97 protein-coding genes (2 of these 97 cut by a window edge) are annotated in these 115,343 nt (G+C 64.4%); 47 read left to right on the top strand and 50 right to left on the bottom strand.

All coding sequences use genetic code 11. The annotated features are described in order from the left end of the window. From H3H51_RS02465 to H3H51_RS02440, 6 genes are all read right to left on the bottom strand, one after another. A protein-coding gene (locus H3H51_RS02465; protein WP_183087427.1) for a phosphate ABC transporter substrate-binding protein crosses the window boundary here: on the bottom strand, positions 1-293 show its 5' portion. Its footprint begins 112 nt before the window's first position; the window shows 293 of its 405 coding nt (coding positions 1-293); its start codon is at positions 291-293; the stop codon falls past the left edge of the window. Between the two features lie 11 nt (positions 294-304). Further along, entirely contained in the window at positions 305-1,465 is a 1,161-nt protein-coding gene (locus H3H51_RS02460) for a porin family protein (RefSeq protein ID WP_183087426.1), read from the bottom strand. A 22-nt stretch (positions 1,466-1,487) separates the two neighbouring features. Further along, a complete protein-coding gene (locus H3H51_RS02455; protein ID WP_183087425.1) occupies positions 1,488-3,107 on the bottom strand; it encodes a methyl-accepting chemotaxis protein in 1,620 nt (539 codons plus the stop codon). Positions 3,108-3,561: 454 nt separating this feature from the next. Next, positions 3,562-4,641, bottom strand: a complete 1,080-nt coding sequence (locus H3H51_RS02450; protein ID WP_183087424.1) for a M14 family metallopeptidase — start codon at positions 4,639-4,641, stop codon at positions 3,562-3,564. Positions 4,642-4,815: 174 nt separating this feature from the next. Next, positions 4,816-6,129 (bottom strand): MFS transporter, encoded by a 1,314-nt coding sequence (locus tag H3H51_RS02445; protein WP_183087423.1) that lies wholly within the window; start codon positions 6,127-6,129, stop codon positions 4,816-4,818. Between the two features lie 41 nt (positions 6,130-6,170). After that, the gene (locus tag H3H51_RS02440; protein ID WP_183087422.1) at positions 6,171-7,346 is read right to left on the bottom strand and encodes a M20 aminoacylase family protein; all 1,176 of its coding nucleotides are present in this window, start codon (positions 7,344-7,346) and stop codon (positions 6,171-6,173) included. 156 nt (positions 7,347-7,502) lie between these two features. Between H3H51_RS02440 and H3H51_RS02435 the strand changes: the two genes are divergently transcribed. Beyond that, the gene (locus H3H51_RS02435) at positions 7,503-7,961 is read left to right on the top strand and encodes an OsmC family protein (RefSeq protein WP_183087421.1); all 459 of its coding nucleotides are present in this window, start codon (positions 7,503-7,505) and stop codon (positions 7,959-7,961) included. Positions 7,962-8,071: 110 nt separating this feature from the next. On the opposite strand, the gene H3H51_RS02430 is transcribed toward H3H51_RS02435, so the two are convergent. From H3H51_RS02430 to H3H51_RS02415, 4 genes are all read right to left on the bottom strand, one after another. Continuing rightward, complete coding sequence (locus tag H3H51_RS02430; protein ID WP_183087420.1) at positions 8,072-8,995, bottom strand: LysR family transcriptional regulator; 924 nt, start codon at positions 8,993-8,995, stop codon at positions 8,072-8,074. 160 nt (positions 8,996-9,155) lie between these two features. Beyond that, positions 9,156-10,517, bottom strand: coding sequence for a DUF1329 domain-containing protein (locus tag H3H51_RS02425; protein WP_183087419.1), 1,362 nt, complete (start codon positions 10,515-10,517; stop codon positions 9,156-9,158). Positions 10,518-10,530: 13 nt separating this feature from the next. Continuing rightward, positions 10,531-12,348 carry a DUF1302 domain-containing protein gene (locus H3H51_RS02420; protein WP_183087418.1) on the bottom strand — a complete coding sequence of 606 codons (1,818 nt, stop codon included), beginning with the start codon at positions 12,346-12,348 and terminating at the stop codon, positions 10,531-10,533. A gap of 398 nt (positions 12,349-12,746) precedes the next feature. Beyond that, complete coding sequence (locus H3H51_RS02415; RefSeq protein WP_183087417.1) at positions 12,747-14,924, bottom strand: malate synthase G; 2,178 nt, start codon at positions 14,922-14,924, stop codon at positions 12,747-12,749. Between the two features lie 174 nt (positions 14,925-15,098). Between H3H51_RS02415 and H3H51_RS02410 the strand changes: the two genes are divergently transcribed. Together H3H51_RS02410 and H3H51_RS02405 are read left to right on the top strand one after the other, a co-directional pair. Beyond that, positions 15,099-15,548, top strand: coding sequence for a GNAT family N-acetyltransferase (locus H3H51_RS02410; protein ID WP_183087416.1), 450 nt, complete (start codon positions 15,099-15,101; stop codon positions 15,546-15,548). Positions 15,549-15,656: 108 nt separating this feature from the next. Continuing rightward, complete coding sequence (locus H3H51_RS02405; protein WP_183087415.1) at positions 15,657-16,175, top strand: glycine cleavage system protein R; 519 nt, start codon at positions 15,657-15,659, stop codon at positions 16,173-16,175. A gap of 568 nt (positions 16,176-16,743) precedes the next feature. On the opposite strand, the gene rarD is transcribed toward H3H51_RS02405, so the two are convergent. The 6 genes from rarD to H3H51_RS02375 form a co-directional block, all read right to left on the bottom strand. After that, on the bottom strand, positions 16,744-17,640 hold the full coding sequence (rarD, locus tag H3H51_RS02400; protein ID WP_183087414.1) for an EamA family transporter RarD: 897 nt from the start codon (positions 17,638-17,640) through the stop codon (positions 16,744-16,746). Between the two features lie 423 nt (positions 17,641-18,063). Then, entirely contained in the window at positions 18,064-19,038 is a 975-nt protein-coding gene (locus H3H51_RS02395; RefSeq protein WP_183087413.1) for a serine/threonine protein kinase, read from the bottom strand. Between the two features lie 44 nt (positions 19,039-19,082). Then, on the bottom strand, positions 19,083-19,772 hold the full coding sequence (gene modB, locus H3H51_RS02390; RefSeq protein WP_328803609.1) for a molybdate ABC transporter permease subunit: 690 nt from the start codon (positions 19,770-19,772) through the stop codon (positions 19,083-19,085). Continuing rightward, on the bottom strand, positions 19,759-20,505 hold the full coding sequence (modA, locus tag H3H51_RS02385) for a molybdate ABC transporter substrate-binding protein (RefSeq protein ID WP_183087412.1): 747 nt from the start codon (positions 20,503-20,505) through the stop codon (positions 19,759-19,761). Before modA ends, modB begins: the two co-directional genes overlap by 14 nt. A 17-nt stretch (positions 20,506-20,522) precedes the next feature. Continuing rightward, positions 20,523-21,287: a TOBE domain-containing protein gene (locus H3H51_RS02380; protein ID WP_183087411.1), complete on the bottom strand. Its 765-nt coding sequence runs from the start codon at positions 21,285-21,287 to the stop codon at positions 20,523-20,525. A gap of 58 nt (positions 21,288-21,345) precedes the next feature. Further along, the gene (locus tag H3H51_RS02375; RefSeq protein ID WP_183087410.1) at positions 21,346-22,083 is read right to left on the bottom strand and encodes a ComF family protein; all 738 of its coding nucleotides are present in this window, start codon (positions 22,081-22,083) and stop codon (positions 21,346-21,348) included. Between the two features lie 67 nt (positions 22,084-22,150). Between H3H51_RS02375 and bioB the strand changes: the two genes are divergently transcribed. The 17 genes from bioB (at position 22,151) to H3H51_RS02290 (ending at position 45,151) form a co-directional block, all read left to right on the top strand. Further along, positions 22,151-23,209, top strand: a complete 1,059-nt coding sequence (bioB, locus tag H3H51_RS02370) for a biotin synthase BioB (RefSeq protein WP_183087409.1) — start codon at positions 22,151-22,153, stop codon at positions 23,207-23,209. Between the two features lie 99 nt (positions 23,210-23,308). After that, positions 23,309-24,478, top strand: a complete 1,170-nt coding sequence (bioF, locus tag H3H51_RS02365) for an 8-amino-7-oxononanoate synthase (RefSeq protein ID WP_183087408.1) — start codon at positions 23,309-23,311, stop codon at positions 24,476-24,478. Continuing rightward, positions 24,471-25,202 carry an alpha/beta fold hydrolase gene (locus H3H51_RS02360; protein ID WP_183087407.1) on the top strand — a complete coding sequence of 244 codons (732 nt, stop codon included), beginning with the start codon at positions 24,471-24,473 and terminating at the stop codon, positions 25,200-25,202. The genes bioF and H3H51_RS02360 overlap by 8 nt, the downstream gene beginning before the upstream one ends. Further along, on the top strand, positions 25,195-25,998 hold the full coding sequence (gene bioC / locus H3H51_RS02355; RefSeq protein ID WP_183087406.1) for a malonyl-ACP O-methyltransferase BioC: 804 nt from the start codon (positions 25,195-25,197) through the stop codon (positions 25,996-25,998). The genes H3H51_RS02360 and bioC overlap by 8 nt, the downstream gene beginning before the upstream one ends. 86 nt (positions 25,999-26,084) lie before the next feature. Continuing rightward, a complete protein-coding gene (gene bioD / locus H3H51_RS02350) occupies positions 26,085-26,774 on the top strand; it encodes a dethiobiotin synthase (RefSeq protein ID WP_183087405.1) in 690 nt (229 codons plus the stop codon). Between the two features lie 94 nt (positions 26,775-26,868). Next, the gene (locus tag H3H51_RS02345) at positions 26,869-27,165 is read left to right on the top strand and encodes a pyrroloquinoline quinone biosynthesis protein PqqE (protein ID WP_183087404.1); all 297 of its coding nucleotides are present in this window, start codon (positions 26,869-26,871) and stop codon (positions 27,163-27,165) included. Positions 27,166-27,212: 47 nt separating this feature from the next. Then, the gene (locus tag H3H51_RS02340; protein WP_183087403.1) at positions 27,213-27,977 is read left to right on the top strand and encodes a putative metalloprotease CJM1_0395 family protein; all 765 of its coding nucleotides are present in this window, start codon (positions 27,213-27,215) and stop codon (positions 27,975-27,977) included. A gap of 225 nt (positions 27,978-28,202) precedes the next feature. Further along, positions 28,203-30,008, top strand: a complete 1,806-nt coding sequence (locus H3H51_RS02335) for a phenylacyl-CoA dehydrogenase (protein ID WP_183087402.1) — start codon at positions 28,203-28,205, stop codon at positions 30,006-30,008. Positions 30,009-30,190: 182 nt separating this feature from the next. Continuing rightward, the gene (locus H3H51_RS02330; protein ID WP_183087401.1) at positions 30,191-31,477 is read left to right on the top strand and encodes a GGDEF domain-containing protein; all 1,287 of its coding nucleotides are present in this window, start codon (positions 30,191-30,193) and stop codon (positions 31,475-31,477) included. Between the two features lie 111 nt (positions 31,478-31,588). Next, on the top strand, positions 31,589-33,385 hold the full coding sequence (locus H3H51_RS02325; protein ID WP_183087400.1) for an acyl-CoA dehydrogenase C-terminal domain-containing protein: 1,797 nt from the start codon (positions 31,589-31,591) through the stop codon (positions 33,383-33,385). A gap of 255 nt (positions 33,386-33,640) precedes the next feature. Further along, positions 33,641-35,419 (top strand): acyl-CoA dehydrogenase C-terminal domain-containing protein, encoded by a 1,779-nt coding sequence (locus H3H51_RS02320; protein WP_183087399.1) that lies wholly within the window; start codon positions 33,641-33,643, stop codon positions 35,417-35,419. Between the two features lie 486 nt (positions 35,420-35,905). Next, positions 35,906-39,487 (top strand): DUF2339 domain-containing protein, encoded by a 3,582-nt coding sequence (locus tag H3H51_RS02315; RefSeq protein WP_183087398.1) that lies wholly within the window; start codon positions 35,906-35,908, stop codon positions 39,485-39,487. Further along, positions 39,484-40,845, top strand: a complete 1,362-nt coding sequence (locus tag H3H51_RS02310; protein WP_183087397.1) for a DUF3999 domain-containing protein — start codon at positions 39,484-39,486, stop codon at positions 40,843-40,845. The genes H3H51_RS02315 and H3H51_RS02310 overlap by 4 nt, the downstream gene beginning before the upstream one ends. 139 nt (positions 40,846-40,984) lie before the next feature. Beyond that, entirely contained in the window at positions 40,985-42,895 is a 1,911-nt protein-coding gene (gene estP, locus H3H51_RS02305; protein WP_183087396.1) for an esterase EstP, read from the top strand. 170 nt (positions 42,896-43,065) lie between these two features. Beyond that, positions 43,066-44,076, top strand: a complete 1,011-nt coding sequence (locus tag H3H51_RS02300) for a class 1 fructose-bisphosphatase (RefSeq protein ID WP_183087395.1) — start codon at positions 43,066-43,068, stop codon at positions 44,074-44,076. A gap of 251 nt (positions 44,077-44,327) precedes the next feature. Further along, positions 44,328-44,582, top strand: a complete 255-nt coding sequence (gene bamE / locus H3H51_RS02295) for an outer membrane protein assembly factor BamE domain-containing protein (protein WP_183087394.1) — start codon at positions 44,328-44,330, stop codon at positions 44,580-44,582. Next, the gene (locus H3H51_RS02290) at positions 44,579-45,151 is read left to right on the top strand and encodes a lipocalin family protein (protein WP_407926454.1); all 573 of its coding nucleotides are present in this window, start codon (positions 44,579-44,581) and stop codon (positions 45,149-45,151) included. Before bamE ends, H3H51_RS02290 begins: the two co-directional genes overlap by 4 nt. 6 nt (positions 45,152-45,157) lie before the next feature. On the opposite strand, the gene H3H51_RS02285 is transcribed toward H3H51_RS02290, so the two are convergent. Then, positions 45,158-45,589 carry a hypothetical protein gene (locus H3H51_RS02285; protein ID WP_183087393.1) on the bottom strand — a complete coding sequence of 144 codons (432 nt, stop codon included), beginning with the start codon at positions 45,587-45,589 and terminating at the stop codon, positions 45,158-45,160. A 92-nt stretch (positions 45,590-45,681) separates the two neighbouring features. On the opposite strand from H3H51_RS02285, the gene pip reads away from it, so the two are divergent. The 5 genes from pip to H3H51_RS02260 all read left to right on the top strand — a co-directional run bounded on the left by pip (position 45,682) and on the right by H3H51_RS02260 (position 49,907). Further along, the gene (gene pip / locus H3H51_RS02280) at positions 45,682-46,653 is read left to right on the top strand and encodes a prolyl aminopeptidase (protein WP_183087392.1); all 972 of its coding nucleotides are present in this window, start codon (positions 45,682-45,684) and stop codon (positions 46,651-46,653) included. Continuing rightward, positions 46,650-47,087 carry a D-aminoacyl-tRNA deacylase gene (dtd, locus tag H3H51_RS02275; RefSeq protein ID WP_183087391.1) on the top strand — a complete coding sequence of 146 codons (438 nt, stop codon included), beginning with the start codon at positions 46,650-46,652 and terminating at the stop codon, positions 47,085-47,087. The genes pip and dtd overlap by 4 nt, the downstream gene beginning before the upstream one ends. Before the next feature lie 133 nt (positions 47,088-47,220). After that, positions 47,221-48,012 (top strand): transporter substrate-binding domain-containing protein, encoded by a 792-nt coding sequence (locus tag H3H51_RS02270; protein ID WP_183087390.1) that lies wholly within the window; start codon positions 47,221-47,223, stop codon positions 48,010-48,012. Positions 48,013-48,217: 205 nt separating this feature from the next. Next, entirely contained in the window at positions 48,218-49,180 is a 963-nt protein-coding gene (locus H3H51_RS02265) for an amino acid ABC transporter permease (protein ID WP_183087389.1), read from the top strand. Then, entirely contained in the window at positions 49,173-49,907 is a 735-nt protein-coding gene (locus H3H51_RS02260) for an amino acid ABC transporter ATP-binding protein (protein WP_183087388.1), read from the top strand. Before H3H51_RS02265 ends, H3H51_RS02260 begins: the two co-directional genes overlap by 8 nt. A 93-nt stretch (positions 49,908-50,000) precedes the next feature. Here the strand turns inward: H3H51_RS02260 and H3H51_RS02255 are convergent, their stop codons facing one another. The 11 genes from H3H51_RS02255 to ubiE all read right to left on the bottom strand — a co-directional run bounded on the left by H3H51_RS02255 (position 50,001) and on the right by ubiE (position 58,462). After that, entirely contained in the window at positions 50,001-50,414 is a 414-nt protein-coding gene (locus H3H51_RS02255; RefSeq protein WP_183087387.1) for a UPF0158 family protein, read from the bottom strand. A gap of 60 nt (positions 50,415-50,474) precedes the next feature. Further along, positions 50,475-52,394, bottom strand: a complete 1,920-nt coding sequence (locus tag H3H51_RS02250) for a methyl-accepting chemotaxis protein (protein WP_183087386.1) — start codon at positions 52,392-52,394, stop codon at positions 50,475-50,477. Positions 52,395-52,482: 88 nt separating this feature from the next. Next, positions 52,483-53,190, bottom strand: a complete 708-nt coding sequence (locus tag H3H51_RS02245) for a 16S rRNA (uracil(1498)-N(3))-methyltransferase (RefSeq protein WP_183087385.1) — start codon at positions 53,188-53,190, stop codon at positions 52,483-52,485. Then, a complete protein-coding gene (gene tatC, locus H3H51_RS02240; protein ID WP_183087384.1) occupies positions 53,187-53,993 on the bottom strand; it encodes a twin-arginine translocase subunit TatC in 807 nt (268 codons plus the stop codon). The genes H3H51_RS02245 and tatC overlap by 4 nt, the downstream gene beginning before the upstream one ends. Then, positions 53,990-54,367 carry a Sec-independent protein translocase protein TatB gene (gene tatB / locus H3H51_RS02235; protein ID WP_183087383.1) on the bottom strand — a complete coding sequence of 126 codons (378 nt, stop codon included), beginning with the start codon at positions 54,365-54,367 and terminating at the stop codon, positions 53,990-53,992. Before tatB ends, tatC begins: the two co-directional genes overlap by 4 nt. 3 nt (positions 54,368-54,370) lie before the next feature. Next, complete coding sequence (locus H3H51_RS02230; protein WP_183087382.1) at positions 54,371-54,619, bottom strand: twin-arginine translocase TatA/TatE family subunit; 249 nt, start codon at positions 54,617-54,619, stop codon at positions 54,371-54,373. 21 nt (positions 54,620-54,640) lie between these two features. Beyond that, on the bottom strand, positions 54,641-54,985 hold the full coding sequence (locus H3H51_RS02225) for a phosphoribosyl-ATP diphosphatase (RefSeq protein WP_183087381.1): 345 nt from the start codon (positions 54,983-54,985) through the stop codon (positions 54,641-54,643). After that, positions 54,978-55,379, bottom strand: coding sequence for a phosphoribosyl-AMP cyclohydrolase (hisI, locus tag H3H51_RS02220; RefSeq protein WP_183087380.1), 402 nt, complete (start codon positions 55,377-55,379; stop codon positions 54,978-54,980). Before hisI ends, H3H51_RS02225 begins: the two co-directional genes overlap by 8 nt. 109 nt (positions 55,380-55,488) lie before the next feature. Next, positions 55,489-57,081: a ubiquinone biosynthesis regulatory protein kinase UbiB gene (ubiB, locus tag H3H51_RS02215; protein ID WP_183087379.1), complete on the bottom strand. Its 1,593-nt coding sequence runs from the start codon at positions 57,079-57,081 to the stop codon at positions 55,489-55,491. After that, complete coding sequence (locus tag H3H51_RS02210; protein ID WP_183087378.1) at positions 57,078-57,692, bottom strand: ubiquinone biosynthesis accessory factor UbiJ; 615 nt, start codon at positions 57,690-57,692, stop codon at positions 57,078-57,080. The genes ubiB and H3H51_RS02210 overlap by 4 nt, the downstream gene beginning before the upstream one ends. Then, the gene (gene ubiE / locus H3H51_RS02205; protein WP_183087377.1) at positions 57,692-58,462 is read right to left on the bottom strand and encodes a bifunctional demethylmenaquinone methyltransferase/2-methoxy-6-polyprenyl-1,4-benzoquinol methylase UbiE; all 771 of its coding nucleotides are present in this window, start codon (positions 58,460-58,462) and stop codon (positions 57,692-57,694) included. The genes H3H51_RS02210 and ubiE overlap by 1 nt, the downstream gene beginning before the upstream one ends. Before the next feature lie 114 nt (positions 58,463-58,576). Between ubiE and H3H51_RS02200 the strand changes: the two genes are divergently transcribed. The 3 genes from H3H51_RS02200 to H3H51_RS02190 all read left to right on the top strand — a co-directional run bounded on the left by H3H51_RS02200 (position 58,577) and on the right by H3H51_RS02190 (position 60,269). Further along, entirely contained in the window at positions 58,577-58,855 is a 279-nt protein-coding gene (locus tag H3H51_RS02200; RefSeq protein WP_183087376.1) for a polyhydroxyalkanoic acid system family protein, read from the top strand. A 120-nt stretch (positions 58,856-58,975) separates the two neighbouring features. Then, a complete protein-coding gene (locus H3H51_RS02195) occupies positions 58,976-59,437 on the top strand; it encodes a phasin family protein (protein ID WP_183087375.1) in 462 nt (153 codons plus the stop codon). A gap of 10 nt (positions 59,438-59,447) precedes the next feature. Next, positions 59,448-60,269, top strand: a complete 822-nt coding sequence (locus tag H3H51_RS02190; RefSeq protein ID WP_183087374.1) for a phasin family protein — start codon at positions 59,448-59,450, stop codon at positions 60,267-60,269. Positions 60,270-60,326: 57 nt separating this feature from the next. On the opposite strand, the gene H3H51_RS02185 is transcribed toward H3H51_RS02190, so the two are convergent. From H3H51_RS02185 to H3H51_RS02140, 10 genes are all read right to left on the bottom strand, one after another. Then, complete coding sequence (locus tag H3H51_RS02185) at positions 60,327-60,941, bottom strand: TetR/AcrR family transcriptional regulator (RefSeq protein WP_183087373.1); 615 nt, start codon at positions 60,939-60,941, stop codon at positions 60,327-60,329. A gap of 80 nt (positions 60,942-61,021) precedes the next feature. After that, positions 61,022-62,704: a class II poly(R)-hydroxyalkanoic acid synthase gene (gene phaC / locus H3H51_RS02180; protein WP_183087372.1), complete on the bottom strand. Its 1,683-nt coding sequence runs from the start codon at positions 62,702-62,704 to the stop codon at positions 61,022-61,024. A gap of 157 nt (positions 62,705-62,861) precedes the next feature. Then, complete coding sequence (gene phaZ / locus H3H51_RS02175; protein ID WP_183087371.1) at positions 62,862-63,719, bottom strand: poly(3-hydroxyalkanoate) depolymerase; 858 nt, start codon at positions 63,717-63,719, stop codon at positions 62,862-62,864. 189 nt (positions 63,720-63,908) lie between these two features. Next, positions 63,909-65,588 (bottom strand): class II poly(R)-hydroxyalkanoic acid synthase, encoded by a 1,680-nt coding sequence (gene phaC, locus H3H51_RS02170; protein WP_183087370.1) that lies wholly within the window; start codon positions 65,586-65,588, stop codon positions 63,909-63,911. Positions 65,589-65,866: 278 nt separating this feature from the next. Beyond that, positions 65,867-66,238 carry a gamma-butyrobetaine hydroxylase-like domain-containing protein gene (locus H3H51_RS02165; RefSeq protein WP_183087369.1) on the bottom strand — a complete coding sequence of 124 codons (372 nt, stop codon included), beginning with the start codon at positions 66,236-66,238 and terminating at the stop codon, positions 65,867-65,869. A 54-nt stretch (positions 66,239-66,292) separates the two neighbouring features. Then, positions 66,293-67,633 (bottom strand): HslU--HslV peptidase ATPase subunit, encoded by a 1,341-nt coding sequence (gene hslU, locus H3H51_RS02160; protein WP_183087368.1) that lies wholly within the window; start codon positions 67,631-67,633, stop codon positions 66,293-66,295. A 27-nt stretch (positions 67,634-67,660) separates the two neighbouring features. Next, complete coding sequence (gene hslV / locus H3H51_RS02155; RefSeq protein ID WP_183087367.1) at positions 67,661-68,191, bottom strand: ATP-dependent protease subunit HslV; 531 nt, start codon at positions 68,189-68,191, stop codon at positions 67,661-67,663. Positions 68,192-68,286: 95 nt separating this feature from the next. Next, the gene (locus H3H51_RS02150) at positions 68,287-68,976 is read right to left on the bottom strand and encodes an SPOR domain-containing protein (protein WP_183087366.1); all 690 of its coding nucleotides are present in this window, start codon (positions 68,974-68,976) and stop codon (positions 68,287-68,289) included. Beyond that, positions 68,977-70,716, bottom strand: a complete 1,740-nt coding sequence (gene argS / locus H3H51_RS02145; protein ID WP_183087365.1) for an arginine--tRNA ligase — start codon at positions 70,714-70,716, stop codon at positions 68,977-68,979. A 165-nt stretch (positions 70,717-70,881) separates the two neighbouring features. After that, on the bottom strand, positions 70,882-73,101 hold the full coding sequence (locus tag H3H51_RS02140) for a primosomal protein N' (RefSeq protein ID WP_183087364.1): 2,220 nt from the start codon (positions 73,099-73,101) through the stop codon (positions 70,882-70,884). Positions 73,102-73,263: 162 nt separating this feature from the next. Here H3H51_RS02140 and rpmE point away from each other — a divergent pair, with 162 nt between their 5' ends. The 4 genes from rpmE to H3H51_RS02120 all read left to right on the top strand — a co-directional run bounded on the left by rpmE (position 73,264) and on the right by H3H51_RS02120 (position 77,099). Then, positions 73,264-73,476, top strand: coding sequence for a 50S ribosomal protein L31 (rpmE, locus tag H3H51_RS02135; protein WP_183087363.1), 213 nt, complete (start codon positions 73,264-73,266; stop codon positions 73,474-73,476). Positions 73,477-73,502: 26 nt separating this feature from the next. Then, a complete protein-coding gene (locus H3H51_RS02130; RefSeq protein WP_183087362.1) occupies positions 73,503-74,300 on the top strand; it encodes a thermonuclease family protein in 798 nt (265 codons plus the stop codon). Then, on the top strand, positions 74,300-75,736 hold the full coding sequence (locus H3H51_RS02125; protein WP_183088015.1) for a M48 family metalloprotease: 1,437 nt from the start codon (positions 74,300-74,302) through the stop codon (positions 75,734-75,736). Before H3H51_RS02130 ends, H3H51_RS02125 begins: the two co-directional genes overlap by 1 nt. Positions 75,737-75,830: 94 nt before the next feature. Continuing rightward, positions 75,831-77,099: a malic enzyme-like NAD(P)-binding protein gene (locus H3H51_RS02120; RefSeq protein ID WP_183087361.1), complete on the top strand. Its 1,269-nt coding sequence runs from the start codon at positions 75,831-75,833 to the stop codon at positions 77,097-77,099. A gap of 60 nt (positions 77,100-77,159) precedes the next feature. On the opposite strand, the gene H3H51_RS02115 is transcribed toward H3H51_RS02120, so the two are convergent. After that, entirely contained in the window at positions 77,160-79,577 is a 2,418-nt protein-coding gene (locus tag H3H51_RS02115) for a penicillin-binding protein 1A (protein ID WP_183088014.1), read from the bottom strand. Between the two features lie 181 nt (positions 79,578-79,758). On the opposite strand from H3H51_RS02115, the gene H3H51_RS02110 reads away from it, so the two are divergent. The 12 genes from H3H51_RS02110 (at position 79,759) to H3H51_RS02055 (ending at position 96,648) form a co-directional block, all read left to right on the top strand. Further along, complete coding sequence (locus H3H51_RS02110) at positions 79,759-80,823, top strand: pilus assembly protein PilM (RefSeq protein WP_183087360.1); 1,065 nt, start codon at positions 79,759-79,761, stop codon at positions 80,821-80,823. Beyond that, positions 80,823-81,440, top strand: coding sequence for a PilN domain-containing protein (locus H3H51_RS02105; protein ID WP_183087359.1), 618 nt, complete (start codon positions 80,823-80,825; stop codon positions 81,438-81,440). Before H3H51_RS02110 ends, H3H51_RS02105 begins: the two co-directional genes overlap by 1 nt. After that, positions 81,437-82,120, top strand: coding sequence for a type 4a pilus biogenesis protein PilO (pilO, locus tag H3H51_RS02100; RefSeq protein ID WP_183087358.1), 684 nt, complete (start codon positions 81,437-81,439; stop codon positions 82,118-82,120). The genes H3H51_RS02105 and pilO overlap by 4 nt, the downstream gene beginning before the upstream one ends. Further along, positions 82,117-82,644, top strand: a complete 528-nt coding sequence (pilP, locus tag H3H51_RS02095; RefSeq protein WP_183087357.1) for a type 4a pilus biogenesis lipoprotein PilP — start codon at positions 82,117-82,119, stop codon at positions 82,642-82,644. Before pilO ends, pilP begins: the two co-directional genes overlap by 4 nt. A 55-nt stretch (positions 82,645-82,699) precedes the next feature. Beyond that, the gene (gene pilQ, locus H3H51_RS02090; RefSeq protein WP_183088013.1) at positions 82,700-84,784 is read left to right on the top strand and encodes a type IV pilus secretin PilQ; all 2,085 of its coding nucleotides are present in this window, start codon (positions 82,700-82,702) and stop codon (positions 84,782-84,784) included. 3 nt (positions 84,785-84,787) lie between these two features. Next, entirely contained in the window at positions 84,788-85,306 is a 519-nt protein-coding gene (gene aroK / locus H3H51_RS02085) for a shikimate kinase AroK (RefSeq protein ID WP_183087356.1), read from the top strand. A gap of 49 nt (positions 85,307-85,355) precedes the next feature. Then, the gene (gene aroB / locus H3H51_RS02080) at positions 85,356-86,459 is read left to right on the top strand and encodes a 3-dehydroquinate synthase (protein WP_183087355.1); all 1,104 of its coding nucleotides are present in this window, start codon (positions 85,356-85,358) and stop codon (positions 86,457-86,459) included. Positions 86,460-86,468: 9 nt separating this feature from the next. After that, complete coding sequence (locus H3H51_RS02075; protein WP_183087354.1) at positions 86,469-88,109, top strand: AAA family ATPase; 1,641 nt, start codon at positions 86,469-86,471, stop codon at positions 88,107-88,109. A gap of 244 nt (positions 88,110-88,353) precedes the next feature. Continuing rightward, the gene (gene gltB / locus H3H51_RS02070; protein WP_183087353.1) at positions 88,354-92,799 is read left to right on the top strand and encodes a glutamate synthase large subunit; all 4,446 of its coding nucleotides are present in this window, start codon (positions 88,354-88,356) and stop codon (positions 92,797-92,799) included. 32 nt (positions 92,800-92,831) lie between these two features. Continuing rightward, complete coding sequence (locus H3H51_RS02065) at positions 92,832-94,250, top strand: FAD-dependent oxidoreductase (protein ID WP_183087352.1); 1,419 nt, start codon at positions 92,832-92,834, stop codon at positions 94,248-94,250. A gap of 319 nt (positions 94,251-94,569) precedes the next feature. Continuing rightward, the gene (gene hemE, locus H3H51_RS02060; protein WP_183087351.1) at positions 94,570-95,637 is read left to right on the top strand and encodes a uroporphyrinogen decarboxylase; all 1,068 of its coding nucleotides are present in this window, start codon (positions 94,570-94,572) and stop codon (positions 95,635-95,637) included. 246 nt (positions 95,638-95,883) lie between these two features. Beyond that, complete coding sequence (locus tag H3H51_RS02055; protein ID WP_183087350.1) at positions 95,884-96,648, top strand: ParA family protein; 765 nt, start codon at positions 95,884-95,886, stop codon at positions 96,646-96,648. Positions 96,649-96,730: 82 nt separating this feature from the next. On the opposite strand, the gene H3H51_RS02050 is transcribed toward H3H51_RS02055, so the two are convergent. The 4 genes from H3H51_RS02050 to H3H51_RS02035 form a co-directional block, all read right to left on the bottom strand. Further along, on the bottom strand, positions 96,731-97,525 hold the full coding sequence (locus H3H51_RS02050) for a universal stress protein (RefSeq protein WP_183087349.1): 795 nt from the start codon (positions 97,523-97,525) through the stop codon (positions 96,731-96,733). 110 nt (positions 97,526-97,635) lie between these two features. Continuing rightward, positions 97,636-98,079 (bottom strand): PaaI family thioesterase, encoded by a 444-nt coding sequence (locus H3H51_RS02045; protein WP_183087348.1) that lies wholly within the window; start codon positions 98,077-98,079, stop codon positions 97,636-97,638. 91 nt (positions 98,080-98,170) lie between these two features. Continuing rightward, entirely contained in the window at positions 98,171-98,605 is a 435-nt protein-coding gene (gene trxC, locus H3H51_RS02040; RefSeq protein WP_183087347.1) for a thioredoxin TrxC, read from the bottom strand. Positions 98,606-98,811: 206 nt separating this feature from the next. Beyond that, positions 98,812-99,789 carry a sulfite exporter TauE/SafE family protein gene (locus H3H51_RS02035; RefSeq protein WP_183087346.1) on the bottom strand — a complete coding sequence of 326 codons (978 nt, stop codon included), beginning with the start codon at positions 99,787-99,789 and terminating at the stop codon, positions 98,812-98,814. A gap of 200 nt (positions 99,790-99,989) precedes the next feature. On the opposite strand from H3H51_RS02035, the gene H3H51_RS02030 reads away from it, so the two are divergent. Next, complete coding sequence (locus H3H51_RS02030; RefSeq protein WP_183087345.1) at positions 99,990-101,237, top strand: MFS transporter; 1,248 nt, start codon at positions 99,990-99,992, stop codon at positions 101,235-101,237. 189 nt (positions 101,238-101,426) lie between these two features. On the opposite strand, the gene selO is transcribed toward H3H51_RS02030, so the two are convergent. The 4 genes from selO to H3H51_RS02010 form a co-directional block, all read right to left on the bottom strand. Then, complete coding sequence (gene selO, locus H3H51_RS02025; protein WP_183087344.1) at positions 101,427-102,887, bottom strand: protein adenylyltransferase SelO; 1,461 nt, start codon at positions 102,885-102,887, stop codon at positions 101,427-101,429. A 77-nt stretch (positions 102,888-102,964) separates the two neighbouring features. Next, positions 102,965-106,348 (bottom strand): mechanosensitive channel MscK, encoded by a 3,384-nt coding sequence (gene mscK, locus H3H51_RS02020; RefSeq protein WP_183087343.1) that lies wholly within the window; start codon positions 106,346-106,348, stop codon positions 102,965-102,967. Between the two features lie 139 nt (positions 106,349-106,487). Then, positions 106,488-108,236, bottom strand: a complete 1,749-nt coding sequence (locus H3H51_RS02015) for a potassium/proton antiporter (RefSeq protein ID WP_183087342.1) — start codon at positions 108,234-108,236, stop codon at positions 106,488-106,490. A 328-nt stretch (positions 108,237-108,564) separates the two neighbouring features. After that, the gene (locus H3H51_RS02010) at positions 108,565-110,367 is read right to left on the bottom strand and encodes an acyl-CoA dehydrogenase (protein ID WP_183087341.1); all 1,803 of its coding nucleotides are present in this window, start codon (positions 110,365-110,367) and stop codon (positions 108,565-108,567) included. 171 nt (positions 110,368-110,538) lie between these two features. Here H3H51_RS02010 and H3H51_RS02005 point away from each other — a divergent pair, with 171 nt between their 5' ends. Further along, positions 110,539-111,375 carry a 23S rRNA (adenine(2030)-N(6))-methyltransferase RlmJ gene (locus tag H3H51_RS02005; RefSeq protein ID WP_183087340.1) on the top strand — a complete coding sequence of 279 codons (837 nt, stop codon included), beginning with the start codon at positions 110,539-110,541 and terminating at the stop codon, positions 111,373-111,375. On the opposite strand, the gene H3H51_RS02000 is transcribed toward H3H51_RS02005, so the two are convergent. Then, on the bottom strand, positions 111,325-112,419 hold the full coding sequence (locus H3H51_RS02000) for a methyl-accepting chemotaxis protein (protein WP_183087339.1): 1,095 nt from the start codon (positions 112,417-112,419) through the stop codon (positions 111,325-111,327). The two genes, H3H51_RS02005 and H3H51_RS02000, sit on opposite strands and share 51 nt — an antisense overlap. A 417-nt stretch (positions 112,420-112,836) precedes the next feature. Between H3H51_RS02000 and H3H51_RS01995 the strand changes: the two genes are divergently transcribed. Beyond that, positions 112,837-114,438 carry a malate:quinone oxidoreductase gene (locus H3H51_RS01995; protein ID WP_183087338.1) on the top strand — a complete coding sequence of 534 codons (1,602 nt, stop codon included), beginning with the start codon at positions 112,837-112,839 and terminating at the stop codon, positions 114,436-114,438. A gap of 64 nt (positions 114,439-114,502) precedes the next feature. On the opposite strand, the gene msrA is transcribed toward H3H51_RS01995, so the two are convergent. Both msrA and H3H51_RS01985 read right to left on the bottom strand, forming a co-directional pair. Next, positions 114,503-115,150: a peptide-methionine (S)-S-oxide reductase MsrA gene (gene msrA, locus H3H51_RS01990; RefSeq protein WP_183087337.1), complete on the bottom strand. Its 648-nt coding sequence runs from the start codon at positions 115,148-115,150 to the stop codon at positions 114,503-114,505. A gap of 124 nt (positions 115,151-115,274) precedes the next feature. Further along, positions 115,275-115,343, bottom strand: partial view of a bifunctional diguanylate cyclase/phosphodiesterase gene (locus H3H51_RS01985; protein WP_183087336.1) — the final stretch only. The gene runs 2,634 nt beyond the window's last position; only the last 69 of its 2,703 coding nucleotides appear in the window; its start codon lies beyond the right edge, outside the window — the gene reads right to left on this strand; the stop codon is at positions 115,275-115,277.

Here is a 115,343-nt window from a genome sequence, read left to right as displayed (position 1 = left end):
ACGCTCGGCAGCGGTTGGCCCTTGCCGGTGAACACCAGGCCAGACCAGTAGGACTTCAGCTGAGCTTCGTTCTTGTTGGCAACCCCGGCGTAGAACTTCTCCTTGGTCGGGTTCCAGTCTTTCTGGTCGACGCCTTTCAGCGACTTGTTCTTGCCCAGGAAGATGTTGGCCACGTCGGCTTGCGACGGGGCGGCACTGGCGCCAGCGTTGACGATCACGGCAACCTCGGCCTGGGCCAGGGCGGCGGCGCCCAGGCTGACGGCGGCGAGGAGAATGCGAATGGACTGCTTCATGTGCATGCTCCTCAGAATACGAAGTCGACGCCGGCGCTGATGATATCGCCGTCGAAGTTGCGAGCCGGAACGCCGACCAGGCCGTTGGTGCGCTCGTAGGCGGTGTTGTTGTACAGCTCCTGGGCGTTACGTACGAATACGCCGTCGTAGCCACCGCTGGTGTCCACGCGCTTGTACTCGCCCTTGAGCACCACGGTGGGCGTCAGGCTGTAGTTCAGGCCGAGGGTCCAGGAGTTCTGGCGACCTTCATCCTCGTCCAGCTGGGCGTAGGTGAGGTGCGGCAGGAAGTCGCCGAAGCGGCGGCCGCCCATCAGGTAGAAGGAGTCGGTGCTGGCAGTGCCGTCGTTTTCGATCACGCGGCTGGTCCACTCGTTGGCGGTCAGCCAGGTACCGTTGTCGTACTGGTAGCCGATGGAAGTGAACTTGCCCTTGTCCTTGTCCAGCGCCAGCAGGGTGGCCGAGCTCGGGTTGCCGAACACGTCGGTGAAGCTGCCGGAGATCTCGGTTTCGATATCGGCTTCGGCATAGCCGATGCGCACGGTGCCGAAGTCATTGGTGGCCAGGCTGACGCTGGCGCCGAAGACCTTGGAGTAGTCGATGTCGTACTGGTCGTCGTACAGGTAGTAGTCGCGGTTCTTGGCGACACCAGCGGCCAGCTGGAAGGAGGCGGTACCGAAGGACAGCGGCAGGTTGTAGATGGCGTCTGCGCCTTCGTAGTTGGACAGCTGGACCTGGCTGTAAACCTCGTCCGGCAGGCGCAGCCACGGGTAGGCGAAGCCCACGTCGATGCTCTCGGAGTACATGTACACCGGGGTGCGCAGGCGGCCGAAGCGCAGCATCAGCTCGTCGGTGCTCTGCCAGGACAGGTAGGCCCACTCGACGTCGGCTTTCCACTCATCGGCGTACGCCTTGGCGGTGGCCTGCACGGTCACGCCGACGGTGTCGGTGAGGCCGTAGGACAGCTGGCCGCCGAACTTGCTCAGCTGGTCGCCGCGCCAGGAGTCGTTGGTCTGGCCGGAGATGCCGTAGCTGCGGCCGTCATCTTCACCGCCCAGGTGGGTGATGCCGACGGTGCCGAAACCGTTGAGGGTGTAATCGCCTTGCTCGAGCGCGAACGCTGGGCTGCTGGCCAGGCAGATGGCCGCCAGCCCGAAGACGCGTGCAGTTGTCATGCGGTGATGCTCCGTAAAAAAGTTAAACGCGGAATTGGGCCGTTGCCGCACGTAGGTGATCCCCTGTGCTGACCAACCGCTCGCCCAGGCGAGCAGTGGCTTCGGCGCCGTTGGCGGTTGCTTGTGCGTCCTGCTGCAACACTTGGGTGTCTTGCTGGATGGAACTGGACAGGCCGATCTGCTCCTGGGTGAGCTGGGCGATACCGGCGTTCAATTCATCGATCTGGCCCACCGCCGTGGCGATGGATTCGAGCATGCGGGTGGCTTCGACCGAGCGTTCGATGCTGGCCTGGGCCTTGTCGCCGTTGGCGGTCATCACGTTGAGCACGCCGTTGGCGCTGTTCTGCAGGCGCTGGATGATCTGCTGGATTTCGGCGGTGGAGGCGGCGGTCTTCTGCGCCAGGTTGCGCACTTCGTCAGCTACCACGGCAAAGCCACGGCCCTGCTCGCCGGCACGGGCGGCCTCGATGGCGGCGTTGAGCGCCAGCAGGTTGGTCTGTTCGGCGATGCTGCGGATCACGGTGAGCACCGAGCCGACTTGCTGGGTTTCTTCTTCCAGCTGCTGCATGGCTTGCACGGCGCCCATCACGCTGCTGCCCAGGTCGCTGATGCTGGTGGACAGGCTGCCGATGTTGGTGCGCGCGGCGGCGGCCTGGCGCGAGGCATCGCCGGCACCGGTTGAGGCCTGCTGCGAGCGCTGGGCGACTTCCTGGATGCTGCTGGTCATGGTCTGGATGTCGCGGCCGATGGAGTCGGTGTGGCCCTGCTGCGACTTGGCGTTTTCTTCCGCGCCCTGGGTCAGGCGGTACAGCTCCTGGGACATCTGGCCGAGCGGGCTGGCCGCGTCGATGATCTGGTGGATGGTGCCCTGCAGCTTGTCGAGGAAGCCGTTGAACAGCTGGATCATCACGCCGATTTCGTCGTTGGAGTCGACGTTGACCCGGCGGGTCAGGTCGCCGTCGCCACGGGCGATGGCTTTCAGCGAGTCGATCACGCCGTGCACGTTGCCCATGATGCCGCGGATGATCACCCAGGCACCGAGGCCGACCAGGCCGACCAGCAACGCGGTGAGGATGAAGCCGACGCGGGTGGTGGTGGCGTTGTCGGTGCGGGTCTGCGCGAGGGCGGCCTGGAAGTCTTCATAGGCATGGCCACGGAAGCTGCTGGCGATTGTCTGCGCGCTGCCCAGGTCGCTGGCCATGCGGTCGAGGCTGGGACGCAGGTCCTCGAAGGTGGCGCTGCCCTTGATCAGTTGTTCGGAGGCGGACAGGGCGTTGTCGGCGTAGTGCTGGATGGCGCTGCGCCAGTCGCTCAGCTCGGCCTCACGTTGCGGGTTGTCGCGGGCCAGGGTCTGCAGCTCCTGCTGCTTGCTGGCGATCTCAGCGAGCACCTTGCGCGCGTCATCCAGGGTTTCCAGCTCGCCGGCGGCTACGGCGCTGTTGAGCAGGCCAGGCAGGCGCGAGAACTGGAAGATCACCGCGTCGGCTTTTTCCAGGGTGGGAAAGCTGTGGGTTTCCAGATTCACCAGACGCGAGTCGTTGGCCGACAGTTGCAGCGAGGTATAGCCCACATACAGCAGCAAGCCGAGCAAGGCCACGGCAGGCAGAAGGGACAGCTTCAGAGTCAGCGACAGGTTCTTCATGGCAGATACCCAAATCGGGGGCGCGGAGTGTATCGGAAACCAAAGGGTGGCTAAAGGCCACTTTTTAGTCACGGTGTGACCACTTGTTATGAGTTATGGCCTATCAGGGGTTTCGGCAGCGCGCCTTATTGCTATAGCCAGAAAAGCGCCGCCGTGCGCGATTGATCAGGAAAAGGCTGAGGGTTGTCGGGATATTTCTTCTGCTCTGCGCGGCGCCTGTACAGGCTTTGTCGAAGAATGCCGGGTGGCTGCGGGCTATGGGAAAAGCGCGGGGTGCCACGCTTGGCGTTCGTTGCAGGAGTCGCTGGAATGGCGCGGCGAGTCGGCTCGACGGCGAGGGAGGGTGTGGCGGTGTGCCCTGCAGTTTACCGACCAACGGTCGCCAGTCTGGGTGGTACCTGTCATCAACAAACCGGCCGGCACAGGGCGCAGACCGGTCTGTACGAGCGCTGGCCTAGCTGGCCAGGCCCTGCAGGGTCAGTTGCAGCACCTCGCGGGCCTGCTCCAGCACGCGACGTTTCCAGGCGTCGTCGTCGACATAGAAGGCATCGCGCAGCTGGCGCTTGATCCGGGCCTGCTGGGCGGCGGGCGCCTGCGGGTTGCGGTGCAGCCAGTGGTCGGCGCGCAGGGCGTTGAGCACCTGCAGGCCCGGCAGGGTGCCGTACTCCAGGGTCAAGCCGTTGTACTGCGCCTGCGGGCATTCCTCCAGCACGGCCAGGTCCTGGGTGCCATTGAGGTCGGCCGAGGCCGAGTTGCCTTCCGCGCTGTTGGTCACCGCGCTGCCCCACCATTGGCGCGCGCGGGCGATGCTTTCGGCGTTCTGCGGGCCCTTGTAGATGCGCTCGCCGAAACCACGCGGGCCGAGCCCGGTGTGCAGGTCGATCCAGCCGATGCGCTGGCACTGCCGGGCGTGCTGGCGCAGCACCTGGCGCAAGGTGCTATTGCTCCAGGTCGGCGCGGTGCCGGCGAAGAACATGCCGTTGGGGTCATCATGCTGGCCGCGCGAGATGGCGCCCTGCAGGGCCATGCGGCCGTGGCGCAGGGAATAACCCACCAGGCCCAGGTAGGTGCCCAGGGTCGGCGGGCAGCGGCGCGGCAGCAACAGGCGGGACACCGCACGGTAGTCCGGGTTGGCCGGCAGCGGCTGGCTGAAGTCGACGAAGTTGCGGTTGAGGTCGACGTTGTCTTCGGTCACCCGGCGCAGCCAGGAGAAACCGTGGGGGTTGAGCGCGTGGATGAACAGCACGGCCAGGTCGTCGCGGCGGCAGTCTTCGATCCAGGCCGCATCGTGCAGGCGGTCGAGCTGCACGGCGGAGCCGCAGAAGCCCTCCACGCCGTGACAGCCGCTGCTGATCACCAGCAGGTTGGCGGCATCCGCCGGGCCGAGGCGGGCCACGTCCAGCGCCAGCACTTCGCCGTCACGGCCGCGCAGGGGGTGGATGTGCGATTCGACGCTCAGGCCGTTGGCGGCGCAGGCGTCGAGGAATTTCTGCCGGGCTTCGGCGTAGCACTGCGAAAAGCTGGAGAGGTTCATGGGGTGTCCAGTCGGGTCGTTGAGTGCTGCCCCGGCGCAGCCGCGGTTAAATGCGGGCGCAGCGAACCCCGCAGGGCAGGCTTGTGGCCTGCCCCGGTGGTAGGCGGTAACCGGGGAGCGAGGGCGATGAAACGGGCTGTGGCGGGTAGCCTCGGCCCGCGCCATGAAGGCGCCTTACAGGGCTTTCATGGATGCCTCTGCGGGCATGTCGGGTTGCGCCGGGCGGCTCAGGCCGAGCAGGCGCTGGCGTGTGGTTTCCGGGGTGATGAGGTACAGGCCGAGCACGGCGCAGAGCAGAATCACCCCGCCGAAACCATTGATCGAGGCCTCGAAGCCGCGGGCGATGTCGTTGTCCAGCAGGGTGATCAGCTGGCCCACCAGCCAGGGGGCGAGCATGCCGGAAGCGGTCAGGCTGCCGACGTGGATGGCCAGCATGGCGCCGCGCTGGCGAGTCGGTGAGATGTGCGCGGTGATGGTCATGCCGAAGGCGAACACGGCGTTGAGCAGCACGCCGCCCACGCTGTATAGCACCAGCTTCGCCGGCAGGCTATCGAACAGCGTGCCCATGGCGCAGAAGGCCGCTGCGCCGACGATGCAGCAGAGCATCGGTGGCAGCACCAGGCTGCGCTGCAGGCTGACGCCACGCTGCAGGATGCGCTGCGACAGTGCGGACATCAGCAGGTTGAGCACGATGATGCTGAGCGTGGCGGCGAACATCAGGTAGCCGGTCTGCATCGCGGTCAGACCCAGGCCCTTCTGCATGTACACCGCCGACCAGCTGAACGACAGGGCATTGGGCAGGTAGGCGAGGAAGCACATCAGGGAAATCCACACGAAGGTGCGGTTGAGCAGCAGGTGGCGGTAGGGCGTCGTCTGCTCGGCTTGGCTGACCTGGCCTGGCTCGGCGCTGTCGGTCTGCTGGCCTTCGGCGCCAAACACCAGCCACACCAGCAGCCAGATGAAGCTCAGGGCGGCCAGTGCCATGTAGGCCATGCGCCAGCCGAAATGGTGGATGCAGAACGGCAGGGCGATGGCGCCGATCAGGCCGCCGAGCATGATCGACACCTGGATCAGCGAGGCCGGCAGCACGCGCTCGGTCGGGGCGAACCATTTGAAGCAGGCATGCTGGGTCACCGCCGTGCCCGGGCCGCAACCGGCGCCGAGCACCAGGCGGCTGGCGGTCAGGGCGGTCAGGCTGCTGGCGCTGGTCACCATCAGCTGCGCGGTGGTCCACACCAGCGCCATGCCGGCGAGAATCCAGCGGGTGGGGAAGCGGTTGGCGAGGAAGCCGACCAGCACGCCGGACAGCGAATAAAGGAAGAAGAACGCACTGCCGACGAAGCCGAACTGCTCGGGTGTCAGCTTCAGCTCGTCGATGATCTGCACGCCGGCGAAGGCGAAGATGGTCTTGTCCAGCACGCTGATCACCATCACCGCCATCAGCAGGATGACCACCAGGGTGCGGCGCTGGGGTTTCGATTCGGACATGAGACTGCTCCCGTTACTGCAGGGCGGTGGTGCGCGGCGATTCAGGCGGCGCACAGGTAGGTTTCGACCAGGCGTGCCCAGAGGCTGGCGCCGAAGGGGATGGCCTGGTCGTTGAAGTCGTAGCCCGGGTTGTGGACCATGCAGCCGCTCGGGCCGCTGTTGCCGTTGCCGGTGACGATGTAGCAGCCGGGGCGCACTTCCAGCATGGAGGCGAAGTCCTCGCTGCCCAGGTAGCCGGTGGGCACGCTGGTGAGTACGGCCTGGCTGCCGACCAGTTCGCGCGCCACGTCCTGCAGCAGGGCGGTCTCGGTCGGGGTGTTGAGCAGCACGCCAATGCGCTCGTCGTAGTCCAGTTCCAGGCTCAGGTCGTGGCTCTGCGCCACGCCCTGGGCGATCGCGCTGATGCGCTGGCGCAGCAGTTTACGGATATCCGGGTTGGTCGAGCGCACGCTGAGCTTGAGTGTCGCCACGTCCGGGATCACGTTGGGCGCCTCGCCGGCGTGGATCGCGCCAACCGTGACCACACCGACTTCGCCGGCCGGCACGTTGCGCGCGACGATTGTCTGCAGCGCCAGCACCAGTTCGGCAGCGGCCACCACCGGGTCCTTGGTCTTGTGCGGCATGGCGCCGTGGCCGCCGACGCCGACCAGCTTGATGGTTGCCACGTCGGACGAGGCGCTCATGGCGCCGGCCTGGGTGACGAACATACCCACCGGCAGGCCCGGCATGTTGTGCAGGGCGTACACCGCGTCGCAGGGGAAGCGCTCGAACAGGCCGTCCTCGATCATCCGCTTGGCACCGCCGAGGGTTTCCTCGGCGGGCTGGAAGATCAGGTGGAGGGTGCCGTCGAATCTACGCGTCTCGGCCAGGTAGCGCGCGGCGCAGAGCAGGATCGCGGTGTGCCCGTCGTGGCCGCAGGCGTGCATCTTGCCGGCGTGCTGGCTGCAGTAGGCGACGCCGCTTTCTTCGTGGATCGGCAGGGCGTCCATGTCGGCGCGGATGCCGATGCTGCGGCTGCCGCTGCCGTTCTGCAACACGCCGACCACGCCGGTGCCGCCGATGCCTTCGTGCACCTCATAGCCCCATTGGCGCAGGTAACCGGCGACCAGCTCGCTGGTGCGGTGCTCCTCGAAACCCAGTTCGGGATGCTGGTGGATCTGTCGGCGAATCGACGCGAATTCATCCTGCCAGGCGAGGGTCTGTGGGATCAGCTGCATTTTTTGTCCTTGTGGTGATACCCAGGTTGCCGCGCAGCATGCCGCAGGCTGTGGTGGCCGAGATAATCACCTCTGCGCATGTGTATCGACTTTGGTTATGTGCGCGGGTGCGGCGGCATGGGTATGCTGGCCCGCCATCTGCTGCGGAGAGTTCCGATGGCGCTGTATACCGCTGAAATTCTCTGGTCGCGCGGCGATCAGGACTTCCTCGACAACCGCTACAGCCGTGGCCACCTGTGGCGCTTCGATGGCGGCATCGAGGTGCCGGGCTCGTCCTCGCCGCATGTGGTGCCGCTGCCTGGCTCGCGTGAAGACGCGGTGGACCCGGAGGAGGCCTTCGTCGCCGCGCTGTCCAGCTGCCACATGCTCTGGTTCCTCTCGCTCGCCGCCCGCGACGGCTGGAAGGTGGATGAGTACAGCGACCCGGCCGAAGGCCGCATGGGCAAGAACAACGAGGGCCGCCTGGCCATGACCCGCGTCACCCTGCGTCCGGCGGTCACCTTCGCCGGCGCCGCGCCCAGCCGCGAGCAGCTCGATGCGTTGCATCACGAGGCACACGAGGAATGCTTTATCGCCAATTCGGTGAAGACCGAGGTGTGCTGCGAGCCGCAGTAGGGCTCAGAGTCACCAGCGTTACAGGGGCGGAAAAATTGTGGGAGCGACTTTAGTCGCGATGCTTTTGCTCCGGCGCTAATCGCGGCTGAAGCCGCTCCCACGGTAAGTCTCTACCTCACACCAGCTTCACCCACCTTGGGCGCATGCGGGCTCTTGTAGGCGTACACCAGCTCATCGGCCAGGGCCTTGGCTTCGCGGGTCATCAGTTCCTGGTCGCGGCAGACCAGGGAGATGTTCATCGGTGGCACCTGTTCCGCCAGGTCGAGCATTTCCAGCTCCAGGCCGAGCTTCTGTACATGCTCGAGTACCCGCACCGACCAGTAGCTGACCGCATCGGTATTGAGTGCCAGCTCGGAGAACAGCACCACCGAGGCGCACTCGATGACCCGTTCCGGCGGCTGCACCCGGAAGTGCTCGAACATCAGGCCGACCCGCGATTGCTCCAGGGAGTCCTGCAGCAGCCACTCCTCGTTACGCAGCTCCTGCAGGGAGCGTACGCCGCGCAGCGGGTGGCCCTTGCGCACGGCCAGCACGGTGGGCTGGGCGTACAGCTCGGTCCATTGGAAACCGTCGCCGTTGCGGCTGGGCGGCAGGGAGCTCAGGGCCAGGTCCAGCTGCCCTTCGCGCAGGCCTTCCATCAGCTTGGACGGGCGCAGCTCGTGGATCTGCACCTGCACTTTGGGGTAGCGCTTGCGGTAGCGGTTGAGGCTGGCAATGAACTGCGCGCCGGGGGTGACGGGCGATACGCCGATCGACACCTTGCCGTCCATCAGGCCCTTGAGGGTGTCGATTTCCTCGCGGGCGCGGCGCACCTCTTCGAGGATCAGGCGGGCGCGGCGCACCAGACGCTCGCCGTATTCGGTGGCGGTGATGCCACGGTTGGAGCGCACCAGCAGGGGCACTCCGAGTTCGGTTTCCAGCTCCTTGATGCCCTTGGACAGGGCGGGCTGGGAGATATGCAGCAGGCGCGAGGCCTCCTGGATGCTGCCGCTTTCACAGATGGCGACGATGGCACGGAGCTGATGCAACTTCATGAGCAAGGCCCGGCTTGTGTAGGTAAGGGGCGGAATTTAAAGCAAAAAACGCACCTTGTGGGTGAGTGTCGAGGCGCATTCCATTGCCTGAGCGGAGAATAAAAACGGCGACCCGAAGGTCGCCGCAAGGAGTGGCGCATGGAGCTGTAGCTGTTGTGGTTCAGCGAATGCCACTGGCGCGCAGGGCCGAGGGCGTGAACTGCTTGCGGTTGTACGGCATGTCGAACTGGTAGCCGTTCTTCTCTTCGTTGTGCAGGCCGTTGACTGCGTAGCGCCCGGACAGCACGTCGTAGTGGGTCTCGGCAGCGAACGAAGGAATCTGCTGGTCGTAGAAGAAACTGGCGTGGCCCTCGGACACGCGCCACAGCTGGCCGCGACCGTCGTAGGCGTCGGCTTCGGCGGTCTGCCAGCTGTCCTCGTCGATGAAAAGGTCGCGCTTGGAGTAGATGTGGCGCTGGCCCGGCTTGAGGGTGGCGGTCAGGTGCCACACGCGGTGCAGCTCGTAGCGGGTGTGCGCGGGGTTGATGTGGCCGGCCTGGATGATGTCGCTGTACTTCAGCGTGGGCGACTCCAGGCGGTAGCTGTTGTAGGGGATGTACATCTCCTTCTTGCCCACCAGCTGCCAGTCGAAGCGATCCGGCGCGCCGTTGAACATGTCGAAGTCATCCAGGGTGCGCATGCCTTCGGCCGCCGGGCTGTCGTAGGCGATCTGCGGGGCGCGGCGCACGCGGCGCTGGCCGGCGTTGTACTGCCAGGCCATGCGCGGTTCCTTGACCTGGTTGATGGTCTCGTGGACCAGCAGCACGCCGCCGGCCATGCGCGCCGGGGAGAGGAATTCCTCGCGGTAGTAATAGAGGATGTTGCTCATCTCCTCGGCGGAGTAGTCCGACAGGCCGATGGGGTACGCCAGCTGCTGCTTGACCACGCTCGGCGTGAAGCTGCCGTTGGTCTGCGGCGAGGCCTGCACCACCAGGCGCTGCAGCGAGATGCCACGGTAGCGGCCAATGTGGTTCCAGATCACTTCCAGGCCGTTCTGCGGAATGGCGAAGGGCAGGCCGCCGCTCTGGTAGTCCTGCAGGCCGTTGCCGCCTTCTGCCAGCTGGGTGCGCGCGGCGTTCTGCCGGGTGGTGTCCAGGTAGCGCTGCGGCAGGTTGACCGAGCGGTGGGTCGGGTACACCGGGATGCGGTAGCTGTCCGGGTAGCGCTTGAACATCGCCAGTTGCCCGGCGCTGAGCTTGGCCTGGTACTGCGTGACGTTCTGCGCGGTGATGGTGAACAGCGGCTGTTCGCTGGCGAACGGGTCGGCTAGGAAGCCGTCGGCATCCTTGGCGCCGGCGTCCTTGCCCAGTCCGCCGGTCCAGGCCGGAATGCTGCCATCGGCGTTGCCGGCTTTTTCGGCGCCCATCGGGGTCAGCTCGGCGCCCAGGCGGGCGACCTGCTCGGGCGCTACGGCGGCCAGCACCTGGCCGGCGATCAGGCTCAGGCTGTAGCAGCCAGCCAGGATCAGTTGCTTGTGGGTCATGGGTAGCCTCATCTCAGAAACTCACGCCGATGCTGGCGGCGAGGAAGTCGCGATCGGTGTTGGTGTTGAAGTCGCCACCGAAGTAGTCGGTGTAACTCAGGCTGGCGGTGTAGGTGGACATGAAGTCGGCATCGATGCCGACGCTCACCGACTTGTTGCCTTCGGTGAAGGTCGGGCCGTAGCCCTCGACGTCGTGGGCGAACGCCAGGTTGGGCTTGAGGTTGACCCCGGCAATGGCGTTGTTGAACTCCAGTTGCGCGCGCAGGCGGTAGCCCCAGGAGTTCTGGGTGTAGAAGCCGTCGTCGCTGCACTGGTCCGGGTTGCTGGTGTTGAGCGCGGCCTGGCACAGCTGGTTGCCGGTCATGCCCAGGCCCGCCGCCGTATCGCTCAGCGCGCCATTGCCGTAGATGCTGCTGCGGCCAAAGCGCAGGTCGCTGCCGTCGGTGCTGCCGAGGTTGCCGATATGGCTGTAGCCGACTTCACCGATCAGGCTCAGGCGGTCGCCACCGAGCACGTTGTCGAAGGTGTGCACCGCACTGACCTGGGCCTGGGTGAAGGGCATGCGCTTGTAGCCCTGCACCAGGCTGCCGTAGTCGGTGTCGGCCCAGCCGCTGTCGAAGATCGCCAGGCCGTTGAGGTTGAGCATGTCGACCAGGGCGCCGACGCTGGCGGCGGTGGACACGTCGGTGCCGTTGAGCGACAGCGGCATGTTCGGCCGGTAGCTGAGCTCACCCGACAGCGCGGTGCCATCCGGGGTGGTGGTGGCGAAGCTGAGGCCGTACAGGCGGATGTCTTCCGGGTATTCCAGGTAGTAGCGGGCGGTGGCCTCGCCGGGGGCGCCGGTCAGGCTGCTGAGGCTCGGCTGGCCAACCACCCACATGCTTTCCGGCGTGCGGCTGTGGTAGTTCATGGAGTAGAAGCCGAACTCGGTGTCATTCAGCTCAGGCACCAGCCAGCGCATGGCCACGCCGAACTGGCCGCTGTCGCGGGCATCCTGGTCGGCCAGGCGCGGCACATAGCCGTAGGCCGCCGGATCATCACGATCGAAGTCGCTGCCGTAGGTGGTCATGCCGTCGTTGCAGCCCTGGGCGGCGACATCACCGCTGAAGAAGGTGCCGCAGTTGTCCAGCACGGTCTTCTCCCACTCCAGCTGGTAGAAGGCCTCCATCGACAGGTTTTCGCTCAGGCCCTGGGTGACGTAGAGCATGTTGACCGGGATCAGGCCTTCCTTGATCTCCGAACCGGGGCGGCGGAACGCGGCCACGTCGGCCGGGTTGATGGCGTTGATGCTGTTGCCGATGAAGGTGCTTTCGCCCCAGCTCACCACCTGCTTGCCGGCGCGCACGCTGCCCGGCAGGTCGCCGATCAGGTAGTTGTGGTAGATGAAGGCATCCAGCAGCTCGGTGCCGGAGGACTTGGCTGCGTTGTCACGGCCGCTGTCGTCGATGTCGTACAGCAGCCGGTGTTCGTCTTTCAGTTCGAAGTCGTACCAGTACTTGCCGCGCAGGAACACGCCGGTGTCGCCGTAGCTCAGCTGCAGGTCGTGGACGCCCTTGAAGATCTTCGAGAAGGTCTCGCCCTTCTTGAAGTTGAGGCGCCCGTCGTCGCTGGTGCGGGTCGAGGCGGTACCGCCGTTGGCCTTGCCGATGAAGGCCGCATCCGCGTCGTCCATGGCCCAGCTGGCGCCGATGGACAGGGACGAATCCAGGCGTCCTTCGATTTCCCCGATGGTGAAGCTGGCGGCCTGTGCCGGAAGTGCGCTGGCCAGCGCTACAGCCAGGGCCAGGGCGTGGGGATACAAAGTCTCCGCGCCTGTTGTTGTTCTTGTCATGATCGTCTCCGCCTTAGAACCTGCTTGAAAAGGCACCCGCGGCAGTCGCCGCAAGGCCTGCATCTTCAACGCAGCCTGTGTTCAGGTGCCGGGGCATCCTAGGTGGCTGTCATCGTCCTGACTTCTGAATAATCCTTATGCCCATAGCCAAAGGTGAGGTCGGTCCGGCGCGTGCTGAGCGAGTGCCGGCCGTGGCGCGGAAAAACGCGCGCCAGGGTGACTTGGCTTGGAGGGAAAGTCTTTATATAAGAGTGACTTAGTGTGTTCGTGCGGAAACAGGCAGCGGCTTGCCTGGCGCATAACCTGGGGTTATCTCGATAAGCAGTCGACCCCCGGCGCACCAATCGCGGGCATAAAAAAACCGCCCCGGAGGGCGGCTTTTTCACAGCAGCAGCGAATTACAGACCGTTGGCGGCCTTGAACTCGCGGCGGCGGCGGTGCAGCACCGGCTCGGTGTAGCCGTTCGGCTGCTTGGTGCCTTCGACCACCAGTTCCAGGGCAGCCTGGAACGCGATGTTGCTGTCGAAGTTCGGCGCCAGCGGACGGTACAGCGCGTCGCCCGCGTTCTGACGGTCAACCACCGGCGCCATGCGCTTGAGGCTGGCAACGATCTGCTCTTCAGTGACGATGCCATGACGCAGCCAGTTGGCCAGCAGCTGGCTGGAGATGCGCAGGGTGGCGCGGTCTTCCATCAGGCCGACGTCATTGATGTCCGGCACCTTGGAGCAGCCGACGCCCTGGTCGATCCAGCGCACCACATAACCGAGGATGCCCTGCGAGTTGTTGTCCAGTTCGTTCTGGATTTCCTCGGCCGACCAGTTGGTGTTCGGCGCCAGCGGGATGCTCAGGATGTCGTCGATGGACGCGCGCTCACGCTTGGCCAGTTCGGCCTGGCGGGCGAACACGTCGACCTTGTGGTAGTGCAGGGCGTGCAGCGAGGCGGCGGTCGGCGACGGCACCCAGGCAGTGTTGGCACCGGCCAGCGGGTGGGCGATCTTCTGCTCGAGCATGCCGGCCATCAGGTCGGGCATGGCCCACATGCCTTTACCGATCTGGGCGCGACCCTGCAGGCCGGTGGCCAGGCCGATGTCGACGTTCCAGTTCTCGTAGGCGCCGATCCACTTCTCGGCCTTCATGGCGGCTTTGCGCACCACGGCGCCGGCTTCCATGGAGGTGTGGATTTCGTCACCGGTACGGTCGAGGAAGCCGGTGTTGATGAACACCACGCGCTCGCTGGCGGCCTTGATGCAGGCTTTCAGGTTGACGGTGGTGCGGCGCTCTTCGTCCATGATGCCGACTTTCAGGGTGTTGCGAGTCAGTCCGAGGACGTCTTCGACGCGGCTGAAGATTTCGCTGGTGAAGGCGACTTCTTCCGGGCCGTGCATCTTCGGCTTAACGATGTACACGCTGCCGGTACGGGTGTTCTTGCGGCTGGTGTTGCCGTTGAGGTTGTGCACCGCGATCAGGCTGGTGAACAGGCCGTCCTGGATACCTTCCGGAATCTCGTTGCCCTGGGCATCGAGGATCGCCGGGTTGGTCATCAGGTGACCGACGTTGCGGATGAACAGCAGGCTGCGGCCGTGCAGGGTCAGCTCGCTACCGTCGGCCTTGGTGTAGACGCGGTCCGGGTTCATGGTGCGGGTGAAGGTCTGGCCGCCCTTGCTGACTTCTTCAGCCAGGTCGCCCTTCATCAGGCCCAGCCAGTTGCGGTAGACCACAACCTTGTCGTCGGCATCGACGGCGGCAACCGAGTCTTCGCAGTCCATGATGGTGGTCAGCGCGGCTTCCATCAGCACGTCTTTGACGCCGGCGGCGTCGGTGCTGCCGATCGGGCTGGAGGCGTCGATCTGGATTTCGAAGTGCAGGCCGTTGTGCTTGAGCAGCACGGCGATCGGTGCAGCAGCTTCACCCTGGAAGGCGATGAACTGGAAGGCGTTCTGCAGGCCGCTGGTGCTGCCGTCTTTCAGGCTCACGGCCAGGTTGCCGTTGTTCACGGTGTAGGCGGTGGCGTCGACGTGCGAACCGTTTTCCAGCGGCGCGGCTTCGTCGAGGAAGGCGCGGGCGAAGGCGATGACCTTGTCACCACGGACCTTGTTGTAGCCACGGCCTTTCTCTGCGCCGTTTTCTTCGCTGATCACGTCGGTGCCGTACAGGGCATCGTACAGCGAGCCCCAACGGGCGTTGGAGGCGTTCAGGGCGAAGCGCGCGTTCATCACCGGGACGACCAGCTGCGGGCCGGCCAGACGGGCGATTTCTTCGTCGACGTTCTGCGTGGTGGCCTGGAAGTCAGCCGGCTCCGGCAGCAGGTAGCCGATTTCCTGGAGGAAGGCCTTGTACGCGGCGGCGTCATGCGCCTGGCCGGCACGACCCTGGTGCCAGGCATCGATCTTGGCCTGGAAGTCGTCACGCTTGGCGAGCAGGGCGCGGTTTTTCGGGGCCAGATCGTTGATCACGGCTTCAGCGCCAGCCCAGAACACGTCGGCAGCAATGCCGGTACCGGGAATGGCTTCGTTGTTGATGAAGTCGTAAAGGGCTTTGGCGACCTGCAGGCCACCGACTTGAACGCGCTCAGTCATTGCTTGCCTCACTTGATTACAGACAGCTCTAGATCCGGGCCGGACGGCCATGTAGTAAGAGCCGCGGAATACTACATGACTCAAACGAAAAAATCAGTCACGGGCTGTGACCGCCTGCCGGATGGCGCCGGGGGCCTGGCTATACTGCGGGCTCCATTACCGAAGGAGAGGGTTATGCCGGTCGTACGTGCAGGTGTCGATGATCTGGATGAGCTGGTGGGGCTGTTTGCCGCCTACCTGAGCTTCTATGAAGTGCCCAAGCCGGCAGGGGAGATTGCCACGTTCCTCGGCGCCCGCCTGCAGGGCGGCGACTCGACACTGTTCATTGCCCGTGATGCCCGGGGCGTGGCGCTGGGTTTCGTGCAGCTCTACCCGTTCTACGCCTCGCTGCACCTGGCGCCGGCCTGGCTGCTCAGTGACCTGTATGTGGCCCCCGAGGCGCGCCGCCAGGGCCTGGCCGAAGCGCTGATGAATGCCGCCCGCGCGCATGGCGTGGCCACCGGCGCCTGCGGCCTGCAGCTGGAAACCGCGAAGAGCAACCTGGGCGGCCAGGCGCTCTATGAAAAGCTTGGTTATGTGCGCGATGAGGTGTTCTATACCTACTGGCTCGACCTCAAGTCCTGAGTCGGCACGGGCACCTGTAGCAGCCAAGCGCTGCTCACCAATCCGTCACCCCGGAGCCATTTGCGAGCAGGCTTCGCTCCGGCATTTAACAAGAACAGGGGGTTTCCCATGGATCATCTGGTACTCACCGTTATCGCCCCGGACCAGCCCGGCCTGGTCGAGCGTATCGCCCAGTGCATCGCCGCCCACGGCGGTAACTGGCTGGAAAGCCGCATGTCGCGCATGGCCGGCCAGTTCGCCGGGATCTTGCGCGTGGCAGTGCCGGCCGAAGGCTACGACGAACTGGTGGAAGGCCTGCAGGGGCTCAGCGCCCACGGCATCCGCGTGCTGCTGGCAGAAAGCGGCATCGAGCCGTCGTGCACCTGGAAACCGATTCACCTGGACCTGGTCGGTAACGACCGCCCCGGGATCGTGCGCGACATCACCCGCCTGCTGGCCGAGCAGGGTGTCAACCTGGAAAGCCTGACCACCGAAGTGGCGCCCGCGCCGATGAGCAGCGAGCCGTTGTTCCATGCCGTGGCCGTGCTGGCCGTGCCGCTGACCCTGTCACTCGACCTGCTGCGCGACAAGCTCGAAGGCCTGGCCGACGACCTGATGGTGGAGTTGAACCTGCGCACCGACGAGTAGCCGCAGACATATCCCCGTTTGCCGGGGATGAAGCTGTGGATAGTCTGGGGAGCCCCGGCGCACGCACTAGTGCCCCGGGGCTTTTCTTTGCCTGATCAAAAATGCAGCGGATTCAAACAGTTGTGCACAAACGCCGGGGACGCTTCTGTGGATAAGCCGGGGGTAGTCTGCTCCAGGCTGGTGCTGGCGGGGCCTGTAGCGATCTGGTTGTTTTCTGCTCAGGTGGCGATGGGGGCAGGAGGCCGTTGGCGGGCCGGGCGCCTGTACAGGTTATGCACCGACGATATCCCCGGTTCGCGTGGATGGTGCTGTGGATAAGCTGGGGAGGCAAAGCCCGGCACCTAGTGCCCCGAGGCTCTCCGTGCTATGGCTAAAAAAGAAGCAGTTTCAACGGCTTGTGCACAAATGCCGGGGATGCTTCTGTGGATAACACGGGGATGGCTGGCGCAGCGCGAGCACTGGCGCGGGTTGCGGCGGATTGAGTGTTTTTCACCCAGCCCGACATGGACTGCTCCTACCGGGTAGGGCGGGTGCAACCCGCGCGGTGGGCGCGGGTTGCCTCGTCGGCTTAGACGCTCTGCCCACGGCGGCGCAGGCTCAGCCAGATATCCACGCTGTACACCAGCAGCCCGGCCCAGATGCAGACGAAGGAGGCCAGGGTGGCCGGCGCGAAATGCTCACCAAACAGGAAGATCGCCTGCAGCAGCACCAGGGTTGGCGCCAGGTACTGCAGGAAGCCCAGCGTGGTGTACGGCAGGTGCCGCGCGGCTGCGTTGAAGCACACCAGAGGCACCAGGGTGATGGGGCCGGCGGCGATCAGCCAGAAAGCTTCCGGCGTGCTCCAGAAGCTGGCCTGGCTGGTCATCGCCGCAGGGTGCAACAGCAGCCAGCCGAGGGCCAGCGGCAACAGCAGCCAGGTTTCCACCACCAGGCCGGGCAATGCCGCCACCGGCGCCTGTTTGCGGATCAGCCCGTAGAAGCCGAAGGTCAGCGCCAGCACCAGCGACACCCAGGGCAGGCTGCCCAGTTGCCACACTTGCTGCAACACGCCCAGCGCGGCCAGGCCCACGGCCAGCCATTGCAGGCGACGCAGGCGCTCGCCGAGCAGGAGCAGGCCGAGCAGCACGTTGATCAGCGGGTTGATGTAGTAGCCCAGGCTGGCTTCGAGCATGCGCCCGTTGTTCACCGCCCATACATACACCAGCCAGTTGCTGGCGATCAGCAGGCCGCTGCAGCCCAGCACGGCAAAGCGCCGCGGATTGTCGCGCAGCTCGCGCCACCAGCCCGGGTGTTTCCAGAACAGCAGCAGCGCAGCGCCGAACAGCGCCGACCAGAGCGCGCGGTGGACGATGATCTCCAGCGCCGGCACGGCCGCGATGGCCTTGAAGTAGAGCGGGAACAGGCCCCAGATGGTGTAGGCGATCAGGCCGAGAATGTACCCGCGCCGCGGGTTGGCGGTGGCCATGGAGGGTCCTTGCTTAGGCAGCTAACTAAAGCAGCGAATTCTAGTCGCAGGCACCCGGACTTGTCTGCGTGTTCAGCTTTTGTGCCGGGTGCCTGGGTTCGATAAGCGTAAGAAAGGTTTTACAGCGGCGCCAAGGTGCGGGACCTGTTGGGTTTCGCTGCGCTCAAGCGCAGCCTGCGGCAGTCATTGTGGCCGCCACGCCGAGTGCGGGAACGCTCAACTCTCCGTCATTCCCGCGAAGGCGGGAATCCAGGGGCGCATCACCGAGCCGGCCCACTGGGTCCCCGCCTTCGCGAGGACGACGAGGTGTTGTTTAGATGGGTGCTGGGCGATCAAGCGTGCGCAGGCGGCGTAGGGCGGGCGCAACCCGCGCAGTGGCCGAACGCGGGTTTCACCCGCCCTACGTGCAGCGGCGTGTGTGCTTCAGAACAGCTTGAGCGGTTCTTCATCCAGTGCCGCGCGCTGTTCGCGCAGGGCGAGGATCTGGTCGCCCCAGTAGCGCTCGTTGGCGAACCAGGGGAAGGCACGGGGGAAGGCCGGGTCGTCCCAGCGGCGGGCGATCCAGGCGCTGTGATGGAGCAGGCGCAGGGCGCGCAGGCCTTCGATCAGCGGCAGCTCGCGGCTGTCGAAGTCGTGGAATTCGTTGTAGCCGTCGACCAGTTCGGCCAGTTGCCCCAGGCGCTCCTGGCGATCGCCGGCGAGCATCATCCACAGGTCCTGCACGGCAGGGCCCATGCGGCAGTCGTCGAGGTCGACGACATGGAAGGCGTCGTCGCGGTGCAGCAGGTTGCCCGGGTGGCAGTCACCGTGCACGCGGATCGGTGTGTAGCGCACGCCGGCGAACAATTGGTCGATGCGCGTGAGCAGGTCACGGGCCACCGACTCGTAGGCTGGCAACAGGCTGCGAGGCACGTAGCCGCCGTCGAGCAGGGTGCTCAGCGAGTCGTGGCCGAAGTTCTGTACGCCGAGGGTTTCGCGCTCGGCGAACGGGCGGCTGGCGCCGACCGCATGCAGGCGTCCGAGCAACTGGCCGAGGCTGTACAGCTGGTCGAGGTTGCCCGGCTCCGGCGCGCGGCCGCCACGGCGGGGAAACAGGGCGAAGCGGAAACCGGCATGTTCGAACAGGCTTTCGCCGTCGCGCTGCAGCGGCGCCACCACCGGCACGTCGCACTCGGCCAGCTCCTGGCTGAAGCTGTGCTCTTCGCGGATCGCCGCGTCGCTCCAGCGCCCCGGGCGGTAGAACTTGGCGATCAGTGGCTGCTCGTCCTCGATGCCCACCTGGTAGACGCGGTTCTCGTAGCTGTTCAGCGCCAGCACGCGGGCGTCGCTGAGGTAGCCGAGGCTTTCCACGGCGTCCAGCACCAGGTCGGGAGTGAGGGTGGCGAAGGGATGCGACATGGGGGACTCCGGTTCGGGGCGCAGAGTGTAGCGCCCTGGCACCACTATGAACGCATTGGTGTCGTGCGGCGCGAGTCGCCCAGGCCGTAGACCAGCAACAGCAGCAGGAAGGACAGGCCCAGCAGGCAGGCCGCCAGGTGGTGGGCCTCGGCGTAGCGCATGGCTTCGACATGTTGGAACAGGGCGATGGAGACCACCTGGGTCTGCCCGGGAATGCTGCCGCCGAGCATCAGCACCACGCCGAACTCGCCCATGGTGTGGGCAAAGCCCAGGGTGGTGGCCACCAGCAGGCCACGCCGCAGCAACGGCAGGACCACGCGCCAGAGCCGCTCCCAACGGCTGGCGCCGAGGCTGGCGGCGGCTTCCAGCAGGCTTGGCGGGATTTCACGCATGGCCACGGTCAGCGGCTGCACCACGAAGGGCAGCGAATAGATCACCGAGCCGAGCACCAGCCCGGTAAAGCTGAACACCAGGCCGTGCCCGGTCAGCCAGATCCAGGCGCTGCCGAGGCTGGTTTGCGGGGCAAACAGCACCAGCAGGTAGAAGCCCAGCACGGTCGGCGGCAGCACTAGCGGCAGGGCCAGCACCGCATCCAGCACCTGGCGCAGGCGGGTCTGCTTGCGCACGCGCCAGGCGGCCAGCGGCAGGCCGATCAGCAACAGCAGCAGGGTGGAGGTCGCGGCCAGGCGCAGGGTAATCCCCAGCGCCTGCCAGTCGCCGTCAGTCAGCAGCACAGCCAGCCTCGCCGGGTAGGGCATAGCCAGCGCTTTTCAGGCTGCTCTGCTGGGCGTCGAAGAACTGCGCGAAGGCTTCGGCCGCGGCCTTGCGTTCGCCCTTGGCCAGCAGCACGCGTTTTTGCACCAGCGGCGCATAGAGGGCGCTGTCCACCTGGCTGTACTGGCCGGCCGGGGTGTTCGCTGCCATGAGCTGGCTGAGCCCGACAAAGCCGCTCGGTGCATTGCCACTGGTGACGAACTGGAAGGCCTGGCCGATGTCCTGGGCGTAGACCAGGCGCGGCTTGACCGCGGCCAGCTGGCCGCTGTTCTCCAGGGTTTGCAGGGCTGCCTTGCCGTAGGGCGCGGTATCCGGCTGGGCGATGGCTACCTTGCCGTCCGGCAGGGCGTTCAGCGCTGGCGTGGCATGTGGCGTCCACAGCGCCAGGCGGCCGCAGGCGTAGGGCCTGGCGGCTTCGCTGAGGCCGGCGGCGGCGAGTTTTTCCGGGCGCTCGGCATCGGCCGAGTAGAACAGGTCGAACGGCGCGCCACGCTGGATCTGCTCGTAGAACGCACCGCTGGAACCGCCGGCGATGTCCACCTGGGCGCCGCTCTGCTGTTCATAGCGCTGCACCAGTTGCTCCATCAGCGGCAGCAGGTTGGCGGCCACGGCGATGCGTACCGGTTCGGCGGCCTGGGCCAGGGGTGCGCTGAGCAGGGCCAGCAGGGTCAGGGGTTGCAGCAGAGGGCGCATGGGGAACTCCTTTTCAGTCAGGTCGGGCTGCCCAGCAGGATCTGCGCAGGGGCAATGCTGGCGAGCACCGCTTGCCCGGGCAGGAGGCCGAGGCGTTGCAGTTCGCTGCGCTCGAGCAGGGCGCACAGGGTCTGCCCGGATGGCAGGCTGATGCGCACCTCGGCGGGGCCGTCGGCATCGTCGAGCACCTGCTCGATCTGCCCGGCCAGCGGGTTATCTGCGGCAGCGATGGTGCTGTCTGCGGGGTGCAGCTGCAGGCTGCCGGCCTTGAACAGGGCGACCACCGGCTTGCCCGGGGCCAACTCCAGCAGCTCGGTGCTGTCGCGAGTGATCTGCGCGAGCAGCCGGGCATGGGCGTCGAAGGTGATCTCGATCAGGTCGTTGCGCCCCTGCGGGTGGATGGCGACGACCTGGCCGCTGAGCTGGTTGCGCGCGCTGGTACGCAGCATCAGGCGGCCGAGCAGTTGCAGGTCGTCGGCCTGTTCGGCGGCGCTGAGCAGCTGGGCTTGCAGGCTTTCCAGGCGTTGATAGAGCTGCACCAGGCGTTCTCCGGTGGGTGACAGGCGTGCGCCGCCACCGCCCTTGCCGCCGATGCTGCGCTCGACCAGCGGCTGGCCGGCGAGGTTGTTCAGCTCGTCGATGGCATCCCAGGCCGACTTGTAGCTGATGCCGGCAGCCTTGGCCGCCTGGGTGATCGAACCCTGGGCGGCGATCTGCTGCAGCAGGGCAATGCGCTGCGGGCGGCGGGCGATGTGTTGGGCGAGGTTGCTCAGCTGGCTCATGGTTTCGCAATATAGTTTTCTATATAGCGAGGCACGATGCGCGATTCGTCGGCGTTGGTCAACGCTCGCCGGGCTTGGGCGTACGCGCCAGGCAGTAGATATCCACCCGCGCGGCACCGGCCTTGCGCAGCAGGCGGGCGATGGCTTCGGCGGTGGCGCCTGTGGTCAGCACGTCGTCGATTACCGCCACGTGGCGCCCGGCGAGCTGCGCCTGGGCATTCAGGGCGAAGGCGCGGCGCAGGTTGCGCTTGCGCGCGGCGGCGTCGAGGTCCTGCTGGTGCGCGCTGTCCTCTGGGCGTTGCAGCCAGTGTGGCTGCACTGGCAGGGCTAGGCGGGCGCCAAGCCAGTCGGCGAGCATCGCGGCCTGGTTGAAACCGCGCTGGCGCAGGCGCTGGGCCGATAGCGGCACCGGCAGCAGCAGGTCGGGCCGCAGCAGGCCTTCGTCGAAGGCATGTTGCAGGTGATGTGACAGCAGGGTGGCCAGCAGACGTCCCAATGGCCAACGCGCCTGATGCTTGAAGCGCGTGACCAGGCTGTCGACCGGGAAGGCATAGCGCCACGGCGTTTCCACCCGCTCGAAGGCTGGCGGCCGTTTGAGGCATTCGCCGCAGACCAGCCCCTCGCTCGGCAAGGGCAGGGCGCAGACCCGGCAATGCCCGCCCAGCCACGGCAGGTCGCCCTCGCAGGCGCTGCACAGCGGGTACGAGGTGTCGCTGCGTTCGTCGCACAGCAGGCAGGGTTGTTTGTTTTTTGACCAGATGTAAACCTGGTTGTCGTCCTTTGGTTGACAGCGCATGGTCCTTCCCTGACGATGCCGAACAGCCGTGTTGCCAGATTAGCAAGACCAGAACAAGGAATCGCCCATGAGCGCCAGCACCACTTCCGTCACCCGTCACGATTGGTCTCTTGCCGAAGTTCGGGCGCTGTTCGAACAGCCGTTCAACGACTTGCTGTTCCAGGCCCAGACCATGCACCGCGCGCATTTCGACGCCAACCGCGTGCAGGTCTCGACCCTGCTGTCGATCAAGACCGGCGCCTGCCCGGAAGACTGCAAGTACTGCCCGCAATCCGGCCACTACAACACCGGCCTGGACAAGCAGAAGCTGATGGAAGTGCAGAAGGTGCTGGAGGCCGCCGCCGAGGCCAAGGCCATCGGTTCGACCCGCTTCTGCATGGGCGCGGCGTGGAAGCACCCGTCGGCCAAGGACATGCCCTACGTATTGAAAATGGTCGAGGGCGTGAAGAAGCTCGGCCTGGAAACCTGCATGACCCTCGGCAAACTCGACCAGGAGCAGACCCGCGCCCTGGCCGAGGCCGGCCTCGACTACTACAACCACAACCTCGACACCTCGCCGGAGTTCTACGGCAACATCATCACCACCCGCACCTACAGCGAGCGCCTGCAGACCCTGGCCTACGTGCGCGAGTCGGGGATGAAAATCTGTTCCGGCGGCATCCTCGGCATGGGCGAGTCGCTGGATGACCGCGCCGGCCTGCTGATCCAGCTGGCCAACCTGCCCGAGCACCCGGAAAGCGTACCGATCAACATGCTGGTCAAGGTCGAGGGCACGCCGCTGGCGCAGGAGAAGGACGTCGACCCGTTCGACTTCATCCGCATGCTCGCCGTGGCGCGCATCATGATGCCGAAATCCCACGTGCGCCTGTCCGCCGGCCGCGAGGCGATGAACGAGCAGATGCAGGCCCTGGCGTTCATGGCCGGCGCCAACTCGATCTTCTACGGCGAGAAACTGCTGACCACCGCCAACCCGCAGGCGAGCAAGGACATGCAGCTGTTCGCCCGTCTCGGCATCAAGCCGGAAGAGCGCGAAGAACACGCCGACGAAGTGCACCAGGCCGCCATCGAGCAGGCCCTGGTCGAGCAGCGCGATTCCAAGCTGTTCTACAACGCCGCTTCGGCCTAAACCGCTCTTTATGTAGGAGCCAGCTTGCTGGCGATTGGTCGACACGACGGATCGCCAGCAAGGACTAGGCGTCCCCCTGGCTCCTACCGGGTATTGCTCATGCCTTTCGATCTCGCCGCTCGCCTCGCCGAACGCCACGCTGCTCATCTCTATCGCCAACGCCCCTTGCTGGACAGCCCGCAAGGCCCGCTGGTACAGGTCGACGGCCGCCAGTTGCTGGCCTTCTGCTCCAATGACTACCTGGGCCTGGCCAATCACCCCGAGGTGATCCGCGCGATGCAGCAGGGCGCAGAAAAGTGGGGTGTCGGCGGCGGCGCCTCGCACCTGGTGATCGGCCACAGCACCCCGCACCACGAGCTGGAAGAGGCCCTGGCCGACTTCACCGGACGACCGCGCGCGCTGCTGTTTTCCACCGGCTACATGGCCAACCTGGCGGCGGTCACTGCGCTGGTCGGGCAGGGCGATACGGTGCTGGAAGACCGCATCAACCATGCTTCCCTGCTGGATGCCGGCCTGCTCAGCGGGGCGCGTTTCTCGCGTTACCTGCACAACGATGCGGTGAGCCTGAGCAACCGCCTGCGCAAGGCCGAGGGCAATACCCTGGTGGTTACCGACGGCGTGTTCAGCATGGATGGCGACCTCGCCGACCTGCCTGCACTGTGTGCCGAGGCGCGGCTGAAAGACGCCTGGGTGATGGTCGATGACGCCCACGGCTTCGGCCCGCTGGGCGCCACGGGCGGCGGCATCGTCGAGCACTTCGGTCTGGGCGTTGACGAGGTGCAGGTGCTGGTCGGCACCCTGGGCAAGGCGTTCGGCACCGCCGGGGCCTTCGTGGCCGGCAGCGAGGCGCTGATCGAAACACTGATCCAGTTCGCCCGGCCCTACATCTACACCACCAGCCAGCCGCCAGCGGTGGCCTGCGCCACGTTGAAGAGCCTGGAGCTGCTGCGCAGCGAAGGCTGGCGCCGCGAGCACCTGAACAAACTGATCGCACGTTTCCGCCAGGGAGCGGCCGAGATCGGCCTGAACCTGATGGACAGCCCGACGCCGATCCAGCCGATTTTGATCGGCGACAGCGAGCGTGCGCTGAAACTCTCCGCGCTGTTGAAGGAGCGCGGCCTGCTGGTCGGCGCCATTCGTCCGCCGACGGTGCCGGCGGGTAGCGCGCGGCTGCGAGTGACGCTGTCTGCCGCGCACAGCGAGGCGCAGTTGGAACACTTGATCGAGGCGCTGGCCGAGTGCTGGCCGCAGGTGGCTGGCGATGCGTGAGCGACTGATCCTTCTGGCTGGCTGGGGCTTGGGCACCGCGCCCTTGCAACCGCTGGTTGCCGCGCTGCAGGGGCTGGACCCGCACCTGCAGATCCAGCTCGAACTGCTGCCCGAGCTGGCCAGTAGCGCGCCTGCGGATTGGCTGGACGAGCTGGATGCACGCCTGCCGCAGGACTGCTGGCTGGGCGGTTGGTCGCTCGGCGGCATGCTCGCGGCCGAGTTGGCGGCACGCCGTGGCGAGCGCTGCCGCGGGCTGTTGACCCTGGCCAGCAATCCCCGCTTCGTGGCGTCGACCGAGTGGCCGGCGGCGATGCCGGCTGAGACCTTCGAGCTGTTTCGCAGTGGCTGCGCCGAAGATGCCCAGGCCACCTTGAAACGCTTCGCCCTGCTCTGCACCCAGGGCAGCGCAGAGCCGCGCGCGCTCGGTCGCCTGCTGTTCGGTGGCGCGCCGAACACCGGCGCCGAGCAGCTGCTGGCCGGGCTGGATGTGCTGGCCGCGCTGGACACCCGCGCGGCGCTGCAGGCTTTCAACGGTCCGCAACTGCACCTGTTTGCCGCTGCCGATGCGCTGGTGCCGGCGGCGGCTGCCGGCGAGCTGCAGAGCCTGCTGGGTGATGTCGAAACCGGGCTGCTCGGCGCCTGCAGCCATGCCTTCCCGGTCGAGCGTCCGCACGAAGTGGCGGCGGCGATCCAGGCCTTCCTGCACGAGGTGGGCGATGACTGAGTGGCACGAGCAGGGCAGCTTGCCGGACAAGCGCCGGGTCGCCGCGTCCTTTTCCCGCGCGGCGGACAGTTACGACAGCGTGGCCGCCTTGCAGCGCTCGGTCGGCATCGAACTGCTGGCGCGTTTGCCGGTGCAACTGGCACCGCAGCGCTGGCTGGATCTGGGCTGCGGCACGGGGCATTTCAGCCGGGTGCTGGCCGCCCGTTATCCCCAGGCCGAAGGGGTGGCCCTCGACCTGGCCGAAGGCATGCTGCGCCATGCGCGGCCGCTGGGCGGCGCCCGGCGTTTCGTCGCCGGGGATGCCGAAAGCCTTCCGCTGCGTGATGGCTGCGTTGACCTGATCTTCTCCAGCCTGGCGGTGCAGTGGTGCGCGGATTTCACCAGCGTGCTCGGCGAGGCGCGGCGTGCGCTCAAACCAGGCGGCGTGCTGGCGTTCAGCAGCCTGTGCGTCGGCACGCTGCAGGAGCTGCGTGACAGCTGGCAGGCGGTGGATGGCTTCGTCCACGTCAATCGCTTTCGCCGTTTCAGCGAGTATCAGCAGCTGTGTGCCGACAGCGGCCTGCAGCTGCTCGGCCTGGAGCGCAAGGCGCAGAGCCTGCATTTCAGCGACCTGCGCCAGCTCACCCACGAGCTCAAGGCGCTCGGTGCGCACAACCTCAATCCGGGGCGTCCCGATGGCCTCACCGGGCGCGCGCGTATTCGTGCACTGGTCGAGGCCTACGAGCAGTTCCGCCAGCCGCAGGGCCTGCCAGCGACCTATCAGGTGGTCTACGGCGTGCTGCAAAAGCCCCTGTAGGCGCGAGGGGGACGCCGAGTCCTCTGCTCGCGAATCGGACACCACAAAAGCTTCGCGAGCAGAGCTCGCTCCTACGGAAGGCAGATATGACGCAGGCCTATTTCGTCACCGGCACCGACACCGAAGTCGGCAAGACCACCATTGCCGCGGGCCTGCTGCATGCCGCGCGCCTGGCCGGGCTGAGCACGGCGGCGGCCAAGCCGGTGGCATCCGGCTGCGAGCCGAGCGCCGCGGGGCTGCGCAACAGCGATGCGTTGGCGTTGCTCGGCGAATGCTCGCTGGCGCTGGACTATGCCGAGGTCAATCCCTTCGCCTTCGCACCGGCCATCGCGCCGCACCTGGCGGCCCGCGAAGTGGGCGTGGAGTTGACCGTGGCGGCGCTGGTCGGGCCGGTACGGCATATCCTCGGCAAGGGCGCGGACTTCACTCTGGTCGAAGGCGCCGGCGGTTGGCGCGTGCCATTGGCGGGTCGCGAAAGCCTGTCCGACCTGGCCATCGCGCTCGGTTTGCCGGTGATTCTGGTGGTGGGCGTGCGCCTGGGCTGCATCAACCACGCGCTGCTCACGGCCGAAGCCATTGCCCGCGATGGCCTGCATCTGGCCGGTTGGGTGGCGAATATCGTCGACCCGCACACCTCGCGCCTGGAAGAGAACCTGGCCACCCTCGCCGAGCGCCTGGACGCACCTTGCCTGGGGCGGGTCGCGCACCTGGCCGAGGCCTCGCCGGCAGCTGTGGCGGCGTACCTTGATCTGGCGCCACTGAGTGGGCAGATATAAGCCATCAGTCGGCCATAGCCTTTTGCTTGTACGTTTTTTGAGCATTTTCTGCTTCAATTGACCCAGTCATTCCGTCTCCGCAGGGAGTAGCAGTATGGAAATCACCGGTAGCGCCTTCAATTCAGGCCTGAACGCGATTCAGGCTGGGCAGCGCCGTGTCGACCAGGCGGCCGTCGATATCGCCGGCAATGCCGTGGCACCACAGCCGCCGGAGCAGGCCTCGCAGTCGCAGCAGGTCAACCAGAGCCAGGCGCTGGAGCAGAACTCCCAGGCCGACCTGGCGCAGAGCCTGGTGGCCTTGACCATCGGCAAGACCGAGGCGCAAGCCGGCGCCAAGGTCGTGGAAACCGCTGACGAAGTTCTGGGTACCCTGATCGATACTCGCGCCTGATCGAGTAGTCAGCAGGGCTCGCCCGCCATCGGGCGAGGAGGAGTGAGATGCAGATCGGCAGCGCCACGTCCTATGTCGCGCCTTCGCCGGCAGCCTTGTCGGCGCGTGCCGTGTCGTCCGCTGAATTTGCCGGGCCTTCCTCCCCCGACCTGAATCGCACCAACCAGGCTCCCGCCACCCCCACACCGTCTTCCGCTTCCGGCGAGCAGACTTCGCTGCGCGAAGAGGCTGACAGCCCGGAACAAAAAACCGACAACCGCAAGGCCCCGCCCGGCGAGGCCGAGAAGCTGCGCCAGGAGCAGGCGCAGATCGCCGAACTGGCCGGCCGCGACCGTGAGGTGCGCACCCACGAGCAGGCCCATGCCTCGGTGGGCGGCGCTTATGCCGGGGCACCAACCTATACCTTCAAGCGTGGCCCGGACGGCCGTTCCTATGCGGTAGGCGGCGAGGTTGGTATCGACGTCAGCCCGATTCCCAACGACCCCGAAGCCACCCTGCGCAAGATGGAAGTGGTGCAGCGCGCCGCTTTGGCGCCGGCCGAACCGTCTGCGCAGGATCGCAGTGTCGCCGCCCAGGCCCAAGCCCAGGCGGCTGAAGCGCGCGCGCAAATTGCCCAGCAGCGGCGCGAGGAAGCCGTGGCGGCTGCCGAGGAGCGGCGTCTGCGTGAGGAGGAGAGCAAGGAAGAGGAGGCCGCGAGCGCGGAAGGGGAAGAGCCCGCCCAGCAGCCTGTCGCTTCTACGCCTAGTCTTGAGGTGTACCGCAACCTTTCCCAGTTGCAAGAGCCGGCTGCGGCAGTCGATCTGCGCGCCTGAGAACCTGCTTTCAACGCGGTATTGCCGACGGACAGAAGATCGTAAGACGGTTCTGACAGGCGACCGGCGGATGCTTGACAAGGTTGGGGCGTAAACGTATGTTTCAAACGCCTGTTTGATTGCTGCGCCAGCTCATGGCTGCCGGGCGCTGGGAGAAATCCCACAGACGACCGTGATTGTTCCGGTCACACAAAATCAAGGAATCCACCGTAGAGGTTTACCGCTATGCCTGAGTACAAGGCCCCCTTGCGTGATATCCGCTTCGTTCGCGACGAACTGCTCGGCTACGAAGCGCACTATCAGAGCCTGCCTGGCTGCCAAGACGCCACCCCGGACATGGTTGACGCCATCCTGGAAGAAGGCGCCAAGTTCTGTGAGCAGGTAATCGCCCCCCTCAATCGTGTGGGTGACCTGGAAGGTTGCACCTGGTCTCCGGAAGGCGTGAAAACCCCGACTGGTTTCAAGGAAGCCTACAAGCAGTTCGTCGAAGGCGGCTGGCCGTCCCTGGCCCACGACGTTGCACACGGTGGCCAAGGCCTGCCGGAGTCCCTGGGTCTGGCTGTCAGCGAAATGGTTGGCGAGTCCAACTGGTCCTGGGGCATGTACCCGGGCCTGTCGCACGGTGCGATGAACACCATCTCCGAGCACGGCACCGACGAGCAGAAGCACACCTACCTGACCAAGCTGGTATCCGGCGAGTGGACTGGCACCATGTGCCTGACCGAACCGCATTGCGGTACCGACCTGGGCATGCTGCGCACCAAGGCAGAGCCTCAGGCTGACGGTTCCTACAAGGTTTCCGGCACCAAGATCTTCATCTCCGCTGGTGAGCACGACATGGCCGATAACATCGTCCACATCGTGCTGGCCCGCCTGCCCGACGCGCCGCAAGGCACCAAAGGGATCTCGCTGTTCATCGTGCCGAAGTTCTCGGTTAACGCTGACGGCACCGTTGGCGCGCGCAACGCCGTTTCCTGTGGCTCGCTCGAACACAAGATGGGCATCCACGGTAACGCCACCTGCGTGATGAACTTCGACGGCGCCATCGGTTACCTGATCGGCCCAGCGAACAAAGGCCTGAACTGCATGTTCACCTTCATGAACACCGCTCGCCTGGGTACCGCGCTGCAAGGCCTGGCCCACGCCGAAATCGGTTTCCAGGGTGGCCTGAAGTACGCTCGCGAGCGTCTGCAAATGCGCTCTCTGACTGGCCCGAAAGCGCCGGACAAAGCCGCTGACCCGATCATCGTCCACCCGGACGTGCGTCGCATGCTGCTGACCATGAAAGCCTTCGCTGAAGGCAACCGCGCGATGGTGTACTTCACCGCCAAGCAGGTCGACATCGTCCAGCACAGCCAGAACGAAGAAGAGAAGAAAGCCGCTGACGCGATGCTGGCCTTCCTCACTCCGATCGCCAAGGCGTTCATGACCGAGGTCGGCTTCGAAGCGGCCAACCACGGCGTACAGATCTATGGCGGCCACGGCTTCATCGCCGAGTGGGGCATGGAGCAGAACGTTCGCGACAGCCGTATCTCCATGCTGTACGAAGGCACCACTGGTGTTCAGGCTCTCGACCTGCTGGGTCGTAAAGTTCTGATGACCCAGGGCGAAGCGCTCAAAGGCTTCACCAAGATCGTGCACAAGTTCTGCCAGACCAACGAAGGCAACGAGGCCATCAAAGGCCTGGTCGAGCCGCTGGCCAAGCTGAACAAAGAGTGGGGCGACCTGACCATGAAAGTGGGCATGGCCGCGATGAAAGACCGCGAAGAAGTCGGTGCCGCTTCGGTGGACTACCTGATGTACTCCGGTTACGCCTGCCTGGCCTACTTCTGGGCCGACATGGCTCGCCTGGCTGCCGAGAAGATCGCTGCTGGTACTGCTGACGAAGCCTTCTACAAGGCCAAGCTGCAGACCGCACGCTTCTACTTCGCCCGTATCCTGCCGCGTACCCGCGCGCACGTCGAAGCGATGCTGTCCGGCGCCAACAACCTGATGGAAATGGACGAAGCCCACTTCGACCTGGGCTACTAAGCCCTTCCGACCTCAGGTCAGAAAAACCGCAGCTTTCGAGCTGCGGTTTTTTTTCGCCTGGAAAACCGCAACTGGTCGCAAAGTCGTGCACTTTCTACGCAAATGCAGATGCCGCGCCGTCGTCATGCAGGCAAAATGCCGCATCTCGTCGTCCAGCCCCCAGCCGGGGTGGAGTATTCGTCTTGCCCATCCTCGCCGCCGTTCGCCTCAGTCATTTTCTGCCGACGTTGTTGTTGCTCGTCGCCGGGGTGCTGGTTGCGCAGCTGACGGCGCTCAACGAATTCTTCCTGTCGCTGTTCAATGTATTGCCGACCCTGCTGTTGCTGCTCGGTGGCGCCTTCTGCGTGGGCTACGGCCGCCAGCGCGAGCTGTCCCTGCTGGTGGCGGTGTACCTCGCCTATTTCCTGCTGGATACGCAGACCGATTACTTCCGCGCCCAAGGCAAGGTGCGCGAGGACGCGGTGCTGGTGTTCCACCTGTGCTGCCTGCTGCTGCCGCTGCTGTATGGCCTGTATGGCGCCTGGCGTGAACGCAGCCATCTGCTGCAAGACCTGGTGGCGCGTGCCGCCGTGCTGCTGGCCCTGGGCAGCGTCACCCTGGCCCTGGCCAAGCGCTTCCCGCAGGAGCTGCAGGCCTGGCTCGGCGGTTTGCAGTGGCCGCTCTGGCACGGCGAGTGGATGACCCTGCTACAGCCGACCTACCCGCTGTTCCTGATCGCCGCCGTGCTGTTGCTGGTGCAGTACCTGCGTCAGCCGCGTCCGGTGCATGCGGCGTTGCTACTGGGGCTGTTCGGCCTGCTGTGGATGCTGCCCAAGACCTTCCTGTTGCCCCACGCCCTGCAGGTGATGACCAGCCTGAGCATGCTGGTGGTCATCGCTGCGGTGGCGCAGGAGGCTTACCAGATGGCCTTCCGCGACGAGCTGACCGGTCTGCCGGGGCGTCGCGTGCTGAACGAGCGCCTGCAGCGCCTGGGGCGCAATTATGTGATCGCCATGGCCGACGTCGACCACTTCAAGAAGTTCAACGACACCCACGGCCACGATGTCGGCGACCAGGTGTTGCGTCTGGTCGCCGCCCAGTTGCGCAAGATCGGTGGTGGCGGCCGAGCGTATCGCTATGGCGGCGAGGAATTCACCCTGGTGTTCCCCGGCAAGACCCTGGAGGAATGTTTGCCGCACCTCGAAGTGGTACGCCAGGCCATCGAGGTCTACCGCATCCAGTTGCGTGACAAGCAGCAGCGCCCGCGCAGCGACAAACAGGGCAAACAGCGCCGCTCTGGTGGCGCGGCCTCGGAAGTGTCGGTGACCGTCAGCATCGGTGTGGCCGAGCGTGGCCAGCAGGGCACGCCGGAAGAGGTGATCAAGGCCGCCGACAAGGCGCTCTACAGCGCCAAGAGCGCCGGGCGCAACTGTATCCGTAGCCCCGGCCAGCGGCGTGGCGCGGTCAAGCTGGAAGCGGCGAACAGCTGACGCCGCCGGGTAATGGCGCTGTATTCAGCAGGCGCAGGATGATTGTTGGCGGGCGGTACCGGTCGTAGCGTAGGGGGCTAATCCACGCCCCTAGCTGACGGAGAAGCCAGCATGCCCGAGTACAAAGCGCCCCTGCGCGATATGCGCTTTCTGATCGATGACGTCTTCGACTTTCATGCCGGCTACGCCGCGATGGGCGCCACCGATGCCACCCCGGACATGGTCAACGCCATCCTCGAAGAGGGCGCGCGCTTCTGTGAGCAGGTCATCGCCCCGCTGAACCGCAGTGGCGACGAAGAGGAATGCCAGTTCGACAACGGTGTGGTGACCACCCCGAAAGGCTTCAAGGAGGCCTTCGCCCAGTACGTCGAGGGCGGCTGGAACGGCCTGGCGGCCGACCCGGCCTACGGCGGCCAGGGCCTGCCGCATTCCCTCGGCTTGCTGATCAGCGAGATGGTCGGTGCCAGCAACACCTCCTGGGGCATGTACCCGGGCCTGACCCACGGCGCCATGTCGGCGATCCACGCTCACGGTAGCGAAGCGCAGAAGCAGACCTACCTGAGCAAGCTCACCGAGGGCCGCTGGACCGGCACCATGTGCCTGACCGAGGCCCACTGCGGCACCGACCTGGGCCTGATCAAGACCCGCGCCGTGCCACAGGCCGACGGCAGCTACGCGGTCAGCGGCAGCAAGATATTCATCTCCGCCGGCGAGCACGACATGAGCGAGAACATCGTTCACCTGGTGCTGGCCAAGCTGCCCGACGCGCCGGCCGGGACCAAGGGCATCTCGCTGTTCATCGTGCCGAAGTTCAATGTCAACGCAGACGGCAGCGTCGGTTCACGCAACGCCGTTTCCTGCGGCTCGATCGAGCACAAGATGGGCATCAAGGCATCGGCCACCTGCGTGATGAACTTCGACAGCGCCACCGGCTACCTGATCGGCGAGGCCAACAAGGGCCTCAACTGCATGTTCACCATGATGAACCACGCGCGCCTGGGTACCGGCATGCAGGGCCTGTGTCTGGGTGAAACCAGCTTCCAGGGCGCCATCAAGTACGCCACCGAGCGCCTGCAGATGCGCGCGCTGACCGGGCCCAAGGCGCCGGACAAATCCGCCGACCCGATCATCGTCCACCCCGACGTGCGACGCATGCTGCTGACCATGAAGGCCTTCAACGAAGGCAATCGCGCGCTGGCTTATTTCACCGCGCAACTGCTCGACCAGGCCCATCGTGCCGACAGCGTCGAGGCTCGCGAGGAAGCGGAAAGCCTGCTGGCCTTCCTCACGCCGATCTGCAAGGCCTTCATGACCGAGACCGGCCTGGAGGTGACCAACCACGGCATGCAGGTGTTCGGCGGCCACGGTTTCATCCGCGAGTGGGGCATGGAGCAGCTTGTTCGGGATTGTCGCATCGCGCCTATCTATGAAGGCACCAACGGCATCCAGGCCCTCGACCTGCTCGGGCGCAAGGTGCTCGGCAGCCAGGGCAAACTGCTGCGCGGCTTCACCAAGATCGTCCACAAGTTCTGCGAGGCCCAGGCCGAGCATCCGCAGCTCAAGGGGCATGTGGCGCAGCTGGCGACGCTGAACAAGCAGTGGGGCGAGCTGACCCAGAAGGTCGGCATGGCCGCGATGAAGAACCCGGACGAAGTCGGCGCCGCGTCGATGGACTACCTGATGTATTCCGGCTACGTGGTCCTGGCCTACTTCTGGCTGCGCATGGCCCTGGTGGCCGATGCCAAGCTGGCGGCCGGAAACGGCGAGGCGGCTTTCTACCAGGCCAAGCTGGCGACCTGCGAGTTCTACTTCAAGCGCCTGCTGCCACGTACCGCCAGTCACCTGGCCGGAGTCGAGGCCGGCAGCGAGAACCTGATGAGCCTGCCGGCGGAGCATTTCGCTCTCTGACCAGCGGTTGAGTGACGTAAGAGCCCGCCAAATGGCGGGTTTTTTCGTTTGGGCGCTTCGTGAGTGGTTGGTGACTTTTTGGTCACGACACGACCCTATGTGTCTGAAAAGTTGTTCGAGTAAACTCGGCCGACCACCCCAGATCGTTGAGAAATACACCGGGAAAAGGCTGGGCAAGGCTGATTCAGAGCCTTCGGCCGAACCCCATGGTTTTCAATGATCGGCATATTTGTTGGATCGTTCGAGGATTTGCCCATGGCTGACTACAAAGCTCCCCTGCGCGATATGCGCTTCGTGCTCAATGAAGTATTTGAAGTGTCCAAGCTGTGGGCACAGCTGCCGGGCCTGGCCGAAGTGGTCGATGAAGAGACCGCCGCCGCCATCCTCGAAGAGGCGGGCAAAGTCACTGCCGGCACCATCGCCCCGCTGAACCGCAGCGGCGACGAAGAAGGCTGCTCCTGGACCGACGGCGCGGTGAAAACCCCGGCCGGCTTCCCCGAGGCCTACCAGACCTACGCCGACGGCGGCTGGGTTGGCGTGGGTGGTGACCCGGTGTTCGGCGGCATGGGCATGCCCAAGGTGATCTCGGCCCAGGTCGAAGAAATGGTCAACTCGGCCAACCTGTCGTTCGGCCTGTACCCGATGCTGACCGCCGGCGCCTGCCTGTCGATCAACGCCCACGCCAGCGAAGAGCTGAAAGAGAAATACCTGCCGAACATGTACGGCGGCAGCTGGGCGGGCTCCATGTGCCTGACCGAGCCGCATGCCGGTACCGACCTGGGCATCATCCGCACCAAGGCGGAGCCGCAGGCTGACGGCAGCTACAAGATTTCCGGCACCAAGATCTTCATCACCGGTGGTGAGCACGACCTGACCGAGAACATCATCCACCTGGTGCTGGCCAAGCTGCCCGACGCGCCGGCTGGCCCGAAAGGCATCTCGCTGTTCCTGGTGCCGAAGTTCATGGTCAATGCCGACGGCTCGCTGGGTGAGAAGAACAGCCTGGGTTGCGGTTCGATCGAGCACAAGATGGGCATCAAGGCCTCGGCCACCTGCGTGATGAACTTCGACGGCGCCACCGGCTGGATCGTTGATGCGCCGAACAAAGGTCTGGCCGCGATGTTCACCATGATGAACTACGAGCGTCTGGGCGTGGGCATCCAGGGCCTGTCCCTGGGCGAACGCAGCTATCAGAACGCGGTGGAATACGCCCGTGACCGCATCCAGAGCCGCGCGCCGACCGGCCCGGTGAACAAGGACAAGGCTGCCGACCCGATCATCGTGCATCCGGACGTGCGTCGCATGCTGCTGACCATGAAGGCGCTGAACGAAGGCGGTCGTGCCTTCTCCAGCTACGTCGCCATGCAGCTCGACACCGCCAAGTACAGCGAAGACGCCGCCACTCGCAAGCGTGCGGAAGAGCTGGTTGCCCTGCTGACTCCGGTAGCCAAGGCCTTCCTCACCGACATGGCGCTGGAAACCACCGTGCATGGCCAGCAGATCTTCGGCGGCCACGGCTTCGTCCGTGAGTGGGGCCAGGAGCAGCTGATCCGCGACTGCCGCATCACCCAGATCTACGAAGGCACCAACGGCATCCAGGCCCTCGACCTGGTCGGGCGCAAAGTGGTGGGTAGTGGCGGTGCGTTCTACAAGCACTTCGCCGAGGAGGTTAAAGCCTTCACCGACAGCGCCGATGCGTCGCTGGCCGAGTTCATCGAGCCGCTGAAAGGCGCCATCGCCAACCTGGAGCTGATGACCGCCGACCTGCTGGAACGCGCCAAGGCCAACCCGAACGAAGTCGGCGCCGCCTCGGTCGAGTACCTGCAGGTATTCGGCTACACCGCCTACGCCTACATGTGGGCCCTGATGGCGCGTACCGCACTGGCCAAACAGGATCAGGACGACTTCTACGTGAGCAAGCTGGGTACCGCGCGCTTCTACTTTGCCCGCCTGTTGCCGCGTATCCACTCGCTGACCGCTTCGGTCAAGGCGGGTAGCGAGTCGTTGTTCCTGCTGGATGCCGCTCAGTTCTGAGAATCGGCCGACGATCTGCTGCGCGTCGGCCAGGCGTCGTTGAGGTCGGGTTCAGAATGCTCATTCACTTGATGTGAACTGTGCTTCTTCACCCGACCTCGCCTAGCCTGGCTCTAGCTCGCGAGATCCTCGATCCGATTCGGCGTCGAGACGAAAGCCCCGCTTTTGCGGGGCTTTTTTATGCCTGTGATTTTCCGTACGCAGAACCATCTGTAGGGCGGGTGAAACCCGCGTTGCCAATGCGTGGGGGGCAGCAGATGTAGGGTGGATGACGCTCTGCTCATCCACCAGTGGCCTCGCTCGGCGGATCGGTGAAGCGTGATCCACCCTAGGTTAGCCAGCCGGTACATGTGCCTGTGGCCCAGTTGGCAATCGTCTCTGTATGGTCAGGTGAGCGCGCCGATATACTCGGCCATCCCCGGTCGCACGGGCAGCCAGGGCTGCGATGCGGAAGGGATTTCGCCTCAATGGCTAGGGAAGAAATGCATGCAATGGATTTTCATGCTGGTCGGTCTGGTGCTCGGTGCACTGGCCGGTGAATCGGTCACCAGTGCCTTGCTCGGTGGTCTGATCGGGTTGGGGCTGGGCCAGGCGCTGCGCCTGCATAGCCTGGGCGCGGAGAATGCGACCTTGCGCGGCGAGCTGAAGGGCTTTGCCGAGCGTTTCGAGCGCGGTACCACGGCCATGCACGAGCGCCTGCTCAAGGTGGAGCAGGGTGGGCCGGTGTCGACGCCAGCTCACGTAGAGGAGCCGGCCGAGCCGGAACCGGCCTTGGTACAGACCCTCGAGGCTCCAGCCGAGCTGCCGCTTGCAGCCGCCCCCGCAGCGGATGCGGAGCTGGTCTGGGAGCTGCCGCCCACACCCGCGGCCACCGAGCCTGCAGCGGTCGCGAAGCCCGAGTCGTCGTGGTCTGAGCCGGTCCGTCCTGCACCGCCGCGTGTGGTTGTACCGCGCGAACCGTCGGCCATCGACATCGCCCAGGCCTTGCTGCTGGGCGGCAATACGGTGCTGCGCGTCGGCGTGGTGTTGCTGTTCCTTGGCCTGGCCTTCCTGCTGCGCTACGCCACCGAAGGCATGGTGGTGCCGGTTGCCCTGCGCTACGCCGGCGTTGCGGCCAGCGCCATCGTCCTGCTTGGCCTGGGCTGGTGGCTGCGCAAGCGCAACGAGAACTACGGGCTGATGCTGCAGGGCACCGGGATTGCGGTGATCTACCTGACCACGTTCGCCGCCATGCGCCTGCATCCGCTGCTCGACCCGCAGATGGCGCTGGCCCTGCTGGTGCTGGTGACGGCCTTCTCGGCGATCCTTGCGGTGGCGCAGAACGCCCTGGGCCTGGCGGTGGCAGCGGCGCTGGGCGGTTTCGCCGCGCCGATCCTTACTTCGACCGGCAGCGGCAACCATGTGGCGCTGTTCTCCTACTTCATCCTGCTCAACAGCGGCATCCTCGCCATCGCCTGGTTCAAGGCCTGGCGCCTGCTCAACCTGGTTGGTTTCGTCGGCACCTTCGGTATCGGTTTCGCCTGGGGCCTGCGCTCCTATCAGCCGGAACTGCTGGCCAGCACCGAGCCGTTCCTGCTGGTGTTCTTCCTGATGTACGTGGCCATCGGCCTGCTGTTCGCCCGGCGCAAATTGCGGGAGGCGGACGATGCGCCGGCCGGGCGCGAGCAACTGCTGCGCTGGTCGGCGAGCAAGGCGGACTACGTCGACGGCACCGTGCTGTTCGGCCCGCCGCTGGTTGGCTTTGGCCTGCAGTACGCGCTGGTGCAACACCTCGAGTTCGCGGCGGCGTTCAGCGCCCTGGCGCTGGGGCTGTTCTACATGCTGCTGGCGCGCCTGCTCAATGGCCGGGCGCCGGGGCGAGCGCTGCTGCTGGTGGAAACCTGCCTGGCGCTGGGTGTGGTGTTCGGCACCCTGGCCATCCCGTTGGGCCTGGATGCGCGCTGGACGTCCGCCGCGTGGGCGGTGGAGGGCGCCGGTCTGTACTGGCTCGGCCTGCGTCAGGGACGGCCGTTGGCGCGGGCGTTTGCCTTGCTCCTGCAGTTCGGCGCCGCGCTGGCCTTCCTCGGCGAGCTCGACTTCAGCATCCCCAGTGCCACGGTGCTCGATGGCGCGCCACTGGGGGCGTTGATGCTCGGCATGGCGCTGCTGTTCAGTTTCTGGCAACTGCGCCAGGCGCCGGATGACGTTACCCGGGCCTGGGAGCGTCGTGGCCTGCCGCTGTTGGCGGCGGCAGGGCTGGGCTTTCTCTATCTGATCGCGCCGCTGTGCCTGGGCGCCGAAGGCACCGCCATCGCCTGGGCGCTGGCCGGTCTGGCGACCCTGTTTGCCGGCCTGCGCCTGCAGTCGCGCACTTTCCTGTTCAGCGCCTTTGCCATCCAGCTACTCGGCGGCGTGCTGTTCCTCGCGCGACTGCGCGGTGCCGATGCAGGTGGCGCGGGCGTGCTCGATTCGGGCTGGCGCGGCTTGCTGGTCTGCTCGCTGATCGGTCTGGCACTGGTGGCCGGGATGCTGATCGCCGCCCGCGACAAGCTGGTCAGCCAGGATCGTCGACTGATGCGCGGGTTGTCCCTGGTGCTGCTGGTGGGGCTGTTGTTCATCAACCTGGCGGCGCTGTTCGTCTTGTCCTGGCAGAGCGCCAGTGCGGTGTGGGCGGGTAGCGGTCTGCTGATCATCTGGCTGAGCCTGCGGTTGCAGCTGCGCGCCAGTTTCTTCTTCGGCCTGCTGGCACAGGTAGTCGGCGGCATTGCCTTCCTCGCCGGCAGTCCCTTGCTGCTGGGTGAGTTGCCCAGCGAGGGTCTGCGCCCGCTGGCCCATGCCGGCTTCTGGACGCCGCTGGTGCTGGCCATCGCCGCGCAGATCGGCGCCTGGCGTCTGCGCCATGTGCTGCTGCGCCAGCAGGCGGGTGCGCTGGGCAGCCTGAGCCTGCAACGCTTGTCGCAGGTGCTGCTGGTGTGGGGCGCGGCCTGGTGGGCGTTGGCCTGGGCTGACGAGGTGCTGCGCTTTGCTGCGCCTGAGTTGCAGGGCGCTCTGCTGTTGAGTGCCGCGGCGCTCAGTGTGGCGCTCTGGAGTGTGCTGGCGGCGCGGCTGCGCTGGCGTGCCCTGGCCCTGCTGTGCTGCCTGCTGGTGCCTCTGGCGGCGGCCATCCTGCTGCACCTGGCCGAGTTCAATTATCACCCGGCGGCCAATTTCGGTTGGCTGGGCTGGGGCCTGGTGTTTGCCGTGCACCTGTTCGCCTTGCGTCGACTGGCCGCGCTGTTGCCCAAGGGCGCGTTGAGCGCGGCCCATGTGCTCGGCTGCTGGTTGATTCTCGGCGTGCTGGCGCTGGAGCTGCGCTACCTGCTGATGCTTCTGGCCGAGCAGTACAACGCCTGGCGCTGGCTGGGCTGGGCGCTGCTGCCGAGCGCCTTCCTGCTGCTGATGGCGGCACCGCGCCAGTGGCCCTGGCCGGTGGCGGCCTACCCGCGCGAGTACCGCGTGCTGGCTGCCGCGCCGCTGGCAGCACTGATGCTCGCCTGGTTCTGGCTGGCCAATATCGCCAGCGACGGCAATGCCGAGCCGCTGCCGTACCTGCCACTGATCAACCCGCTGGAGTTGGGCCTGCTGCTGGTGCTGTTGGCCGTATACAGCTGGCTGCGCAGCGGCTTGCCGCAACTGGGCTTGACCAGGGTGCTGGTGGAGCGGGTGGCGCAGTTGGTGGCGGGGATCTCGCTGTTTGCCCTGTTCACCGCAGCGGTGTTCCGCGCCGCCCATCACTGGGGCGGGGTGCCTTATCAGCTGGATCTGCTGCTCGACTCGATGCTGGTGCAGGCCGGCCTGTCGATCGTCTGGACGCTGATTGCCCTGCCGCTGATGATCGTCGGCCACCTGCGCGGGCGGCGCGAGTTGTGGCTGGTCGGGGCAGCGCTGATCGGCGTGGTGGTGGCCAAGCTGTTCTTTGTCGAACTGGGCAACCGTGGCGGCCTGGAGCGGATCATTTCTTTTATCGGGGTGGGCGTGCTGTTGCTGGTGGTGGGCTACTTCGCCCCCTTGCCACCGCGCAAAAGCGACGCCGAGCAGGTGAGTGCATGAACAAGTCATCGTGGTGTTATTGCCTGTTGTTGAGCGCATTGCTTGGCGCGCCTTGGGCGCTGGCCGAGCAGGCGGCGGACTACAGCGAACAGGTGCCGCTGCAGCTGAGTGGTACGGGCCCCTGGTATCGCCTGGAAGTGCCGATGGCGCTGCAGCTGGCGGCGCGACATGCCGATCTGCGTGACCTGCGCGTGTTCAATGCCGAGGGCGAGGCCCTGGCCTATGCCCTGACACCCGCCAGCGCGCTACCGACCGAGAAACGCCAGGAGGCGGCGCTCAAGTGGTTTCCTCTGTTGGGGGCGGCAGACCAGGCAGCCCCGGCCATTCGCGTGCAACGCAGCACCACGGGCACCCTGGTGGAGGTGACTCCGGAGGTCCAGGGCGCCGCTGAACAGGTGCGCCGTGGCTGGTTGCTGGACGTCAGCACGTTCGACCAGCCATTGCACCGCCTGCGCCTGGATTGGAGCAGCGAAGCAGAGGGCTTCCAGCGTTTCAGCATCGAGGCCAGCGACGACCTGCAGCACTGGAGCAACTGGGGCGAAGGGCAGATCGCGCGCCTGAGTTTTGCCAACGAACGCATCGACCAGCGTGAGGTCGAGCTGCCAGGCACCAAGGCCCGCTACCTGCGCCTGCTGTGGCTGGCGCCGCAGCAGGCACCGGCCCTGGTGTCGGCACACGCGGTGAGCATCGAGCGCTCGGCGGCGGTGCCGCCGCTGGTGTGGTCCCAGGCGCTGACCGGGCAGCCCGGCAAGCCGGGTGAGTTCAGCTGGGAACTGCCGCTGAGCCTGCCGCTGGAGCGGATCAAGGTCGCCTTGCCGCAGGCCAACACGCTGGCACCGGTCAGCCTCTCCGCGCGCCTGCAGGGCAGTCCGCAGTGGCAGCCGCTGGGTCGCGGACTGCTCTATCGCCTGCCGCAGGACGGCAAGGACGTGCTACACGATGAGATCGAGCTGTCGGGCTATCCGATCCAGCAACTGCGCCTGCAGGTCGACCCGCGCGGCGGAGGCCTGGGCACCCAGCAACCGCAACTGCAGGTGGCCATGCGGGCGACGCAGGTGGTGTTCCTGGCGCGGGGTTCGGCGCCCTATCAACTGGCGCTGGGGCAGCTGGCCGGGCAGTCGGCAGCCTTGCCGCTGGGCACGCTGATTCCCGGTTACGAGCCGGCGCGGCTGGCCACGCTGGGTGTAGCGACAGTCCCTGCCGAGCTGCCGCAACGGCTGGAGCATGAAGTGGCTGCGCAGGTGGGCAGCGACTGGCAGCGCATCGGCCTGTGGGCGGTACTGCTGGCCGGCGTGGCGCTGCTGGGCGGCATGGCGTTCAGCCTGCTGCGCAAGCCGAATGCGGCGCAGGGGGATTGATGCGTCGATCAGGCGGCTAACGCAGGCGATCTACGCTTTTTGCAGCCGATCGAACAATAAATAAGTGAACTGGCCTACAAATCGCGCTAGATTCGCCCGGGTGTGAATAAGTCCAATAACAATCACAAGGACCTCCCCGATGAAGCGTGTTTTGACCCCGCTCGCGGCAGCCTGCCTGCTGGCATCTGTCGCTCTTCCGGCTCAAGCAGCCAGTTCCCCCTATTCGACCCTGGTGGTGTTCGGCGACAGCCTGAGCGATGCCGGGCAGTTCAATGATGCGGACGGCCCTGCGGGCGCTTCGCGGCGCTTCACCAACCGCGTTGGCCCGACCTACCAGCCGGGCAGTGGCGAGATCATCGGCTCCACGGCGCCGATGATGCTGGGTCGCATGCTCGGTGTCAGCGAGGCCGATCTCGGCGCCTCGACCTCCGAGGTCAATCCTGCCGATGGCTCGAAAGACGGCAATAACTGGGCCGTGGGTGGCTACCGCACCGACCAGATTCTCAACTCGATTATCGGTGACAACGGTTCTTCCATTGGTGGCCGTACCCGTGATGGCTACCTGGTCGAGCGCAACTTTCAAGCCGACCCCAATGCCCTGTACTACGTGAATGGCGGCGGTAACGACTTCCTCCAGGGGCTGATTCTCAGCACCCCGAGTGCCCAGGCCGCCGGCGTGCGCCTGGCCGATAGCGTGCGTGCCCTGCAGTCAGCAGGCGCCAAGTACATCGTGGTGTCGCTGTTGCCGAACGTGGGCACCACGCCTGCGCTCTCCGGAAACGCGGCAGCGGCGGAGCTGATTGGTGGCTTTGGCCGTGACATGAACGCTTCGCTGGTCAGCGAGCTTGCCACCATCGATGCCGAAATCATCCCGCTCAACACGCCGCTGATGTTCAGCGAGGTGTACCAGAACGCGGCGGCCTTCGGTTTCGATGCCAGCTTGGGCGAAGACCTGATCAAGACCTGCTTCGATGGTTGCGGCAGCGAAAACGCCACCTGGGGCATCAACAGCGCCACGCCCGATCCAACCAAGCTGATGTTCAACGACAGTGTGCACCCGACCACTGCGGTGCAGCAGATCTTCGCCGACTACACCTATTCGCTGCTGGCCGCACCGTGGGAGCTCAGCCTGCTGCCGGAAATGGCCCAGGGCACCCTGCGTGCCCACCAGGACCAGCTGCGTTCGCAGTGGCAGGCCGACTGGGAAGCCTGGCAGGCAGTGGGTGAATGGCGTGCCTTCACCACCGTTGGCGGTCAGCGCCAGAGCTATGACGTCTACGCCGCCGATGCGGATGGCGACGGCTACAACATCAACCTGGGTGGCAGCTATCGCCTCGACGAGGCCTGGCGCGTGGGCCTGGCCGCCGGCCTGTACGAGCAGAGCCTGGAAGCCGGTGCAGCCGACTCCGACTATGACCTGAACAGCTACATCGGTACTGTCTTCGCCCAGTATCAGCAGAACCGCTGGTGGGGCGAGCTGGCAGCCAGCGCTGGTTACCTCGACTATGACGACCTCAAGCGCAAGCTGGATCTGGGCATCACCACCCGTACCGAGCGCGGTGATACCGACGGCGACATGTGGGGCTTCAGCGGTCGTGTCGGCTACGACATTGCCCAGCCGGGCAGCCAGTGGCACCTCAGCCCGTTCCTCAGCGCCGATTACGCACGGGTAGAAGTCGACGGTTACTCGGAAGATGGCCAGCAAGCTACAGCGCTGACCTTCGGCGACCAGAAGAGCACCTCCAAACGCCTGGGTGCCGGCCTGCAAGGGCTGGTCGACCTCAACCAGCAGACCCGCTTGTTCGGTGAAGTAGCGGTGGAGCGTGAGTACGAGGACGACGCCACGGAAGTGGATATGTCGCTCAACAGCATCTCCAGCCTCGAATACACCCTCAACGGCTATACCCCGGACGACCACAGCGCCCGCGCCACCCTGGGCATCAGCCACAAGCTGATGACGGACCTGTCCCTGCGTGCCAGCTATAGCTATCGCAAGGTCGAGGATGCCGACCAGCAGGGCCTGAACCTGTCCCTGTCCTGGGATCTGTAAGCACTGTCATGCGGCCCCGCAATGGGGCCGCATTCGTGTCCACCGGGCGTGGCGCGTACTGAACTTTCCCCGCCATGACGTCCTCTCATCAGCTTCTGGGCTCGGATGAGACGCCAGAGCCTGGGAACGGTTAAACTGCCGGCGATTTTTCTTCCTTCCGGAGCCCCTCCATGTCGCGCGTCACCCTCAGCCGCTATCTGATCGAACAGACCCGCAGTCACAACACCCCGGCCGATCTGCGTTTCCTTATCGAAGTAGTCGCGCGTGCGTGCAAGGAAATCAGCCATGCCGTGTCCAAGGGCGCCCTCGGCGGCGTGCTCGGCAGCATGGGCACCGAGAACGTGCAGGGTGAAGTGCAGAAGAAACTCGACGTGATCTCCAACGAGATCCTGCTCGAAGCCAACGAATGGGGTGGCCACCTGGCCGGCATGGCGTCGGAAGAGATGGACAACGCCTACCAGATTCCCGGTAAGTACCCGAAAGGTGCCTACCTGCTGGTGTTCGACCCACTGGACGGTTCCAGCAACATCGACGTCAACGTCTCGGTCGGCACCATCTTCTCCGTGCTGCGTTGCCCGAGCGAGTCCTTCTCGCAGAACGACATGCTCGGCGAAGAGGCCTTCCTCCAACCGGGTACCCAGCAAGTCGCTGCTGGTTATGCCATCTACGGTCCGCAGACCATGCTGATGCTGACCCTGGGCGACGGTGTGATGGGCTTTACCCTGGATCGCGAAATGGGCAGCTTCGTACTTACCCACGACAACATCAAGGTGCCGGAAACCACCGCCGAGTTCGCCATCAACATGTCCAACCAGCGTCACTGGGAAGCCCCGGTACAGCGCTACGTTGGCGAGCTGCTGGCTGGCAAGGAAGGCCCGCTGGGCAAGAACTACAACATGCGCTGGATCGCCTCGATGGTGGCCGACGTACACCGCATCCTCACCCGCGGTGGCCTGTTCATGTACCCGCGTGACTCCCGTGAGCCCGAGAAGCCGGGCAAGCTGCGCCTGATGTACGAGGCCAACCCGATGTCGATGCTCATCGAACAGGCCGGCGGCGCTGCCACCAACGGCACCCAGCGCATCCTCGACATCCAGCCCGAGTCCTTGCACCAGCGCGTTGCGGTGTTCCTCGGCTCGAAAGAAGAAGTCGAGCGCGCCACGTCCTACCACCAGGCCTGAGCTCTTCAGGTCTGAAAGCCCGTGCAGGTTCGGTGCGATTGCCGAGCCTGCCAGCCTGGCTGTTGCACCTCGCCGTTGGCGGCTGATCGCCCGCGGCAGGTGTTTCTCCCGCAACGCCTCATCTACGCTATTTCGCTCTCAGCTCGCCAGGTTTCCTACGGGAACCAGGTTCGGTCGCTGACGTCCAAAAAACGCAGGAGAGCCGGGGTTGTGCCAAGCTCTTGATGCCTTATTTCCCTAGGAGTTACCTCATGTCGCTGCGCACTATTTCCGTCGTTGCCCTCTGTGTTCTGCTGGCTGCCTGCAGCAAGGTCAACCAGGACAACTATTCCAAGCTCAAGGCCGGCATGCCCAAGGCCGAAGTGGAAAGCCTGCTCGGCAGCCCCACCGAGTGCTCGGGCGCCGTTGGCCTGACCAGTTGCACCTGGGGCGATCAGAAATCCTTCATCAGCGTGCAGTTCGCCGCTGACAAGGTGATGATGTTTTCCGGCGAGGGCCTGAAGTGAGTCAGGTCACCCTGCGCGGTCTTGCGCTCAGCCTGCTGTTCGCGGGGCTGAGCGGTTACGCGGTTTCGGCCAGCAGCGCGGAGCCGCCGCGCACGGCCGGCGCCGTCGACCTGCAGCGTTATCAGGGCACCTGGTACGAGCTGGCGCGTCTGCCGATGTTCTTCCAGCGCAACTGCGCGCAGTCCGAGGCGCAGTACCAGTTGCAGGAAGACGGCAGCGTCGCGGTGACCAACCGCTGCCGTACCCAGGCGGGTGAGTGGCAGGAAGCCAAGGGCCAGGCGGTGGCCCAGGTCGAGGGGCAGACGGACAAGCTCTGGGTGCGTTTCGATAACTGGTTCAGCAACCTGTTCCCCGGCCTGACCAAGGGCGATTACTGGGTGCTCTATCTAGACGCGTCCTACCAGACCGCCCTGGTCGGCAACCCCAACCTCGAATACCTCTGGCTGCTGTCGCGCACGCCACAGGTCTCGGCGCAGACCCAGGCGCAGTTGCTGGACGAAGCCAGGGCACGCGGCTATGACACCTCCGGGCTGATCTGGCGGACGGCCGAGTCGGCGATTACGCCGTAACCCGCGTCACTCCCAGTCCAGTCGCGCCAGTTTCCATTCGTCATCCTCCAGCCACCACTCCAGCGTCACGCTGTAGTGGCTGGCGCTGTCCGGAATCAGCCCTGCGGCGCCGGTCAGGGCGACCTCGGCGCGGGTGTGGCCCTTGTTGCGGTAGGTCGGGTCGATTTCGCTGCGCGTGCCCAGGGCCAGCACCTTGACCTGTTTGTGGCGCAGGAACAGCAGGGCCATGGTGCGCCGCGCCCATTCGCGGTCGTACTGCTGCTGGGCGCTGAATTGCGGGTGCAACTGCTCCAGCACGTCGCCGGTGTTCTTGGCCTGCAGGTTGTCCTGCAATTGCTGCACGGCAGCTTCCAGCGCGGCCTGTGGGTCGCTCGGGGTACAACCGCCGAGCAGGGCGCAGATCAGCAGAAAAGGCAGGGCAATTCGTTTGGCTGGCATGCTCAACTCCGCTTTCATGGTTATGATGCCCGGCACGGCAGACGCTCGGCAGTGACTGCCTGAGACCTTACGCATAGACGCGGGAGTGCAGCATGCAGACTTTGTATCCGGAGATTAAGCCCTACGCCCGCCATGAATTGGCGGTGCAGGCGCCGCATGTCCTCTACGTGGACGAGAGCGGATCGCCGGATGGCTTGCCGGTGGTGTTTGTCCATGGTGGCCCGGGTGCCGGCTGCGATGGCGCCAGTCGTCGCTACTTCGACCCCAATCTCTATCGCATCATCACCTTCGACCAGCGTGGCTGCGGCCGCTCCACCCCGCATGCCAGCCTGGAGAACAACAACACTCAAGCGCTGGTCGCCGACATGGAGCTGATTCGCCAGCACCTGGGCATCGACAAGTGGGTGCTGTTCGGTGGCTCCTGGGGTTCGACCCTGTCCCTGGCCTATGCCCAGGCGCACCCGGAGCGCGTGCACGCGCTGATCCTGCGCGGCATCTTCCTCTGCCGGCCGCAGGAGATCCGCTGGTTCTACCAGGAAGGGGCCAGCCGCATGTTTCCCGACTACTGGGAAGACTACCTGGCGCCGATTCCTGCCGAAGAGCGTGGCGACCTGGTGCAGGCCTTCTACAAGCGCCTCACCGGGCCGGACCAGATCGCCCAGATGCATGCCGCCAAGGCCTGGTCTACCTGGGAAGGGCGCACCGCCACCCTGCGTCCCAACCCGCAGGTGGTCGACCGTTTCAGCGAGCCGCACCGCGCCCTGTCGATTGCCCGCATCGAATGCCATTACTTCGTCAACAACGCCTTCCTCGATGACGACCAGTTGCTGCGCGACATGCCGAAGATTGCCCACCTGCCGGGCGTCATCGTGCATGGCCGCTATGACGTGATCTGCCCGCTGGATAACGCCTGGGCGCTGCACCAGGCCTGGCCCAACAGCGAGCTGCAGATCATCCGCGACGCCGGCCACGCCGCCGCCGAAACCGGCATTGCCGATGCCCTGGTGCGTGCCGCCGAGCAGATTGCCCGGCGCCTGCTCGACCTGCCCCTGGAAGACGCATGAAGGCACTGATCCAGCGCGTGCGTGGCGCACGCGTGGAGGTCGCCGGCGAGATAGTCGGTGCCATCGATCAGGGCCTGCTGGCCCTGGTCGGGATCGAACCGCAGGACGATGCCGCGAGCATCGCCAAGGGCCTGCACAAACTGCTCAACTACCGCGTATTCAGCGATGCCAACGGCAAGATGAACCTGTCGCTCAAGGATGTGCAGGGCGGCTTGCTGTTGGTCTCGCAGTTCACCTTGGCCGCCGACACCAAGAGTGGCCTGCGGCCGAGCTTCTCCAGTGCCGCGCCGCCGGCCCTGGGCGCGGCGCTGTTCGAACAGCTGGTCGAGCGGGCCCGCCAGCAGCACCCGCAGGTGGCGACCGGGCGGTTTGGCGCGGACATGCAGGTGCACCTGGTCAACGACGGCCCGGTGACCTTTCTTCTCGAGTCCTGACCTGCAGGTCGTCTGCTGGCGCGGCTCTTGCTTTCTCGCGACTCGCCATCTTTGCTGATGCCGGTTAGCATGCGCCGCACATTTTGTTCGGCGGTCTGCGACCGACGCCCCATTTTCCCAACGAGGATTCGTAATGAAGAAGTTTCTCGCCACACTCGTGCTGTCCGCCTGCGCCCTGAGCGGCCTGGCACACGCCGGCACCGTTGACGATGCGGTCAAGCGCGGCACCCTGCGCGTGGGCATGGACCCGACCTATATGCCGTTCGAGATGACCAACAAGCGCGGCGAGATCATCGGCTTCGAAGTCGACCTGCTGAAAGCCATGGCCAAGGCCATGGGCGTCAAGCTGGAACTGGTGTCGACCTCCTACGACGGCATCATCCCGGCCCTGCTGACCGACAAGTTCGACATGATCGGCTCCGGCATGACCCTGACCCAGGAACGCAACCTGCGCATCAACTTCACCTCGCCGTTCATCGTGGTCGGCCAGACCCTGCTGATCCGCAAGGACCTGCAAGGTGAGATCAAGTCCTACAAAGACCTGAACGCCAGCAAATACCGCATCACCTCGAAAATCGGCACCACCGGCGAGATGGTCGCCAAGAAGCTGATTGCCCAAGCCCAGTACCACGGCTTCGACAACGAGCAGGAAGCGGTGATGGACGTGGTCAACGGCAAGGCCGATGCTTTCATCTACGATGCTCCGTACAACGTGGTCGCGGTGAACAAGGCCGGCGCCGGCAAACTGGTTTACCTGCCTGAGCCGTTCACCTATGAGCCGCTGGCTTTCGGCCTGAAGAAGGGCGACTACGACAGCATCAACTGGATCAACAACTGGCTGCTGCAGATCCAGAAAGACGGCACCTACGATCGCATCCATGCCAAGTGGTTTGAAAACACCAACTGGCTGAAAGACATGGAGTAAGCCCCACGATCAGCTGCGCGTCGCTCTCGTGTTATTGAGTGCATCGTGCCGCACACCCTGTAGGAGCCAGCTTGCTGGCGATGCTGTTGCGATAACGACCGATCGCCAGCAAGCTGGCTCCTACAAAGGTGCAAAGTCGTGATTCGGCCTTGGTTCAACCAGCGCGCAGGCTCCGGCCTGCGCGTTGTCATTTTGGAAACTCATCGTGGCTAAACAGAAGAAAGCCCTCTGGCCCTGGCATCTGCTGACCGGTTTGATCCTGGTCGTGATCGCCGGCTGCCTGTGGTGCTCCACTTCGCTGATCTCCTACGAGTGGCGCTGGAACCGCGTGCCGCAGTACTTCGTCTACCATGCCGAAGTTGCCCAGCACGCCAGCGGCTATGGCCGGGTCGAAGCGATTGCCGACGACGGCGCTGACGCGCGCGTGACCCTGATCGACGAAACCGGCACCGAGCAGATCCTGCGCGTCGCCCGCGACAGCCTGCAGTTCAGCCAGGGTGACGATGTCGCCGAAGGCGATGTGATCGGCGTGACCCGCCACTGGGCGGCCGGCCCGTTGCTCTGGGGCTTGTGGACTACCCTGTGGATTTCCGTGCTGTCCGGCGCCTTCGGTTTGCTGATCGGCCTGGCCACCGGCCTCTGCCGGCTGTCGAAGAACCCGACCCTGCGCGACCTCTCCACGCTGTACGTCGAGCTGGTACGCGGCACGCCGCTGCTGGTGCAGATCTTCATCTTCTACTTCTTCATCGGCACCGTACTCAACCTGTCCCGCGAGTTCGCCGGGGTGGCGGCGCTGGCGCTGTTCACCGGCGCCTATGTCGGTGAAATCATCCGCGCGGGCGTGCAGTCGATCACCCGCGGCCAGGATGAGGCGGCCCGCTCGCTGGGCCTGAGCGCCGCGCAGTCGATGCGCCACGTGATCCTGCCGCAGGCGTTCAAGCGCGTGCTGCCGCCGCTGGCTGGGCAGTTCATCAGCCTGGTCAAGGACACCTCGCTGGTCTCGGTGATCGCCATCACCGAACTGACCAAGAGTGGCCGCGAGGCAATCACCACCTCGTTCTCCACCTTCGAAATCTGGTTCTGCGTCGCCGCGCTGTACCTGGTCATCAACCTGCCACTGTCGCAAATCGCCAGTCGCCTGGAGCGGAGGCTCGGGAAAAGTGATTGAAGTCCGCAACCTGATCAAAGTCTTCGATGCCCGTGGCCATGAAGTGCGTGCGGTGGACGATGTCACCACCCGCGTCGAGCGTGGCGAAGTGGTGGTGGTGATCGGCCCGTCCGGCTCCGGCAAGTCGACCTTCCTGCGCTGCCTCAACGGCCTGGAAGAGCTCGACTCGGGCTCGGTGAGCATCGACGGTGTCGACCTCGCCAACCCCAAGACCGATGTGAACGCCTACCGCCGTGAAGTCGGCATGGTGTTCCAGCACTTCAACCTGTTCCCGCACATGACCGTGCTGGAAAACCTGTGTTTGGCGCAGAAGGTGGTGCGCAAGCGCAGCAAGGCTGAGCGCGAGGAGAAGGCCCAGGCGCTGCTGGCCAAGGTCGGCATCGCGCAGAAGGCCAACGAGTTCCCTTCGCGCCTGTCTGGCGGCCAGCAGCAGCGCGTGGCGATTGCCCGGGCGCTGTGCATGGAGCCCAAGGTCATGCTGTTCGACGAGCCGACCTCGGCCCTCGACCCGGAAATGGTCGGTGAAGTGCTGGACGTGATGAAGCAGCTGGCCCTGGAAGGCATGACCATGATCTGCGTGACCCACGAGATGGGTTTCGCCCGTGAAGTGGCCGACCGCGTGCTGTTCTTCGATCACGGCAAGCTGTTGGAGGACGCCGCGCCTGCGCAGTTCTTCGACCAGCCGCAGGACCCGAGGGCCCAGGCCTTCCTGCGCCAGGTGCTGTAACGACAAACCGCCACTGCTGTGGCGGTTTTCGTTTCTGGCAGTGCCGGCATGCGTAGGGCGGGTGAAACCCGCGGGTTGCACCCGCCCTACGGCTCAGCTGGCGGGCTGCAGTTCGTGCTCGTCCAGCCAGTCCAGCGCCAGCTCGTGCAGGCGCGCCGCCTCGAAGTCCTGCCAGGCCTGCAGCAGGGGCGGGTAGCCCATCAGGATGTGGTTGAAGGTGCGCACCGCTTTGCGTCCGGCCAGGGCCTGCTCCAGGGCGATATAGGCCTGCGGGTGAGAAACCTCCTGAAGGAATTCCTGCATCAGCCCCAGGCCGGCGCTCGCCGGCAACGGCTCGATGGCGACGAAGCGCTCCGGCTCCTCGCGTAGCAGCGCCTCCAGCTCGGGATCGGCGTCTTCGGCGAGCAGCAGGATGATCTTGCCGCTGAGCAGGTCGAGATGATGGTCGAGGTCTTCGCTGTTGAGGGCGAAGGCCAGTTCGGCGAGGTCGATGGTCAGTGGGCGCATGGGCAATAAAAAAGGGCGTGGGATCAGTGGCTGATCCTACGCCCTTGAGTGTGCGCGGTGTTAGACGCGGAAGCGGCTGACCAGCATCTGCAGTTCGTTGCCCAGACGCGCCAGTTCGACGCTGGAGGCGGCGGTTTCCTCGCTGGCGGCCGAGGTCTGTTCGGAGATGTCGCGCACGTTGATCACGCTGCGATTGATCTCCTCGGCCACGGCGCTTTGCTGCTCGGAGGCGGCGGCGATCTGCTGGTTCATCGACTGGATCGACGACACGGACTGGGCGATGGCGCCCAGGCGGCGGCCGGCGCGGCGGGTCAGTTCGACGGTGCTTTCGGTCAGCTCGCGGCTGTTGTCCATCAGGCTGGCTGCCTGTTGGGTGCCGTTCTGCAGGGCGGCGATCAGCGCTTCGATTTCCTCGGTGGATTTCTGCGTGCGCTGGGCCAGGCCGCGCACCTCGTCGGCGACCACGGCAAAGCCACGCCCGGCATCACCGGCACGGGCGGCTTCGATGGCGGCGTTGAGCGCCAGCAGGTTGGTCTGCTCGGCCACCGATTTGATCACGTCGAGCACGCTGCCGATCTTCTCGCTTTCCTGCTTGAGGTGCGTCACGGCGTCGCTGGAACGGCCGACTTCGCCGGCCAGCTTGTCCATCTGGCTAACGGCCTCGTTAACCGCGGTCTCGCCTTCCTTGGCCTGGCGGTCGGCGGCGCTGGCCGCCTCGGAGGCTTCCTCGGCGTTGCGCGCGACTTCCTGCACGGTGGCGGTCATTTCGTTCATCGCGGTGGCCACCTGGTCGGTCTCGACCTTCTGGCTGTTGACCCCGGCGCTGGTCTGCTCGGTAACGGCGGAAAGCTCCTCGGCGGCGCTGGCGATCTGCGTCACGCCATCGCGGATATGGCCAATCAGCTCGCGCAGGCTCAGGGTCATGCGCTGCATGCTCTGTTGCAGCTGGCCGAGTTCGTCGCCGCGATTGACGCGAATGTCCTGGCTGAGGTCGCCGGAGGCGATGCGCTCGGCGCCGCTCAGGGCCTGCAGCAGCGGCAGGAGGATCTGCCGGGTGATGATGACGGCCGCACTCAGTCCGATCAGCAGTGCCAGTACCGAGGCACCACCGAGCAGGGTACGGGCGCTGGTGGTGTCCTTGACGCGCTTGGCGCTCTGCCGCTCGAAGAGCTTCTTGCTGACTTGCAGCACGCGGTCGCCGTTACGGCTCAGCTGGGCGATCTGCGCGGTGCTGGTGTCGGTGGCGCTGCGGAATGCGCCGATCGCATCACGGTAGCTGCGCAGGGCCTTGTCGGCCTTGATCAGGTCGGTGTCTTCGCTGCCGATGGTCGCACTCAGCTCCTGCAAGCCCTTGAGTGCTTCGTCGACCGCGCTGACGGCCGCCTGCCCCTGGCTGGCTTCGCTGCTGTAGGTGTAACCCAGCGTCTGGAAGCGCGCCTGCTGCACGCCCAGGCGTAGCACGCTGAGCTGGCGGAACTGCTCCAGGCGGCTGACGTCGTCGAGGATGATGTCGCTGAGAATGCGCTCTTCGATGCTGACCAGCAGTTTGATGGCCGCGTCGGCACTGCTGGTGAGCGTGCTGCGTGCGGCTTCGCGGCCCTGGTAGGCCTGGCCGAGCTTGGCGAAGGTGGCGCGGTAGTCGTCGGTGGCCGAGGCTTGCTCGTCCATCAGTTCGAGGTCTTGCGGGTCGCTGAGCAGGCTCTTGAGGCTCTTGCCGGCGTCGATCAGGGTTTGCAGGTCGCTGTTGACCTGCTCGGCGGTGGCGGGCGAAGGCTGCATCTGGTAGTGCAGGCGGCTGATGTCCAGGCTCTTGGTCAGGTCGCTGAGGCGTGCGCTGGCGCCGAGCTTGTCACCGCGCTCGATGGTGGCGGTCAGGCTGTGCCAGCCGGTCATGGTGATCAGCAGGGTGAGCAGCAGGACCAGGCCGAAACCGAGGGTGAGCTTGAGTTTGACGCTGAGGTTGCCGAGCCAGCTGAACATGGAAGAGCTCCTAACCGAACTGAAAGGCAGGGAATGCGGAAGTTTCGGGCTTGTCGCGGCTTATCGGCAGGCGTGGCGGGAACTGAAGCTAGAACAGGCGGGCGAGCAGGGCGGTGACGGCGGTTTCCACGCGCAGGATGCGCTCGCCGAGCTGCACGGGATTCAGCCCGGCTTCTTGCAGTTTCTCGACCTCGTAGGGAATCCAGCCGCCCTCCGGGCCGATGGCCAGGGTCACGGCCTGCTCGACCGCGCGTGGGCAGGCGGGGAAGTCGCCAGGGTGGCCGACCAGACCGAGGCTGCCGGCGGCCAGGGCAGGCAGGCGATCCTCGACAAAGGGCTTGAAGCGCTTCTCGATGACGACCTCGGGCAGCACGGTATCGCGCGACTGCTCCAGGCCGAGGATCAGTTGTTCGCGGACGGCACCGGGATCGAGGAAGGGGGTCTGCCAGAAACTCTTTTCCACCCGGTAGCTGTTGAGCAGGATCAGCCGTGGCACACCCATGGCGCTGACGGTCTGCAGCACGCGGCGCAGCATCTTCGGCCGTGGCAGGGCCAGCAGCAGGGTCAGCGGCAGCTTGGCTGGTGGCGGCTGGTCGAAGTGGACGCTGATCTCGGCCTGTTCGGCGCCCAATACCTCGAGGGTGCCGCTGCCCATCAGGCCACCGAGGCGGCCGACGCGCAGGCTGTCGCCGGCCTCGGCGCGATGAACCTCATGCAGGTGCTTGAGGCGCCGCCCTTGCAGGACGACACGATCGGCAGCGACGAAGTCGGCGTCTTCCAGCAGCAGCAGGTTCACGGCAGCGGGGCGGGCGGCTGGTCGTCGGAGGCCGCTTCTGCCTCTTCTTCGTGCTCGCTGCGTTTGCGCACCAGGCCGCCGAAGAACAGGCCGATCTCGAACAGCAGCCACATCGGCACGGCCAGCAGGGTCTGCGAGAAGATGTCCGGCGGGGTGAGGATCATGCCGACCACGAAGCAGCCGACGATCACGTAGGGGCGGCTCTTCTTCAGGGTGGGGATGTCGATCACGCCGATCCACACCACCAGGAAGGTCGCCACCGGAATCTCGAAAGCCACGCCGAAGGCGAAGAACAGGGTGAGGACGAAATCCAGGTACTCGTTGATATCGGTCATCATCGCCACCCCTTCCGGGGTCACGCTGGCGAAGAAGTGGAAGATCAGCGGGAACACCAGGAAGTAGGCGAAGGCCATGCCGCCGTAGAACAGGAAGATGCTGGACACCAGCAGCGGCACGGCAATGCGCTTCTCGTGCTTGTACAGGCCCGGCGCGATGAAGCCCCAGACCTGGTGCAGGATGATCGGTATGGCGAGGAACAGCGCGCACCAGGCCGTCAGCTTGAACGGCGTGAGGAACGGCGAGGCGACCCCCGTGGCGATCATCGTCGCGCCTTCCGGCAGGTAGGCACGCAGCGGCGCCGAGACGATGGTGTAGATGTCCTGGGCGAAATAGAACAGGCCGGCGAACACCAGGAAGATGGCGATCACGCAGCGCAGCAGGCGCGAGCGCAACTCGGTGAGGTGCGCCACCAGGGGCATTTCGGCATCCGTTGCGGCGTGTGGATCGGGTAACTGCTGGCTCATGGCTGGCGCGGCGGCTCCGGGTTGGCCGGGGAGGCTTCGGGGGTGACTATCGGCGCTGCGATGACCGCGGCAGGTGTCGGTGCTGGAACTTCGGCAGCGGGAGCGGCAGGCTCGCTGGGCGTCGGCTGCGGCGGCAGGATCGACTGCTTGAGCTCGCGCTCCATCTGCAGGATCTGCTCGTTATGCAGCTGGCGACGGATATCGTCGGCGCCGATCTCGCGCTCGACCTCGGCCTTGATCGCACTGAAGCTGCGCTTCAACCGGCCGATCCACAGGCCAGCGGTACGCGCCGCTGCGGGCAGGCGCTCGGGGCCGAAGACGATCAGCGCAACCAGGCCGACCAGCAGCAGTTCGGAAAATCCGATGTCGAACACGGCTTAATCCTTGCGCGCCGGCTCTTCGACTTTCTGCGCCTGGGCGTCGATGGTCTGCGGCTGGTGCAGCTGCTCGGTGGTGCTGGCCGGTGCCGGTGTTTCGGTTTTTTCGTCTTCGGTGTTCATCGCCTTGCGGAAGCCCTTGATGGTCTCGCCCAGGTCGGAGCCGAGGTTTTTCAGGCGCTTGGTGCCGAATACCAGCACTACCACGATGAGAATGACGATCCAGTGTTTCCAGTCGAAAATGCCCATGTAATCAGTCCTCGTAAATAATCAGTCGGAAGTAGTCGGGCGGGCTGCTTTTTCAGCATGCCCGGAGAGTCCAAAGCGTCGATCCAGCTCGTCCAGCACGGCCTGCGGATGCTGGCCGAGTGCGGCGAGCATGACCAGGCTGTGGAACCAGAGGTCGGCGGTTTCGTAGATCACGTCGCTGTTGTCGCCACTGATGGCGGCGTCTTTGGCCGCAAGAATGGTTTCGACCGACTCTTCGCCGACCTTCTCCAGGATCTTGTTCAGGCCCTTGTGGTACAGGCTGGCCACGTAGGAGCTGTCCGGCGCCGCGCCCTTGCGCGACTCCAGCACCTCGGCCAGGCGGGTGAGGGTGTCGCTGCTACTCATGGCTGTGTCCTGCGTGGTAGATGGCATCCGGGTCTTTGAGGACGGCGTCGACGGTCTTCCAGGCGCCATTCTCGTAGACGCGGTAGAAGCAGCTTTCACGGCCGGTGTGGCAGGCGATGCCGCCGATCTGCTCCACCTGCAGCACGATCACGTCGGCGTCGCAGTCCAGGCGCAGCTCGTGCAGCTTTTGCACATGGCCGGACTCCTCGCCCTTGCGCCACAGCTTGCCGCGCGAGCGCGACCAGTAGATGGCGCGTTGTTCGCTGGCGGTCAGGGCCAGGGCTTCGCGGTTCATCCAGGCCATCATCAGGATGCGGCCGGTCTTGTGGTCCTGGGCGATGGCGGGGAGCAGGCCATCTTCGTTCCAGTGAATCTCGTCGAGCCAATCAGTCATTAGGGTCGTCTCATGGCATGCGCAGCATGCCGGATCAATTCGTTGCGCGGTGGGCCAGGCAGTGCCCTCTACCGAACCGCCCTAGTGTGCCAGCCGGCGTCGGCACTGGCTATCGGCGCAGGACCAGCAGCAAGCCGGCCCCCAGGCTGAGCCAACTGGCCCACGCTGCCGGGCTCAGTGCCAGGCCCTGGCTGACGCCGCCGGCGACCAGCGCCGCACCCAGCAGGCGCAGGGCCCAGGTGTGCTTGGCGACAGGTGTGGCCTGTGCGGCTTGCGCCTGGGGCTGGTTGAGGCGCTCCAGGGTGTCGCGGGCCATCTGTGACAGGTGCGGTACTTGTTCGGCCTGCTGCTGCAGGTTGCGCAGCAACTGCATGGGGCTGATGCGTTCACGCATCCAGCGTTCGAGGAAGGGCTGCGCGGTGCTCCACAGGTCCAGGTCCGGGTACAGCTGGCGGCCCAGGCCTTCGATGTTGAGCAAGGTCTTCTGTAACAGCACCAGCTGCGGCTGCACTTCCATGTTGAAGCGGCGCGCGGTCTGGAACAGGCGCAGCAGCAGTTGGGCGAAGGAAATGTCTTTCAGCGGTTTCTCGAAGATCGGCTCGCAGACGGTGCGGATCGCCGCTTCGAAATCATTCACCCGGGTTTCGGCCGGTACCCAGCCGGAGTCGATGTGCAGCTGCGCCACGCGGCGGTAGTCGCGCTTGAAGAAGGCGATCAGGTTGCGCGCCAGGTAGTCCTGGTCCTCGGGGGTGAGGCTGCCGACGATGCCGCAGTCGATGGCAATGTACTGCGGGCTCCACGGCGTACGGGTGCTGACGAAGATGTTGCCGGGGTGCATGTCGGCGTGGAAGAAACTGTCGCGGAACACCTGGGTGAAGAAGATCTCCACGCCGCGCTCGGCCAGCAGTTTCATGTTGGTGCGCTGGTCGGCGAGCACCGCGAGATCGGTCACCGGGATGCCGTAGATGCGTTCCATCACCAGCACCTTGGGCCGGCACCAGTCCCAGTACACCTGCGGTACGTAGAGCAGGTCGGAGCCGTCGAAATTGCGCCGCAGCTGGCTGGCGTTGGCCGCCTCGCGCAGCAGGTCGAGTTCGTCGTAGATGGTTTTCTCGTAGTCGCTGACTACTTCCATCGGGCGCAGGCGGCGGGCGTCGGCGGAGGCCTTCTCGGCGATGCGCGCGAGGAGGAACAGCCAGGCCAGGTCCTGGCGGATGATCGGGCGCAGGCCCGGGCGGATCACCTTGACCACCACTTCCTCGCCGCTTTTCAGCTGCGCGGCATGCACCTGCGCCACCGAGGCCGAGGCCAGCGGCTCGACGTCGAAGCGGGCGAAGACCTCGCCGACCGTGGCACCGAGCTGCTCTTCGATGCGCGCAATGGCATGCACCGAATCGAACGGCGGCACCTGGTCCTGCAGGCGCGCCAGCTCGTCAGCAACGTCAGGCGGCAACAGGTCGCGGCGGGTGGACAGCAGTTGGCCGAACTTGATGAAGATCGGTCCGAGTTCCTCCAGGGCCAGGCGCAGCGCCGCGCCACGGCTCAGCTGCAACGGTTTGCGTGGCAGCCAGCGCCACGGCAGGATCAGGCGCAGGGCGCGCATCCAGGCGGGCAGGGGCTGGTTCAGCAGCAGGTCATCCAGGCGGTAACGAATGATCACGCGCAGGATGCGCATCAGGCGGCGGGCGGCAAGCAGCTTCATGGTGAGGTTTTGGCCTTACGGGCGAGGCGTTCGATGCGGGCATCGAGGCGGTCGAGGGCGAGCTTGAGCTGGTCGAGTTCGCTGAAGCGCGCCTGCGCTTCGCGTTCACCCACCAGGCTGCGCGATTCTTCACTGAGGTAGTCGGCAAGGGTCAGGCGCAGGCTGTCGAGGCTGTCGCCGGCCCACTGCACGCGGCTGCGCAGGTGGCTGCCGAGCAACTGACTGCCGACCGGGCCGAGCCAGCGTGACAGCTCGTATTCCCAGTCCAGTTCAAGGTCCTGGAGGATCGCCGCCAGCTCCAGCAGTACGGCGCTGTCGCCATCCAGGGCGACCTCGGGCTGGTGCAGGATGGCGGTCTTGTCCTTGGCCAGGGCCAGGCGCAACAGGCTGCTGGCCGGGGCGCGCAGTCGGCAGTCGGCGGCATCCCAGTGGCTGGCCAGTTGCAGGCCCTCGGCACCGGGCAGAATGAACAGGCGCAGGGCCGGGCTCAGGCAGTCGACCTCGATGACCTTGCCTTCCAGGCGGGCCAGCCGCGGCAGTGCCGTGCTGTCCATCGCCAGGACGCGGTTGAGGCCGTGTTCGACGCCTGCCAGCAGCCCGGTCAGCAGCATCAGGGTTTGATACCGCGATGCAGGGCGACGATGCCGCCGGTCATGTTGTGGAAGGTCACGCGCTCGAAGCCGGCCTCGGCCATCATCGCTTTCAGCGTGTCCTGATCCGGGTGCATGCGGATCGACTCGGCCAGGTAGCGGTAGCTCTCGGCGTCGTTGGTGATCAGCTTGCCCATCAGCGGCATGAAGGCGAACGAGTAGGTGTCGTAGGCCTTGGACAGCAGCGCGCTGGACGGCTTGGAGAACTCCAGCACGAGCAGGCGGCCGCCGGGCTTGAGCACGCGCAGCATGGAACGCAGGGCGTCTTCCTTGTTCGTGACGTTGCGCAGGCCGAAGGCAATGGTGATGACGTCGAAGTGGTTGTCCGGGAACGGCAGTTTTTCCGCGTCGGCCTGGACGAACACCACGTTGCCGGCCACGCCCTTGTCGAGCAGGCGGTCACGGCCGACCTTGAGCATCGACTCGTTGATGTCGGCCAGCACCACTTCGCCGGTCGGGCCGACCAGGCTGGAGAACTTGCGTGCCAGGTCGCCAGTGCCGCCCGCGATATCCAGCACGCGGTTGCCCGGACGCACGCCCGAGAGCTCGATGGTGAAGCGCTTCCACAGGCGGTGCATACCGCCGGAAAGCAGGTCGTTCATCAGGTCGTACTTGGCGGCCACGGAGTGGAACACCTCGGCCACCTTGCCGGCCTTCTGGCTTTCCGGAACGTCCTGAAAGCCGAAGTGGGTGGTCGGTTCGCTGTCGTGGGCCTTGCGCGGATCGTTCATGTCGCGGTCACCGGAATCAAAGTGGCGGCCATTCTAAACCCGTGGCCTGCCTTTGTCTTGGCACTGGGCGGGGCGCTATAGTCGTGCGACATCAGGTCGCTGTCGGAGCCATGCATGAGTCGCATCACCGTTGAACGTTCGCATTCCCTGGGCCGCGCGAGCGCCCGTGAAAAAGCCGAGGCGCTGGCCGAGCGCCTGGCCCGTGAATACGCCGTGAAGTACCGCTGGGTTGGCGACACGCTGGAGTTCAAGCGCAGCGGTGCCGATGGCAGCATCGAGGTGAGTGACGAACTGGTGCGCGTCAGCCTCAAGCTGGGCCTGTTGCTGTCTGCCCTGGGCGGCACCATCAAGCGCGAAATCGAAGAGACCCTGGACAAGCACTTGCAGGGTTGAGGCGTACGGCGCGCAGGCGATCCGCGCGGCCTAGTATGTGATTTCTAATTTTTCTAACTACCTTGCGTTCAAGTCCTGTGAAAGGACCACCTTTTCATCACTCTGAACGTGAGGTGCCGCATGGCCACTAAAGCCGCCGTCAAGAAGAAAGTTGAAGCCGTAGTCGAAAGCAAAGCCACCGTTCTGACCGACGTTAAAGCCTATGCCCGCAAGGTCTGGCTGGCCGGTCTGGGCGCCTACGCCAAAGCCGGTGCCGAAGGCGTCGATTACTTCAAGGACCTGGTCAAGGCCGGTGAAGGCGTCGAGAAAGAAGGCAAGAAGCTGGTGACCAAGCAGGTCGAAGCCGCCAACAGCCAGTTCGAAACCCAGGTTGCCAGCGTCAAGTCGAGCGTCAAATCCAGCGTCTCCGAAGTGAAGGGCAAGGTTGAAGGGCAGTTCGACAAGATCGAAAAAGCCTTCGACGGTCGCGTCGCTGCCGGCCTGAATCGCTTGGGTATTCCCTCCAAGCAAGACGTTGAGGCACTCTCTGCTAAGCTGGACGAGTTGAATGCATTGCTTGAGCGTGTCGCGCGTACTCAATAAGGAGAGCAGGATGGCTGTCAAGAAACCTACCGCTGCTAAACCAGCAGCTAAGAAACCCGCCGCGAAACCCGCAGCGAAGAAAGAAAGCGGTTCCTGGATCGGCGAGATCGAGAAGTACTCGCGTCAGATCTGGCTGGCCGGTCTCGGTGCCTATTCCAAGGTCAGCAAGGACGGCACCAAGCTGTTCGACGGTCTGGTCAAGGACGGCGAGAAAGCCGAGAAACAAGCCAAGACCGAAGTTGACAAGCAACTGGACGTGGTGAAGTCGTCGGTGGGTACCACCGTCGGTTCGGCCAAGTCGAAAGTCGACGAAGTCAAAGGCAAGGCGCTGGGCAAATGGGGCGAGCTGGAAGAGGCTTTCGATAAGCGTCTGAACAGTGCCATTTCCCGTCTCGGTGTACCGAGCCGCAACGAAGTGAAATCGCTGCAGACCAAGGTCGATACCCTGACCAAGCAGATCGAGAAGCTCACCGGTGTTTCGGTGAAATCGGTCAAGCCGGCAGCCAAGCCGGTCGCCAAGGCAGCTGCTAAGCCCGCCGCCAAACCGGCTGCCAAGCCAGTGGCCAAGGCTGCTGCAAAACCTGCAGCCAAGCCGGCAGCTAAACCGCTGGTCAAGGCCGCTGCCAAACCGGCCGCTAAGCCCGCCGCCAAACCTGCAGCCAAGCCTGCGGTGAAAGCTGCAGTTAAGCCGGCAGCCAAGCCAGCGGCGAAGAAGCCTGCCGCCAAGCCTGCTGCCAAACCGGTAGCTGCCAAGCCCGCCGCACCGGCTGCTGCTCCGGCCGCACCTGCTGCACCGGTAGCTGCCCCCGTGGCACCTGCTACACCGTCCTGAGTTTTCCCAGGACAGCAAAAGCCCGGCCTAGTGCCGGGCTTTTGCGTTTCTGGGCGGTCAAACTTCCAGGTAGCGTCGGGCCAGTTGTTCGGCGGCGGTGCGTGAGTCGTCGGTCAGGTGTGGGGCGACCAGCATCATCACCTGGTACACCACCAGACGAACTTCGCCGTCGGCACCGACGATGCGCTGGTAGTCGAGGGAGAACAGCAGGGTCAGGGTGACCTGCTCGACCAGTTGTCCCAGTGCCTGGGTGCCGCTGCGCAATTGCCCGAGTGCGCCAAGGCGCGCCAGCAGCGAGGCCAGGGTGCGCTTGAGCTGGTTGAGCCACAGGCGGATGCCGCGAGCCAGCTTGGGCAGGCGCCCGGCGAGGTTGGACAGGTCCTGGAACAGGAAGCGGTACTGCGCTAGGCGCTCGACGATCAGGTGCAGGAACAGCCAGTAGTCCTCGGCATCCAGGGCTGCCTCTTCCGGCGGATCGAGCAGCGGCGCCAGGTCGGCCTGGAAGCGCTCGAACAGCTCCATGATCAACGGCTCTTTACCGTGGAAGTGGTAATACAGGTTGCCGGGGCTGATGCCCATCTCGGTGGCGATTTCGAGGGTGGAGACGTTGGGTTCGCCCTGCTGATTGAACAGGTTCAGGGCACACTCGAGGATGCGGTCGCGGGTCTTCATTCCATGATCTTGTAGTGGCCGCAGGGGCCTCGACGATAACCGGCCGGGGGCTGCCCGGCCAGTCGTTTCGCGTGTGCGGGTTAGCGCATGTGCACGTAGGTGCCCGGCGCCGCTTCCATGGCCGGGTACTTGCTGTTACCGACACTGAACACGCTTTCGCTCTGCTCGCCGGAGCGCTCCTGGATCCACTCCAGCCATTGCGGCCACCAGCTGCCTTCCACTTTCTTCGCGTCGTAGAACCAGGCGCGCGGGTCGGCGCTGAGCTTGCCGTTTTCCAGGTAGGTGGATTTGGGGTTGCCCGGCGGATTGAGAATGCTCTGGATATGCCCGCTGTTGGACAGCACGAAGCGGCGGTTGCCGCCCAGGAGCAGGGTCGAGCGGTAGACCGCGTCCCACGGGGTGATGTGGTCGTTGATGCCGCCGACGCTGAAACTGTCGAGGTTGACCTTGGACAGGTCGATCGGCGTGCCGCAGGTTTCCATGCCACCGGAGCGAGTCAGCGGGTTGTGCTTGAACAGGTCGAGCAGGTCGCCGTGCAGGGCGGCCGGCAGGCGCGTGTTGTCGTTGTTCCAGTAGAGGATGTCGAACGCCGGCGGTTCCTTGCCCAGCAGGTAGTTGTTGACCCAGTAGTTCCACACCAGGTCATTGGGGCGCATCCAGGCGAATACCCGGGCCATGTCGCGGCCATCCAGCACGCCGCTCTGGTAGGAGCGGCGCTTGGCCGATTCGAGGGTCTGCTCGTCGGCGAACAGCATTGCCGGGCTGTTCACCTGGCTGTCCAGCAGGCTGACCAGGTAGGTGGCGCAGCCGACCTTGCGCAGCTGGCGCTTGGCCTGCAGGTGGCCTTGCAGGGCGCCGATGGTCAGGCCGCCGGCGCAGGCGCCCATCAGGTTGACGTCCTTGCTGCCAGTAATGGTGCGGCATACGTCCATGGCTTCTTCGACCGCCTGCACGTAGCTGGACAGGCCCCATTCACGGTGCCGCGCATCCGGGTTGCGCCAGCTGATCATGAACACCTGCAGGCCATTCTTCAGGCAGTACTGGACGAAGCTCTTCTCCGGGCTGAGGTCGAAGATGTAGAACTTGTTGATCTGCGGCGGGACCATCAGCAGCGGCTTGGCGTACTGCTTTTCACTCATCGGCTTGTAGTGGATGAGCTCGAACATCTCGTTGCGGAAGATCACCGAACCGGGCGTCAGGGCCAGGTTGCGACCGACCTCGAAGGCCTGTTTGTTGACCTGGCTGGGCATGCCGCTGTTGTTCAGCATGTCGTCGTACAGGTGGCGTGCGCCGCGCAGCAGGCTGGTGCCGCCGCTGTTGAACAGCTCCTTGACCGCCAGCGGGTTGAGCACGCTGTTGGAGGGCGACAGCGCATCGTTGAGCAGGGCGAAGAGGAAGTGCGCGCGGGTGCGGTCGTCGGGCGACAGGTCGCTCTCGTCGATCCACGCCTTGAGCTGCTGCTGCCAGGCCAGGTAAGCCTGCAGGCTGCGCCGGTAGAACGGGTTGAGTTGCCAGGATGGGTCGCTGAAGCGCGCATCCTGCGGATTGACCTTGTGCGGTGTGTCGCCGAGCATCACGCGCCCGAGCTGCTTGCCCAGGGCAAGCAGATGACGGGCGCTGTGTACGGGTTGGCGCAGGCCCTGGAACGCCAGGCCACGCATGGTAGAAAACATGTCGCGGCCACGCAGGCCGACCATCGCGCTTTGCGCGTTCATGTAGTTCGCGGGTACCGGCAGTGATCCCGGTGCAGTCTTTTCACGCATGGGGCAGGCTCCGTCGTCAAACCGTCATAACAATGACAGCAAGGCTTGTACCAAGGCGCGCCGGAACGCATTCCAGACTGCCGCGCGAGAAATCCATTTACTCCGGCAGGGCCCGAAGCGGGCTCAATCCTGCCGGCGCAGCACTACAGTTGTGCGGTCAGTGACCACGAACGGGCATAGGTTGCGGGTGCATCACGGCCCGCTGCCGTTCTTCCTCAAGGAACTTCATGATGATCGGGGCAACCGCTTCGGCGCGGGTCACCAGGAACAGGTGACCATCGTCGATGATGTGAAATTCCGTATTGGGGATGCGCCAGGCCAGCAGGCGCATGTTGACCAGCGGAATCAGTGGGTCATCGTCGCCGGCCAAGACCAGCGTAGGTTGTCTGATCTTGTGCAACCAGTGGATGCTGGTCCAGCCTAGGCCGGCGAACAGCTGCCAGTAGTAACCCATCTTACCGCCCGAGCGGACCTTGCTGGCGTGTGCCAGGGCCAGCTTGGGATCGCGGCGAAAGGCGCCGCCATAGATTTCCGGGGCGATCTGCACGCCATACGACGGCTGGATATAGCGCCGCGGGCTGGCCATGCACCAGAGCACCTTGGGCTTGCCCGGCACCATTACGGCACCTGCCGACGTGGCCGCCAGCACCAGTTTCTTGCAGCGCTCCGGGTAGTCGTGGGCGAACTGCTGCGCCAGTGCCCCCCCCCAGGACACGCCGATGGCGTTGACCTGGCCGTAGTCCAGGTAGTCGAGCATGCGTGCGGCCAGCTTGGCCAGGCCGGGGAAGCGGTAGGGCGTGCTGGGCGTGGACGAGCCGCCAACGCCGGGGACGTCGAAGGCGATCACCTCCAGTTCCGGGTCGAGCGCCTGGACGAAGGGCATCACCAGCTCCAGGTTGGCGCCGATGCCGTTGAAGATCAGCAGCGGCGTGAGCTTGCTGCTGCCCGGACGGACCGCCGTACGGATGGTCTGGCCGTCCAGTTCGATGGTGCGAAATGCGAAAGGTTGCGGCATGCGCTAAGCCCTATGGTTTGATCCGTGGCGAGCCGACATCCAGCGCGGCTCTCCAGTGCCCCACCGGTTGGTGGGCAAGCACCGCCCCGGACCACATGGGCCGGGGTGGCGGGCGGCACTTCCAGTTGCCGCGGGCAGTACTGCGCAAGGTGCAGCGTGTACGGGTATCGCTGTTGTTCTCTGGGAGGCCTAGCGTTCGTGCACGTAAGTGCCGGGGGACGCCTCGCCTGCCTGGTAGGTCTTGTTGCCGAGGGCGGCTGGTGCCTTTTTCAGCTTGCCCGAGCGATCGGCCAGCCAGGTCTGCCAGTGCAGCCACCAGGAGTCCGCATGCTTGGTCGCGCTGGATTGCCAGGCGCGTGGGTCATACGGCATGTCGGTGTTGGTCATGTAGCGCGCCTTGGGGTTGCCCGGCGGGTTGAGAATGCTCTGGATATGCCCGCTGTTGGACAGCACGAACTCGACCTTGCCGCCGAACAGGTGGGCCGACTTGTAGCACGAGCCCCACGGCGTGATGTGGTCGTTGGTGCCGGCCAGGCAGTAGATGTCGCTGGTCACCTGCTTGAGGTCGATCGGCGTGCCGCAGACTTCCAGCGCGCCGGCGCGGGTCAGCGGGTTGGTCTTGAACATCTCGATGAATTCGCCGTGCAGGGCGGCCGGCAGGCGCGTGGTGTCGTTGTTCCAGTAGAGGATGTCGAACACCGGCGGCTCGTTGCCCAGCAGGTAATTGTTGACCCAGTAGTTCCAGATCAGGTCGTTGGGGCGCATCCAGGCGAAGACCTTCGCCATGTCGCTGCCTTCCAGGACACCGGACTGGTAGGAGCGGCGCTTGGCGGCCTCCAGGGTCTTCTCGTCGGCGAACAGGGCGACCTGGGTGTCGAGCTTGGTGTCCAGCACGCTGACCAGCAGGGTCAGGGCGTTGACCTTCTGCTCGCCGATGGCGGCGTAGTGGCCGAGCAGGGAAGCGGTGGTCAGGCCGCCGGAGCAGGCGCCGAGCATGTTGATGTCTTTGCTGCCGGTGATCGCCAGGATCACCTCGATGGCTTCCTTGAGCGCCTCGATGTAGGTCGACAGGCCCCACTCGCGCTGCGCCTTGGTCGGGTTGCGCCAGCTGACCACGAAGGTCTGGATGCCGTTGCGCAGGAGGAAGCGCGCCACGCTCTTTTCCTGCGACAGGTCGAATACATAGAACTTGTTGATCTGCGGCGGCACCACCAGCAGCGGACGTTCCTGCACCTGCTCGGTGATCGGCTTGTACTGGATCAGTTCCAGCAGGTCGTTGCGGAATACCACGGCGCCGTCGCTGGTGGCGAGGTTTTTGCCGACCTCGAAGGCGTCCATGTTGACCTGGCTGGGCATGCCACCGTTGTGCACGATGTCCTTGGCCAGGTGGGAGAGGCCGTCGAGCAGGCTCTTGCCGCCGGTTTCGAAGAAGCGTTTGACCGCAGCCGGGTTGGCCATGCTGTTGGTCGGCGCCATGGCCTCGGTCATCAGGTTGATGACGAAGTGGCCGCGGCTGGTGTCCTGTTCGGAGAGGCTGCTGTCCTCGATCCAGTCGTGCAGTTCCTTGCGCCACACCAGGTAGGTCTGCAGGTAGCGGCGGTACAGCGGATTCTGGCTCCAGGCCGGATCGGCGAAGCGGCGGTCGCCTTCTTCGGGCGTGAGTTCGGATTGGCCGAGCAGCACGTTCTTCAGTTCGAAAGCGAAGTGAGTGATGTGCTTGGCGCTATGGAAGGGTTGTTTGATGGCCTGGGCGAGGACCATACGGGCAGAAGTAAGCAGATCTTTACCGCGTATGCCTATCACCGGGTTCAATCCCAGTGTGCTTTCCGACGCCTGCCGTTGCAGGTCTTCATTATTCTTTTGGGTCATCTACGACGCTCCATTGTCCTGAGACGAATACCGGCATGTTGCTGTGTGCTGACACAGGGCGAAGGGCTGGTACTGCTCGGGTTACCGGGTGCGGATTAAGCTCCGCGCTTCTTCGCATTCGCAGTAGGCAAATGCATGGAACCTGCCAGTTCCTTGGTTACCCGAGTTTGCCCGTTTGCGCAAGCGCGCAAATCCCTATGGCACGGCGCGCGGCAGTATGCCGAGGGCGATTAGAAAGTGCGCCCTAAGCGTGACGAAAATATTGCGGGAGGGGCGGGCTAGAGCAGTAGCTTGATCACAGATTCGTTCGGGTCGCGGGATTTGCCGGCGGCCGCCAGCTGCGCCAGATAGTCCGTCCACAGTTCGTCGTGACGGATGGCGAGTTGATAGAGGTAATCCCAGGTGAACAAACCGCTGTCATGGCCGTCGTCGAAGCACAATTTCAGTGCATAGTTGCCGGCCGGTTCCAGGCCCTGCAAACCCACGCCGAGCTTGCCAACCTGGAGGATAGGTTTGCCGTGGCCCTGCACTTCGGCCGAGGGTGAATGCACCCGCAGGAACTCGGCGCTGAGGCTGTAGCTGTGCCCGTCGTACTCCAGCTCGAGGAGCTTCGAGGCCTTGTGCAGTTTGATGGCGGTGGGCATGCGCATGGGGAGCTTCCGGGTGGCGGGTGGATAATGCCGGGCATTATCCACCCAGTCCGGTCAGAGGATATAGCGCGACAGGTCTTCGTCCTGCGCCAGCTCGCCGAGGTGGTCGTTGACGTAGGTGGCGTCGATGCGGATCGGCTCACCGTTCTGCTTGCCGGCCAGGTCGCCGGCACTGAAGGAGACTTCCTCCAGCAGGCGTTCGAGCAGGGTGTGCAGGCGGCGCGCGCCGATGTTCTCGGTCTTCTCGTTGACCTGCCAGGCGATCTCGGCGATGCGCTTGATGCCGTCCTGGAGGAACTCGATCTGCAGCCCTTCGGTTTTCAGCAGCTCGGTGTACTGCTCGGTGAGCGCGGCATGCGGCTCGGTGAGAATGCGCTCGAAATCCTGCGGTGACAGCGCCTTGAGCTCGACGCGGATCGGCAGGCGACCCTGCAGCTCCGGCACCAGGTCGCTGGGCTTGGACAGGTGGAAGGCGCCCGAGGCGATGAACAGGATGTGGTCGGTCTTGACCATGCCCAGCTTGGTGTTGACCGTGCAGCCCTCGATCAGCGGCAGCAGGTCGCGCTGCACGCCTTCGCGGGACACATCGGCGCCGCCGACATTGCCGCGCTTGGCCACCTTGTCGATCTCGTCGATGAACACGATGCCGTTCTGCTCAACCGCTTCCAGGGCCTTGGCCTTGAGTTCTTCCTCGTTGACCAGGCGCGCGGCTTCTTCCTCGCGCACCAGCTTGAGGGCTTCCTTGACCTTGAGCTTGCGGCTTTTCTTCTTGCCCTTGCCCAGGTTGGAAAACAGGCTCTGCAGCTGGTTGGTCATTTCTTCCATGCCCGGCGGGGTCATGATCTCGATGCCGGCCGGTTGCTCGGCCACTTCGATCTCTATGTCCTTGTCGTCCAGCTGGCCTTCGCGCAGGCGCTTGCGGAACAGCTGGCGGGTATTGGAGTCGTTGCTCGGCGCCGGGTCATCGTTGAAACCGACCCGTGCTGGCGGCAGCAGGGCGTCGAGGATGCGCTCTTCTGCGGCGTCTTCGGCGCGCGACTGGACCTTGTGGATCTCCTGCTCGCGCAGCAGCTTGATCGCGGCATCGGCGAGGTCGCGGATGATCGATTCGACGTCACGGCCGACATAACCGACTTCGGTGAACTTGGTCGCTTCGACCTTGATGAACGGGGCGTTGGCCAGCTTGGCCAGGCGCCGGGCGATCTCGGTCTTGCCGACGCCGGTAGGGCCGATCATCAGGATGTTCTTTGGTGTCACCTCGGCGCGCAGCTCGGCCGGCAGCTGCATACGCCGCCAGCGGTTGCGCAGGGCGATGGCCACGGCGCGCTTGGCGTCGTCCTGGCCGATGATGTGGCGGTTGAGTTCGGAGACGATCTCGCGGGGCGTCATGGACATGCAGGCTTGCTCCAACGGAAGCCGCGCTTATTCAGCGCAGTCTTCTTCCTCAATAGTTAGGTTCTGGTTAGTGAAGACACAGATGGAGCCGGCAATGTTCAATGCCGCCTCGGTGATTTCACGCGCGCTGAGGTCGGTTTTCTGCAGCAGGGCCATGGCCGCGGCCTGGGCGAAGCCGCCGCCGGAGCCCATGGCGATCAGGCCTTGCTCGGGTTCGACCACGTCACCGTTGCCGGTAATGATCAGCGAGGCATCTTTGTTCGCAACCGCCAGCATGGCTTCCAGGCGGCTGAGCGAGCGGTCGGTACGCCAGTCTTTGGCTAGTTCGACGGCGGCGCGCACCAGATGGCCCTGGTGTTTTTCCAGCTGGCCTTCGAAGCGCTCGAACAGGGTAAAGGCGTCGGCGGTGGCGCCGGCGAAACCGGCGAGTACCTGGCCGTGGTAGAGGCGCCGGACTTTCTTGGCGTTGCCTTTCATCACGGTGTTGCCCAGGGATACCTGGCCGTCGCCGCCCATGACGACTTTGCCGTTGCGGCGAACTGAAACGATGGTGGTCAAGGGGAGCGTCTCCACACGATGGGCGAATTGCCCTGATGAAGACTTAGGTGGGGTGGCCCGTCCGGCTTTTCAACCGGACGAGGCCAATTAGCGGTTCAGCGACTTTGGCGCTGCTGTAACAACAGGTTGCTATAGCCGCTGGCAGCCAGCTGTTTCTGCGCGCTGGCCAGTGCTTCGCGGCTGGCGTAGGGGCCGACCAGTACGCGGAACCAGGTTTCTTCGCGCACCTTGCCCGACTCCACCTGCACGCTCTGGCCGAGCAGGATCAGCTGGGCGCGCACCTTGTCGGCGTCTTCGCGCTTGCGGAAGGAGCCGGCCTGGAGGAAGAACTGGGTGGTGACCGGCGCCATGGCCACGGTGGGTGGCGGTGGCGGGGTCTGGCCGTTGAGCAGGGCTTCGGCACGGGCGGCGTCGATCTTCGCGGCTTCCTCCGGGGTCACCGGGGTGGTCGGCGGCGTAGGTGGGGTTTCCTGCTGCATGGCGTCCGGCGGCACGATGACCTCGGATTCCGGCAGCAGGGTGTAGAAGTCGTACTTGGGCTTGACCGGTTCCTGGGTCGCCGGGGTCTTCTTCTGCTCGACGGTCTTGCTGCTGGCGCGCGCCTGTTCATCCGGCTTGGCGCGTTTGACGTCGCCGCGGCCGGGTTCGAGGCTGAACAGGAACACCATGAAGCCGCCAATCACCAGGCCACAGGCCAGCCATACCCAGCCGGGTACCGGTTTTTTCGGGGGTGCCTGGTAGCGGCTGGCGCCGCGCTTGGGTGCCGGTTTTTTCTTCGCCGCCACTTACATGCGCTCCAGGGTATCCAGGCCGAGCAGTTGCAGGCCTTGTTTGAGGGTGCGGCCGGTCAGCGCCGCCAGGCGCAGGCGGCTATTGCGCACGGCTTCGTCTTCGGCGGAGAGGATCGGGCAGTTCTCGTAGAAGCTGGAGAACAGCCCGGCCAGGTCATACAGGTAGGCGCACAGCAGGTGCGGCGTGCCTTTGTCGGCGACGTTGTTGAGCAGCTCGCCGAACTGCGCCAGCTTGCCGGCCAGGGCATGCTCCTGCTCGGCGTCCAGGCTGATCTGCCCGCCGATTTCCTCGATGCCCTTGCCCAGCTTGCGGAATACGCTGGCCACGCGGGTGTAGGCGTACAGCAGGTAGGGCGCGGTGTTGCCCTCGAAGCTCAGCATCAGCTCGAAGTTGAAGCTGTAGTCGCTGGCGCGGTGCTTGGACAGGTCGGCGTACTTCACCGCACCGATGCCTACCGCGCGGGCGATCTGGCGCAGCTCGGCGTCGTCGAGGTCGGGGTTCTTGCTTTTGACCAGGCTGTAGGCGCGCTCTTCGGCCTCATTGAGCAGGTCGACCAGTTTCACCGTGCCGCCATCGCGGGTCTTGAACGGGCGGCCGTCGGCGCCGTTCATGGTGCCGAAGCCCATGTGTTCGAGCTGCATGCTGGCCGGGACGAAGCCGGCCAGGCGCGCGGCGGCGAAGACCATCTGGAAGTGCAGGGCCTGGCGCTGGTCGACGAAGTACAGCGCGCGGTCGGCCTTCAATACGTTGGCGCGGTAGCGGGTGGCGGCCAGGTCGGTGGTGGCGTACAGGTAGCCGCCGCCGGCCTTCTGCACGATCAGCGGCAGCGGGTTGCCTTCGGCATTCTTGAACTCGTCCATGAACACGCACTGGGCGCCTTCGCTTTCGCTGAGCAGGCCCTTGGCCTTGAGGTCGGCGACCACATTGGCCAGGTCGTCGTTGTAGGCGCTCTCGCCCTTCACGTCGGCCATGCTCAGCTTGACGCCGAGGCGGTCGTACAGCGCCTGGCAGTGGCTCAGGGAAATATCGTTGAAGCGGTGCCACAGGCGCAGGCACTCGGCGTCGCCGGCCTGCAGCTGCACCACCAGCTCGCGGGCGCGGTCGGCGAATTCCGGCGACTCGTCGAAGCGTTTCTTCGCCGCGCGGTAGAAGTTTTCCAGGTCGGAAAGCTCGCTCTCGGCGGCGGCCGGGTTTTCCTGCATATACGCCAGCAACATGCCGAACTGGGTGCCCCAGTCGCCGACGTGGTTCTGCCGGATCACCTCGTCGCCGAGGAACTCCAGCACGCGCGCCACGCCGTCGCCGATGATGGTCGAGCGCAGGTGGCCGACGTGCATTTCCTTGGCCAGGTTGGGCGCCGACAGGTCGACCACCACGCGCTGTGCCGAGCCGGCCTTGCGCACGCCGAGCTGGGCGTCGGCCAGGGCGGCTTCCAGGCGCTGGGCCAGGGCGTCGCTGTTCTGGAAGAAGTTGAGGAAGCCGGGGCCGGCGATCTCGACCTTGCTGATGCCGTCATCGGCGGGCAGGGCGGCGACCAGCTTCTCGGCCAGGTCGCGCGGCTTCATGGCGGCGGGCTTGGCCAGCATCAAGGCAATGTTGCTGGCGAAGTCGCCGTTGCTCTTGTCCTTGGTGTTCTCCACCTGAATCGCCGGCGTCAGGCCTTCGGGCAGTACGCCCTCGGCGGTGAGGCGGGTCAGGGCTTGCTCAATCAGGTGGCGAATGGTGTCTTTCATGGTCTGCTCGGTCGGCCGTGGCGGGTCGAAAACTGGGCATTATCGGCGTGGCAGGAGAGTGCGGCAACCCGCAGGGCCGCCTAAATCTCTTTGTAGGAGCGAGCTTGCTCGCGATCAATGCCTGCGCAAAAGCATCGCGAGCAAGCTCGCTCCTACAGAGAGCGGCTAAAAAAGGTCGATCGGGTCGACATCCAGCGACCAGCGCACCGCCCGTCCGCCCGGCATCGCTTCGAGAATCGGCAGCCAGTGGCTGAGCAACTTGTGCAGCGGCACGCGGCTGTTGGCTTGCAACAGCAGTTGCGCGCGATGACGGCCGGCGCGGCGCTCCATCGGGGCAGGGACCGGGCCGAGCAGTTCGATACCGCCCAGGCTCAGCTCCTGCTGCAGTTGTTCGGCATAGGTGCAGGCGTCGTCGAGAAAGCCTTCTGCCTGCCCCGGCTTGTGCGCTTCGGCGCGCAGCAGGGCCAGGTGGGCGAAGGGCGGCAGGCCGGCACCGCGGCGCTCGCTCAAGGCCTGCTCGGCGAAAGCCGGATAGCCCTGCTCGGTGAGCTGGACCAGCAGCGGGTGGTCGGCCAGGTGCGACTGGATGATCACCTTGCCCGGTTCCTCGGCGCGCCCGGCACGCCCGGCGACCTGGACGATCAGCTGGGCCATGCGCTCGCTGGCGCGAAAGTCCGCCGAGTACAGGCCGCCGTCGGCATCGAGGATCGCCACCAGGGTGACGCGCGGGAAGTGGTGACCCTTGGCCAGCATCTGTGTGCCGACCAGGATGCACGGCTCGCCACGGGTGATGGTGCTGAACAGCTTGTCCATGGTGCCCTTGCGCGCCGTGGTGTCACGGTCGATGCGCAGCACCGGGAAGTCCGGGAAGAGGATGTTCAGGCGCTCCTCGGCGCGCTCGGTGCCGGCGCCGACGGGGCGCAGGTCGACCTTGGCGCAGTCCGGGCACTGCCGCGGGGGGCGCTCGACGTGGCCGCAATGGTGGCAGCGCAGTTCGCCGGAGCGCTGGTGCAGGGTCATCCGCGCGTCGCAGCGGTTGCACTGGCTGATCCAGCCGCAGTCGTGGCACAGCAGAGTCGGGGCGAAGCCGCGGCGGTTAAGGAACACCAGCACCTGCTGGCCGGCGGCCAGGGTCTGGCCGATGGCCTGTTGCAGCGGCCCGGAGATGCCGGAGTCCAGCGGCAGGCTTTTTATATCCAGGCGCAGGAAGCGCGGTGGCTGTGCGCCGCCGGCACGCTGGGTGAGCTTGAGCAGGGCGTAGCGGCCGGCGTGGGCGTTGTGCAGGCTTTCCAGTGAGGGCGTGGCGGAGCCGAGGACGATCGGTAGGTTTTCCTGGCGGGCACGCACCAGGGCCAGGTCACGGGCGTGGTAGCGCAGGCCTTCCTGCTGTTTATAAGAAGCGTCGTGCTCCTCGTCGATGATGATCAGCCCGGGATTCTTCAGCGGGGTGAACAGCGCCGAGCGGGTGCCGATGACGATATCGGCCTCGCCATCGCGCGCCGCCAGCCAGGCATCCAGGCGCTCGCGATCATTGACCCCGGAGTGCAGCAGGGCGATGCGGGCGTTGAAGCGGCGGGCGAAGCGTTCGAGGGTCTGCGGGCCCAGGTTGATTTCCGGGATCAGCACCAGCGCCTGCTTGCCTGCTTCCAGGCAGTGGCGGATCAGCTGCAGATAGACCTCGGTCTTGCCGCTGCCGGTCACGCCGTACAAGAGGAAGGCGCCGAAGCTGTCCATGCCGGACTGGATGGCATTGAAGGCGGCGCGCTGCTCGGCATTCAGCGGCAGCTCCGGTTGTGCCAGCCAGCTGCCGTGGCGCTGGAGGGTGGCGCTGCGGCGCACTTCGACCTGTACCAGGCCCTTCTCCAGCAGCAGGTCGAGGCTGTCCTTGTTCAGCTGCAGCTGGCTGAGCAGGCGATGGGCCACGCCATGCGGGTGTTGGGCCAGGGTGCGCAGGGCCTCGCGCTGGCGCGGTGCGCGGCTGAGGCGCGGGTCGTTGAGGTCGGCGCCCTCGCTGGCATGCCAGAAGCGCTCCTGCCGCGCTTCGGCCGGTTCGCCCTGGCGCAGCAGCACCGGCAATGCCCAGCTCAGGGTGTCGCCGAGGCTGTGCTGGTAGTACTGCGCGGTCCACAGGCAGAGTTTGAACAGCGCCGGTGGCAGCGGCGCCTGGCGATCGAGCAGGGCGAGGGCGGGCTTGAGCTTGTCGGCTGGCACATCACTGTGGTCGACCACCTCGATCAGCACGCCGATCATCTCGCGGCGGCCGAACGATACGCGCAGGCGCATGCCCGGCTGCAATGCGCTGCGCGGTACCCCGGCGGGGGCGCGGTAGTCGAACAGGCGGCGCAGCGGCGAGGGCAGGGCGAGGCGCAGAATAGCGTCGGGCACAGGGGGCTCCAGATCAGTGCGGCGATGCTAACACGGCCGCACGTCGCCGAGATTTGTCGGTGGCTTGCGCAGTTGCCGTGCTCTGGTATGATCCGCGGCCTATTTCCGTGCGGTACTTGGCAGCAAGCCAAGTGGCGGCACACTTAAACCGAGGAAAATACGATGAAAGCCGATATCCATCCGCAGTACGAAGAAATGGTTGCAACCTGCAGCTGTGGCAACGTGATCAAAACCCGTTCGACTCTGTGCAAGCCGATGAGCCTGGACGTTTGCTCCGAGTGCCACCCGTTCTACACCGGCAAGCAGAAAATGCTGGATACCGGCGGCCGTGTTGACCGTTTCAAGCAGCGTTTCGGCATGTTCGGCGCCAAGTAAGCGTCCGAGCTACCACGGGAAACCTTATGGGCTTTTCCGCGTTGTTGAAAAAGGCGTCCCCAGTGGGCGCCTTTTTCGTTTCCGCGTTTTGGCTTTTATCCGCGCAGGCCTTCTGCCCGCTGGCCGATCCGTTGCCGCAGGTGCGCGTCGAGCGCACGGTCGACGGCGACACCCTGCGCCTGGTCGACGGCCGCAGCGTGCGCCTGATCGGTATCAATGCGCCGGAGACGGCCCATCACGGACGCCCCGTCGAACCCTTCGCCGAGGCGGCGCGCAAGCGCTTGCAGGCGCTGGTCGCGGCCAATGACGGGCGAGTCGGCATGCGCCTGGGCGCGCGTAGCAAGGATCACTACGGCCGCACCCTGGCGCATCTCTACGATGCGCGTGGGCGTAACCTGGAGGCGCAACTGCTGGCCGAGGGCCTGGGCTACCAGGTGGCTTTCGAGGCGGACGAACTGGTCGCCTGTCAGCAGGCGGCCGAGGCCGCTGCGCGTGAACAGCGTGCCGGGCTCTGGGCGCGTGCGGTGCCGTTGGCGCCGGCGGATTTGCGTCAGTCCGGTTTCGCCCTGGTGCATGGCCGCGTCGAGCGGGTGCAGCGCAATCGCGGCGGTGTCTGGTTGGAGCTGCAAGGCGGCCTGGTGCTACGGATCGAGCCGGCGCTGCAGGCGCGTTTCGATCTGCCGGACATACAAGCGCTGGCCGGGCGCCGGGTCGAGGCGCGTGGCTGGGTGATCGACCGCGCCAAGCGCGGCGGTGGCAATGCCAAACAGGCGCGCTGGATGCTAGCGCTGACCCATCCAGCCATGATCGAGGTGCTGCCATGATGGTGCGTATGACGTTGCTGCTGGTGCTGCTCGCCCAGCTGGTTGGCTGTGCGGTCAATCCGGTGACCGGCAACAACGATTTCGTGATGATGAGCGAACGCGAGGAAATCGCCCTGGGGCAGCGCGCCAGTCAGGAAATCCTCCAGCAATACTCGCGCTATGCCGACGAGAAGCTGCAGGCCTACGTGCAGCAGGTTGGCCAGCGGGTCGCGCGCAACTCCCATCGCGGCAATCTGGCGTACAGCTTCACGGTGATCGACTCGCCGGACATCAACGCCTTCGCGCTGCCCGGCGGGCACATCTATATCCATCGCGGCTTGATGGCCTATCTCAGCTCCGAGGCCGAGCTGGCGGCCGTGCTGGGGCATGAGGTGGGCCACGTTACGGCGCGCCACAGTGTGCGCCAGCAGAGCCAGTCGACGGCCTGGGGCCTGCTCGGTCAGGCCCTGGCAATCGGTACCGGGGTGGGCGCCGCCGGCGACCTGACCAGCGCCATGGGTAATGCTTTCGTGCGCGGTTATGGCCGTGACATGGAGCTGGAGGCGGATGGCCTCGGCGCCCAGTACCTGGCGCGCAGCGGCTATGATCCGCAGGCGATGATCGAGGTGGTCAAGGTGCTCAAGAGCCAGGAAGACTTCGCCCGCGATCAGGCTGGGGCCAAGGGCGAGGACGCGCCGGCAAGCGGCTACCACGGCCTGTTCGACACCCATCCGGACAATGACACGCGCCTGCATCAGGTCGTGACCGCGGCGGGCTCGCTGTCGCCAGGGCAGGGTGAAGTCGGGCGCGATACCTATCTGCAGCACCTCGAAGGCCTGCCTTTTGGTGACTCGGCGGATGCCGGCGTGCGTCGCGGCCAGCGCTTCTACCATGTCGGGCTGGACTTCACCCTGGCGCTGCCGGCGGGCTGGGGGCTGATCAATCGGCCCGATGCACTGGTTGTCCACAGTGCCGACCAGCAGGCCGTGCTGGTCATGAGCATGCAAACCCTGGCGCAGGCGATGAGCGCCGAGCAGTACCTGCGTCAGCGTGCCGGTCGTCAGCAGCTGGTGCAGCAGGACAGCTTCCGTCAGGCCGATCTGGATGTTGCCAGCGCGGTGGTGCCGGGTTCGGCGGCCAAGCGGGTGGCGGTGATCGTTCGCGACCGCCAGGCCTTCCTGTTCGTCGCCGGGGTCAAAGGGCATGCCTCGCTGGAGAGTCAGGACGAGCGCTTCATGGAGGTGGTTCGCAGCTTTCGTCCCTTGCAGGCTGCCGAGAAGCAACTGGGCGAGCCACGGCGCCTGCACCTGGTGCAGCTGAAAGCCGGGGAGAGCCTGCAGACGTTGAGCGCGCAGATGAATGGCGAGGACGATCAGCTGGTGCGCTTGCGTCTGCTCAATGGCCTCTATCCGGATGGCCAGGCGCGCCCTGGCGACTGGCTGAAAACGGTGCGGTAGGCGGCCGCAGCCCCCGCAGGCCGGCTTGTGGGGCGGTGCCTTCTTGCGTATGCTCGCTCGCCTGCGTTTCACAGCAAAAGCGGAAATAGCCAACATGTCTGATCTGAAAACAGCCGCTCTCGAGTACCACGCTCATCCCCGTCCGGGCAAATTGAGCGTCGAGCTGACCAAGCCAACCGCCACCGCGCGCGACCTGTCCCTGGCGTACAGCCCGGGTGTGGCCGAGCCAGTGCGTGAAATTGCCCGCGATGCCGAGCTGGCCTACCGCTACACCGGCAAGGGCAACCTGGTTGCAGTGATTTCCGACGGCACCGCGATCCTCGGCCTGGGTAACCTCGGCCCGCTGGCATCCAAGCCAGTCATGGAAGGCAAGGGCGTGCTGTTCAAGCGCTTCGCCGGTGTCGACGTGTTCGACATCGAAGTCGACGCGGAAAGCCCGCAGGCTTTCATCGACACGGTGAAACGAATTTCCATCACCTTCGGCGGCATCAACCTCGAAGACATCAAGGCACCCGAGTGCTTTGAAATCGAGCGTGCGCTGATCGAACAGTGTGATATCCCGGTTTTCCACGACGACCAGCACGGCACCGCCATCGTGACCGCTGCCGGCATGCTCAATGCCCTGGAAATCGCCGGCAAGACCCTGGAGCAGGCCAAGATCGTCTGCCTCGGCGCTGGCGCTGCCGCCATTTCCTGCATGAAGCTGCTGGTCAGCATGGGCGCGCAGGTCGAGAACATCTTCATGCTCGACCGCAAGGGTGTGATCCATGCCGGTCGTGACGACCTCAACCAGTACAAGGCCGTCTTCGCCCACCAGACCGACAAGCGCAGCCTGTCGGATGCCCTGGATGGTGCAGATGTATTCGTCGGCCTGTCCGGTGCCAACCTGCTCAGCCAGGAAGACCTCAAGCTGATGGCGCCGAGCCCGATCGTGTTCGCCTGCTCGAACCCGGATCCGGAAATCAAGCCGGAACTGGCTCATGCCGTGCGCTCCGATGTGATCATGGCCACCGGTCGTTCGGACTACCCGAACCAGGTCAACAACGTACTTGGCTTCCCGTTCATCTTCCGTGGTGCGCTGGACGTTCGCGCGACCCGCATCAACGAAGAGATGAAAATCGCCGCAGCCCTGGCTCTGCGTGACCTGGCCAAGCTGCCGGTACCGCAGGAAGTCTGCGACGCCTACGGCGGTATCGCCCTGAGCTTCGGTCGCGAGTACATCATTCCGAAGCCGATGGATGCCCGTCTGATCACCGTGGTTGCCGATGCGGTAGCCAAGGCGGCGATCGAGAGCGGCGTGGCGACCCTGCCGTATCCGAAGCACTATCCGCTGCAGTCGGTGGATGACGTGTTCAACGGCTGATCACTCAGCCAATAAAAAGCCCCGCACTTGCGGGGCTTTTTATTGGCTGCGATTTGTCGATCAGAACAGGTCGATCGGCGCCGCTTCGTCAGCTGGCAGCGGGCTGCCGGGGATGCCGAGGGATGGGTCGAGTTCGCTCATCGGCGGTGGCGAATCCTCGCTCTTGAACAGCTCGAAGTAGGCATCCGGCGAGCCCGGCGAAGCGGCGCGGCCACTTAGCGGGTCGATGCGCAGGGTGAGCAGGCCGGCCGGCTCGGGTAGCAGGTGCTCCGGTTTGTCCTTGAGGGCGGCGCTCATGTAGCTCATCCATATCGGCAGGGCGACGGTGCCGCCGTATTCGTGGCGGCCGAGACTTTCCGGTTGGTCGAAGCCGGTCCAGACAGTGGTCACGTAGTCGGCGTTGAAGCCGGAGAACCAGCTGTCCTTGGACTCGTTGGTGGTACCGGTCTTGCCCGCGAGGTCGCCGCGGCCCATGGACAGAGCGCGGCGGCCGGTGCCGCGTTTGATCACGTCTTGCAGCATGCTGGTGAGGATGTAGGTGGTGCGCTCGTCGACGATCTGCGGGGCGATGGCGGGCTCGATCACGCTGGCGTTCGGCGTTTCGGCCAGCAGGGCGTCGTTCTGCTGGTTGGCGCTGGCGGCACTGGCGGCGGTGCGCGGTGGATTGGCAATGAAGAGCGGTTTGCCGTTGCGGTCGTAGATGCGCTCGATCAGGTACGGTTGCACCTTGTAGCCGCCGTTGGCGAAGGTGGTCCAGCCGGTGGCGATCTCCAGCGGCGTCAGGTTGGCCGTGCCAAGGGCGAGGGACAGGTTGCGCGGCAGCTCATCACGGTTGAAGCCGAAGCGGCTGACGTAGTCCAGGGCGTAGTCGATGCCGATGCTCTGCAGCAGGCGGATCGAAACCAGGTTGCGCGACTTGTACAGGGCCTCGCGCAAACGGATCGGGCCGAGGAAGGTGTTGTTGTCGTTCTTCGGTCGCCAGGCTTCTTCCATACCGGCTTCCTGGAACACGATGGGTGCATCGTTGACCAGGCTGGCGGCGGTATAGCCGCGATCCAGCGCCGCGCTATAGATGAAGGGTTTGAAGCTGGAGCCGGGCTGGCGTTTAGCCTGGGCGGCGCGGTTGTAGTTGCTCTGCTCGAAGGAGAAGCCGCCAACCAGCGAGCGAATGGCACCGGTCTGCGGGTCGAGAGAAACCAGAGCGCCTTGCGCGGCGGGGAACTGGCGGAACAATAGCTGGGTGTTGTCCGCGTTCGGCTCGACGCGCACCAGGTCGCCGATCTGCACCACGTCGGCTGGTTGCTGCGGGCGCGGGCCGAGGCTGTTGGTATTAAGGAAGGGGCGTGCCCACTTCATGCTGTCCCAGGTCACCGGCTTCTCTTCGCCGTCGCGGGTAAGCACCAGGATGCCGCTTTTCTCGACCTGGCTGACGATCACCGGCTCCAGTCCGCCGAGGGTTTTGTGCTTGGCCAGCTCTTGCAGCCAGGCTTCGCGGGTCAAGCCGGGGAGGCGGGTTTCCGGGCCGCGGTAACCGTGGCGCTGGTCATAGTCGGTCAGGCCCTGGTGCAGGGACTGGTTGGCGGCGACCTGCAGCTCGCTCGGTACGGTCAGGGTGACGCGGTAGCCTTCGGTGTAGGCCTCGCTGCCGTAGCGGCCGACCATCTCGGCGCGGGCCATCTCGGCAATATAGGGCGCGTTGAGTTCGGGCGGCTGGACATGGTGGTGTGCGTCGATCGGCTCGGCCATGGCTGCGTCATAGCGAGCCTGGTCGATGGCGCCAAGCTTGAGCATGCGCCCGAGAATCCAGTCGCGGCGCTCCTTGCTGCGCTCGGGATTGACCAGTGGGTTGAAGCGCGAAGGTGCTTTCGGCAGGCCGGCGATCATCGCCATCTGACCCAAGGTGACATCGCGAATCGATTTGCCGTAGTACACCTGGGCGGCGGCTTCGATGCCGTATGCTCGGTTGCCCAGGTAGATTTTGTTGACGTAGAGCTCGAGGATCTCGTTCTTGCTCAGTTCGCGCTCGATCTGCAGGGCCAGGAGGATTTCACTGATCTTGCGCGAGAAGCTGCGTTCGTTGGTGAGGAAGAAGTTCTTCGCCACCTGCATGGTGATGGTGCTGCCGCCGGTTTGAATGTGGCCGCTCGACAATAACTGCGTGGCAGCGCGCATCAGGCTCGTAAAGTCGACGCCATAATGGTTCGCGAAGTTATCGTCTTCGGCGGCCAGAAGTGCGCGGATGAAGTCCTTGGGGATGTCATCGAAACGGATGGGGGAGCGGCGCATTTCACCGAATTCGGCGATCAGTTTGTCGTCGCTGCTGTAGACCCGTAGGGGGATCTGTAGCTGGATGCTGCGCAGTGACTCGACGGATGGCAGGCCGGGACTAAGATAGAGAAAAGCGCCGCTGAAACTGAGGGTTAGACCACAAAAAACGGCGACACAAGACCACAAGAAAAACTTCAGCAGGCGCATCAGGACTCTTGGATTTCCAGATAAAAGAATGGGTTAAGTGTTGCGCGGTGCGAAAAGAGGAAAACTGTTCACATTATAAGCGGTTTTTTTGCTAGGTAGCCATTTGCGCTTCTGTCAAGACTGCTATTTAATGTGGAAAAACATAAATAGTCCGTAAGTCGCGGATGCCAATAGGAAATCGCTCGTGCTAGGGCTCTTCAATAAGAAAGCGAATACGCTTCTGGGGATCGACATCAGTTCGACCTCGGTCAAGCTCCTCGAATTGAGTCGCTCAGGAAGCCGCTACAAAGTAGAGGCCTACGCCGTCGAGCCGCTCCCCCCAAACGCTGTTGTCGAAAAGAACATCGCTGAGCTCGAGGGGGTCGGTCAGGCCCTTTCTCGCGTGCTGGCCAAGGCCAAGACCGGAGCGCGGTCGGTGGCAGTGGCTGTCGCCGGTTCTGCAGTGATCACCAAGACGATCGAGATGGAAGCCGGCCTTAACGATGACGAGCTGGAAAACCAGCTGAAGATCGAAGCCGACCAGTACATCCCCTATCCGCTTGAAGAAGTGGCCATTGACTTCGAAGTGCAAGGCGTTTCTGCGCGCAACCCGGATCGGGTTGAAGTGCTGCTGGCAGCTTGCCGGAAAGAGAACGTCGAAGTCCGTGAGGCGGCACTGGCTTTGTCCGGTCTGACCGCCAAGGTAGTAGACGTTGAGGCCTATGCGCTTGAGCGTGCCTACGACCTGTTGCAAGGGCAGCTTGGTGGTGCGCATGACGAGCTGACCGTGGCTGTGGTCGACATCGGTGCGACCATGACCACGTTGAGCGTGCTGCACAACGGCCGAACCATCTATACGCGCGAGCAGCTATTCGGCGGGCGTCAGCTGACTGAAGAAATTCAGCGCCGCTACGGTTTGTCGGTTGAAGAGGCTGGCCTAGCCAAGAAGCAGGGCGGTCTTCCTGACGACTACGAAAGCGAAGTTCTGCAGCCGTTCAAAGAGGCTGTAGTGCAGCAGGTTTCTCGCTCGCTGCAATTCTTCTTCGCTGCTGGCCAGTACAACGACGTCGATTACATCCTGTTGGCCGGCGGTACTGCGTCCATTCAGGATCTCGATCGCCTGATCCAGCAGAAGATCGGTACTCCCACCCTGGTAGCCAACCCATTTGCCGATATGGCGCTGGGTAGCAAAGTCAATGCGGGCGCCTTGGCGAGTGATGCGCCGTCCTTGATGATTGCGTGCGGCCTGGCGATGAGGAGTTTCGACTGATGGCGCGGATTAACTTACTCCCGTGGCGCGAGCAGTTACGCGAAGAGCGTAAGCAGCGCTTCCTGGTGACCTTGGGTGGCACCCTTTTGGTTGCAGGTGGTTTGGTATTTATCGGTGGGCAATACCTGGATCGCTCTATTGAGCAGCAAAATTCGCGTAACGAATTTGTGCGTAAGGAAATTGCTGTTCTTGATGCGCGTATCAAGGAAATTAGTGAGCTGAAGCAGAAGCGTCAGCAACTGCTTGAGCGGATGAAGATTATTCAAGACCTGCAAGGCAATCGCCCTGTCATCGGGCGTATCTTCGATCAGTTGGTTCGTACCCTGCCAGACGGTGTCTATTTCACTGGGTTGAAGCGTACCGATAAGAGCATTGCCATTTTTGGCGCTGCCGAATCGAATAACCGGGTTTCTAGTCTGATGCGTAATTTGGACTCGTCGGATTGGCTTGAGGCGCCAACCCTGACTCAGGTTAAGGCTGTCACGGCTGGCGCTGTAGATCAGGCAAACGTATTTGAGTTGACCGTTCAGCAGACTCCTCCGGGAGAAGAGGCCGTCGCTGGAAATGCGGCTGACAAGAAAACTCCGGGAAAATCAGACGGTGGTAAAAAGCCATGAGCCTTGCTGAATCGATTGAGGCGCTGAAGAAGGTCGATCTTGCTGATCTTGATGTTAACAATCTCGGCTCTTGGCCTGCTCCGGTTAAGGCTATTACCTGCCTACTGTTGCTGATAGTGGCTCTTCTGCTCGGGTACAATTTTTATCTGAAAGATCTGCAGGGTGCGCTGGAGAAAAGTCGCACCGAAGAGAATACTCTAAAAGAGCAATTCTCGAGCAAGGCATTTCTCGCTGCGAATCTGGAGGCTTACAAGTCTCAGATGAAAGAAATGGAGGAGTCATTTGGTACGTTGCTGCGGCAACTGCCGAGTGATACAGAGGTTCCCGGTCTGCTTGAGGATATTACCCGTACTGGTTTAGGCAGTGGTCTGGAGTTTGAGGAGATCAAACTTCAGCCTGAGGTAGTGCAGCAGTTCTATATTGAGCTGCCAATTCAAATTTCGGTCGTTGGCGGTTATCACGACCTTGCTACCTTTGTCAGCGGTGTTGCTAGTTTGCCGCGCATTGTTACGCTGCATGATTTCGATATAAAACCTGCAGAGGAGGGTAGCACCTCCAAGTTACGCATGAGCGTTTTAGCGAAGACGTACCGGTATAATGATGCGGGCTTGAAAGGTGATGCGGTGTCTGCAAAAGGTGCTGCTAAAGCTCCAGTGCCTAGCAAGGGAGCTAAGAAATGAAAGTAGTAAATATTCTTTCCGTGCTCTTGGTTTCTTCATCTATTTCGGCTTGTACAGGCGGTAGCGATTTCTCTGATCTGCAGGCCTATATGGATGAAGTTAGGGCCCGGCCAAAAGGTTCAATTGAGCCCCTTCCTAAGTTTTTGCCCTATGAGGCATTTACCTACAGCGCCGCAGCTCTTCGTAGCCCATTTCAGCCTCCTGTCAAAATTGACATGGCCCGGCAGCAAAAGGGCTCCAAAGATATCAAGCCAGACGAAACCAGGGTCCGCCAGTTCTTGGAGGGATTCAATATTGAATCCTTTGAGATGGTGGGAACCCTTGCAAACGATGGTTTGGTTTTTGGTTTGGTGCGCGGTGCAGGTGGTGTGCATCGAGTGAAAGTCGGGGATTACTTAGGTCGGAATTTTGGCCATATCGTAGCGATTGATGAGGCCAAAATTGAGGTTGTTGAAATTGTTCCCGATGGTGAGGGTGGATGGCTGGAGCGTCCTCGTAGCATCACCCTCAAAGAACGCTCTTAAATGGCGGGGTTTTGGTATGAAAAATAACTACATATCTGCTGAACGGAACAAGCTAATGAACGGCTCTCTTTCTCGCCTGTGCGTTTCTCTTCTGGCTGTATTGTTCGCTCCCTCTCTATTGGCTGCAAATCTGCAGGGGCTTGATGTCGCTGCCCTGCCAGGAGATAAGGTTGAGCTGAAGTTGAAGTTTGATGAGCCAGTTTCTTCGCCGCGTGGATATACGATTGAGCAGCCGGCACGGATTGCATTGGATTTGCCTGGGGTCGCCAATAAGCTTGGGACTAAAAATAAAGAGCTGGGCGTTGGTAATGCGCGCAGTGTGACGATAGTTGAGGCTAAAGATCGGACTCGCCTTATCGTAAACCTGGCTACGTTGGTTCCTTATAGTACTCGTGCAGAGGGTAATAATCTGTTTGTCGTTGTGGGCGATGCTGCGGCGGTTACTGCAGTTTCTCCAGTCGCAACCAGTTCGGCACCTAAATCTGTTATGGCTCATTCTGCAGGCCGGGCGATTGCTGGTATAGATTTTCAGCGTGGTGAGCAGGGTGAGGGTAACGTGGTTGTTGAACTTTCTGATCCCTCTGTAAATCCTGATATCCAGGAGCAAGGGGGTAAGATTCGACTCGATTTCTCTAAAACGCAGCTTCCTGAAAATCTTCGTGTAAAGCTTGATGTAAAAGATTTTGCTACTCCTGTGCAGTTCGTTAGCGCTTCGGGTCAAGCGGATAAGGCGAGTATTGTTATTGAGCCTTCCGGTTTCTACGATTATCTGGTTTTTCAAACGGATAATAAGCTGACAGTCAGTGTGAAGCCGTTGACTCAGGATGATGTGGAGAAGAGAAAGGTCGAGCGCTTTGCTTATACAGGTGAAAAACTTTCTCTAAACTTCCAAGATATTGATGTCCGTTCTGTTCTTCAGTTAATTGCAGACTTCACAGATCTTAACTTGGTCGCCAGCGACACCGTTCAAGGTAATATTACACTGCGCTTGCAGAACGTACCGTGGGATCAGGCGCTTGATCTGGTTCTTAAGACCCGCGGTCTAGATAAGCGTAAGGTCGGTAATGTTCTGCTGATTGCTCCGGCCGACGAAATTGCCGCGCGTGAGCGGCAAGAGCTGGAGTCAAAAAATCAAATTGCAGAGCTTGCCCCTCTGCGTCGCGAGCTCATTCAAGTCAATTATGCCAAGGCGTCTGATATCGCCACTCTCTTTCAGTCGGTGGCGGGTATCGATGGTGAGGGAAGCAGTGGCGATCAGTCGGAGCGTGGCTCTGTGACTGTAGATGACCGCACTAACAGCATTATTGCCTATCAGACGCAGGAGCGTTTGGATGAGTTGCGCCGCATTGTTTCTCAGTTGGACATTCCTGTGCGGCAGGTGATGATTGAGGCTCGTATCGTTGAGGCGAGTGTCGATTACGATAAGAGCCTTGGTGTTCGCTGGGGTGGTTCTACTAACTTGCAGGGCGATAGCAATTGGACTGTTTACGGTAACGATGATAATGGCGACGAGGGCGGTAATACGGGTGATGACATAACCGCAAACGTCCCATTTGTTGATCTGGGTGCGACGGATGTTACGTCGGGCATTGGTATCGGTTTCGTTACCGACAATGTACTGCTTGATCTTGAGTTGTCGGCCATGGAGAAAACTGGCAACGGCGAGGTTGTCTCTCAGCCCAAGGTAGTTACTTCAGACAAAGAGACGGCGAAAATTCTGAAGGGCACTGAGGTTCCTTATCAGGAGTCCAGTTCAAGTGGTGCGACAACTGTTTCGTTTAAAGAGGCCGCGCTGTCTCTTGAGGTGACACCGCAAATTACCCCTGATAATCGAATTATCATGGAGGTTAAGGTTAACAAGGACGAGCCAGATTATGCGAATGCGCTGCTCGGTGTTCCGCCAATCAAGAAAAATGAAGTCAACGCTAAGGTTCTAGTTAACGACGGCGAGACGATTGTAATTGGTGGTGTTTTCTCCAACACCCAGAGCAAGTCTGTCGAGAAAGTCCCCTTCTTGGGCGATCTGCCGTATCTCGGTCGTCTGTTCCGTCGCGATACTGTTGAGGACAGTAAGAACGAACTGCTGGTGTTCCTGACCCCACGCATCATGAACAATCAGGCTATCGCGGTGAGTCGTTAATTTGTGAGGAACTTGATTCTCGTTGGCCCGATGGGGGCGGGTAAGAGCACCATCGGGCGGTTACTGGCGAAAGAGCTGCGGTTGCACTTCAAGGATTCGGACAAGGAAATCGAGCAGCGTACAGGTGCCGATATACCCTGGATCTTTGATGTTGAGGGTGAGCAAGGCTTCCGTGAGCGTGAGCAGTCGATGATTGCGGAGCTTTGCGGGTTGAGTGGCGTGGTGATCGCGACCGGTGGTGGTGTTGTGCTCAAGGCGGAGAATCGCCGGGAGCTTCACGCTGGTGGCCGGGTGATCTACTTGCATGCTTCGGTCGAGCAACAGCTTGAGCGCACCTCGCGTGATCGCAACCGTCCATTGCTGCGCAATGCGGAGCCCGAGAAGGTTCTGAGTGCACTGATGGAGATTCGTGATCCGTTGTATCGTGAAATCGCTGACGTAATTGTCGAGACCGATGAGCGCCCACCTCGCATGGTGGTGCAGGAAATCATTGATCGCATCAATGCGCTTCCTGAGCGTTAAAGCGTGACCCTAACTGCGCTATCCTAGTGCCCTTTTATTTGGGGGCGTCATGCAGACTCTCACTGTCGATCTAGGCGAACGTAGTTATCCCATCTATATCGGTGCCGAGCTCTTGGCTCGGCCTGACCTTTTCAAGAAGCATCTGGCTGGGCGTCAGGTCGCAATCGTGACCAACAGTACGGTTGCGCCGCTTTATCTCGAGCGCCTCATGGCTTCGCTCGAAGGTTGTGAAGTCGCCACGGTGGTTCTGCCGGATGGCGAGAGCCACAAGAATTGGGAAACCCTGCAGCTGATCTTCGATGGCCTCCTTTCGGCTCGCCATGATCGGCGCACGACAGTGGTTGCGCTGGGTGGCGGGGTTGTCGGTGATATGGCCGGCTTTGCCGCTGCGTGTTACCAACGTGGCGTGGACTTCATCCAGGTGCCGACTACTTTGTTGTCGCAGGTCGACTCTTCGGTGGGTGGCAAGACCGGGATCAACCATCCGCTGGGCAAGAACATGGTCGGTGCGTTCTATCAGCCCCAGGCTGTGATCATCGACACCGCGGTGCTGAAAACCTTGCCGGCGCGTGAGTTGTCCGCGGGTCTGGCTGAGGTCATCAAGTACGGGCTGATCTGTGATGCGGGCTTCCTCGATTGGCTTGAGCAGAACATGCCGGCCATGTTGGCGCTGGACCTAACCGTCCTGGCTCAGGCCATCGAGCGCTCCTGTGCGGCGAAGGCAAGGGTTGTCGGGGCTGATGAGCGTGAGTCAGGTCTGCGCGCCATTCTCAATCTCGGTCATACCTTCGGTCATGCCATCGAGACTCATATGGGCTATGGCGTGTGGTTGCACGGTGAGGCGGTGGCGGCCGGTACGGCGATGGCGCTGGAGATGTCGGCCCGACTGGGCTGGATCAGTACCGTCGAGCGTGATCGCGGGCTGCGCCTGTTGTTGCAAGCCGGGTTGCCGGTGATCCCGCCTGCCGAGATGACGCCTGAGGATTTTCTCGAGCATATGGCTGTCGATAAAAAGGTTCTTGATGGGCGTTTGCGTCTTGTCCTGCTCAAGCGAGTGGGCGAAGCCGTCGTGACGGACGAGTTTCCGCGTGAAGCCCTTGATGCCACCTTGAGTGCGGATTACCGCGCACTGGTGGCGAAGCTTGCTGAATAAGAGAGTTCCATGACCAGTCTGCATGCCGATGAGGCCTTTCTAGGCCATTACCAGTTCAGCCACGATCCGTTCGCGGCGCGGGTTCCTGGTTTCCGTTTCTTCCCGGCACAGCGCAAGCCGGTGCTGGGTCAGTTGCATCACCTGGCGCGCTATAGCCAGTTGCTGCTGGTGGTCAGTGGGCCGAAGGGCAGCGGCAAGACACTGCTGCGCCAGGCCTTGGTGGCCAGTACCAATAAGCAGTCGGTGCAGTGCATTGTGGTTTCCGCGCGCGGGGCGGGCGATGTGGCGGGTGTATTGCGTCAGGTGGCACAGGGCTTGGGTGTGCAGCAGACCGATCTGCGCACTATTCAGGCTCAGATTGCCCAGCTGGCACTGACTGGTCAGGAAGTTTATGTGCTGGTCGACGACGCCGAGCAGCTTGCCGATGGTGCGCTGGACAGTCTGTTCAATCTGGCTGCTGGTACGGTCGATTCGCGCCCGCATGTCTTCCTCTTCGGCGAGAGTGCGCTGGTACCGCGTCTGGAGTTGCTGGCGGATGGCGAGGAGCGCTTCCATGCCATCGACCTGCTGCCGTACAGCGAGGATGAAACCCGCGAGTACCTGGCGCAGCGCCTGGATGGTGCGGGGCAGGGGATTGATCTGCTGACGGACGACCAAGTCGCGGATATTCATCTGAGCTCTTCCGGTTGGCCCGGTGGTATCAACCTGGCGGCGCGTGAGGTATTGATCGACACGATGCTGGCGCAGCGCAACTCTGCCAGCTCGGTGGGGGCAGGGTTTGCCTTGCCGAAGAAGCACCTGATCGCCTTGGCGGTGGTGGCTATCGCTCTCGGCGCTGCCTGGTTTATGCAGGACACCAAGCGCGATCTCCTGCCCGCATCGGACTCCGTTGCCGAGCAGGTTCCGGTTCCGCCGCCGGCTGTTCCCGTGGTCGCTGCTGGTGATGCGGCGAAACCGTCCGCTCCTGCTGCTCAGGGCGCGAGTGCATCGATCGAATTTGCAGGCTCCAGTCAGCCACTGCCATTGCCCCTGGTTGGTGAAGCGCAGCCGGTCATTCGCGAGCCGCTGGCTCAGGCCTCTGGCATGGATGAGGCGGAAGATGGTGGCGTACCGGGTATGGCGCCGACTACGCCCGAGCCCCAGGCGGCCATCCCGCTGCCTGTACCTGCTCCTGCACCGGCTGTCAGTGTGCCAACTGTGCCTGTAGCGCCTCCGGTGGCTGTCGCCCCAGTGCAACCGGTCAAGCCTGTTCCGGCTCCAGCGGTGGCGAAGCCAGCAGCTAAGCCCGCTGTCGCACCAGTCGCCAAGCCTGTGGCGGCCGAGCCCGCAGCTGCTCCGGTGGTTGCCAGTGCGGCGCCAGCGGGTGGTGACTGGTATGGCAGTCAGCCTGCAAGCAATTACGCCCTACAGATTCTCGGTACGCGCTCGGAAAGTAGCGCCAAGGCGTTCGTCAGCAAGAATGGCGGCCAGTACCGCTATTTCAAGAAATTGCACCAAGGGCAGGCACTGTACGTGGTGACGTACGGCCAGTTCGCCAGTCGTGCGGCGGCCCAGTCAGCCATCAAGTCGCTGCCGGCCAGTGTGCAGGCCGGCAAGCCCTGGCCGCGCAGCTTTGCCAGCATTCAGCAAGAGGCGGTGCGGGCCCGTTAGTGGTCTGCAATTTGCCTGTCTTTTGGTGACTGGCGGGTCTAACACGAACCGCCGGCCATCGCCTTTCGCTTAGGCGACAAAACAGTTCATGCGGCCGTCACGAAGATTTGTGAGGGCAGGGGTGGCTATGTACAATAGCCCCCCTTTGCCTGCGCCAAGCTGGGGCACAGCCCTGCGCGGTCGGCAGCTAGGTCGATGAATTAGAAAGCAATTTGCCTATAAAGGCAGCCTGGTGAGAGTCTCTATGAAAGCAGGTCTGTACCATCCTGATGAGTTCAAGGATAACTGCGGCTTCGGCTTGATCGCCCACATGCAGGGCGAGGCAAGCCATCACTTGCTGCAAACCGCCATTGAAGCCCTGACCTGTATGACCCACCGCGGCGGTATTAACGCCGACGGCAAGACCGGTGACGGTTGTGGTCTGCTGATCCAGAAGCCCGATCAATTCCTGCGCGCCATGTCCGTGCAGCACTTTGCCGTCGAACTGCCGCAGCAGTACGCCGTGGGCATGGTCTTCTTCAACCAGGACGCGGCGAAGGCCGAGGCCGCTCGCGAGAACATGAACCGCGAGATCGCCGCCGCCGGCCTGACCCTGGTCGGCTGGCGCAAGGTGCCGATCGATACCAGCGTGCTCGGCCGTCTGGCCCTGGAGCGCCTGCCGCAGATCGAGCAGGTGTTCATCGGCGGCGAAGGCCTGTCCGACGAAGCCATGGCGATCAAGCTGTTCAGTGCCCGTCGTCGCTCTTCGGTGGCCAACGCCGCCGATACCGAGCACTACATCTGCAGCTTTTCGCACAAGACCATCATCTATAAAGGCCTGATGATGCCGGCCGACCTGCAGCAGTTCTACCCGGACCTGGGTGATGAGCGCCTGCAGACCGCCATTTGCGTGTTCCACCAGCGCTTCTCCACCAACACCCTGCCGAAGTGGCCGCTGGCGCAGCCGTTCCGCTTCCTCGCCCACAACGGCGAGATCAACACCATCACCGGCAACCGCAACTGGGCCCAGGCCCGGCGCACCAAGTTCAGCAATGACCAGTTGCCGGACATCGACGACCTGGGCCCGCTGGTCAACCGCGTGGGCTCTGACTCCTCGAGCATGGACAACATGCTCGAGCTGATGGTCACCGGCGGCATGGACCTGTTCCGTGGCGTGCGCATGATCATTCCGCCGGCCTGGCAGAACGTCGAGACCATGGACGCCGACCTGCGCGCGTTCTACGAGTACAACTCCATGCACATGGAGCCGTGGGACGGTCCGGCCGGCGTAGTGCTGACCGACGGTCGCTACGCCGTGTGCCTGCTCGACCGCAACGGCCTGCGCCCGGCGCGCTGGGTCACCACCAAGAACGGCTACATCACCCTCGCCTCGGAAATCGGCGTGTGGGATTACCAGCCGGAAGACGTGATCGCCAAAGGCCGTGTCGGCCCGGGGCAGATCCTCGCGGTGGATACCGAAACCGGCCAGGTGCTCAACACCGACGACATCGACAGCCGCCTGAAGTCGCGCCATCCGTATAAGCAGTGGCTGCGCCAGAGCGCCGTGCGCATCCAGGCCGCCCTCGACGACGACCAGGGCGTGGCCAGCTACGACGCTGACCAGCTCAAGCACTATATGAAGATGTTCCAGGTCACCTTCGAGGAGCGTGACCAGGTGCTGCGTCCGCTCGGCGAGCAGGGCCAGGAAGCGGTCGGCTCGATGGGTGACGACACGCCAATGGCCGTGCTGTCGCAGCGCGTGCGCTCGACCTTCGATTACTTCCGCCAGCAGTTCGCGCAGGTCACCAACCCGCCGATCGACCCGCTGCGCGAAGCCATCGTGATGTCCCTGGAAATCTGCCTGGGTGCCGAGCGCAACATTTTCGACGAGTCGCCGGCGCATGCCAGCCGCGTGATCCTCAGCAGCCCGGTGATCTCGCCGGCCAAGTGGCGCGCGCTGATGAACCTCAGCACCCCGGGCTTCGAGCGTCATGTCATCGACATGAACTACGACGAGTCCGTCGGCCTCGAAGCTGCCGTGCGCAACATGGCCGACCAGGCCGAAGAAGCGGTGCGTGCCGGCAAGACCCTGCTGGTGCTGACCGACCGTCATATCGTGCAGGGCAAGCTGCCGGCCCACGCCTCGCTGGTGACCGGTGCCGTGCACCATCGCCTGATCGAGAAAGGCCTGCGTTGCGACTGCAACATCCTGGTCGAGACCGCTACTGCCCGTGACCCGCACCACTTCGCGGTGCTGGTCGGCTTCGGTGCGTCGGCGGTGTACCCGTTCCTGGCCTACGAAGTGCTGGCCGACCTGATCCGTACCGGCGAAGTGCTGGGCGACCTGTACGAAGTGTTCAAGCACTACCGCAAGGGCATTTCCAAGGGCCTGCTGAAGATCCTGTCGAAGATGGGCATCTCCACCATCGCCTCTTACCGCGGCGCGCAGCTGTTCGAAGCGGTCGGTCTGTCCGAGGAAGTGGTCGAGTTGAGCTTCCGCGGCGTGGCCAGCCGCATCAAGGGCGCGCGTTTCGTCGACATCGAGGCCGAGCAGAAGCTGCTGGCCAACGAAGCCTGGAACAACCGCAAGCCGATCCAGCAAGGCGGCCTGCTCAAGTTCGTCTACGGCGGCGAGTACCACGCCTACAACCCGGACGTGGTCAACACCCTGCAGGCGGCTGTGCAGCAAGGCAGCTACGAGAAGTACAAGGAATACAGCGCGCTGGTCGACAACCGTCCGGTGTCGATGATTCGCGACCTGCTCAACGTCAAACTGGCTGACCAGCCGCTGGCGCTGGATCAGGTCGAGCCGTTCGAAGCCATCCTCACGCGCTTCGACTCCGCCGGTATTTCCCTCGGTGCCCTGTCGCCAGAGGCTCACGAGGCCATTGCCGAAGCGATGAACCGCCTGGGGGCGCGTTCCAACTCCGGTGAGGGCGGCGAAGACCCGGCCCGCTACGGCACCATCAAGAGCTCGAAGATCAAGCAGGTGGCCACCGGCCGCTTTGGCGTGACCCCGGAATACCTGGTCAACGCCGAAGTGCTGCAGATCAAGGTGGCCCAGGGCGCCAAACCCGGTGAGGGCGGCCAGCTGCCGGGCGGCAAGGTCAACGGCCTGATCGCCAAGCTGCGCTATGCGGTGCCGGGCGTGACCCTGATCTCGCCACCGCCGCACCACGACATCTACTCGATCGAGGACCTGTCGCAGCTGATTTTCGACCTCAAGCAGGTCAATCCGCAGGCGCTGGTATCGGTCAAGCTGGTGGCGGAAGCCGGCGTCGGCACCATTGCCGCCGGTGTGGCCAAGGCCTATGCCGACCTGATCACCATCTCCGGCTACGACGGTGGCACTGGCGCTTCGCCGCTGTCGTCGATCAAGTACGCGGGCAGCCCGTGGGAGCTCGGCCTGGCCGAAACCCACCAGACCCTGCGCGGCAACGACCTGCGCGGCAAGGTGCGGGTACAGACCGACGGGGGCCTGAAGACCGGCCTCGACGTGATCAAGGCCGCCATTCTCGGCGCCGAGAGCTTCGGCTTCGGCACCGGCCCAATGGTTGCCCTGGGCTGCAAATACCTGCGTATCTGTCACCTGAACAACTGCGCCACCGGCGTGGCCACTCAGAACGACAAGCTGCGCAAGGACCACTTCATCGGTACCGTCGAGATGGTGATGAACTACTTCACCTTCGTCGCCGAAGACACCCGCGAGTGGCTGGCCAAACTCGGCGTGCCGAGCCTGGGCGAGCTGATCGGGCGTACCGACCTGCTGGAAATGCTCCCCGGCCAGACCGAGAAGCAGCAGCACCTGGACCTGTCGCCGCTGCTCGGCAGCTCGCACATCCCGGCTGACAAGCCGCAGTTCTGCGAAGTCGAGAAGAACCCGCCGTTCGACCAGGGCCTGCTGGCCGAGAAAATGGTCGAGCTGGCCAAGGACGCAATTGCCGGCAAAACCGGTGGCGACTACGCCCTGGACATCTGCAACTGCGACCGCTCGATCGGCGCGCGGATCTCCGGTGAAATCGCCAAGGCGCACGGCAACCAGGGCATGAAAGACGCCCCGGTGACCTTCCGCTTCAAGGGCACCGCCGGCCAGAGCTTCGGCGTGTGGAACGCCGGCGGCCTGCACCTGTACCTGGAAGGCGACGCCAACGACTACGTCGGCAAAGGCATGACCGGTGGCAAGGTAGTGATCGTGCCGCCGCAAGGCAGCCCGTTCAAAACCCAGGACTCGGCCATCATCGGCAACACCTGCCTGTACGGCGCCACCGGCGGCAAGCTGTTCGCCGTGGGTACCGCAGGTGAGCGTTTCGCCGTGCGCAACTCTGGCGCCCACGCCGTGGTAGAAGGCACCGGCGACCATTGCTGCGAGTACATGACCGGTGGTTTCGTCTGCGTGCTGGGCAAGACCGGCTACAACTTCGGCTCGGGCATGACCGGCGGCTTCGCCTACGTGCTGGACCTGGACAACAGCTTCGTTGATCGCGTGAACCACGAACTGGTGGAGATCCAGCGCATCAGCAATGAAGCCATGGAAGCCTATCGCAACCACCTGCAGCGCGTGCTCACCGAGTACGTTGCGGAGACTGCCAGCGCCTGGGGTGGTCACCTGTTGGAAAACCTGGACGACTACCTGCGCAAGTTCTGGCTGGTCAAACCGAAAGCGGCAAGCCTGGGCTCTCTGCTCAGCAGCACCCGCGCCAACCCGCAATGATTGCGCCTGAAGTAGTTTGATGAGGTTTTGAAATGACTGAACGTCTGAATAACGACTTCCAGTTCATCGAAGTCGGGCGCAAGGATCCGAAGAAGAAGCTCCTGCGCCAGCGCAAGAAGGAGTTCGTGGAGATCTACGAACCCTTCAAGCCGGCCCAGGCTGGCGACCAGGCACACCGCTGCCTGGGTTGCGGCAACCCGTATTGCGAGTGGAAGTGCCCGGTGCACAACTTCATTCCCAACTGGTTGAAGCTGGTTTCCGAGGGCAACATCCTGGCCGCCGCCGAGCTGAGCCACCAGACCAACACCCTGCCGGAAGTCTGCGGCCGCGTGTGCCCGCAAGACCGCCTGTGCGAGGGTGCCTGCACCCTCAACGACGGCTTCGGCGCGGTGACCATCGGCTCGGTGGAGAAATACATCACCGACACGGCGTTTGCCATGGGCTGGCGCCCGGACATGTCCAAGGTCAAGCCGACCGGCAAGCGTGTTGCGGTGATCGGTGCCGGCCCGGCCGGCCTCGGTTGTGCCGACGTGCTGGTGCGCAACGGCGTGACCCCGGTGGTGTTCGACAAGAACCCGGAAATCGGCGGCCTGCTGACCTTCGGCATCCCCGAGTTCAAGCTCGAGAAGAGCGTGCTGGTGCGCCGGCGCGAAGTCTTCACCGGCATGGGCATTGAATTCCGCCTGAACACCGAGATCGGCAAGGACATCACCCTCGACCAGTTGCTGGACGAGTACGATGCCGTGTTCATGGGCATGGGCACCTACACCTACATGAAGGGCGGCTTCCCTGGCGAGGACCTGCCAGGCGTCACCGACGCGCTGGACTTCCTGATCGCCAACGTCAATCGCAACCTCGGTTTCGAGAAGGCGCCGGAAGATTTCATCGACATGAAGGGCAAGCGCGTCGTGGTACTCGGCGGTGGCGACACCGCGATGGACTGCAACCGCACCTCGATTCGCCAGGGCGCCAAGTCGGTCACCTGCGCCTACCGTCGTGACGAAGAAAACATGCCGGGCTCGCGCAAGGAAGTGAAGAACGCCAAGGAAGAGGGCGTGAAGTTCCTCTTCAACCGCCAGCCCATCGCCATCGTTGGCGAGGACAAGGTGGAAGGCGTCAAGGTAGTCGAGACCCGTCTCGGCGAACCAGATGCCCGTGGCCGTCGCAGCCCCGAGCCGATCCCGGGCTCCGAGGAAATCATCCCGGCCGATGCCGTGTTGATCGCCTTCGGTTTCCGTCCAAGCCCGGCGCCGTGGTTCGAGCAGTTCAGCATCCAGACCGACAGCCAAGGCCGTGTGGTCGCGCCGGAGCAGAACCAGTTCAAGCACCAGACCAGCAACCCGAAGATCTTCGCCGGTGGCGACATGGTCCGCGGTTCCGACCTGGTGGTAACCGCGATCTTCGAAGGCCGTAACGCCGCCGAAGGTATCTTGGATTACCTGGGCGTCTAAGGCGACAAACCTGTAGGAGCGAGCTTGCTCGCGAATGCGTGGCTCCAGTCACCATGATGGTTGATCGGATTGCTTTGATCGCGAGCAAGCTCGCTCCTACATGAACGGCGCGCGGCAAATCGTCGCGACAGACAAAAGGCACGGCACTCGCCGTGCCTTTTGTTTTTGGGTCTGCGAAAATGCCCGCACTTTTTCTGCGCCACGGTGCGCGGTGCCCTGCGATCCAGGAGCCCGCCCGGAGGAGGGGGACGCCAGTGGCCGACTCCCGCACAATCCCCCCGCCGTGAAGTTTCCCTGCTGATTTCCAGGAACCCTGCCGATGTCCGTCCTGAAGAACGACCGTTTCCTCCGCGCCCTGCTCAAGCAGCCCGTCGACGTCACCCCGGTGTGGATGATGCGCCAGGCCGGTCGTTACCTGCCGGAGTACCGTGCCACCCGCGCCAAGGCCGGTGACTTCGTCAGCCTGATGAAGAACCCCGAGCTGGCCTGCGAAGTCACCATCCAGCCGCTGGACCGCTACCCGCAGCTGGACGCGGCGATCCTGTTCTCCGACATCCTCACCATCCCCGACGCCATGGGTCAGGGCCTGTACTTCGAGACCGGCGAGGGTCCGCGCTTCAAGAAGGTCATCAGCAGCATGGCCGATATCGAAGCCCTGCCGATTCCGGATCCGGAAAAGGACCTGGGCTACGTGATGGACGGCGTGCGTAGTATCCGCCGCGAGCTGAACGGCCGCGTGCCACTGATCGGCTTCTCCGGCAGCCCCTGGACCCTGGCCACCTACATGGTCGAGGGCGGCTCCTCCAAGGACTTCCGCAAGTCCAAGGCCATGCTCTACGACAACCCGCAGGCCATGCATGCGCTGCTCGACAAGCTGGCGCAGTCGGTCACTGCCTACCTCAACGGGCAGATCAAGGCCGGCGCGCAAGCCGTGCAGATCTTCGACTCCTGGGGTGGCAGCCTGTCGGCCGCGGCTTATCAGGAGTTCTCCCTGGCCTACATGCAGAAGATCGTCGACGGCCTGATCCGCGAACACGACGGCCGTCGTGTGCCGGTGATCCTGTTCACCAAGGGCGGCGGCCTGTGGCTGGAGTCCATGGCCGAGACCGGCGCCGAGGCCCTGGGCCTGGACTGGACTTGCGATATCGGTAGCGCCCGCGCCCGTGTCGGCAGCCAGGTCGCCCTGCAAGGCAACATGGACCCGAGCGTGCTGTACGCCAACCCGGCGGCGATCCGCGCCGAGGTAGGCCGCATCCTCGCCAGCTTCGGTCAGGGCAGCGGCCAGGTGTTCAACCTCGGCCACGGCATCACCCCGGAAGTCGACCCGGCTCATGCCGGCGCGTTCTTCGAGGCGGTACACGAGCTGTCGGCGCAGTACCACGGCTGAGCCTGAGTCGGCCGCACAAAAAGCCCGTCGTGATGACGGGCTTTTTTATGCGCGATGGTTTTGCTGGCCGACCTTGGGTTTCTGGAGCTTGCTCACGTCAGCCTGGGCCGTTGAGCGACCTTTGGCGCGGGGTAATGGCCAGGTGCCTTGGGGCAGTGCATCTGGCTAAAATCCATGAATGGCTTTGTTCTTGCTGGCTAATGCGATACAACACCGAATAATTTGATTGGCGACATGGGGGTTCCAATGCGGCGAGTAGTGTTCAACCAGAAAGGCGGCGTGGGCAAATCCAGCATTGCCTGCAACCTGGCGGCGGTGAGTGCGGCGGAAGGCTATCGCACCCTGCTGGTGGACCTGGATGCCCAGGCCAACTCGACGCATTACCTGACCGGCCTGACCGGCGATGACATTCCCATGGGCATCGCCGAGTTCTTCAAGCAGACGCTGTCGAGCACCTCGTTCCGCAAGGGCAAGGTGGATATCTACGAGACGCCGTTCGACAACCTGCATGTGATCACGGCCACTGCTGAGCTGGCTGATCTGCAGCCCAAGCTGGAGCAGAAGCACAAGATCAACAAGCTGCGCAAACTGCTGGAAGAGTTGAGCGAGGACTATGACCGGATCTATCTGGATACCCCGCCGGCGTTGAACTTCTACACGGTTTCCGCGCTGATCGCCGCCGATCGTGTGCTGATCCCCTTCGACTGCGACAGCTTCTCGCGCCAGGCGCTGTACGGTTTGCTGCGCGAGATCGAGGAGCTCAAGGAGGATCACAACGAGGAGCTGCAGGTCGAGGGCATCGTGGTCAACCAGTTCCAGCCGCGCGCCACGCTGCCGCAGCAACTGCTCGACGAGCTGATCGCCGAGGGCCTGCCGGTGCTGCCGGTGAACCTGATGAGTTCGGTGAAGATGCGCGAGTCGCACCAGGCCTGCGTGCCGCTGATCTTCATGGACCGCAGCCACAAGCTGACCCAGCAGTTCATCGAGCTGCACGCTTTGCTGGAAGGCTGAGTTTACCCAGCAACAACAAAGGCGCCTGCGGGCGCCTTTTTGTTTTCTCTTTAACGACGCCTGGCTGGCGCGCAGCCGGCTCTCAGCGCACCACGAAGATGTCGCAGGGCGCCTTGTGCAGGAAGTGCTGCGCCAGGCTGCCGAGCAGCGCCTGGGATAGCGCGCTGCGCCCGTGGCAGCCGAGTACCAGCAATTGCGGCTGGCGATCGCTGAGGCACTCCTGCAGGCCGCGCTGGATACCGCCGAGCTTGATCTCGTGGCTCAGGCTCGGGCTGCCGGGGGGCAGCAGTTGGGTTTCGTCGTGAATCAGCTGGTCGATCAGCGCGCGCTGGGTCAGCAACTGGGCATCGCTGTGACCCAGGCCCTTCTGTGGCTCGAACACATGCAGGGCATGCACGCTGGCTTCGGCGGGCAGCAGGTGGCAAGCCTGGTTCAGCGCGGTGCAGGCGCACAGCGAGAAGTCGATGGCCGAGACGGCACTGTTGTACGGCGCGTTCTCATCGCGGGCGACCAGCAGCAGCGGCACCGTGCAACGCCGGGCAATACGGTCGAGGGTGGTGCCGGAGAAAAACTCGTGGCGCTGGTGCTGGGCGCCCAGTACCAGCAGGTCGGCGCCGAGCAGTTGCACCTGCTCCAGTACCGCATCGGCGGGTTTGCCCTGGCACAGTTGTAGCTGGCTGCCGGTTGGGGCGAACTGGGTCAGGCTGTTGTCGAGGCTTTGCTGGACCCGCTCCTGCTCCACCTGGCTGAGGCTGCTGTCGAGTACATGCAGGAGTGTCAGGCGGGCATTGTGCTGCTGGGCCAGTTGGGCGGCGCGGCGCAGGGCGAGGTCGGCGGTGCTGCGTAGGTCGTGGGCAATAAGGATGTGTCTGATCATCTGGTGTCCCCTTTGCGCAACGAACTCCCGCTGCGCGGTGAAACCTCTGTGGGTTCTTAATCTGAACCCTTTAGATAGACCTGCTTTTGACCCACGGCAAGGTCCGTGCGTCAGTGTTTGCGTAATTGGTACAGGCCACGGCTTTCTGCCACCACTTCGCCACTGAGATCGCACAGTTGCAGTTCGAGCAGATACTCGGACTTGCCCTCGCGTTCGGCCTCGGCCTGGATGCGCTCGATCTCCTCAGCGCTCAGGCTGGCTTCGACCCGGATGTCGCTGCTGGCCGGACGACGAAAGCGCAGGTTCATTTCCTTGATGATCGGGTAGAAGCGCTGGGCGTCGAAGCTGGTGAGAAACAGCGCGCCGCCGGGTATCTCGGCGAGGGTGAACAGGGCGCCGGCGTACAGCGTGCCGATATGGTTCTGGTTGCCCTGCAGCGGCATGCGCAGGCACACCCGGCCGGGCTCGAGGACTTCGGCCTTGAGCCCGCTGCGTTTGACGAAGTCGATCTTTTCTTCAGTGAACAGACGGGCCATTTCGGCGGGCAACGGCATGGGCAGCTCCTTGGGTCAGGGATGCTCCGAGCCTAGCTGTTCGCGTGCGGCGGACAATGACCGCAGCGCTCGGCGGGGCTGACCGTTGTGCTCAGATGCCCTGGCTGCGCAGCCAGCCGAGCAGCTGTGGCAGCGGCAGGGCGCCGCTCTGCCGGGCGACTTCGACGCCACCCTTGAACAGCAGCAGACTGGGGATCGAGCGGATGCCGAGCTGGGTCGACAGCTGTGGGTTGGCCTCGCTGTCCAGCTTGCCCAGGCGGCAGCGGCCGTGGAGCTGCGTGGCGGCTTGTTCGAAGGTCGGCGCAAAGCTGCGACAGGGCCCGCACCAGCTGGCCCAGACATCCACCAGCAAGGGCAGGTCGCCCTTGAGCTGGCGGGCGAAGCCGGCCTGGGTCAGTTCGAAGGGCTTGTCCGGCAGCACCGCGCTTTTGCAGCGTCCGCAGGTCGGCGCATCGCCCAGGCGTTCGCCAGGGATGCGGTTGAGGCCGCCACAGTGGGGGCAGGGAATCAGCAGGGGGTGGTTCATGGTGCTCTCCTCAGAACCTGTTCAAAGTCTGCTGCGCGTCGGCCCTGCTGCGTTAAAAACAGGCTCGGAATGCTCATTTACAGCTCGTAAACTCCGCTTCCTCGCCTGCTTTTGCCTTGCATGGCTCTAGCTCGCGAGACTTCGAACAGGTTCTCAATACCGCCTAGATGGAGGCATTGAGGAGGGAAAGCAAGGGCTCGGGCCGATCAGGCCAGGGCGATGTAGATGTTGTAGGCGCTGATCAGGGTGATCAGGCAGCCGACGATGGTCAACAGGGTGCGTGCCGACAGCTTGCGGCACAGCAGTGCGGCGAACGGCGCGGCGAACAGGCCGCCGAAGACCAGGCCGGCAACCATCATCCAGGTGTTCGGCTCGCCCGCCAGGAGGATGAACGAGGTGGCGCTGGAGATGGTCAGGAAGAACTCGGCGAAGTTGACCGAGCCGATGGTGGTGCGCGGGTCGCTGCCGGAGCCGAGCAGGCTGCTGGTGACCACCGGGCCCCAGCCACCGCCGCCGGCGGCGTCGACGAAGCCGCCGAACAGCGCCAGCTTGGCCACGTGTTTGGGCTCCCGGCGCTGTTTCACATGGCGGTAGGCCTTGCTCAGGATGTACAGGCCCATCAGCAGCAGGTAGGCGGAGATGAAGGGCTTCAGCACTTGGCCGTCGAACTGGGTGATCAGCACGGCGCCGAGCACCGCGCCGATGATGCCCGGCAGCAGCAGGCGCAGGAACAGCGATTTGTTGACGTTACCCAGCTTGACGTGGGAAATGCCCGACAGACCGGTGGTGAACACTTCGGCGATGTGCACGCTGGCGCTGGCAGCGGCCGGCGAGGCGCCGGCGCTGAGCAGGAAGGTGGTGGCGGTGATGCCGTAGGCCATGCCCAGGGCGCCGTCGATCATCTGGGCGAAGAAACCGACGGCTACGGCGCTCCAGAAGGCCGGGCTGTTGAGGGTCGTCTCGATGATTTCCAGGCCGCTGTGGCCGCCGTTGTCGCCGAAGAACAGGCGCCAGGCCAGGGTGCCGAGCAGGCTGATCAGGATCAGCACGGCAGCCCACATCGCGGCGCGCAGGACCGGGTGGTTGTCTGGGTGGCTGACGTAGTCTTCTACGGGCGGCAGACCCAGCGCTTCGTGCTCGGCGTTGAGCGGGCTGGAGCTGAGGTCGAGATCGCGAATTTTCATGCAGTGAGGCGCCTGACAGCGGGTGGTAGAACAGGCTGGAATAAAGCAGCGGGCAAAGATAAGCGGCTTTTCTTAGAGAGTCTAAGAATGTTTGAGCAGGTTTATATTCATTTTTGTTTTGTTGATAGGTCGCGATTCCCCAGTTGCCCGGCTCGCTGGGCCACCCTACGCTGGGCGTCCTCCTTCCCGAGCGCCCATGCATGACCGCCAGCGACCGACCCAGTAATACCACTCTGATTCTGCTGGCCTCGCTGTACTGCGCCCAAGGGCTGCCGTCCGGGCTGGTGGCGCATTCGCTGCCGGTGCTGCTGCGCCAGCATGGCGTCGACCTGGGCCTGATCGGCCTGCTCAAGTTGCTGGCGCTGCCCTGGCTGCTCAAGGTGCTCTGGGCGCCGTGGATCGACCGGATGGGTTCGCGCCGACTCGGCCATCACCGCGGCTGGATCCTGCCGTTGCAGACGGTGGTGATTGTTTGCCTGGCTGGCCTGGCATTGCTGGCGCCGCAGTTGCTGTTCGGCAGCGGCATCTGGCTGCTGCTGGGGCTTCTGCTGCTGATCAACCTGGCCGCCTCCAGCCAGGACGTGGCCACCGATGGCCTGGCCGTGCGCCTGTTGCCGGCACGCTGGCGCGGCCTGGGCAACAGCTTGCAGGTGGGCGGCTACAAGGTCGGCATGCTGGCCAGCGGTAGCGGCCTGCTGTTGCTGATTGGGCCCCTGGGTTGGAATCTGTCTGCCGCATTGCTGGCGCTGGGGCTGTTACTGCTGACCCTGCCGATCTGGCGTTTCCGCGAGCGCGAGCTGCTGCCCCGCCACGAAGCCCTGGCGGAACCGCCTGGCCCCGGTCTGTTGCTGCGCCACTACCGTGGCCTGCTGGCGCAACCGGGCATGCTTGCCTGGCTGCTGGTGGTGCTGACCTTCAAGCTCGGCGATGCCCTGGGTTCGCCGATGATCAAGCCGATGCTGGTGGACCAGGGCTGGGATACCGCCGCGCTGGGCCAGCTGACCCTGATCAGCAGCCTGACCGGGATCGGCGGCGCGCTGCTCGGCGGCTTGCTGTATGCGCGCCTGGGTGCATTGCGCTCGCTGCTCGGCTTCGGTGCGCTGCAGGCGCTGGGTATCGCCGGCATGGCGCTGCTGGTGGGGGCGGGCGGCAAGCCGTTGCTGGTCTATGCGCTGTGCCTGTTCGAGCAGGTGGCTGATGGCATGTCCACCGTCGCCCTGTTCGCCGTGATGATGAGCCTGTGCCGCCCCGAACACGAGGGCGCGGACTTCACCCTGCAGGCCAGTACGCAGTTGCTGCTGGCCGGTGTGGTGGGCGCCTGCAGCGGGGTGTTGGCCAAGCTGCTCGGTTACCAGGGACTGTTTGTCAGCGCTGGGGTGCTGGCGGCGGCGATGCTCGGGCTGGTGCTGTGGTATTTCCTGCGGGCGCGGCGGGTGGCTACGGCCTGACGGGTAACAACCTGGGATGGATCATGCTTCACCGATCCACCGAGCGAGGTTATTGGAGCGTCATCCACCCTACACCCGCGTGCTGGGTTTCACCGCTGCGCGGTTCTACCCAGACTACGCCAGCTAAATCGCGGGAAGGGCGGGTGAAACCCGTGTCAGCCACACGCGGGCATCACCCGCTCTACAGGGCTATGACGAGCAACTGATCTCCAGGTGCTTGCCCCACTCCGGCGGGCGCTCGGCGTAGCGCTCCTTGCCCAGCTGCTCGACGAAGGGCTGGCTGAGCACGGCATGCAGCTCGCGCACGGGGCCGTAGTCGCCACGCTCGGCGGCTTCGATGGCCTGTTGCGCCAGGTAGTTGCGCAGCACGTAGAGCGGGTTGGTCGCGTGCATGCGTGACTGGCGCTCGGCCTGGCTACCGCCTTCGCGCTCGACGCGCGCCTGGTAGTCGGCGCCCCACTGGTCGAAGCCGGCCAGGTCGATGAAGTCATCGCGCACCACGCGCAAGGCATCGGCCGGTGCCTGCTCGCCGAGGCGGCGGAAGAACAGCTGATAGTCCACCGCGCCGCCCTGCATCAGTTGCAGCAGGCGCTCGACCAGCGCCTGGTCGCCATCTTCCGCCGTGGTCAGGCCCAGGCGCTTGCGCATCAGGCTCAGGTAGTGCGCCTGGTACAGCGGCAGGAACAGCTCCAGGCTGGCGCGCAGTTGTTCGACCTCGACGAAGGGTGTCAGCGCCTGGCCGAGGGCGGCGAGGTTCCACTGGGCGATCGGCACCTGGTTGCTGAAGCTGTAGCGCCCGGTGTCGTCGGAGTGGTTGCAGATGTGCTGGGCATCGAAGTCGTCGAGGAAGGCGTAGGGGCCGTAGTCGAAGGTGATGCCGAGGATCGACATGTTGTCGCTGTTCATCACCCCGTGGCAGAAACCGTAGGCCTGCCATTGGGCGATCAGCGCGGCGTTGCGCTCGAGCACTTCCTGGAACAGCGCGGCATAGGGCTCGGGTTGCGCCAGGCAGTCGGGAAAGTGGCAGGCCAGCACATGCTCGCCGAGCTCGCGCAGGCGCTCGTGCTGATTGGTGTAATAGAAGTATTCGAAGTGGCCGAAGCGCACATGGCTTGGCGCCAGGCGCAGGACCATGGCGGCGCTTTCCTGCTTCTCGCGCCACACCGGCGTGCTCGAACCGGTGACGCACAGGGCGCGGCTGGTGGGGATGCCCAGGGCGTACAGGTATTCGCTGGCGAGGAATTCGCGGATTGAGCTGCGCAGCACCGCGCGGCCGTCGCCCATGCGCGACCAGGGCGTCTGCCCGGCGCCCTTGAGGTGCAGGTCCCAGTGCTCGCCGGCGTCGTTCAGCACCTCGCCGAGGAGCAGGCCGCGGCCATCGCCCAGGCGCGGGTTGTAGCTGCCGAACTGGTGCCCGGAATAGACCATCGCCCGTGGCTCGGCGTCGCCCCACAGCTTGTGCCCGGCGAAGAGCTCGGCGAACACCAGGCTGTCGGCCTCGGCCGGGTCGAGGTCTAGCAGCGCCATGGCACTTGCACTGCTGACCACCACGCGTGGCTCGGCGATGGGCTCGGGCAGCACGCTGGTGGAGAAGGCATCGCCCAGGCGGGCGAAGCGGTTGTCGAAGTGCAGCTCGATAAGCGATTTCACGGCCAGGCTCCAGCCGGGCTATGGGCGCCCGGCGCTGAAAGGCGGATCAGGCCGGCATTGCCGGCCCCGGTGAGCGGTCAGCTCGGGTCGATGGCCGGCGGTGCGCCAGTCGGCGTGGTGGTGACGGCCGGCGTCAGCAGCTTCTGCTGGGCATCGGCGGCCGCGGTGGCGGCGACCATCTGCCCGGTGGTCAGGTTGAGCTCCTGGCCATGCAGGTTCTTGATCATCACGTCGACCTGGTTGAAGGCCATTTCCACGTTGTGCTCGCGGAAGCTCAGGGCGATCTGGGTAAGGATCTCGTCGGTCGAGGCGTTGCGGTCACCCAGCTCGCGCACATGGAAGCGCAGCTCGTAGTCGAAAGTGCTGGCGCTGATGGTCAGGAAGTACAGCGCCGGCTCGGGGTCGCGCAGCACCCGCGCATTCTCGTTGGCAGCCTGCAGCATCAGCTTGCGCGCCAGCTCCAGGTCGGTCTCGTAGGCCACACCGATCTTGATGATGACCCGGGTAACCGTGTCGTTGAGCGACCAGTTGACCAGTTGGTCGGTGACGAAGGTCTTGTTCGGGACGATGATTTCCTTGCGGTCGAAGTCGGTGATGGTGGTGGCGCGAATGCGGATCTTGCTCACCGTGCCGGACAGGTTACCGATGGTCACCACGTCGCCGATACGTGCCGGGCGTTCGAACAGGATGATCAGGCCGGAGATGAAGTTGGCGAAGATCTCCTGCATGCCGAAGCCGATGCCCACCGACAACGCGGCCACCAGCCACTGCAGCTTGTCCCAGCTGACGCCGAGTACCGACAGGGTCATGACGAAGCCGATGCCGCTGATTGCATACGACAGCAGGGTGGTGGTGGCGTAGGCGCTGCCCTGGGCCAGGGACAGGCGCGACAGCACCAGCACTTCCAGCAGGCCGGGCAGGTTGCTGGCCAGGGCCACGGTGATGGCGACGATCACCAGGCCGCCGAGCAGGTCGAGCAGGCTTAGCGGCACCATGGTCGCGGCGTCGCCGGTACCACTGCTGTACTGGTAGAGGGTGATGTTGTCCAGGTAGGTGACCACGCTGAGCAGGTCGGCCCAGACCCAGTACAGGCACACGATGAAGCCGCTGAGCAGGGCCAGGCGGATCAGGCGCAGGGACTGCTGGTTGACCTGGTCGATGTCCAGGGTCGGCTCCTCGACCACGCTCTCGCTACCCTCCGGGCCTTCCTTGGGCTGCGCCTGGCGCTTGGCCAGGGCGCGCTGGTAGGCCAGGCGCCGGGCGGCCACGCTGAGGCCGCGTTCGAAGGCGGCTTCCAGCACCAGCCAGAGCATCAGCAGGTAGAGGGTGTCGATCAGGCGATCGGTGAGCTTCAGCGCGGTGTAGTAGTAGCCGAAGCCCACGGCGATGATCAGCGCGACGGGCAGTGCGGTGAAGGCCATGCCAATCAGCATGCGAAAGGGCGAGGTGTTCTCGCGCATTGGCCCGGACAGCAGCAACTGACTGAGCAGCCAGCTCATCAGGGCAAAGCAGGTCAGCACCACGGCCACGCCGATCACATCTTCGGCCAGCGCCGCCGGTTGGTGCTCGGCCACGGTAACCACAGCGACCAGGGCCATTACCACCAGGCCCAGGCGGCGCACCTGGATGCTGAGAAAGGCTACTTGCGGGCGCTGCCAGCGGAAGTGCAACTCGCCGACGCCACCCGGCGCGAGGATGCGGTAGACGGTGTAGAACACCAGCCAGGTCTGCGCCATTTGCAGCAGGGCCATGCCCAGGTTGGTGTTCTGCCCGCGTGCGTCGAGGATCAGCGCCAGGCCGCCGAAGGCGAGGAACAGGGTCACCGGCAGGGCCAGCAGAATGTTGATCAGCAGGGCCAGCGGCGTGTGCAGCTGGCTGTCGTGCTTGTAGTGGCCGATGTCTTCGTGCAGCGCGCCGAGCTTGCTGTACAGCCAGCTACGCCGCCACAGCAGGACGCCGATCAGCAACAGCAGGGGGATGAACACCCACGGTCGGTCGACCAGTCCTTCACCCAGCTCGCGCACGGCCGAGCCCCATTGCACGGCTTCCAGCTGCGCCTTGAGGAAGTTCGGCGCCTGGTGCAGCCAGGCGAAATCCAGCGGTTTGTTGCTGGGAATCCAGAACATCTGCTCATCCAGCGTGGCGCGCAGGCTGGCGGCGGTGCTCTGCAGTTGCTTCTGGTTGAGTTGCAGGGTGATCGATTCGTTGAGCGCGGCGCTCATCTCGCGGTTGAGGCGCTCCAGCAGTTCCTTGCGGGTGTCGGTCAGGCCGGCCATTTCCTTGCGCAAGGCATCGGTGATTTGCTCGGGCGGCAGTTTGGCCAGGGCCTGCTCGATGTACAGCTCGGGGTTCTTCAACAGGTCGCGTTGCTGGTTGATCTCGAACTGGTACAGGCGGATATCGGCAATGGTGTCGGCCAGGTTGGTGTCCACGCTGATCTTCGGCAGGGCCTGCTTCTGCTGGTAGAGGATCTTGGCCAGCAGCAGGCTGCCCTGCAACACTTCGATTTGCTCGCTGAGGGCCTGGGTGCTCTGGTTGACGTTATCCAGTTGCTGCTTGGTTTCGAGGTTCTTGCGGGTCAGCTCGTTGAGGTGCTCGGTGGTGCCCAGCAGGTAGTCGGAGAGCTTCAGGTTGGTCTGGTTCTCCTTGGCCAGCAGGCTGTCCGGGTCGGCCTTCTCGGCCTCGCGGGACAGCTCGGCGACGGTCTGTTCGGATTGCGCGCGGCGCTTCTCGTTGATCAGCGTCTGCAGCGCCAGGTTTTCCTGTTCCAGGCGGCGGATGCGCTCGCTGAGCAGGTCGTGGCGGCTGTTGCCGAGGTCCTGCAGCAGGTTGTTGCCGGCCAGTTCCTGGCGGCGCAGCTCACTCTGCGCCTGCAGCGCGGCGGCCTCGGCACTGAGCAGGTCGCGTTGCTCGCTACCGAAGGGTTTGCCGGCTTCCTTGCCGACCTTGAGCAGATTGTTGATCTGCATGATCCGCGTCTGGTTGCTGCTGATCTCGGCCTGGGCGCGCTCCGGGCGGGTTTGCGCGGTGATGATCAGGCTGTTGGCATCGGTCAGTTGTTGTTGCCAGGTGCTGAGCTGGTTGCTGCGCTCGCTGAGCATGCTTTCCAGCTGCTCCACCGAGGATTTGCCGTAGCGCACGGTGAAATCGGTAGTCGGGGTGGCGTTGAGGCGTTCCAGGTCGCGCTGGGCGTCGCTGATCAGGCGCGGTGCGTCACGCAGCTGAACCTTGAGCTCGCTCAGGCGCTGTTCGCTGTCGTCACGCTTGGCGAGAAAATCGAGGGTCTGCTCGAACTTCTGCTTCAGCGCGTTCAGTTCGGCTTCGGGCAGCTTGCGCTCGGCCAGGCCATCGAGGCTGGCCTGGATGCTCTTGGCTTCCGGGGCTGCGGCGGCGTGCAGCGGGGCGGTGGTCAGGCTCAGGCCGAGGAGGGCGGCAATCAGGACGGGGCGCAGGAAAGACATGGTCGGGGTCGACAGCTCGTGAAAATAGTGCGGCTAATGATATGCCACGGCCGCATGTCCGTGGGGTGACGCGGCTGGCGCTTCGCGTCTAGGACCGCTGCACCGCGCCCGAGTTGCGGGCGCGGCGGAAATGGCGAACTTAGAGAAAGAGGCCGGGGCCGGGCTTGGCCTGGCCTTCGGGGAAGCGCACGCCCACTTTGCGTACCTTGTTGCCGTCCATCACCGCGACTGTCCAGGTCAGGCCATTCCATTCCACCTGGTCGCCGACAATCGGCTGGCCGCCAATTTGATGGGCAATGAAGCGGCCCAGGTGTAGCTGGCCTTCGGCACCTTCCAGCTTGAGGCCGTAGAGCGCCGCGACGGCGCTGAGCTGGGCATCGCCTTCCAGTACGAAATCACCGAAGAAGCGCAGGTCGGCGCTGCGCTGCGGGGCCTGGCTGAACAGTTTGCCGAGGCTCGGCAGGTCATGCTCGTGGCCGATCACGCAGAGAATGTCGGCCGCTTCCAGGGTGGTACTGCCGGACGGGTGGAGCAGCTCGGCACCGCGAAACAGCGCGGCAACGCGGGTGCCTTCGGGCATCTTCAGCTCGCGCAGCGGCGCGCCGATGCACCATTTTTCCGGGCCGAGGCGGTAGATGAACATTTCCCACTCGCTGGTCGCGTGCACTTCCAGGCCGGCGCGGGAGATCGGTGCCGGCTCCGGCGGTACGGTGACGCGCAGCAGCTTGGCCGCCCACGGCAGGCTGGCGCCTTGCAGCAGCAGCGAGACCAGGACGATGAAGAACGCCAGGTTGAAGTACAGCTGGGCGTGCTCCAGGCCGGCCATCATCGGGAACACGGCGAGAATGATCGGCACCGCGCCGCGCAGGCCGACCCAGGCGATAAAGGCCTTCTCGCGGTCGTGGAAGGCGCGGAACGGGTACAGGCCGATCAGCACCGACAGCGGGCGGGCGAAGATGATCATCCACAGCGCCAGGCCCAGTGCCGGAATGGCGATCGGCAACAAATCGTGCGGGGTGACCAGCAGGCCGAGTACCAGGAACATGCCGATCTGCGCCAGCCAGGCCATGCCGTCGAGCATGTGCAGGATGCTGTGGCGCGAGCGGATCGGTCGGTTGCCCAGCACCAGGCCGCACAGGTACACGGCGAGGATGCCACTGCCGTGCATGGCGTTGGTCAGGGCGAAGACCATCAGGCCGCCGCTGACCACCAGCAGGGGGTACAGGCCGTTGGGCAGGCTGATGCGGTTGATCAGTTGCAGCAGCAGCCAGCCGCCGCCGAGACCGAGCAGGGCGCCGATGCCGAACTCGCTGAGCAGGTGGCCGAGGAAGCTCCAGCTGACGTCGCTCTGGCCCTTGGCGAGCATGTCGATCAGGGTCACGGTGAGGAACACGGCCATCGGGTCGTTGCTGCCGGACTCGATTTCCAGGGTCGCCGTGACCCGTTCGTTGAGGCCCTTGCCGCCGAGCAGGGAGAACACCGCCGCGGCATCGGTGGAGCCGACGATGGCGCCGATCAGCAGGCCCTGCATCATGTTCAGGTCGAACAGCCAGGCGGCGGCCATGCCGGTCAGGCCAGTGGTGATCAGGACGCCGACCGTGGCCAGCGACAGCGCCGGCCACAGCGCCACGCGGAAGCTCGACACGCGGGTACGCAAGCCACCATCGAGGAGGATGATGGCCAATGCCAGGTTGCCCACCAGGTAGGCCAGCGGGTAGTTGTTGAAGCCGATGCCGCCGGGGCCATCGACGCCGGCGATCATGCCCACGGCGAGGATGATGACCAGGATCGGGATGCCCAGGCGCGAGGAGACCGAGCTCATCAAGATGCTCGCGCCCACCAGCAATGCGCCGACCAGAAACAGGCTATTGATGGTGCTGGCGTCCAAGGGCGTACTCCGGGCGAATGGGCGAGGGGTGACGCTGCTAAGCAGGGTTCATGCCGGATGATAACCCGTGCCTTTGTCCGTCTGTCAAAAAAACACCCGCCATGTGCGGGGCGTTCTTTTGTAGATGAATCAGCTGCTTAGGCCAGGTCTCCGATCTCTGTGGTTTGCTCAACGGCCTCCTGCTGACGGTAGCCCGGACTTTAGTCCGGGGTTCGGGTCCAGTTCCCGGACTGAAGTCCGGGCTACCCGCTGCGCGCAGTGAGCCGCTTTGTTCCAGGCAAAAAAAGCCCCGCATGTGCGCGGGGCATAAAAGGGAAGAGGCGTTGAATCAGAACCAGGCGTCCTGCATGTTCAGGCAGGTGCCGTCGCGGGCTTCGAGGATGGCCAGGTCGTGGTGACAGCTCGGCACTTCCCAGGTCAGGAAGTAGCGCGCGGCCTGCAGCTTGCCGCGGTAGAAGTCGGCATCGCTGGCATCACCTTTGGCCAGGCCTTCTTCGGCACGGATAGCCTGTTCCAGCCAGCGCCAGCCGATGACCATATGGCCGAACACCTTGAGGTACAGCGCCGAGTTGGCCAGGCCCTGGTTGACCTTGCCGGCCATCAGGTCGCCGAGCAAGGCCAGGGTCACCGCCGACAGGCGAGCCAGCAGCTGCTCCAGCGGCTGGCGCAGTTCGTTCAGCGAGGCGTGGGCCTCGGCGCGCTGGCAGGTACCCTGAATCAGCTTGACCAGTTGCTTGAGCGCCGCGCCGCCGTTCATCGAGACCTTGCGGCCCAGCAGGTCGAGCGACTGGATGCCGTGGGTGCCTTCGTGGATCGGGTTGAGGCGGTTGTCGCGGTAGTACTGCTCCACCGGGTATTCGCGGGTGTAGCCGTGGCCGCCGAGGATCTGGATCGCCAGTTCGTTGGCCTTCAGGCAGAACTCCGACGGCCAGGATTTGACGATCGGCGTGAGCAGGTCGAGCAGTTCCAGGGCGGTCTTGCGCTGCTCCTCGGTTTCCAGGGTCTCGGTGTCGTCGAACAAGCGCGCGGCATACAGGCCGAGGTCGAAGGCGCCTTCGACGTAGGCCTTCTGGGTCAGCAGCATGCGCCGCACATCGGCGTGCTCGACGATCGACACCTGCATGGCGGTTGGGTCCTTGCCATCTGGGTGACGGCCCTGCGGACGGTTGCGGGCGTAGTCCAGCGAGTACAGGTAGCCGGCGTAGCCGAGCATCACCGCGCCCATGCCGACGCCGATGCGCGCCTCGTTCATCATCTGGAACATGTACGACAGGCCCTGGTGCGGCTTGCCGATCAGGTAGCCGACGCAGTCGTCGTTATCGCCGAAGTTCAGCGCGGTGGAGGTGGTGCCGCGCCAGCCCATCTTGTGGAACAGACCGGCCAGCAAGGCGTCGTTGCGCTTGCCCAGTGAGCCGTCCTCATTCACCAGGAACTTCGGCACGATGAACAGGCTGATGCCCTTCACCCCGGGCGGTGCGTCCGGCAGCTTGGCCAGGACCATGTGCACGATGTTCTCCGAGATCGGCTGGTCGCCGCCGGAGATGAAGATCTTGTTGCCCTTGATCCGGTAGCTGCCGTCGGCGTGTGGTTCGGCCTTGGTGCGGATGTCCGACAGCGACGAACCGGCGTGTGGCTCGGTCAGAGCCATGGTGCCGAAGAAGCGGCCGTCGATGATCGGTTGCAGGTAGGTGCGCTTCTGCTCGTCGTTGCCGAAGGCGTCGATCAGGTTGGCCACGCCCATGGTCAGCATCGAGTAGGAGCTGGTGGCGCAGTTGGCCGACTGGAAGTGGGCGAAGCAGGCCTGCGACAGCAGGTTGGGCAGTTGCATGCCGCCGGCTTCGAAGTCGCGTGTGGCATTGAGGAAACCGGCCTCATGGAAGGCGCGCAGGGCCGGTTCGACTTCCGGGATCAGCACCGCGGCGCCGTCCACGTACTGTGGCTCGTGCTCGTCGTTCTTGCGGTTGTGCGGAGCGAACAGCTCTTCGGCGATACCGCGGGCGGTGCCGATCGCCGCATCGAAGGTCTCGCGGTTGTGGTCGGCGAAGCGCTCGCGCTGGGTCAGGGCTTCGGCATCCAGCACTTCGTAGAGCTCGAAGGCCAGGTTGCGGGAACTGAGCAGGGTCTCGGACATGGATGGATCTCCGGTGGAATGGCTCGAGTCTAGGTCGGTGAATAAAGGTTGCCTAGCAACATCCATAAGCGTGATAAAGCCGCCAAACCTTGTAGAAGCCGCGAGGGCGCGCTGCCATGCCTCGCGTGTGGCATACGGGCTACAATCCGCGCCTCGCGAGGAACAATTGCCATGAACTACCGTCACGCCTTCCACGCCGGCAACCATGCCGACGTGCTCAAGCACATCACCCTGAGCCGCATCATCGCCCTGCTGTCGCGCAAGGAAGCGCCGTTCGTCTGCCTCGACAGCCATGCCGGCGTCGGCCTGTATGACCTCAAGGGTGACCAGGCCAGCCGTACCGGCGAGTGGCTGGAAGGCATCGCCCGCCTGTGGGATGCGCCGGACCTGCCCGAGCTGACGGCCGACTACATCGGCGTGCTGCGTGCGCTCAACCCGGACGACCAGCTGCGCTACTACCCCGGCTCGCCCGAGCTGGCGCGTCAGCTGACGCGCCTGCAGGACCGCGTGCTGCTCAACGAGAAACACCCGGAAGACGGCCAACTGCTCAAGGACAACATGCGCGGCGACTACCGCGTGGCGGTGCACCTGGGCGAGGGCTGGCATGTGCCGCGTGCCCTGCTGCCGGTGGCGGAGAAACGCGCCCTGCTGCTGATCGACCCGCCGTTCGAAAAGGCCGACGAGCTGGAGCGCTGCGTCACCGCGCTGGACGAAGCCATCGGCCGCATGCGCCAGACGGTCGTGGCCATCTGGTACCCGATCAAGGATGAGCGTCAGCTCAAGCGTTTCTACCAGAGCCTGGAGAAATCCAGCGCGCCGAAGCTGCTGCGCGTCGAGCTGTTCGTCCACGCGGCGGACGACGCCAGCCGCCTGAGCGGTTCCGGGCTGGTCATCGCCAACCCGCCATGGGGCCTGGAAGACGAACTCAAGCAGCTGTTGCCCTGGCTGGCCGGCAAGCTAGCGCAGAGCCAGGGTAATTGGCGAATGGATTGGCTGATCGCCGAGTGAGGCACTGACGGCCTGCTGGCGCAACTGTTCGATCAGCTCGGCCTGCTGCCGGTCCTGTTGCTGCAATTGCGTCACTAGCGCGCTCGCCTCGTCTGCTGGCGGGCTGATGGCGCCGCTGCGCTGCGCCAGCTCTTGCAGCAGGCCCGCCAGGTGGGTCGCGTTGTTACGGGCCTGGGTGTGTTGCTCGGTGAGTGCCGCCAGCTGGGCGGCGATCTGCCGGCTGGCATCGTCCACTTCGCCCTGATCGGCCTGGACCAGTTGGCCCGCTTGGCTCGCGGCCTGCTGCAGTGCGTCGAGCATGCCGCCGACCGTGCTGCGGATGGCCTGGGAAAATTCCGTGGACCGGCTGGACAGGGCGCGTACTTCGTCGGCGACCACGGCAAAGCCGCGCCCGCTGTCCCCGACCCGCGCCGCCTCGATGGCGGCATTCAGGGCCAGCAGGTTGGTCTGCTTGGCGATCGAGTCCATGTCATCGGTGGCGCGCAGGACGGTTTCGCCCTGCTGGGTGATCGCCTGCATGCGCTCGGCCAGCTCGCCGGCCTGTGCGCGGGTCTGTTGCAGGTTGGCGGCCAGGCCGCTGAGCGCCTGGTGGCTGTCCGGCTGCGCGGCATGGCCGTGGCCATGCGGGGGCGCCAACCATTGCTCGGCGGCGCTGGCATGTCGCTGCATCTGCTCGTGAAACGCTTGCCACTGCTGGTGCTGTGCCTGCGTTTGCGCGCTGAGCTGGCGCTGCAGCTGGTCGAGCAGTTGCCGTTGCCGTTCACCCTGAGCGTCGAGGTCGGTGGCCAGCGGGGCGACCCAGCTGGCCGGCTCGGCGACACCCGGGCGCGGCTGCATCAGCGCGCGCCAGTGCGTGGCCGTGGCCAGCGCCGGCAGCAGGCCGAGGCTCAGGCAGACGCCGCAGAACAGGCAGATCCACAGCGGCAGGCCGCCCCAGGCCGCCGCGCCCACCAGCAGCCAGGGCGTGACCTGCAGGGCCAGGGCGGAGGCACTGAAGGCTTTCGGCGGGATCTCGTGGATATCGGAAAAGCGCGGGTTGTGCATGGATAGCCTTGGGGACTTCTTATTGGCGAACGGGCAAGCGTTCGGCAGAGTTTAGGTAGCCTTTGCTGTGGCGGCCCGGAGGTGGCTCCGTGCTGGCTGATTGATGGCAGTTTAGCGCCTGCCTGCCGCGTGCGGCAGGGGCCCGCGGGTGCCGGCGAGTTGGCGGTATTTCGCCACGCGGGTGGCGAGAACCGGCCAGATGCGTGCCTGCATACGGCGCAGAGGCCCGGAATAGGGCGCTCGGCAAGCGGGCATCGGATTTGCTAAAGGGAACGCGACCTTTTGCCTCACCCCGGCATGAGTCGCGACGCCCTTCTACCGATCGAGCGCCAGACCACGCCTCAGAAAGCGCGGCCCGTTCGCGGGGATGCCGTCGATTTGCCTTGCCAACCGCATAACTGGGAATGCCCATTCACCATGAAAAAAATTCTACTGATGTTCGTCTGCCTGCTGGCGACGGGTTGCTCGCAACCGCCCAAGGCGGAGAAAACCGTCGATGTGCTGCTGATCGGCGGCGGCATCATGAGCGCTACCCTCGGCACCTACCTCAATGAGCTGGAGCCGGGCTGGAGCATCGACATTTACGAGCGCATGGGCCAGGTCGCCGACGAGAGTTCCAACGCCTGGAACAACGCCGGCACCGGCCACTCGGCCTTCTGTGAGCTGAACTACACCCCGGAAACCGCCGATGGCGGCATCGACATCAGCAAGGCCGTCGGCATCAACGAGTCGTTCGAGATCTCCAAGCAGTTCTGGGCCTACCAGATCGAGCAGGGCGTGCTGAAAGAGCCCCGGTCCTTCATCAATAACGTGCCGCACATGAGCTTCGTCTGGGGCGACGACAACATCGCCTACCTGAAGAAGCGCCATGCGGCGCTGCAGCACAGCAACCTGTTCCGCGGCATGGAGTATTCCGAGGACCCGGCGCAGATCGCCCAGTGGGTGCCGCTGGTGATGGCCGATCGCGACCCCGCGCAGAAGGTTGCCGCCACGCGCATGCCGATTGGCACCGACGTCAACTTCGGCGAGATCACCCAGCAACTGGTCGGCTCGCTGACCCGGCGCGACGGTGTGACCTTGCACCTGAGCCATGAGGTGCGTGACCTCACCCGCAACGCCGACGGCACCTGGAACGTGCGGGTGGCCGACCTGGCCAACGGCGAGCGGGAAACCAGCATCAACGCGCGGTTCGTGTTTATCGGCGCCGGTGGCGCGGCCCTGCCGCTGCTGCAGAAATCCGGCATCCCCGAGGCCGACGGCTACGCCGGTTTCCCGGTGGGCGGCCAGTTCCTGATGACCCGCAACCCGGACATCGTCGCCCAGCACCAGGCCAAGCTGTACGGCAAGGCTTCGGTCGGTTCGCCGCCGATGTCGGTGCCGCACCTCGACACCCGCGTCATCGATGGCCACAAGGTGCTGCTGTTCGGGCCCTTCGCCACCTTCTCCAGCAAGTTCCTGAAGAACGGTTCGCTGTGGGACATGTTCGCCGCCATCAGCAGCGACAACGTCGGGCCGATGAGCCATGCCGGCTGGGATAACCTGGACCTGAGCCGCTACCTGCTCGGCCAGCTGATGCTCAGCCAGGACGACCGCATGGACGCCCTGCGCGAGTATTTCCCCAGCGCCCAGGACGCGGACTGGGAGCTGATCACTGCCGGCCAGCGCGTGCAGGTGATCAAGAAGGACGCCGAGCACGGCGGCATCCTGCAGTTCGGCACCGAGGTGGTGAGTTCCGCCGATGGCAGCATCGCCGCGCTGCTCGGCGCTTCGCCGGGTGCATCGACGGCGGCGCCGATCATGCTCGGCGTGCTGGAAAAGACCTTCAAGGAGCAGATGAAGTCGCCCGAGTGGCAGACGCGCCTGAAGCAGATCATCCCGTCCTACGGGCAGAAGCTGAACAGCGACCTGGAGCTGACCAACCGCATCCGCGCCTGGAGCAGCGAGCGTCTGCAGCTGACCTTCGTGCCGGTAGCGCCCGAGGCGCCGGTTACTGACGAAGCGGCGAACGCCGCGCTGTAAGCCGCAAACAACAAGCCCCCTGTTCTGGGGGCTTGTTGTTGCGTGATGCTCGGGTTAGCCAGCTTCAGGCTGGCAGGCACACCCCGGTGCCACCCAGACCGCAGTAACCGCCCGGATTCTTCGCCAGGTACTGCTGGTGATACGCCTCGGCGTAGTAGAAGGTCGGCGCCAGGCGGACTTCGCTGGTGATCGGGCCGACGCCGGCCTTTTCCAGTTCGCCCTGGAACACGGCCAGGCTGGCCTCGGCGGCTTGCAACTGGACGGCGTCGGCGCAGTAGATGGCAGAACGGTACTGGGTGCCGATGTCATTGCCCTGGCGCATGCCCACGGTCGGGTTGTGTCCTTCCCAGAACACCTTGAGCAAGGCCTCGAAGCGGGTCTGCTGCGGGTCGAACACCACCAGCACCACTTCGGTATGCCCGGTCAGCCCGGAGCAGACTTCCTCGTAGGTCGGGTTGGGCGTATGGCCGCCGGCATAGCCGACCGCCGTGCTCCACACGCCCGGCTGCTGCCAGAAGCGCCGCTCGACACCCCAGAAACAGCCCATGGCGAACACCGTCTGCTGCAGGCCGGCCGGGAAGGGCGGGGTCAGCGGGTTGCCGTTGACGTAATGGCTGGCGGGCACCGCTAACGGCTCGGCGCGGCCGGGCAGGGCCTGTTCGGCCGTCGGCAGTTCGAGTTTGTGGGCGAGGATTTGCGAACGCAGAACCATGATCTGCTCCTGTACGGTGGCGGCGTGGGCATAGCTTACTCCGCGGCTGGCGCGGTCGAAGCTGATAGATAGACCCGGATCATCCGGGCGAATTACAACGCTGGGCGGCCGTTGGTCGGCTGGCTCAGTTGCCGGCCCCGCGGCAGGGATAGCGGCGCAGGCTGTCCACCAGCTCGCTGCTGGGGATCGGCTT

Origin of the sequence: Aquipseudomonas ullengensis (genome assembly GCF_014174475.1) — a bacterium.
In the GTDB taxonomy this organism is placed as follows: domain Bacteria; phylum Pseudomonadota; class Gammaproteobacteria; order Pseudomonadales; family Pseudomonadaceae; genus Aquipseudomonas; species Aquipseudomonas ullengensis.
This window is presented reverse-complemented; position numbering and strand designations above follow the sequence as displayed.

Coding starts and splice junctions, on each gene's coding strand:
- aroB (WP_183087355.1), top strand. CDS start 85,356: ATGCAGACTCTCACTGTCGATCTAGGCGAACGTAGTTATCCCATCTAT.
- rpmE (WP_183087363.1), top strand. CDS start 73,264: ATGAAAGCCGATATCCATCCGCAGTACGAAGAAATGGTTGCAACCTGC.
- H3H51_RS02225 (WP_183087381.1), bottom strand. CDS start 54,985: ATGAGTAGCAGCGACACCCTCACCCGCCTGGCCGAGGTGCTGGAGTCG.
- H3H51_RS02165 (WP_183087369.1), bottom strand. CDS start 66,238: ATGCGCATGCCCACCGCCATCAAACTGCACAAGGCCTCGAAGCTCCTC.
- bioC (WP_183087406.1), top strand. CDS start 25,195: ATGACTGAGTGGCACGAGCAGGGCAGCTTGCCGGACAAGCGCCGGGTC.
- mscK (WP_183087343.1), bottom strand. CDS start 106,348: ATGTCTTTCCTGCGCCCCGTCCTGATTGCCGCCCTCCTCGGCCTGAGC.
- hslU (WP_183087368.1), bottom strand. CDS start 67,633: ATGTCCATGACGCCCCGCGAGATCGTCTCCGAACTCAACCGCCACATC.
- estP (WP_183087396.1), top strand. CDS start 40,985: ATGAAGCGTGTTTTGACCCCGCTCGCGGCAGCCTGCCTGCTGGCATCT.
- H3H51_RS02045 (WP_183087348.1), bottom strand. CDS start 98,079: ATGCCGTTGCCCGCCGAAATGGCCCGTCTGTTCACTGAAGAAAAGATC.
- H3H51_RS02000 (WP_183087339.1), bottom strand. CDS start 112,419: ATGCACAACCCGCGCTTTTCCGATATCCACGAGATCCCGCCGAAAGCC.
- modA (WP_183087412.1), bottom strand. CDS start 20,505: ATGCGCCCTCTGCTGCAACCCCTGACCCTGCTGGCCCTGCTCAGCGCA.
- hisI (WP_183087380.1), bottom strand. CDS start 55,379: ATGACTGATTGGCTCGACGAGATTCACTGGAACGAAGATGGCCTGCTC.
- H3H51_RS02405 (WP_183087415.1), top strand. CDS start 15,657: ATGGATCATCTGGTACTCACCGTTATCGCCCCGGACCAGCCCGGCCTG.
- H3H51_RS02410 (WP_183087416.1), top strand. CDS start 15,099: ATGCCGGTCGTACGTGCAGGTGTCGATGATCTGGATGAGCTGGTGGGG.
- H3H51_RS02325 (WP_183087400.1), top strand. CDS start 31,589: ATGCCCGAGTACAAAGCGCCCCTGCGCGATATGCGCTTTCTGATCGAT.
- ubiB (WP_183087379.1), bottom strand. CDS start 57,081: ATGAAGCTGCTTGCCGCCCGCCGCCTGATGCGCATCCTGCGCGTGATC.
- H3H51_RS02310 (WP_183087397.1), top strand. CDS start 39,484: ATGAACAAGTCATCGTGGTGTTATTGCCTGTTGTTGAGCGCATTGCTT.
- H3H51_RS02420 (WP_183087418.1), bottom strand. CDS start 12,348: ATGACAAGAACAACAACAGGCGCGGAGACTTTGTATCCCCACGCCCTG.
- H3H51_RS02210 (WP_183087378.1), bottom strand. CDS start 57,692: ATGCTGCTGACCGGGCTGCTGGCAGGCGTCGAACACGGCCTCAACCGC.
- H3H51_RS02120 (WP_183087361.1), top strand. CDS start 75,831: ATGTCTGATCTGAAAACAGCCGCTCTCGAGTACCACGCTCATCCCCGT.
- bamE (WP_183087394.1), top strand. CDS start 44,328: ATGTCGCTGCGCACTATTTCCGTCGTTGCCCTCTGTGTTCTGCTGGCT.
- H3H51_RS02195 (WP_183087375.1), top strand. CDS start 58,976: ATGGCCACTAAAGCCGCCGTCAAGAAGAAAGTTGAAGCCGTAGTCGAA.
- bioF (WP_183087408.1), top strand. CDS start 23,309: ATGCCTTTCGATCTCGCCGCTCGCCTCGCCGAACGCCACGCTGCTCAT.
- H3H51_RS02055 (WP_183087350.1), top strand. CDS start 95,884: ATGCGGCGAGTAGTGTTCAACCAGAAAGGCGGCGTGGGCAAATCCAGC.
- H3H51_RS02130 (WP_183087362.1), top strand. CDS start 73,503: ATGGGCTTTTCCGCGTTGTTGAAAAAGGCGTCCCCAGTGGGCGCCTTT.
- H3H51_RS02315 (WP_183087398.1), top strand. CDS start 35,906: ATGCAATGGATTTTCATGCTGGTCGGTCTGGTGCTCGGTGCACTGGCC.
- H3H51_RS02375 (WP_183087410.1), bottom strand. CDS start 22,083: ATGCGCTGTCAACCAAAGGACGACAACCAGGTTTACATCTGGTCAAAA.
- H3H51_RS02250 (WP_183087386.1), bottom strand. CDS start 52,394: ATGTTCAGCTGGCTCGGCAACCTCAGCGTCAAACTCAAGCTCACCCTC.
- H3H51_RS02360 (WP_183087407.1), top strand. CDS start 24,471: ATGCGTGAGCGACTGATCCTTCTGGCTGGCTGGGGCTTGGGCACCGCG.
- H3H51_RS02230 (WP_183087382.1), bottom strand. CDS start 54,619: ATGGGCATTTTCGACTGGAAACACTGGATCGTCATTCTCATCGTGGTA.
- phaC (WP_183087370.1), bottom strand. CDS start 65,588: ATGACCCAAAAGAATAATGAAGACCTGCAACGGCAGGCGTCGGAAAGC.
- H3H51_RS02270 (WP_183087390.1), top strand. CDS start 47,221: ATGAAGAAGTTTCTCGCCACACTCGTGCTGTCCGCCTGCGCCCTGAGC.
- H3H51_RS02105 (WP_183087359.1), top strand. CDS start 80,823: ATGGCGCGGATTAACTTACTCCCGTGGCGCGAGCAGTTACGCGAAGAG.
- H3H51_RS01995 (WP_183087338.1), top strand. CDS start 112,837: ATGAAAAAAATTCTACTGATGTTCGTCTGCCTGCTGGCGACGGGTTGC.
- H3H51_RS02200 (WP_183087376.1), top strand. CDS start 58,577: ATGAGTCGCATCACCGTTGAACGTTCGCATTCCCTGGGCCGCGCGAGC.
- H3H51_RS02125 (WP_183088015.1), top strand. CDS start 74,300: ATGGTGCGTATGACGTTGCTGCTGGTGCTGCTCGCCCAGCTGGTTGGC.
- H3H51_RS02445 (WP_183087423.1), bottom strand. CDS start 6,129: ATGTCCGAATCGAAACCCCAGCGCCGCACCCTGGTGGTCATCCTGCTG.
- H3H51_RS02010 (WP_183087341.1), bottom strand. CDS start 110,367: ATGTCCGAGACCCTGCTCAGTTCCCGCAACCTGGCCTTCGAGCTCTAC.
- H3H51_RS02065 (WP_183087352.1), top strand. CDS start 92,832: ATGACTGAACGTCTGAATAACGACTTCCAGTTCATCGAAGTCGGGCGC.
- H3H51_RS02430 (WP_183087420.1), bottom strand. CDS start 8,995: ATGAAGTTGCATCAGCTCCGTGCCATCGTCGCCATCTGTGAAAGCGGC.
- H3H51_RS02035 (WP_183087346.1), bottom strand. CDS start 99,789: ATGAAAATTCGCGATCTCGACCTCAGCTCCAGCCCGCTCAACGCCGAG.
- H3H51_RS02335 (WP_183087402.1), top strand. CDS start 28,203: ATGCCTGAGTACAAGGCCCCCTTGCGTGATATCCGCTTCGTTCGCGAC.
- hemE (WP_183087351.1), top strand. CDS start 94,570: ATGTCCGTCCTGAAGAACGACCGTTTCCTCCGCGCCCTGCTCAAGCAG.
- H3H51_RS02460 (WP_183087426.1), bottom strand. CDS start 1,465: ATGACAACTGCACGCGTCTTCGGGCTGGCGGCCATCTGCCTGGCCAGC.
- pilO (WP_183087358.1), top strand. CDS start 81,437: ATGAGCCTTGCTGAATCGATTGAGGCGCTGAAGAAGGTCGATCTTGCT.
- H3H51_RS02380 (WP_183087411.1), bottom strand. CDS start 21,287: ATGAGCCAGCTGAGCAACCTCGCCCAACACATCGCCCGCCGCCCGCAG.
- pip (WP_183087392.1), top strand. CDS start 45,682: ATGCAGACTTTGTATCCGGAGATTAAGCCCTACGCCCGCCATGAATTG.
- H3H51_RS02395 (WP_183087413.1), bottom strand. CDS start 19,038: ATGTCGCATCCCTTCGCCACCCTCACTCCCGACCTGGTGCTGGACGCC.
- H3H51_RS02455 (WP_183087425.1), bottom strand. CDS start 3,107: ATGAAGAACCTGTCGCTGACTCTGAAGCTGTCCCTTCTGCCTGCCGTG.
- trxC (WP_183087347.1), bottom strand. CDS start 98,605: ATGAACCACCCCCTGCTGATTCCCTGCCCCCACTGTGGCGGCCTCAAC.
- pilP (WP_183087357.1), top strand. CDS start 82,117: ATGAAAGTAGTAAATATTCTTTCCGTGCTCTTGGTTTCTTCATCTATT.
- H3H51_RS02075 (WP_183087354.1), top strand. CDS start 86,469: ATGACCAGTCTGCATGCCGATGAGGCCTTTCTAGGCCATTACCAGTTC.
- H3H51_RS02340 (WP_183087403.1), top strand. CDS start 27,213: ATGCAGATCGGCAGCGCCACGTCCTATGTCGCGCCTTCGCCGGCAGCC.
- phaC (WP_183087372.1), bottom strand. CDS start 62,704: ATGCGTGAAAAGACTGCACCGGGATCACTGCCGGTACCCGCGAACTAC.
- H3H51_RS02320 (WP_183087399.1), top strand. CDS start 33,641: ATGGCTGACTACAAAGCTCCCCTGCGCGATATGCGCTTCGTGCTCAAT.
- H3H51_RS02030 (WP_183087345.1), top strand. CDS start 99,990: ATGACCGCCAGCGACCGACCCAGTAATACCACTCTGATTCTGCTGGCC.
- H3H51_RS02300 (WP_183087395.1), top strand. CDS start 43,066: ATGTCGCGCGTCACCCTCAGCCGCTATCTGATCGAACAGACCCGCAGT.
- H3H51_RS02185 (WP_183087373.1), bottom strand. CDS start 60,941: ATGAAGACCCGCGACCGCATCCTCGAGTGTGCCCTGAACCTGTTCAAT.
- pilQ (WP_183088013.1), top strand. CDS start 82,700: ATGAACGGCTCTCTTTCTCGCCTGTGCGTTTCTCTTCTGGCTGTATTG.
- msrA (WP_183087337.1), bottom strand. CDS start 115,150: ATGGTTCTGCGTTCGCAAATCCTCGCCCACAAACTCGAACTGCCGACG.
- H3H51_RS02415 (WP_183087417.1), bottom strand. CDS start 14,924: ATGACTGAGCGCGTTCAAGTCGGTGGCCTGCAGGTCGCCAAAGCCCTT.
- H3H51_RS02440 (WP_183087422.1), bottom strand. CDS start 7,346: ATGCAGCTGATCCCACAGACCCTCGCCTGGCAGGATGAATTCGCGTCG.
- phaZ (WP_183087371.1), bottom strand. CDS start 63,719: ATGCCGCAACCTTTCGCATTTCGCACCATCGAACTGGACGGCCAGACC.
- rarD (WP_183087414.1), bottom strand. CDS start 17,640: ATGGCCACCGCCAACCCGCGGCGCGGGTACATTCTCGGCCTGATCGCC.
- tatC (WP_183087384.1), bottom strand. CDS start 53,993: ATGAGCCAGCAGTTACCCGATCCACACGCCGCAACGGATGCCGAAATG.
- H3H51_RS02255 (WP_183087387.1), bottom strand. CDS start 50,414: ATGCGCCCACTGACCATCGACCTCGCCGAACTGGCCTTCGCCCTCAAC.
- H3H51_RS02285 (WP_183087393.1), bottom strand. CDS start 45,589: ATGCCAGCCAAACGAATTGCCCTGCCTTTTCTGCTGATCTGCGCCCTG.
- H3H51_RS02005 (WP_183087340.1), top strand. CDS start 110,539: ATGAACTACCGTCACGCCTTCCACGCCGGCAACCATGCCGACGTGCTC.
- H3H51_RS02435 (WP_183087421.1), top strand. CDS start 7,503: ATGGCGCTGTATACCGCTGAAATTCTCTGGTCGCGCGGCGATCAGGAC.
- dtd (WP_183087391.1), top strand. CDS start 46,650: ATGAAGGCACTGATCCAGCGCGTGCGTGGCGCACGCGTGGAGGTCGCC.
- bioD (WP_183087405.1), top strand. CDS start 26,085: ATGACGCAGGCCTATTTCGTCACCGGCACCGACACCGAAGTCGGCAAG.
- H3H51_RS02190 (WP_183087374.1), top strand. CDS start 59,448: ATGGCTGTCAAGAAACCTACCGCTGCTAAACCAGCAGCTAAGAAACCC.
- gltB (WP_183087353.1), top strand. CDS start 88,354: ATGAAAGCAGGTCTGTACCATCCTGATGAGTTCAAGGATAACTGCGGC.
- H3H51_RS02345 (WP_183087404.1), top strand. CDS start 26,869: ATGGAAATCACCGGTAGCGCCTTCAATTCAGGCCTGAACGCGATTCAG.
- H3H51_RS02050 (WP_183087349.1), bottom strand. CDS start 97,525: ATGATCAGACACATCCTTATTGCCCACGACCTACGCAGCACCGCCGAC.
- H3H51_RS02450 (WP_183087424.1), bottom strand. CDS start 4,641: ATGAACCTCTCCAGCTTTTCGCAGTGCTACGCCGAAGCCCGGCAGAAA.
- H3H51_RS02425 (WP_183087419.1), bottom strand. CDS start 10,517: ATGACCCACAAGCAACTGATCCTGGCTGGCTGCTACAGCCTGAGCCTG.
- ubiE (WP_183087377.1), bottom strand. CDS start 58,462: ATGAACGATCCGCGCAAGGCCCACGACAGCGAACCGACCACCCACTTC.
- argS (WP_183087365.1), bottom strand. CDS start 70,716: ATGAAAGACACCATTCGCCACCTGATTGAGCAAGCCCTGACCCGCCTC.
- bioB (WP_183087409.1), top strand. CDS start 22,151: ATGAGCGCCAGCACCACTTCCGTCACCCGTCACGATTGGTCTCTTGCC.